The organism is Bradyrhizobium sp. LTSPM299 (genome assembly GCF_000938235.1).
Classification (GTDB): Bacteria; Pseudomonadota; Alphaproteobacteria; order Rhizobiales; family Xanthobacteraceae; genus Bradyrhizobium.
In genome coordinates this window covers 1-112,118 of record NZ_JYMU01000017.1, presented here as the reverse complement: position 1 = coordinate 112,118, position 112,118 = coordinate 1, and the positions used below count along the sequence as shown (strand labels likewise).

Below are 112,118 nucleotides of genomic sequence, written 5' to 3'. Positions count from 1 at the left end.
GCCGCCGCGACCCGCGCCATCTGGGATCTCGCGAATGCCTATCTGCAGCACACAGCACCTTGGACGGCGATCAGGAACGATCGCCTTCGCGCCGCCGTGGTGACGCGGACCGGGCTCAATCTCGTCGGCATCTGCGCGGTGCTGGCGTGGTGCATCGTGCCTCAGCTGTCGGAACGGGTGCTGCGCGCCTTCGGCCGCGACGATGCCGTGCCAAGCTGGCCCAATGGCCCACTCGCTGACCTGCTCGACGCCGGCGCCGGCACGCCCGTGGCGCAACTCGGCCCGCTGGTTGAAAAAATCACGCCTGAGCGAGCAGGCCAACTGGCTGCAAGGTTTGGGGTCTAGGCGTTTCACTTCGGCGGAAAAGGCGTTATGCCATCCGCCGATCCCCTTCCCTGACCAAGGACGCACCATGCCACAGGTCCCCACGCAAATGACCGTCGTCGCCATCAGCAAGCCGGGTGGCCCGGAGGTGCTGGTGCCCGAGACCCGCGCGGTGCCGGTCCCAGGTCCGGGCGAGATCCTGGTCAAGGTCGCGGCCGCCGGCGTCAACCGTCCCGACGTCGCGCAGCGCTCCGGCTCTTATCCGCCGCCGCCCGGCGCAAGCGACCTGCCCGGCCTCGAGATCGCAGGCGAAGTGGTCGCGCTCGGCGAAGGCGCTCACCGGCACAAGCTCGGCGACAAGGTGATGTCGCTGGTCGCCGGCGGCGGTTACGCGCAATATTGCATCGCGCAGGACGCGCAGGCGATGACCGTGCCGCCGGCGCTGTCGATGCAGGAAGCCGGCGCCACGGCGGAAACGCTGATGACGGTCTGGCACAATGTGTTCGAGCGCGGCGCGCTGAAGGCCGGCGAGACGCTGCTGATCCATGGCGGCTCGTCGGGCATCGGCACCATGGCGATCCAGCTGGCGAAAGCGTTCGGCGCCAAGGTGATCGTCACCGTCGGCTCCAAGGACAAGGCCGAGGCCTGCCTCAAGCTCGGCGCCGATCACGCGGTGAACTACAGAAGCGAGGATTTCGTCGAGGCCGTGAAGACATTCACGGGCGGGAGGGGAGCCAACGTCATCCTCGACATGGTCGGCGGCGACTACATCGATCGGAACTACGATGCCGCCGCCGTCGAGGGTCGCATCGTCCAGATCGCGTTCCTCTCGGGAACACCAAAGGCATCAGCCAATTTCGCCAAGCTAATGGTCAAGCGTCTCCATCACACCGGCTCGACGCTGCGTCCCCGTAGTAATGCGGATAAGGCGGCAATGGTCGCGGCCATCGAGGCGAAGGTGATGCCGCTGCTGTGCGACGGCCGCATCAAGCCGCTGATGGACAGCACATTCCCGCTGGAAAAGGCCGCGGACGCACACCGGCGCATGGAGACCAGCGAACATATTGGCAAAATTGTGTTGGTCGCTTAACGATCGCGACCGAAGCAGGGGTGGAAACCCTTTGATTTCCTTCGCTTTCGTGTCATCTATCGCGCCACCGAGCCGGTCGCCGGGCTCGGACAGATTGTCGATCGCGGAGTACTGACATTGCGTCTGATCAGGTGCCTTGCGCTGTTGGCGCTGGGCCTCATGATTTTTGCCGCTGCGCCTGACGCGTACGCGATCGACGCCGTCAGCGTCCGCGGTGACGCGCCCGCGATCGACCTGACCGCCGTGCTTGACCATCAGCACACCGAGGCCGACCGCATCCAGGTTTCCACCGCGCCCGGAACCGACGGCATCGTCCGCCGCATCGAGGTCCGCGCCCGCGAAGGCGGCCAGAACTGGGTGGTGTTCGCGCTCGCCAACAACACCGACGACCAGCTCGACCGCCTGATCGTTGCGCCGCACTATCGCATCGTGTCATCAGGCCTGCTGTGGCCCGACCTCGGCCTGTCCCGCATCGCCACCATCACACCGTCGGTCGGCGACCGTCCGGAGCGGCAGGAGAGCCCGACCGCCGACGTGTTCCGCATCACGCTCGATCCCGGCGCTGTCGTCACCTATGTGGCGGAGCTGCGCACCGACAAGCTGCCGCAGCTCTATCTGTGGGAACCCGACGCCTACAAGGACAAGGTCAACTCGTTCACGCTCTACCAGGGCATCGTGATCGGCATCTCCGGACTTCTAGCCCTCGTGCTCACCATTCTGTTCGTCGTGAAGGGCTCGATCATGTTCCCGGCCGCCGCCGCGCTGGCCTGGGCGGTTCTGGTTTACATCGGCGTCGACTTCGGCTTCTGGGGCAAGGTGCTCGACATGTCGAACAACGCCGAGCGCGTCTGGCGCGCGGCAGGCGAGGCGATCCTCGCGGCGACATTGCTGGTGTTCCTGTTCGCCTATCTCAATCTCAGCCGATGGCACGTCCGCTACTCGCACATCACGATCGGCTGGCTCGCCTTCCTCGGCTCGCTGGTGGCGCTTGCGCTGTTCGATCCTGCGGTCGCCTCCGGCATCGCGCGGATGTCGCTGGTGATGATCGCGTTCGCCGGCTTTGCGCTGATCGTCTATCTCTCGACCCACGGCTTCGACCGCGCGGTGCTGCTGATCCCGACCTGGTTCCTGCTGGTGATCTGGGTGATCGCGGCCGGCATGACGGTCGCCGGCTCGGTGACCAACGACATCGTCGGCCCGGCCTTGCTCGGCGGCCTCGTGCTGATCGTGATGCTGATCGGATTTACGGTGATGCAGCACGCCTTCGCCGGCGGCGGCGCGACCACCGGAATCGTCTCCGACGTCGAGCGCCGCGCGCTGGCGCTGACCGGCTCGGGCGACCTGATCTGGGACTGGGACGTCTCCGCCGACAAGGTGTTCACCAGCCCTGAAACCGAAGCCCTGCTCGGCCTCAAGCGCGGCACGCTGGAAGGTCCCGCCGCCAAATGGCTGGAGGTGCTGCATCCGCTCGATCAGGACCGCTTCCGCGCCGCACTCGACAGCGTGCTCGACCAGCGCCGCGGCCGCCTGGTGCAGGATTTCCGGCTGCGCACCCCGGATGGCCATTTCATGTGGTTCGCGCTCAAGGCGCGGCCCGTGGTCGGCTCCGATGGCGAAGTCTCGCGCGTGGTCGGTACGCTGACCGACGTCACCGAGGCCAAGAACGCCGAAGAGCGGATGCTTCATGACTCCGTGCATGACAATCTGACCGGCCTGCCGAACCGCCGGCTGTTCATGGATCGCCTCGGCGCGGTCGCAAACCTCGCCAAGACCATGCCGGCGCTGCGGCCGACGCTGATGGTGATCGATCTCGACCGCTTCAAGCAGGTCAACGATTCCGTCGGCATCGCGGTCGGCGATTCGATCCTGCTGACACTGGCGCGACGGCTGACCCGCATCCTCAAACCGCAGGACACGCTGGCGCGGCTCGCCGGCGACCAGTTCGGCCTGATCCTGCTGTCCGAGCAGGACTCGGCGCGGATCACCAATTTCGCCGAAACCATCCGCAAGACCATCCGCGCCCCGATCGCGTTCAACGACCGCGAGATCTTCCTGACCGCCTCGATCGGCCTCGCACTGTCAGATCCGCAGGCGCCGCTCACCGACGAGATCATCAAGGATGCCGAGCTTGCGATGTATCATTCCAAGCGCATCGGTGGCGACCGCATCGACGTCTACAAGCCGGCGATGCGCGCGCGGAAGACCGACCGCCTGACGCTGGAGAGCGACCTGCGCCGCGCCATCGAGCGCCAGGAGCTCACCATCCTGTACCAGCCGATCGTCCGGCTGGAGGATCGCTCGATCGCCGGCTTCGAGGCGTTGGTGCGCTGGGACCATCCCAAGCTCGGGCGGATGTCGCCGTCGGAATTCATCGGCGTCGCCGAGGAGACCGGCCTGATCGTCGATCTCGGCATGTTCGTGATGGACCAGACCGCTCGCCAGCTCGCTGTGTGGCAGCGCGCGATGCGCGCGCGCGAGCCGATCTTCGCCTCCGTCAACGTCTCGTCCCGGCAATTGCTGCGCCACGATCTGATCCACGACATCCGTACGGTGCTATCGCGCTCATCGGTGGCGCGCGGCACGCTGAAGCTCGAATTGACGGAATCGCTGGTCATGGAGAACCCGGAGCACGCCGCCCAGATGCTGGCGCGGATCCGCGAACTCGGCACCGGGCTGTCGCTGGATGATTTCGGCACCGGCCACTCCTCGCTGTCCTATTTGCAGCGCTTCCCGTTCGACACCATCAAGATCGACCAGTCCTTTGTCCGCACCACCAGCCGCGGCACCCGCCCGGTGATCCTCAAATCGATCATCGCGCTGGCCCACGACCTTGGCATGGACGTGGTGGCGGAAGGCGCCGAGACGGATTCGGATGCGGTCGAGCTCTACCAGCTCGGCTGCGAATACGCCCAAGGCTTCGCTTTCGGCGAGCCGATGGACGCCGACGCCGCAACGCGGCTGCTCACCGAGGAACGGCTGGAAGCGGCGAGCTAACTCCTGTCGCCCCGCCGCTGCGGCATCTTCTTGAATTTGACGCTCGTGCCGTCCGCCTGGCGCGTGGCGATGTAGCCGCCGTCGAGGCAGGCTTCGCGTTGCGGCATCTTCTCCTGCGGACTGCGCAAGGTTTCCCACCACGACGCGCGATGCGCGGCGCGCGGCAGCGCCGCATCGATAATCGCTTCGATCTCCTCGAAGGTCAGCACGAATTCGGGAAGATGCTGCTTCTTCAGATAGTCCCGCAGCGGGTCGTAGTCGTTCAAGGGGCCCTCGATGACAAGAATCATGATTCCGGCAACCACCCGTTAACCCATTCGGCGGCTGCTGTCGTCACTTAAGGCGACAACAAGATTTCCCGATGCATGACAGCGCTTTGGAGCGGGACATGTCATTTCGGCGGGGAAAAGACGCAAGACGGCGCTGGCGGCTATCGGCAAAGCTGCTGATCGCCTCGTCGGTCGCGACCGTCATCGGCTTCTCCGCAATCTGCGCCAGCGTGATGTTCGACATGCGCCGCGGCGAGGAGGAGCTTGCCCGCCAGACGCTGGAGAATCTGGCGTCAGGGATCGACGCCGACATCAGCCGCAACATCGAGCTCTACGACCTGTCGCTGCGTGCGGTCACCAGCAATCTGGTGATGCCAGAACTCAATAGCGTCAAGAAGGAACTCCTCCATCTGATCCTGTTCGATCACGCCGCGACCGCCCAGCATTTCGGCGCGATCCAGGTGTTCGACGCAGGCGGCAATTTGACCATCGACGCCGCCAGCCTCGATCCGCGCCCGGAAAACCGCAGCGATGAGGAATATTTCACCGTTCACCGCGACCGTCCCGACGTCGGCTTGTTCATCAGCCGGCCGATGCTGCATCGCGGCGCCTATGCCATTGTGCTGAGCCGGCGCGTCACGGGCGAAGACGGCCGTTTCCTCGGCGTCGTGGTCGGCTCGATCCGCTTCAGCTATTTCCACGAGTTGTTCGGCCGGCTGAACCTCGCGCCCGGCGACACCATCACCGTGCTGCGCCATGATCGCACCATCATCATGCGGACGCCGTCCGACCTCGACGTCATCGGCAAGAATCTCGCGGAGCAAAACACCTGGAGGTCGGAGAACCTCAAGGACGGAGGCTCGTTTGCCGGCAAGGGTCCGGTGGACGCAACGCCACGGCTTTATGTCAGGCGCGGCGGCGCGAGCCCGCTGTTCGTCGTGGTCGGCAAGCCGCTGGAGAACATCTTCAACCTCTGGCGCACCGAAGCGATCCGGATCGGCGCCATCATGGCGGCGCTGATCGTGTTCGTGCTCTCGACGGCGCTGTTCCTCGCCCGCGAGATCGGCCGCCGCGCCGCCGCCGAGGAAAGGCTCGAGGAGATGGCGACGACCGACGCGCTCACCGGCCTGAGGAACCGCCGCAAGTTCGACGCCGAGATCGACGTCGAGTGGCGGCGCGCGGCGCGGCAGGGCCAGCCGGTCGCGCTGTTGATGATCGATGCCGATCATTTCAAGGCCTACAACGACACCTATGGCCACCAGGCCGGCGACCAGGTGCTGGTCGGGATTGCGATCTGCATTTCGGATGCGGTGCGCCGCGCCGGCGAATGTGCCGCACGTTTCGGCGGCGAGGAGTTCGCTGTGCTGCTGCCCGGAACCAGCGCGATCGACGCATTCAACATCGCCGAGGCCATTCGTCTCAAGGTCAAGCAATGGTGCGAGGGCGATATCACCACGACGGTAAGCATCGGCATCGCCAGCATGCGGCCGGGTCCCGGCCAGTCATGGGCCGACCTCGTCGAAGCCGCCGACAAGGCGCTCTACGCCGCCAAGGCCAACGGTCGCAACCAGTCGGTGCTCACAAGCGGGCCGAAGTTTTCGCTGGTGGCGTGAGATCAGGTCTCACTCCATCGTCGTCCCGGCGAAAGCCGGGACCCATTACCACAGGGTTGGATGGTTGAAGCGAGCTGTGGCCCCAGCATCGCGCACCAACAAATGTTGGTGGCTATGGGTCCCGGCTTTCGCCGGGACGACACCGATTTGTTGCGCGACCAAACGCCCAACGCATTCGCGGGCGATGACACCTTGGATAGGCCCTCAGGCACTTTTGGCAAGAGCGCGCGTTACGGCGTCTGGCTCTTTTTCGACAACCTTGAGCAATATGCGAGCGCTGCGCTCTGGCTGACGACGGCCTTGCTCCCAATCGCGAACTGCCGACAGAGCAAATCCGTACGTCTGCGCAAAACTTTCCTGTGAAAGGCCAAGCCGGGTACGGATCTTCTTGACATTCACGCGCGAGGGAACGTGAATCTTGAAAGTCTTCTGGTCGGCAGACCCGTCGAGATAGGCCTTGGCCTCGTTCAGCCCGGCCTTGATCTTGTCGAATGCGGATTTCGTCATTCCTACCTCCCGTAACCTGCGATCATGGCAGCGACCAGCTTCGCCAATTTGGCTCGTTCCGCGGTCGACAAATTCGCCTTTTCGTTCTTGGCGAATACCGCCAGAACAAACACGGGAAGATTGCTTCCGCTGAACATGTAGATAATTCGAGCTCCGCCGCTCTTGCCACGGGCACCAAAGCCAAACGGCACTTTCCGAATACCACCGGTCCCGGACATGACGATGCCGCAGGTCGGATCGGCCGCCAACCGGTCTACGATGGCCTTTCGTTCATCCAGCGAAACAGTCGCTCGGCATCAGCCAAATAGGTCGGCGTTTCGACGACAGTCCGCATACTGCATCATACTACGGCATTGCCGTAGTATTTTCAAGTATCCGTCATGCGCGCGGAGCGATGGATTGCTTCGTCGCTTCGCTCCTCGCAATGACAGCCGTGAGAGAGCTATTCTCCCAGATACTTCCTCATCTCCGCGATCAGCCCGTCGCGCAGCTCGGGGCGCTTGAGGCCGAAGGCGATGTTGGCGCGGAGGAAGCCGGCCTTCGAGCCGCAGTCGTGGCGCTCGCCCTCGAACTCGACGCCGTGGAATTTCTGCGTCTTGGCCAGGCCGATCATCGCGTCGGTGAGCTGGATCTCGCCGCCGGCGCCGCGCTCCTGCGTCTCCAGGATCTTGAAGATCTCCGGCTGCAGGATGTAGCGGCCGGTGATCGAGAGATTGGAGGGCGCGGTGCCCTTTGGCGGCTTCTCCACCATGCCGTCAACCTCGAAGATCTTGCCGGTGCGCTTGCCGACGCCGCAGATGCCATATTGATGGGTGAGATGGTCGGGCACCGGCTCGACCGCGATCACGTTCGACTTGTCGCCGAGCTTGGCTGCCGCCTCGATCATCTGCTTGAGACAGCCCGGCGAATTCAGCACCAGTTCGTCCGGCAGCACCACCGCGAACGGCTCGTTGCCGATGATGTCGCGCGCGCACCAGACCGCGTGCCCGAGCCCGAGCGGCGCCTGCTGCCGGGTAAAGCTCATCGCACCGGCCTCGGGCTGGCTCTGCGCCAGAATCTCCTGCTCGGTCCTCTTGCCGCGCGCAGCCAGCGTGGCGTCGAGCTCGAACATGCGATCGAAATGATCCTCGATCACGCCCTTGTTGCGGCCGGTGACGAACACGAAATGCTCGATGCCGGCCTCCCTCGCTTCGTCGACCACGTATTGGATCAAGGGCTTGTCGACGATGGTCAGCATCTCCTTCGGCATCGCCTTGGTGGCGGGCAGCACGCGGGTCCCGAGACCGGCGACGGGAAAAACGGCTTTGCGGATTTTCATGGGATGATCGGAAGCCTTGAAAACGGGTGGGACGGTGCGAATGAGCGAATGAACCGCACCTTGGTAACCGTTTTGCAGCCGAGAACAAAGGCGGATGTGTGATCAGCAAACACGCCTATTTCGTAGCCAACCTTCCGCCGGCCGCTATCATGACGTCTGAACGACACGCGCGTCAGTTCGCGATGAGGCCAGCAAATCCTCAGGGACAGCAACAACGGCTGATGACGCCATCCAGCGACGGTACTTGCGGGTGAGCGATGCAGTCCGCAACTGGGTGAGCAGCAACGCCCTGAGCGGCGAAACGCCGGGATGAGGCTTGCGGCCCCGGCTCAACCGCCTGAACTGGAATTTGACGACGGCCATCATTGCGAACGAGGCGAGCGGCTTGCTCTTCCAGGTGATCGGCGCGACGTCTGGCCGCGGGTCCTCGCCATTGCGCCAGGCGATCGGCAAATCCGGCTTGATCGCCAGCGCAGTCCCGATACCCGCGATCGCAACGCCGTTGTGGAGAACCTGTTGCACGATGCCGATGCGACGGATGCCGCCGGTGACCATCACCGGCATCTTCGCGACATCAGCGATGTCGCGCGCGAATTCGAGGAAGTAGGCCTCTCGCGCCAGCGTGCGGCCGTCACGGGCGACGCCCTGCATCGCCGGTGCCTCGTAGCTGCCACCGGAAAGTTCCACCAGATCGACGGGCAGCGCATTCAACATCGCGACGACACTCTTCGCATCGGCTGCATCGAAGCCACCACGCTGGAAGTCTGCCGAGTTCAACTTGACCGCAACCGAAAAGCCTGGCGACACGACCGCGCGGACGGCTTTGACAGCGTCGATCAAAATGCGGGCCCGGTTCTCCAGCGACCCGCCCCAGCGGTCGGTGCGCCGGTTCGAGAGCGGCGACAGGAACTGACTGATCAGATAGCCATGCGCCGCGTGAATCTGGACGCCGGAGAAACCCGCTTGCTCTGCAAGCTTCGCCGCATCAGCGAAACGCGTAATGACCTCGTCGATGTCCTGCTCGGTCATCGCCTTTGGCGTCGCAAACAGCTTCGAATGCTTGCCCAGGTCGAGCGATACCGCCGACGGCGCCCAGGTTTCCTGGCCAAGGTTCTTCATCATCTGCCGGCCGGGGTGATTGAGCTGCAGCCACATTTGGGCGCCCTTGGCCCGACCGGTACGCGCCCAGTTGCGGAAGGCCTCGAGCCGGGCCCCGTCCTCCAGCACGACGCCGCCGGGACCGGTCATGGCGCGACGATCGATCATGACGTTGCCGGTGATGATCAGACCGACGCCGCCGTCCGCCCATGCCTGATAGAGGCGAAGAAGTTCAGCCGAGGGCAGATGCTCGGCGTCAGCCATGTTCTCCTCCATCGCCGCCTTGGCGATGCGATTGGGAACAATCGTTCCATTGGGCAAAGTGAGCGATTCAAATGGTGACATGGCCGCGCCTTTCAGTTGACGGGCCGCACCATAAGATTAAACTTAACTTTAAGGTCAAGGATAAACTCGGAGCGTCAGCATGAGGATCGGAGAATTGGCCAGGGATTCTGGCCTGGCGCCTTCGCGCATCCGCTACTACGAGCAGCAGGGTCTGATTGGCTCGATCGACCGGGGTTTGAACGGCTATCGGCAGTATTCGCGCGGCACCCGGCAGCTGCTGGAAATGATCGTTGTCGCCCAGCAGGCCGGATTTTCACTCGACGAGATCCGAAACCTGCTGCCGCCCCACGGCGATGCAGACTGGAGCCGCGACAAGTTGCTGGCCGCCCTCAAGGGCAAGATGATTGATATCGAAACGCTCCAGCAGCGGCTGTCCGCGACGCATTCCGGCCTCAGCGCAGTGATCGCCCGGATTGAAGCCTTGCCGCCTGGCGGCGACTGTTTTGAAAACGCCGAAGACGTGTTGGCCAGTCTGAGGGAGCAGTCCGGTGATGGAGGTCCGATCGCATGATGCTGTCGCCTCCAAAATCCCGCCTTTGTTAAGCTATTGGAAACCGTAACGAGGCCTTCTGACACGGACATTCCAAGGCGGGCACACGATGGCATCAGCGACGTCCAACCGGGCCGGCACGGCCATTCTCGCGCTGACACTTCTGGTGTCCGGCGGCGCCCTCGTGCTGCCCGGCAAGGCCCTGGCCCAATCATCGGGCAACGGGCTGACCAACCTGATCGACAGTATCTTTTCGAAGTCGAGCCCGCCGCCGCAGGCTGCGACCGGATCCGACGGCGCGGCGCCGCCCTGGAGCGGCGAGGACGGCGCCTCCGGCCATCCGCTGATGACCGCCGACGCGATCCGTCAGGCCGCCGCGAACTTTCAAAACTGCGTCGCGGCGATGTGGCCGGATGCCGCACGGCGCAACATCAGCCAGGAGAATTTCCAGCGCTTCACCACAGGCCTCACGCCCGACCTGCGCATCATGGACCTGATGGATTCGCAGCCCGAATTCACCAAGGCGATCTGGGACTATCTCGACATCCTCGTGAACGACAACCGCCTGGCCAAGGGCCGCGAGATCCTGACCAAATACAAGCCGCAATTCGACGCCGCCGAGAAGGCCTATGGCGTCGACCGCTACATTATCGCGGCGATCTGGGGCATCGAATCGAACTACTCGACCCAGATGGGCGACCGCAGCGTGGTGCAGTCGACCGCGACGCTGGCCTGCGTCGGCCGCCGCCAGGCCTATTTCAAGGACGAGTTCCTCTCCGCGCTGGAGATCCTCAATCGCGGCGATCTCCAGCCCGAACAGATGCGCGGCTCCTGGGCCGGCGCCTTCGGCCCGACCCAGTTCATGCCGACCGCGTTCAAGCGCTACGCCGTCGATGGCGACGGCGACGGCCGCCGCGACGTGGTCGACAATGCGAGCGACCTGATCGCCTCGACCGCCAACAATCTCAAGAAGGACGGCTGGCAGAACGGCGCGAGTTGGGGCTACGAGGTCGTCGTTCCCCAGGGCTTCGACTACATGCTGGCCGACCGCGCCAAGGCGATGCCGCTGTCGCAATGGGAGCATCTGGGCGTCAAGCGCGCCGACAACCAGCCGTTCCCGCGGTCGCCCGAGAAAGCCTATCTGCTGGCCCCGGCCGGGGCCCAAGGCCCGAGCTTCCTGATGCTGCAGAATTTCCGGGTGATCATGAAATACAACCCGGCGGAGGCCTATGCGCTGGCGATCGGCCATTTCGCCGACCGCCTGCGTGGCGGGCCGCCCTTCGTGCAGCCCTGGCCGCGGCAGGAACGGGTGCTGTCGCGCGCCGAACGGCTGGAACTGCAGCAGCTGCTGGTCCAGCGCGGCTTCTACAAGGGCACGCCCGACGGCCAGCTCGGCGGCCAGACCCGGGAGGCGCTGCGCGGATTCCAGGCGTCGATCGGGACGCCGGCGGACGGATTTGCCTCCGCCGAGGTACTGGAACGGTTGCGGGGGCGGTAGACCCGCCGTTCGGGCCGAAAGTAACCCTGAAATCCGGTATTTGGCTGGCGCCTTGACGGCGGCCGGTCCAGCCCGATTTATGGTGGACAAGCTGCCCCCTTGCGGCCCGATTCCGCTAGTATATCTGGCGTTTCCAGACCATTGCGACCGAACCCAATGCCGAAGCCGAAATCCTTTCTGCGCGTGTTCACCGAAACCGGCCCGCTGATCGCGCTGGTGGTTGCGGTTACGCTGCTGGTCGGCATCGCAGGCCCCGCCTCGGCACAGTTCTTCAACTTCCCGGGCTTCGGCAATCCGCCTCCGCAACGACAAGCGCCGCAGCGCGAGCGCGGTGGCGGCGGCGGCTGGTTCGGTGGCGACTTCTTCCAGCCGTTCCAGCAACAGCAACAGCAACCGCAGCGGCCGCGCGAGGATTTTTCGCGCGCACCGGCGCCGGCCAAACGCGACACGGTGGCGGAGCGCAACGTGCTGGTACTCGGCGACGCGATGGCCGACTGGCTCGCCTACGGCCTCGAGGATGCCTATTCCGACCAGCCCGACATGGGCGTGCTCCGCAAGAGCAAGACGGTGTCGGGCCTGATCCGCTATCAGCCCAGGGGCGATCCGGCGGACTGGGCTGCGGCCGCCAAGGGCATTCTCGCCACCGAGACCCCCGATGCGATCGTCGTCATGCTCGGCCTCAACGACCGCATCGCGATGCGCGAACCGGCCGTGGAAAAGAAGGTCGACAAGAAGGACGACAAAAAAGACGCGCGCGCCAAAACCGACGCCAAGCCGGACGCGAAGCCCGGCGATGCCAAATCTGGCGACGGCAAGCCCGGCGACGCCAAGCCCGATGCCGCGGCGAAGCCTGACGACAAGCCGGTCGACACCGAACTGTCGCCGGACGATGCCGCCGACAGCGACACGCCGCAGCTCGGTTCGCCCGATAAGGCCGCACGCACGCCGAACGGCGTCTACGAGTTCCGCGACGACCGCTGGGTCGAACTCTACAGCAAGAAGATCGAGGAGATGATCAATGTGCTGAAGAGCAAGGGCGTGCCGGTGCTGTGGGTCGGCCTGCCCGCGATCTATGGACAAAAGGGAACGGCGGACATGCTGTTCCTGGATGCACTGTATCGCGACGCCGCCCGCAAGGCCGGCATCACCTATGTCGACGTCTGGGACGGCTTCGTCGATGATGCCGGGCGCTTCGTGCTCAAGGGTCCCGACTTCGAAGGTCAGCCCCGCCCGCTGCGAACCAAAGACGGCGTGTTCTTCACCAAGTACGGCGCGCGCAAGCTCGCGCATTATGTCGAGCGCGAGGTATCGCGCCTGCTCGCGGCGCGCTCCGGCCCGATCGCGCTGCCGAGCGAACCCGCAACGCCCGACGCCAGCGCCGAACCCGGCAAACCCGCGCCGCGTCCACTCGCCGGGCCGATCCTGCCGCTGGTCGCCTCCTCGGTCGGCACCGATCAGCTGCTCGGCGGCCCGGGCTCGCGGCCCGCTGCGGTCGATGCGCTCGCCGCGCGGACGCTGGTGAAGGGAGAGCCGCTGGCGCCGCCCGCCGGCCGCGCCGACGATTTCGCCTGGCCGCGTCGCGAGATCGGCCGCGAACAGGCCAAGGGTGACGTGCCGGTCGCCGCAACCACGCCAACCGCGCCGGCGAATCCGCCGCCCTCGACGACGGCGATCGCACCCGACGGCAGCATCATTACGGCGCCGCAAAAGCCGGCGCCGAAGCGGGTGTTCCGCCCGGCCCAGACACAACCGCCGTCGCAGCCGTCGATTCGTGATTTCTTCGGATTTGGCTCGCCGCAGCAACGGCCGCTGGTGACCCCGCCACCGCGAGCACCGGGCCCGCCGCGCCCGCCGGCCAATGTCGGCCGCGCCGCATCTGTGCCGGGTAATGCCGTGCAGTAGGGGCTGACCTTCCTCCACGTCATTGCGAACCAACGGGTCGCGCGAATGCGCGCCCGATGACAGGCTCCGCGAAGCAATCCATCCCTCCGCGTGTGGGGAGATGGATTGCTTCGTCGCTTCAGCGCAAAATTGCTTTGCAATTTTGTCGCGAGCTCTCCTCGCAATGACGGCGTACAATTGTCAGCAGCAGTCTCAGCCGTAATAGCGCCAGCGCGGCGGTTGGCGGCGCGGCTGGCGGGTCATCAGCAACGCAAGCGCAAAGCCGATGCCGCCGGCGAGCAGCAGTGAGCCGAGCGGATTGTCCTGCACGGTCTTCGCCATCGCCTTCTGCCCGCTGCGCACGCTTTCGCCACGATTGTCGTAGGCGTCCTTCGCATAATTGACGGCGGTATCAGCCGCATCGCGCGCGGCATCCTTGGCCTGGCCGTAGAGATCCTGCACGGCGCCGGCCGCCTCGCGCACGCGACCCGACGCCTGTGTATTGGCATCACCTGTCACGTCGCCCGCGGCACCCTCGACCTTGCCGGCGAATTCCTTCGCCGAACCGTAAATCCGATCCTTGTCCATCGTGGCCGCTCCTGATTTGTCGGGGAGCTAACCGGCGAACCGCGCGCAAGTTCCTGCGTTACAATATCAGTCCACCGTCCACAACGATGGTCTGGCCGACGATGTAGGACGACAACGGCGAGGCCAGGAACAGCGCCGCACCGGCCATGTCAGCGGGCGTGCCGAGGCGCCTCAGCGGAATGCGCTCGAGCGCGCCCTCGAGGCGTTTTGGATTTGATGTCGTCACCCTGGTCATCTTGGTGTCGACGAGGCCGGGCGCGATGCCGTTGACGCGGATGCCGTTCTCGGCCCAGGCCTCGCCGAGCGTGCGGGTTAGACCTACCGCACCGGTCTTCGAGGCGTTGTAGGCCGGATTGCCCATGGTGGAATGATAAGCCGCAGTCGAGCTGACGATGATCAGCGAGCCTTTTGCGGCGCTCAGCATCGGATGGAATTTGGTCGCACAGGCCATCAGGCTCATCAGATTGACCTCCATCACCTTGCGGAAGCCATCCATCTCGAATTCCCCGCGGCGGTAAATCACCGCGCCTTGCGCCAGCACCAGGACATCGAGCCGATCGAACGACGGCTTGAACTGCGCGATCGCCTGCTGATCGCTGACGTCGAGTTGCGCATAAGAGAGCCCATCGAGATGCGAGCCGTCCTCGGCGGAATAATCGCTCGCGCTGGCGCGAGTGCCGCAGACGCTCACGCGCGCACCCTTGGCGCGGAATGCCTGCGCGATGCCGTTGCCGATGCCGCTGGAGCCGCCGACCACCAGCATTTGCTTGCCTGAGAAATCGAGCTCGTTCATCGCGCGGTCCTCTCGTCTGCTCTTCTTCTGATTGAGCATGATCATTCCCAAAAAACCAACGTCGAACTTGCGTTAATGCGCTGCAAGATCGCCCGAATCAGGTCATCGGTTTGACCTGTCCGCGGATCGGTGCCAGCGTTGTCCGTCTCACAACGACGCATTCTTCCGCGAGGTCCGTCATGACCGATTTCAAACAGCTCAGCCGCTCGGTGAAGGGCCTCACCGTTCTCGTCACCGGCGCGGCCAGCGGCATGGGCCGCGCCACCGCGCGCGTGCTCGCCCATGAGGGCGCCAATGTCGCCGTCACCGATCTGAGCGTCGAGGGCACGCAAGCGGTGGCGAAGGAGATCGCTGCGAGCGGCGGCTCCGCGAAGGCCTGGGTGCTTGATGTCGCCGATCGCGACGCCATCATCAAAGTCGTCAACGATGTCGCCGCGCATTTCGGCGGTCTCGACATCATCGTCAACAATGCCGGCATCTCGGTGCGCGTGCCGATCGACGATCCCGGTTATGAGGACGCCTGGGCGAAGGGCATTGCGGTGATGCTGACGGCGCATCCGCGCATCATCCGCGCCGCTCTCCCTCATTTGCGCAAGTCGAAATCGCCGCGCATCGTCAACATCGCCTCCACCGAGGCGCTCGGCGCGACCGCACTGCACAGCCCCTATTCCGCGGCGAAGGCCGGCGTGGCCGGGCTGACGCGCTCGCTCGCCGTCGAACTCGGCCGCGACGGCATCACGGTGAACTGCATCTGCCCGGGACCGATCCGCACCGGGATCACCGATCGCATCTCGGAAGAGCACAAGACGATCTACGCCAGGCGCCGCACCGCGCTCGGACGTTACGGCGATCCGGAAGAGGTCGCGCATATGACGCTCAGCCTGTGCCTGCCCGCCGCCTCCTTCCTGACCGGGGCCGTCATTCCGGTAGACGGCGGGTTGATGGCGCGGAATGCCTGATCCGCGCCCGGCCTTGGAGCGTTGACAGGCCGCGCGTCGAGAGTAGCCTTCCCTCAAACGAAGCGGGAGAAGCCGCCCGCAGCGCTACGGGGAGATATGCCATGACGGTCCTGATCCGGCAGCTTCACAAACATTTCGTCGGCGAAGTCTCCGGCGTCGATCTGCGCAAGCCGCTGACGAAGCAGGAAGCTGAAGACATCGAGGCCGGCATGGACAAATACGCCGTGCTGGTATTCCACGGCCAGGACATCACGGACGAGCAGCAAATGGCGTTTGCGCTGAATTTCGGCGAGCGCGAAAAATCCCGCGGCGGCACCGTGACCAAGAAGGAAGACTACCGCCTCTCCTCCGGGCTGAACGATGTTTCCAATCTCGGCAAGGACGGCAAGCCGCTGCCGAAGGATCATCGCACCCATCTGTTCAATCTCGGCAACTGCCTGTGGCACTCCGACAGTTCGTTCCGTCCGATCCCGGCCAAATTCTCGCTGCTGTCGGCACGCATTGTGAACCCGAAGGGCGGCAACACGGAATTCGCCGACATGCGCGCGGCCTATGATGCGCTCGACGACGAGACCAAGGCCGAGATCGAGGAGATGATCTGCGAACACTCGCTGATGTATTCGCGCGGCTCGCTCGGCTTCCTCGACTACACCGACGAGGAGAAGGAGATGTTCAAACCGGTGCTGCAGCGCCTGGTGCGAACCCATCCGGTGCACGGCCGCAAGTCGCTGTATCTGTCGTCGCATGCCGGCGCGATACGGGGCACGAGCATGCCGGAGGGCCGGCTGTTGCTGCGCGATCTCACCGAGCACGCCACCCAGCCGGAGTTCGTCTACACGCACAAATGGACCGTGCATGACCTCGTGATGTGGGACAACCGCCAGACCATGCACCGGGTGCGCCGCTACGATCAGTCGCAGCCCCGCGACATGCGCCGCGCCACGGTGGCGGGTACGGCGCCGACAGTGGCGCAGCAAGCGGCGGAGTAGCCGCTCCGCTGTCATCGCCCGGCTTGACCGGGCGACCCAGTATTCCAGAGACAGTTGTGCTTGAGCCGATGGGCCGCGGCGTACTGGGTGCCCCGCCTTCGCGGGGCATGACAGAAACGCGCAGCGGCGGGGCTACGCGTGGCCGGCTTCGTTGGAAAGCATGCCGGGATCGATGCCGATCTTGCGCAGGGCGCGCAAATACTTCTCGTCGACATCGTCGCCGAAGATCAGCTCCGGATCGGCGTCGCAGTGCAGCCAGCCATTGTGCTGGATCTCGTTCTCGAGTTGGCCTGGCGCCCAGCCGGCATAGCCCAGCGCCAGGATCGCGTGCTTGGGGCCGGCGCCCTTGGCAATCGCCTTGAGGATGTCGACGGTCGCGGTCAGCGAGATACCGTCGTCGATGTTCAGCGTCGCATCCTGGATGTAGAAGTCGCTGGAATGCAGCACGAAGCCGCGGCCGGTATCGACCGGACCGCCCTTCATCACCTTCATCATCTCGGCATTTTCCGGCAGCAGGATCTGGTCGGCCTTCTCGATGATGTCGAGCTGGACCAGCAGGCCGGGAAAATCGATGCTGCCGGCCGGGCGGTTGACGATGATGCCCATGGCGCCTTCAGAGGAATGGGCGCACATGTAGATCACGGAGCGCTCGAAGCGCGGGTCGTTCATCACCGGCATCGCGATCAGCAACTGGCCATCGAGATAGCCTTCGTCGGTCGCGTTATGACCGATGCCGGCGCTCTTGGCCCGCGTCGTCTTGCGTGTCTTGGTTTCCTTGCCTTCAGGGCGCATCCGCAAAGGCCTTTCCTGCTGATTTGGCATCCTGATATTGGGTGGCGGTTCTGTCAATCAAGCATCAACCGCCTTGCGGCGATGCATCACAAGCAATTCAATGGTTTGCAACGAAAGTTGCAGGTAAAGACGTCTCATGACCGTCATAGTTCCCCTGCGGGCCGCCTTCGGCTTTGCCGCCATTCTGTCTGTCGCATGTATGGCAAATGAGGTTCGCGCCGACGACGCCTCGCCGTGGCTGCAGGATACGCATTCCGCGGTCAGGCTGCTCGCGGGATCGCGCAGCGGCGCGGTGCTGCTCGGCGGCATCGCCTTCCAGCTGCAGGACGGATGGAAAACCTACTGGCGGACGCCGGGCGATTCCGGCGTGCCGCCGCGGTTCGATTTCTCCAAGTCGGAAAATGTCGAAGCGGTGACCGTGATGTGGCCGGCGCCGCGGCAATTCGACGACGGCGCCGGCGGCACGTCGCTCGGCTACAAGCATCAGGTGGTGCTGCCGCTGCGCATCGTCGCGAAGAATCCCGACAAGCCGCTGACCTTGCGCGCCGACATCAACTACGCGGTGTGCGAGAAGCTGTGCGTGCCCGTGGAAGCGAAGGCCGAGCTTGCATTCGCGAGCGTCGCGAGCACCGAGGACGGCGCATTGTCGGAAGCCCTCAACGCCGTGCCGAAGCCCGCCAATATCGGCGATCCCAACCCGCTGACGATCCGCGACGTCAAGCGCGACGGCAAGAACAACGTGCTGGTCGATGTGACCGCGCCCGAGACCAAGGATCTCAGCCTGTACGTCGAGGGGCCGACGCCGGACTGGGCGCTGCCGGTACCGAAGCTGGTCGAGCAATCGCCACCAGGCGTGAAGCGCTTCATCTTCGAGCTCGATGGCTTGCCCCCCGGCGCCAACCCGGAGGGCGCCGCCCTGAAGCTGACACTGGTCGGCGGCGGCAAAAGCTACGAATTCAATATTAATTTGAATTGATGCCGTCGTCCCGGCGAAGGCCGGGACGACGGGGTCACCCAACCTAATCTTAACGTTTCGTTGATAGGTCAGGGCATTGCCGCCGCCTCGCGGCGTTCAGGAATTTCCTGCCTTGACCGTGATCGAGAGCCGATCCGCACCCACGGCGCCGTCAGGCCCGGTCGCGCGCCTGCGCGGCCTGCTTGCGCGCCTGGTCGGCGGCACCAGCGAGGCGACGGTTACAAAACGGCTCGCCGGCACCATCTTCATCATCCGCGTCATCAGCGCGGCCATCGCCTACCTCGCGCAGATCCTGCTGGCGCGCTGGATGAACGGCTCGGACTACGGCACCTACGTCTATGTCTGGACCTGGGTTCTGCTGCTCGGCAGCACGCTGGATTTCGGCATCGCCGCCTCTGCGCAGAAGATCATCCCGGAATACCGCGCCAGCGGCGATCATGCCCGGCTGCGCGGCTTCCTGTCCGGAAGCCGCTGGATGACGCTTGCAGCCTCCAGCGTCGTAGCCCTGCTGCTTGCAGGCCTGATCCGGTCGATGTCGCCCTGGATCGACGCCAACGCAATCGTCCCGCTCTATATCGGCTGTCTGATTTTGCCGCCCTTCGTCGTCGCCAACACGCAGGACGGAATCGCGCGGTCGCACGACTGGATGCAACTCGGCTTGATGCCGCAATTCATCGTGCGCCAGGGACTGATCATCGGCTTGACCGCCGGCGCACTGGCGCTCGGCCTCCATCTCGGCGCCGCGGTTGCGATGGTCGCGAGCGCAGCAGCGGTCTATATCGCAGCGATCGGCCAGATGATCGTGCTGAACCGCCGCCTCGCCGCCCATGTCGGGCCGGGCGAGAGCACCTACGATGTCAAGGGCTGGCTCGCGATCTCGCTGCCGATCATGCTGGTCGAGAGCTTCTATCTGCTGCTGAGCTACACCGACGTGCTGGTGCTGCAGCAATTCCGTTCGTCCGAGGAGGTCGGCGTCTACTTTGCGGTGGTGAAAACGCTGGCGCTGGTGTCCTTCATCCACTACGCGATGTCGGCAACGACGGCGCATCGCTTCGCCGAATACAACGCGCTCGGCGACAAGGACCGGCTGTCGGCCTATGTCGCGCACGCAATCAGCTGGACGTTCTGGCCGTCGCTGTTCGCCACCGTTGCCCTGCTGGCGTTCGGCAAGCCGCTGCTGTGGCTGTTCGGCCCACATTTCGTGGCCGGCTACAACATCATGTTCGTCGCCGCGATCGGGCTCGCGGTACGCTCGGCGATCGGGCCCGTGGAGCGGCTGTTGAACATGCTCGGCCACCAGCGCATCTGCGCGATGGCCTATGCGGTGTCGTTCCTGATGAATGTCGGGCTCTGCATCGCGCTGGTGCCGCGCTATGGCGGCATGGGCGCGGCGGCCTCGACCTCGATCTCGCTGACGTTCGAGACGATCCTGCTGTTCTACGTCGTGCGCTCGCGCCTTGGGCTGCACGTGCTGGCATTCGGGAAATAGCCCAAACACAAATCGTCATCACCCGCGAAAGCGGGTGATCCAGTATTCACAACCATCGAGGTTTTCGGAGAAGTCGCGGCGTACTGGATGCCCCGCATTCGCGGGGCATCCAGCATAGAGCGCTACTCCGCGGTCCAGCCGCCGTCGATCGAGAGGTTGGCGCCGGTGATCTGCGCGGCATCGTCGCCGCACAAGAACAGCGCAAGCGCTGCGACCTGCTCCGAGGTCACGAACTCCTTGGTCGGCTGCGCGGCCAGCAGCACGTCCTTGATGACCTGCTCCTTGGTCATGTTGCGCGCTTTCATGGTCTCCGGAATCTGGTGCTCAACCAGCGGCGTCCAGACATAGCCCGGCGAGATGCAGTTGCACGTGATCTTGAACTGGGCGAGTTCCAGCGCCGCGGTCTTGGTCAGGCCGGCGATGCCGTGCTTGGCCGCGACATAGGCCGACTTGAACGGCGAGGCGACCAGCGAGTGCGCCGAAGCGGTGTTGATGATGCGGCCCCAGCCGCGCTTCTTCATGCCGGGCACCGCGGCGCGGATGCCGTAGAAAGCCGACGACAAATTGATCGCGATGATCGCTTCCCACTTCTCCGGGGGAAACTCCTCGATCGGCGAAACAAACTGGATGCCGGCATTGTTGACCAGGATATCGACCGAACCGAAGGTCTTTTCACCGAGCGCGACCATCTCGGCGATCTCGGCCGGCTTGGTCATGTCGGCCGGCGAATATGCGGCCTTGACCTTGAAGTCGGTCTCGATGCCGGAGCGTTCCTTCTCGATGTCGGCCGGAACCCCCATGCCATTGAGGACGATATTGGCGCCGGCGCCGGCGAAAGCGCGCGCATACGCCAATCCGATGCCGCTGGTCGAGCCGGTCACAACGGCGGTCTTGCCTGTCAGCGTACCCATTCTTCTTCGCTCCTATTTGCTTTCGGGAGGATTGGATTCGTCCCCCGTGAGGTCGTAAGTCACCATGGTTTCCCCGGACTGTGGCCGTTCTAGCCATTCTTTGTGACGCATCGACAAATGGACGTCGCGGACCCCGGCGCCCCAGTGCTCGACCATCCCGACATGAGAGAAGTCGTAGTCCTTTGACGAGGTCTCGTAATTCTTGCTCTTGTAGATCAGGTGCACCACCGTAACGGTATTCTCCTTCGCGGCCTTGCGTAACAGCTCGACCGACGGATCGTTCTGCAAATGCTCCGGCAGCTTGCTGATCAGGTCGCGCACCGCCACGCGGGTGTTGTGGATTTGCTTGTTCTTGTCGGTATTCATTCGCGTCCGGCTGGAAAAGCGAATGTCCTTTTCGCGCTCGGAGGCCTCCAGCAATGTCTCCGGCAAGCGTCCCCGCGCGCTGAACAGGTCGACCTGGAAGATCAGGAGATCGCGGTCGGTCTCCTCGTCGAGCACGAAATCGAGCGGCGTGTTGGACGCGATGCCGCCGTCCCAGTAATGCTCGCCTTCGATGACGACGGACGGAAAGCCCGGCGGCAGCGCGCCGGAAGCCATGATGTGCTCCGGACCGATCCTCTTGCCGAGCTTCTTGAACTCGTGATTGTCGAAGTAGCGGAAATTGCCCGAGGTGACACCGACCGCGCCGACCGACAGCCGCGTCTTCAGATCGTTGATGCGGTCGAAATCGACCAGGTGTTCCAGCGTCTTCTTCAGTGGCGCGGTGTCGTAATAGCTCAGCGATTGCGAGCTGCCGGGCGGCCAGAGCGGTGCCGGCGGAATCCGTGGTGAGAAAAAGCCCGGCACGCCGAAGGTCGCGATAATGGCGGCGCTGGTCTCGTTGAACAGCGAACGGACGCGCTCGTGGGTGGAGACCGGATTCCAGGGCACCGGCGACGACGCCATCTCCCAGAATTCCTTCAGGCGAGCCACGCGCTTGTCCGGATCGTTGCCGGCGATGATCGCGGCATTGATGGCGCCGATCGAGATGCCGGCGATCCATTCCGGCTCGAAGCCTGCGTGGCAGAGCGCCTGAAACGCGCCGGCCTGGTAGGAACCGAGCGCGCCGCCGCCTTGCAGAACGAGAACGCGTTGCGCTTGCGCGGGCGCCGAGGCTGGCGCGGAATCCGAGGTATCCATTCGAAACCGTTCGGTGAGCAAATAACTTCGGGGCACCGTGGCGACAGTTCGCCGCGGCGTCAATCGATCAGATGGCAGGTTGGATCACGCGGAGTTTATCGATCTGACGTTGCCGCCAGAATAAGCGTCCAGAACACCTTGTACTTGGTGTTCGGCGCATAGGTCGCCGCGATGCCCATTTTTGTGACACCGCTTTTCAGCATATTGGCCTTATGCGGCGGTGAATCGCGCCAGCCCGAAAACGCTTCCGCCAGTGTGTGATAGCCCGCGGAGATGTTCTCGACGGCCACCGTCGCAGGATAACCCCCGGCCTCCAGCCGTTTGCCGAGCGGGGCCTTCACGTCGTGATCCATCTTGTTGCGGGCGGCCATCGCCTGCGATTGCTGCTCGGCGAGCCTCATCAGATCGGGGTCCACCACGACGGAGCCGAGGCCATTGTTCTGACGATATTGCGAAAACAGGATCGCGGCTGCCGGGGCGTCCAGCACGGCGCCTGCCTGCGCCATGTTGAGATACATGGCTGGTTCTTCCGGGATTTTGGTGTCTGCGGCGCAGCCGCCAAGCACCAGAAGCCCGAACAGGGCAACCGTCGTCCGTTTCACTGAAAGAACCCCCAAGGTTGGCCCGCCGTTGTTGCATACCAACCGTGGCTGAATGGTGAAGAGGGGCTAACTTTCGGCCGCCAAATGCCGTCATTCCGGGGGGCTGCGCGGCCACCCTATGCCAGCCGGCCTTAAGGCTATCTCGTTGACGCCGTTGTGCGTTTCTGGCTCTGTCGGACTGCCATACCGGTCGCGTTGAGGAAGATGATGAGCCAGGAAGCAGCCCTACCGATCGCCGATTCGACGACGACCCAATCGGTCTTCGATTGGCTCGAACGGTTCTCCGCCTGCGTCAGGGCGGTGGACTATGCTGCTGCCCGTCAGTTCTGGCATCCTGACATCATCGCGTTCGGCACCTATCAGGAACTGATCCGCGGCCTCGCGCGCTGGACCGAGACGCAATGGGACAATGTCTGGCCCCGCACGGCGGATTTCGCCTTCGACCTCGACAATACTGCGGTGCTGGTCAGCGCCGACGGCGGCATGGCGACGGTGATCACGCCCTGGACGAGCACGGGCTTCCATGCGGACGGCAGCCGCTTCGATCGGCCAGGGCGGGCGACGATCATTCTCGCGCGTCAGGCCGACGGGCACTGGCTCGGCATTCACTCCCACATGTCGCTGCAGCGAGGCGTGCCGCAAGACAGTCACGGCAACCGGCCCGTCAAGGCCCGTTAGTCACGCGCCGTCAGGCGCGAATCCGCTGCTTGCCGGTTACGGCAACGCTTCAAACAGGCACCCGCCGCCTTCGCATGTCAGGGCCACGAACACTTCCGACCGGATCAGCCAACGCTCGTCCCGTTTCACCCACTGCGCCGCATAGCGACCGGCGATGACCGGTTGCCCGTCTGCATTGCCGACATGGCCGGACCATCGGCCCTCCTCGTAAGCCAGAGGCCAGCGATCGCTGACATCCACGGTGACGGCCGTGCGCTGATAGACGATGGGATTTTGTCCGGAACTGGTGGACGACAGCATGTCGAGGTACTCGGACCGACCCGCGATCGCTTGGCCGAGCGCCCTGCGCATGGTCACGTCTTCGGTCCAGAGCGATGCCGCAGCTTCGAAGTCGCGATCGGCCATCGCCTTGGTCTGCGCGGCGCGCGCCGTCTTGACATCAGCTGCAGCACGCTCCCGATCGTTCATCGATGTCGTCTCCCTCGTGACCGTTGAGGCAGACTGGCCGATGTGAAGCCCGCTTTGTCAACAGGCCCCCAATTAATCCTGGGTGGCAAAGATCCGGTAGCGGCGGGGCTGTAGCGAGACGATTTCACCGGCCTGCAGCTCGCGGTCGCGGGGCGCGTCGATCTCAATCACGGTGTTGCCCTCACGGCCGGACAAGGCGACTTCGGCACGCTGGATCGGGCCGAACGAACGGACATGCCTGATAGCGCCATCCAGCGCGCCGCTTCCCGCCGGCCCGATCGCCATGTCGTGGCGGCGGACGAACAGCTTCGCCGCGCCGGACGCCGCGCCATGGGCCGCGATATTCAGGGGACGACCGTCCAGCCGGACCGCGTCACCGCTGACATCGACGGGCAGCACGATGGATTCGCCGATAAAACCATGCACGAAGGCGGTCGCCGGATTGTCATAGACCTCGCCGGGCGTGCCGATCTGTTCGATCTTGCCTTTGTCCATCACGACCACGCGGTTGGCGACTTCGAGCGCCTCCTCTTGGTCGTGGGTCACGAAGATCGAGGTGACGTGGATCTCGTTGTGCAGCGAGCGCAACCATTGCCTGAGCTCCTTGCGCACCTTGGCGTCGAGCGCGCCGAAGGGTTCGTCGAGCAGCAGGATGCGCGGCTCGATCGCGAGCGCCCGTGCCAGCGCGATACGCTGACGCTGGCCGCCGGACAATTGGCTGGGATAGCGGTTCGACAGCCAATCGAGCTGCACCAGATCGAGCAGCTCCTTGACGCGGGCGCGGATCGTGGCCTCATCCTTGCGGATCGCGCGCGGCTGCACCCGCAAGCCAAAGGCGACGTTCTCGAACACTGTCATGTGCCGGAATAGCGCGTAATGCTGGAACACGAAGCCGACCTGACGCTCGCTGGCGCCGCGGGTCAGCGCGTTCTCGCCGTCGATCGCGACCTCGCCGGAATCGGGCCAGTCGAGCCCCGCGATGATCCGCAGCAGCGTGGTCTTGCCCGAGCCGGACGGCCCGAGCAGCGCCAGCAGCTCACCGTCGGCGACCTTGAGGTCGACATTGTCGAGCGCGGCAAAGCTGCCGAACTTCTTCACGATGTTCTTGACTTCAATCGCCATCGCCCACCTCGGTTTCGTCGAGACGCCGCTCGAGGACGGTCTTCACGACAAGCGTGATCAACGCCAGCATCGCGAGCAGCGATGCGATCGCGAACGACGCGACGAATTGATATTCGTTGTAGAGAATCTCGACCAGCAGCGGCATCGTGTTGGTCTCGCCGCGGATGTGGCCCGAGACCACTGACACCGCGCCGAACTCGCCCATGGCGCGCGCGTTGCAGAGCAGCACACCGTACAGCAGACCCCATTTGATGTTCGGCAGCGTGATGCGGAAGAAGGTCTGCAGGCCCGAGGCGCCGAGCGAGATCGCCGCCTCCTCTTCCTGGGTGCCCTGCTCCTGCATCAGTGGGATCAGCGCACGCGCCACGAAGGGGAAGGTGACGAAGATAGTCGCCAGCGCAATGCCGGGCACCGCGAACAGTATGTGGATGTTGTGCGCCTGCAGCCATGGCCCGAAATAGCCCTGCGCGCCGAACAGCAACACGAAGACGAGGCCCGAGATCACGGGCGAGACCGAGAACGGCAGGTCGATCAGCGTGATCAGGAAGGTCTTGCCGGTGAATTCGAACTTCGAGATCGCCCAGGCCGCAACGACGCCGAACACGAGATTGAGCGTGACCGAGACCGCGGCAACCAGCAGCGTCAGCTTGATGGCGGCCAGCGCTTCGGGCTCGGCCAGCGCCGCGATATACGCTCCGACGCCTTTCGAGAAGGCCGAAGCAAACACCACGACCAGCGGCAGCACGACGAAGACGCTGAGGAAGGTCACCGCCAGCGCGATGATGACAAAGCGTATTGGTCCCGGCTCGGTGCGCGGATTCTGCCGCGCGGCGCTCGACCGGCCGCGCACGATCTCAAGCCGCGGCGCCGGCGCCGCGGCACTGACGTCGGTTGCCGGCGCGTAGGTCCGCAGCTGTGTGGTCGTGGTCGCCAATCCCGTTTGCATCGACATCGCAGATCCCCTCAATGCACGGGAATGCGGGCTTGCGCCCAGCGCTGCAGACGATTGATCAGGAAGATGATCAGGAACGAGGCCACCAGCATCACCACCGCGATCGCGGTGGCGTCGGCATAGCGGAACTCGGACAGCCGGATCACGACCAAGAGCGGCGCGATCTCGGAGACGTTCGGCAGATTGCCGGCGATGAAGATCACCGAGCCGTATTCGCCGACGGCGCGGGCAAAGGCGAGCGCAAAACCGGTCAGCAGCGCCGGGATCAGGCTCGGCAGGATGACCCGGAACACGGTGTGCCAGCGGTTGGCACCCAGGCTCGCCGCCGCCTCCTCGATCTCGACATCGAGATCGATCAGCACCGGCTGCACCGTGCGCACGACGAAGGGAATGCCGATGAAGACCATCGCGATGAAGATGCCGATCGGCGTAAACGCGACCTTGATGCCGAGCTCGGCGAGCGGCGCACCGAGCCAGCCTTTTTGAGCGAACAGCTGCGTCAGTGCGACGCCGGCCACAGCGGTCGGCAGGGCAAAGGGAATGTCGACGATGGCGTCGAACAGCCGCCGGCCCGGAAATCTGTAACGCACCAGCGCCCAGACGATGATGGTGCCCATCACCAGATTGACGCAGGCCGCGGCAAACGACAGGCCGAACGATATCTTCAGCGCGTTCAGCGTGCGGCGGCTGGTGATGACGCCCCAGAACTGGTCGAGGCTGAGCTCGAACGTCTTGAGGAACAGGGCGGCCAGCGGAATCAGGATGATGACGGAGAGCCAGGTCAGGGTCAGTCCCATGGTGAGACCGAACCCCGGCAAGGTGCTGCGTCGTGCGACCGCTGTGCTCACAAATCCCCCGTTGCTTTTGCCGACGCTGCGATCAGTTCTTGTAGATCTGATCGAAGATGCCGCCTTCGGCGAAGTGATCCTTCTGCGCTTTGGTCCAACCACCAAAAACGTCGTCGATGGTGAAAAGTTCGACCTTGGCGAAGGATTTTTCGTACTCTTTCGCGATCTCGGGATCGCGCGGCCGATAGGAATTGCGCGCGGCGATTTCCTGGCCTTCCTTGGTGTACCAGTACTTCAGATAGGCCTCGGCGACGGCGCGCGTGCCTTTTTTGTCGGCAACGCTGTCGACGACAGCGACCGGCGGCTCGGCGAGGATCGACAGCGGCGGCGATACGATCTCGAACTTGTCCTGGCCGAATTCCTTTTGAGCCAGAAAAGCTTCGTTCTCCCAGGCAAGCAGCACATCACCGACGCCGCGCTCGACAAAGGTCACGGTCGAGCCGCGGGCGCCGGTATCGAGCACAGGAACATTCTGATAGAGGTCGGCGACGAACTTCTTCGCCTTGTCGACCGAGCCATATTTCTTCTGCGCGTAACCCCAGGCGGCCAGATAATTCCAGCGCGCGCCGCCCGACGTCTTCGGGTTCGGCGTGATGACACTGACGCCGGGTTTAATCAAATCGTCCCAATCCTTGATGCCCTTGGGATTACCTTTGCGCACCAGGAACACGATGGTCGAGGTGTAGGGCGAGGCGTTGAGCGGCAGCCGCTTCTGCCAATCGGCCGGGAGAAAGCCCTTGGCTGCGATCGCATCGATGTCATAGGCGAGCGCCAGCGTAACGATGTCGGCCTGCAGGCCGTCGATCACCGAACGCGCCTGCGAACCCGAGCCGCCATGCGACTGCTTGATCTCGACGCTCTTGCCGGTGTCCTTCTGATACGCCGCCGCGAATGCCTTGTTGAAGTCGACATAGAGCTCGCGCGTCGGATCGTAGGACACGTTGAGCAGCGAATAGTCGGCGGCGAACGCCGAGCTTGCCCACAACAGTGCCGCGACGAGCGGCAAGATACGACGGACCATTTCTCTCTCCAATCAACCTGAGAATGTCAGGCAACACCCAAGACATAACTCGCGGTGAAGTGGTCTTAAGTCAACGAAACCGCTTTTCATTGTTTGCGGCCGCGCAACGCAGCTGTGCTACGAAGAGGTTGCGCTACGAAGTCTTTGTCGTATGGATGCCGCATTCCGTCTTGGCCCGGCCCCGCCAGCGGCCGTCGCGCGCATCCTCGCCGGGCGCAGTCCGGCTGCTGCAAGGCATACACCCGACCGACTGATAACCCGATGCGACAAGCGGATGCGGCGGCAGCTTGCCGAGCGCGTAGATCGCCTCGATGTCCTCGCGCGAAACATTGGCGAACGGATTGAATTTCAGCCTTTGACCATCGTCCTCGACGACCGGGATGCCGGCCCGGGTAGTGCTCTGGAAGCGTTTGCGCCCGTTGATCCAGCCGGAGAACGGCTTCAGCGCCCGCGCCAGCGGCTCGACCTTCCGGATGCGGCAGCAGGCATCGGGATCGCTGAACCACAACTCGCGGTCGGGATCTTCGCGCGACAGCGTTTCGTCCTCAGGCTTGATCGAGCGCACATCGGTCAGACCAAGTGTTGCGATCAGCGTATCGCGATAGGCGAGTGTCTCATCAAACAACCAGCCGGTGTCGAGGAAGATCACGGGAATCGCCGGATCGACATCCGCCATCACCTTGAGCAGCGCCGCCGACTCGGTGCCGAACGACGACACCAGCGCGAGCCGTTCGCGGCCGATCGTCTTCAACGCGGCCGCGATCACCTCGGCGGGCGACGCCGCGCGCAGCGCGCGATCGAGCACGTCCGCCGCCGGCAATCCGCCCGGCAGCTCCAGCGTCAGCTCTGATGCAAGCGTGCTCACTGCTCGGCGCTCTCCGAGTGACGCAGTTGCTGGCGGCGATGCAGCGCGGTGACGCGGCCGTCGCCGGTCGGCTGGTAGAACACCGAATAGCGCTTCATGGTGCCGGCGAAGGCGGCCGCGTCCGCATCCTTCTTCACCTCGAAGGCGTCGAAGCCGGCACGCGTCATGAACACGAACTGATCGCGCAGCACCTGACCGGTGGCGCGCAGCTCGCCGTCATAGCCGTGGCGTTCGCGCAGCAGCCGGGCCTGGCTGTAGGCGCGGCCGTCACGGAAGGTCGGGAACACCAGCGCGACGGCGGCGACGCGCTCGAGATAGGGCACGAGAGCCTCGAGATCGCGGTTGTTCGGCCAGATCACGCCCGTCTTGCCGGGGCGGCGCAACAGCGCCTCCGGATCGGCGAGGAAGCGCTCGGCGGTAACCAGGATCGCACCGTCACCCGGCAATTCCGCGCCATCGGCGACATGGACAAACAGGTCGGTAGTGATTCTTGCGTTCTTAACGAGTGGCATAGACCCGCTCCTTGAATGGCTCGACGCCCAGACGCTTCACCGCATCGACGAACAATTCCTCGGGACGGTCGCGCAGCGCCAGATAGGCTTCGACAATGTCTTCGATCACGTCGGCGACCTCCGCATAGGGAACGGCCGGGCCGATCAAGGTGCCCATCTGCGCGTTCTCGTCGGCGCGGCCGCCGATCGTGATCTGGTAGAATTCCTCGCCGTTCTTCTCGACACCGAGGATGCCGATATGGCCGACATGGTGATGGCCGCAGGCATTGATGCAGCCAGAGATGTTGATGTGCAGACGACCGATCAGGCTTGCGGTGTCGTGGTTGGCGAAACGCCGCGTCAGCTCCTGCGCGATCGGGATCGAGCGCGCATTGGCCAGCGAGCAATAATCGAGCCCCGGGCACGCGATGATGTCGGTGACCAGATTGACGTTCGGCGTTGCCAGGCCGAGGCGGTCGAGCGTCTTGAACAACGCCGGCAGATCGCGCTTGGCGACATGCGGCAGCGCCAGATTCTGCTCGTGACCGACGCGAATTTCGCCGAACGAGTATCTGTCGGCGAGGTCGGCGATCGCATCCATCTGATCGGCGGTGGCATCGCCGGGCGGGCCACCGACCGGCTTCAGCGACAGCACCACGATCGAGTAGCCCTGCACCTTGTGCGGGAACACTGAATTCTTGCGCCAGCGCTCGAACAGCGGATCATGCGCAGCCTGCTTCAGCTCGTCCGGCATATGCGGCAGCTTTTCGTAGGCCGGATAGGAGAAGCGCGAACGGACTTCCTCGATGGCGGTGTGATCGAGCGTCAGCCCAACATCGCCCATCAGCCGCCACTCCTCGTCGACCTCCTTGGAGAATTTCTCGATGCCGAGCTCGTGCACCAGGATCTTGATGCGCGCCTTGTAGATATTGTCGCGGCGGCCGTACTGGTTATAGACCCGCAGGATCGCCTCGATGTAGCTGAGGATATCGCGGCCGGGGACGAACGGCTTGATGGTCTTGGCGATGAATGGCGTGCGGCCGAGACCGCCGCCGACCAGCACCTCGAAGCCGGTCTCGCCGTCGGCATTCTTGTGCAGACGAAGCCCTATATCGTGGATCTTGATCGCGGCGCGATCATGCTCGGACGCCGTGATCGCGATCTTGAACTTGCGCGGCAGGAATGAGAATTCCGGATGCAGCGTGGTGTGCTGGCGGATCAGCTCCGACCAGATCCGCGGATCCTCGATCTCGCCCGGCGCGACGCCAGCCCACTGGTCCGAGGTGACGTTGCGCATGTTGTTGCCCGAGGTCTGCATCGCATGGATGCCGACTTCGGCGAGATCGGCCAACGCGTCCGGCAGCTCGGACAGCTTGATCCAGTTGAACTGGATGTTCTGCCGCGTGGTGAAGTGGCCATAGTCGCGGTCGTAGCGGCGCGCGACATGGGCAAACCGGCGCATCTGCTTGGACGACAGCGTGCCGTAGGGGACCGCGACGCGGAACATATACGCGTGCAATTGCAGGTACACGCCGTTCTGCAGCCGGAGTATCTTGAATTCGTCCTCGGTGAGCTCGCCCGAAAGGCGGCGCTTCACCTGATCGCGGAATTCCGAAACACGCTCATTGATCAGCGTGCGGTCGAGTTCGTCATATGCATACATGATGGATCAACCTTACGCCGGCACCGGGATGTCGATGGTGACACCCTCGGAGCGGATCTGTTCGCGGAGATTGCCGGGGCCGATCTTGCCGCCCTCCTTGAGCTCGACCGGCGCGATATAGGCGCCGATCGCGCCGACATCGTCGGCAACGCCCTCGGCGAGCAAGGCGCGTGCATCGTCTGATGTGCGCACGATCGCCGCGTCCCGCAATTCGGTCGACCAGCCGTTTTGCCCGGTCCGGTACACCACGGCACCATCCCAGGTGCGGTTGGCGGTCACCATCGACGGACCCGTGATCTTGATTTTCTTCTGTTCGAGCGGAGAGGTCATTCAGCAGCTTCCAGCAGTTCAGAGACAACTTGGGTGAGATTCGATTGACGCCACGGCGCGGAATGCGCCACCACGTCGCCAATGATGAGGATGGCGGGACCGCCGTCGATCGTCTTGACCAGCTCGGGCAGCCGCGCCAGCGTTCCGACCGCAGCCTGCGCGTCCGGCCGTGTCACGCGCGCGAACACGCCGACCGGTGTCTCGGGAGAGCGGCCCGCAGCCAGCAGGCCCGCGCGGATCGACGGCGCCGCGGTCATGCCCATGTAGACGACGACAGTCATCTTCTTGTCGGTCAGCGCAGACCAATCGACAGTCTCGGCGTCGCGCGCCTTGTGCGCGGTCAGGAAGGTGATGCGCAGCGCCTCGTGGCGATAGGTCAGCGGCGCCTCGAACTGCGCGGCGGCGCCAAGGCCCGCGGTGATACCGGGAATGATGGAGTAGGCGACGCCGGCGGCGTGCAACACCTCGATCTCCTCGCCGCCACGGCCGAAGATAAAGGGATCGCCGCCCTTCAGTCGCACCGCACGCTGGCCGGACTTGGCGGCTTCGATCATCAGTCTGTTGGTGGCATCCTGCCCAATGCCGGGTTTGCCGACGCGGCGGCCGACCGGGATGCGCGGGGCATCGCGCCTGATCCGGTCGAGAATGTCCGATGACACCAATTCGTCATAGAACACGATGTCGGCATCCTGCAGCGCGCGCAGCGCCTTGACGGTGAGCAGGTCCGGATCGCCCGGTCCGGCGCCGACCAGCGTCACGTGCCCGATGGCTTTTCCTTCCGCGCTTGCACCGGCGAATGCGATGGGATCGGCGATCGCGTTCAGAGCCTGCTCAGCTTCGTCCTTGCGGCCGGCCAGCACCAGCGCGCCGATCGGGCCATCGACGATGCGCTCCCAGAAGCGGCGGCGCAGCGGAAACTCAGAGATGCGGGCGTGGATCGATTTGCGGAAACGTCCGATGAAGCCGGCAAGATCGCCGATCCGCGCCGGCAGCACCGCCTCAATGCGCTCGCGCACGCGACGGGCCACCACCGGCGAAGTACCGCCTGTCCCGACCGCGACCACGACATCGCCGCGATCGACGATCGCGGGAAAGATGAAGGTCGAATGCTCGAGGTCATCCATCACATTGACGGGCAGGCCGACGGCCTTTGCGCGCGCCGCCATGGCGACACCGATGTCGCCGGCGCCGGCACAAAGAATTGCAATGATGCCAGAGAGATCGACCGCGAGCGGATCGCCATCGGCGCGTTCGATACGCGCGGCGTCTTCCGCAGCCAGTCCGGTGAGTTCGTGGTCGCCATCGGTCGCGTACCAGCGGACCTGCGCGCCCGCACCCGCGAGTAGCCGCAGCTTGGCGCGTGCGAGGTCGCCCGCTCCAACGAGCAGCACCTTGCCGACTTGCAGATCCAGAAACACAGGCAGGTATCGCATCAGACACTCGCTTCCCCAACTTGGGGGTTGACTGAAATTATTTTCTATTTATCTCTCGATCAAGGCCAATAAAGAGAAAATTATTTCTTCTCTATTGCGGCGCAACTGTAGAATTTTCACCTCCTCTGGCCAAGGCCGATAGATGCATCTTCTCGACAAGGAATCCGCCGCCACCGGGTTGCGGCCCGCAGCCTCTATCCAAGCAGCTTCCGTGCCGAAGATTTCGGCCGATCGGAGCGCCCCGTCGATGGACCACCTCGACGAACTGGAGGCGCAAAGCATCTACATTTTGCGCGAGGCGTTCGCCCGGCTGAAGAAGCTGGCGCTGCTGTGGTCGCTCGGCAAGGACTCCAATGTGATGATCTGGCTGGCGCGGAAGGCGTTCTTCGGCCGGGTTCCGTTTCCGGCGATGCATGTCGACACCGGCAAGAAGTTTCCGGAGATGTATGCGTTCCGCGAACGCTTTGGCAAGGAATGGGATCTCGACCTGCGTGTCGAGCCATGCCCGCCGATCGACAGCGTCGATCCGACCCTGCCGCCGGCCGCGCGTTCCGCCGCGCGCAAGACCGAGGGGTTGAAGCTCGCACTCAACAAGTTCGGCTTTGACGGACTGATCGCCGGCATCCGCCGCGACGAGGAGGCCACCCGCGCCAAGGAGCGGGTATTCTCGCCGCGCGGGCTCGAGGGCGAATGGGACGTGCGCGACCAGCCGCCGGAGTTCTGGGACCATTTCAACGCCTCGCCGCCGCAAGGCGCGCATTTGCGCATCCATCCGATCCTGCATTGGACCGAGGCCGACATCTGGGCCTACACCAAGCGCGAGAACATCCCGATCATCCCGCTGTATCTGGCCAAAGACGGCAAGCGCTATCGCTCGCTGGGCGATCAAGACATCACCAACCCGGTCGCTTCGACCGCCTCGAACATCGACGAGATTCTCGCCGAGCTTGAGGACACCAAGGTCCCGGAGCGCGCCGGACGCGCGCTCGATCACGAGACCGAGGATGCATTCGAGCGGCTGCGTGTCGCCGGCTATCTCTGATTTCATATTGGCGTGAGCGTTCTCATGAACATGATTCTTCCCACCGCCTCGATTTCGGCAACGCCCAACGGCACGACGCGACCGCAAGTGCGTATTGTCATCGTCGGCCATGTCGACCACGGCAAATCTACCCTCGTCGGCCGCCTGCTGCACGAGACCGGCAGCCTGCCGGATGGCAAGCTGGAAATGCTCAAGGCGGTCAGCGCGCGGCGCGGCATGCCGTTCGAATGGTCGTTCCTGCTCGATGCGCTGCAGACCGAGCGCGACCAGGGCATCACCATCGACACCACGCAGATCCGCTTCCGCACCGGCTCGCGCGACGTCGTGCTGATCGACGCGCCCGGCCACGCAGAGTTTTTGCGCAATATGATCACCGGCGCCTCGCAGGCCGACGGCGCCGTGCTGATCATCGACGCGCTCGAAGGCGTGCGCGACCAGACGCGACGGCACGGCTATCTGCTTCATCTGCTCGGCGTGAAGCAGGTCGCAGTCGTCGTCAACAAGATGGACCGCGTGGATTTCAGCGCCGCCAGGTTCAAGGAAATCAGCGACGAGATCTCGGCACATCTGATCGGCCTCGGCGTCACACCGACCGCGGTGATCCCGATCTCGGCACGTGACGGCGATGGCGTCGCGGAACGCACGCAACGGATCGGCTGGTACACCGGCCCGACCGTGGTCGACGCGCTCGACGCGCTGGAGCCGGCGCGGCCGCTGGAGCTGCTTGCGCTGCGGCTGCCGGTACAGGCGATCTACAAGTTCGACGACCGCCGCATCGTCGCGGGGCGTATCGAATCCGGCAGTCTTGCTGCCGGCGACGAGATCGTGATCATGCCGGCCGGCAAGATCGCGAAGATCAAAACGGTCGAGAGCTGGCCGGTGACCCCGGTTGACGGTCCGCAGACTGCGGGACGCTCGGTCGGCATCACGCTCGACCGCGAGCTGTTCCTCGAGCGCGGCGACGTGATCGGCCATGTCGGCCAGAGTCCACGGGAAACCCGCCGCATCCACGCGCGGATTTTCTGGCTGCATGACAAGCCGCTGTCGAAGGGCGACCAGATCCTGATCCGGCTCGGCACGCGCGAGACCCGCGCTACCGTCGTCGCGATCGAAAAGGCTGTCGATCCCGGCGCGCTGTCGAACGAGGAGACCACGGCAATCGCGCGCAACCATGTCGGCGAGATCGACATCGCGCTGGCACAGCCGGTCGCAACCGATCCTTACACCGAGAACCCGCGCACCGGCCGCCTCGTGATCGAGGTCAACGGCCGCATCGCCGGCGGTGGCCTCGTGCTGTCGGTCGACGCCGGCCAGCGCGCCGTGCCGATCGACATCGTGCCGGTGGAATCCGCGCTGCGGCCCGACGAGCGCTCGGCGCGCTGTCATCACAACGGCGCGGTGGTCTGGCTCACCGGCCTGCCCGGCTCCGGCAAATCGACGCTGGCGCGCGCGCTCGAGCGGCGCCTGTTCAGCCTTGGCGGCTCGCCGATCCTGCTCGACGGCGATACGTTGCGCGCCGGGCTGAACAGCGATCTCGGCTTCTCGCCGCAAGATCGAGCTGAGAACATTCGCCGTCTTGCCGAAGTGGCATCCCATCTGGCGCGCAACGGCCATATCGCGATCGTTGCCGCGGTGTCGCCATCGGCCGCCGACCGTGCGGCCGCACGCCGCATCGCCGACAGCGCATTCCGCGAGATCTATGTCGCAACCCCGGCCGAAGTCTGCGAGACCCGCGACCCCAAAGGCCACTACGCCAAGGCCCGCGCCGGCGGCTTGCCGTCCTTCACCGGCATCACTAATGACTACCAGCCCCCGAGCAGCTGCGAACTCACCATCGATACCTCGACCCGGTCAGTCAGCGATGCTGTCGAGCAGATCGAACGCATGCTCGCAACGTCCAACATCCTGTTCGACGAACTGGCCGATCTCGCCGCAAATATCTGACGCCCACGACTGAGTGTGGGCGACAGAGGGTCTTCTCAGAGCCGTGGCTTTAGGGCTAAAAGAGCTGTGAACGCGGCCCTTTGGCGCGCTTTTTGCTGATTTGCTTATGAAAACAGCACTTAGACGCCCGTTTCTTTGAGAAAGCCCATCATGACTCGTGTCGATGCCCACGGACTGAAGATCGCCCCTGTCCTGTTCGATTTCATCGCCAAGGAGGCGACGCCAAAGACCGGAATCGCGCCTGACGCGTTCTGGGCCGGATTGGCCGCCATCCTCGCGAAGCTCGGACCGAAGAATCGCGAGTTGCTCGCCGTCCGCGACACGCTGCAGGCCAAGATCGACGACTGGCATCGCGCCCACAAGGGCAAAGCGTTTGACACCAATGCCTACACCGCGTTCCTGAAGGAGATCGGCTATCTTCTCCCTGAGCCCGCGACCCACAAGGTCGAGACGGCCAATGTCGATGAGGAGATCGGCAAGATCTGCGGCCCGCAGCTCGTGGTGCCGCTCACCAATGCCCGTTATGCGCTGAACGCCGCCAATGCGCGCTGGGGCTCGCTCTATGACGCCTTCTACGGCACCGACGCGATCCCGCATGATCCGAGCGAGAGCGGCAAGGGTTACAACAAGGCCCGCGGCGACAAGGTGATCGCGAAAGCAAAAGCCTTCCTCGATGCCGCCGTGCCGCTGGCGACCGCAAGCCACACCGACGTCACCTCCTACAGCGTGATCGCAGGCCAGCTCTCGGCCAAGCTGAAGAGCGGCAACGCCACCGCGCTGAAGAACGCCACGCAGTTTGCGGGCTACCAGGGTGACGCGGCTGCGCCCAGCATCATCCTGCTGGTCAACAATGGCATGCATGTCGAGGTCAAGATCGACCGCAGCAACACCATCGGCAAGGACGATGCGGCCGGCGTCGCCGACATGATCCTGGAATCGGCGGTCTCCACCATCCTCGACATGGAAGACTCGGTCGCCGCCGTCGACGCCGAAGACAAGGTGCTGGTGTATCGCAACACGCTCGGCCTGATGGCCGGCACGCTGTCCGCCGACTTCGAGAAGGGCGGCAAGACCCTGACCCGCGCGCTCAACGCCGACCGCGTCTACAAGACACCCACCGGCGGCGAGCTGAAGCTGCACGGCCGCAGCCTGTTGCTGATGCGCAATGTCGGCCACCACATGTTCACCGACGCCGTGCTCGACGCCAAGGGCGAGGAGATCCCGGAAGGCATTCTCGACGCCGCGGTCGCTGGCCTGCTCGCGATCCACGACGTCAAGGGCAATTCCAAGCTCAAGAACAGCCGCACCAGCTCGGTCTATATCGTCAAGCCGAAGATGCATGGGCCGGACGAGGTCACGCTGACCTGCGACCTGTTCGCCGAGGTCGAGAAGATGCTTTCGCTGTCCGAGAACACCATCAAGGTCGGCATCATGGATGAGGAGCGCCGCACCACGGTCAACCTCAAGGCCTGCATCCAGCGCGCCTCGAAGCGCATCATGTTCATCAACACCGGCTTCCTCGACCGCACCGGCGACGAGATCCATACCTCGATGGAAGCAGGTCCGATGATCCGCAAGAACGATATGAAGGCGCAGCCCTGGATCAAGGCCTATGAGGACTGGAACGTCGACACCGGCCTGGTCGACGGCCTGCCCGGCCATGCCCAGATCGGCAAGGGCATGTGGGCGGCACCCGACAAGATGGCCGACATGCTGACGCAAAAGATCGGCCACCCGCAGGCCGGCGCCACCACTGCATGGGTGCCATCGCCGACCGCCGCCACGCTGCATGCGCTGCACTATCACCAGGTCAACGTGATTGCCCGCCAGCAGGAACTCACCAAGGGCGGACCGCGCGCCAAGCTGTCCGACATCCTCACCATCCCGGTGTCGCAGTCGAACTGGGCGCCCGACGACGTGAAGCAGGAGATCGACAACAACTGCCAGGGCATTCTGGGCTACGTCGTGCGCTGGATCGACCAGGGCGTCGGCTGCTCCAAGGTGCCTGACATCCACGATGTCGGCCTGATGGAAGACCGCGCCACCTTGCGCATCTCGAGCCAGCATCTGGCGAACTGGCTGCATCAGGGCGTCATCACCCAGGACCAGGTGATGGAATCGCTGAAGCGGATGGCCGTCGTGGTCGACAAGCAGAACGCCGGCGACAGCCTCTACAGACCGATGGCGCCGTCGTTCGACGGCGTCGCCTTCCAGGCCGCCTGCGACCTCGTGTTCAAGGGCCGCGAGCAGCCGAACGGCTACACCGAATACATCCTCACCGCGCGCCGCCGCGAGGCAAAGGCTGCGGGCTGAGCCGCGCCACTGCGATAACGAAAGCCCCGGCAGGATGCCGGGGCTTTTTTGTTGGCCGTACGCGCCGGCTAGAACACCGCGATGTATTTCAACAGCGAGATCACGCCGAGCACGATCACCACGACGCGCGCGATCTGCTTGGCGCGGCCGTCGAGCGGCAGCATGTTGATCAGATAAAGGATGAGAATAACGACAAGGAACGTGATGAGAACGCTGACGATCATGCGGGCCCCCTCCAGGCATCGTTGAAACTGCTGTTAGCCCTTTGCTAACGTGCCGCAGCGCGACCGGTTCCCCGACGTGGAACCAAAAGTCGTCCGGCAATCTCAACCGCTCATCATCAGCTACTCCCGCGCCACCACGGGCGCTCGCTCGTATTTGGCGCGGATGCGCTCCGGCACCGGGGTGAAGTTCAATTCGGCGCCGCGGCGATCGACGCGGCGGGCGACCATCAGCCCGTCCTTGGCGGCGACGATGTCGCCAGTGCGCAAGGTCGGATCGTCCTCGATCTTGACCGCGGCGAGCCCGACCGGATCCCTGCCGTTGCAGCTGCAGCCCGCGACGATCTCATCGCGATAGCGGAATGCGTTCGGCAGCTCAGAATAGGGTTTTCCGCTCTCGGTCGCGGCGCTGTTGATATTGCCGCCGTAGACGATTTCGGTCGCGCTCGCCGGACAGAAGCTGTTGCAGGTCTCCGCCTTGCTCTGGCCGCCGGTCGCGGAAAGCGGAAAATAGCGACCGTCGCAGGTCCGCACGCAATAGGCCTGGCCAACGCCATAGCGCGGGCGCTCGACCTGCTGCACGGGCGCATTGCCGTCGTCGAACGGCATCCGGATCACCGGCGCACGGCCCTGGTTGAAGCCGCCGAACAGCGCCGAGAAGAAATCCTGGGCCTGGGCTGCGGGCGCAAGCGACAGGCCGAGCAACGCGGCCGTCCCGAACACAAACCGCCTGGTATGCCGCCTCATCATCATCGATCCTCAGTACAGCGAGGAGGACGCCGGGATGTTCATCGCCTGACGGCCCGAGGGCAGCGTCGTCACTGCAGCACGCGGTTGGGCCGGACCCGGGCGCACCGAGATCTGCGTCGTCGACGCGCCGAGCTCGCGGGCAGCGATATGCGGCGCGTTCTTCGGCAGCACCACGACCTTGGTGCCGACATCGACACGGCTGAACAGGTCGGCGACATCCTCATTGGTCAGGCGGATGCAGCCCGACGAGACGAACTTGCCGATCGTCGAGGGATCGTTGGTGCCGTGGATGCGGTATTCGCTGGAGCCTAGATACATCGCGCGCGCGCCGAGCGGGTTGCCCGGGCCGCCCGCCATGAAGCGCGGCAGATAGGGCTGGCGCCTGATCATCTCGGCCGGCGGATGCCAGTCCGGCCACTCCGCCTTGTGGCTGATGGTCTGCACGCCAGACCAGGTAAAGCCCTCGCGACCGACGCCGACGCCGTAGCGGATCGCCCGGCCACCGCCGAGCACGTAATAGAGCGCGGTGTTGCCGGTATCGATGATGACGGTGCCGGGCGCCTCTAACGTATCGATCGCGACGGTGGTGCGGCGCAGCCGCTCCGGCAGCGCGCCGTCCTCGGTCGCGGGATCGGTCATCACCTTGTCGGTCGAAAACCCGCCCGGCTGGGTCGGCGCATAGCCGAGCGCCTGATTGCCATAAACGTCCTGGCCGTAGCCTTGAGCGCTGGCCGAACCGGTGGCGACGAACGGCGCGACCAACAGGACGCTGGCGAATGCAAGGGTGCGCGCGGCGCGCGACGGAAGCCGGCGGCTGGATGCAGACTGCTGTGTCATGGACTGCCCCTGAAGCGTGACGCATCGCGGTGATGCTGTGCAGAAGCAACGTCGATCGCCGCCGTCTGGTTCCGCCGCGAATCGTCGCGAGGCGACGATTGTCAACCCTCGCAACCTCACGATCCCGCGATGGAACCTTTCGCTGTGCACCCCGTTTGCTCCCGAGTCGGCACGCGGATCGCGGCGCGGATTTATTCGTGTCCGAGCGGGAGAATATTCGTGCGTGTCTTTCCGAGTGAACGTCTGTTTGCCAAGGCAGCTCAAGGCAAGGCACCTCAAGGCAAGGCATCTCAGGCCAAGGCGCCTCAAAGCAAGGCGCCCCAAGATCAGGGCACGCCGATCCCCGACAGCAAGATCGAAACTCCGCCGATCATCAGCCGCGCCGAGCTGGTGGCCTTCGCGCTGGTCGCGTTGCTCTTGATCGTGGTCATCGCGGTGCTCTATGTGGCGCGCGCGTTCTTCCTGCCCATCACCATGGCCTTCATCGTCGGCACCATGCTGTCGCCGGCAGCAAGCCTGCTCGAACGCTACCGCATCCCCCGCCCGCTCGGCGCCGTCCTGCTGGTGACCGCGGTCGGCGCGACGATCGCCTTCATGGTTGGGCTGATCTCCGCGCCGATGATGGAGTGGAGCTCGCGGCTGCCCGAACTCGGCGCGATCCTGAGAGAGAAGATGCATGTGTTCGACCGGCCGCTCGCTTTGTGGCAGGACCTGCAGACCATGGTCGGCAGCCCCGGAGCACTGGCCACGTTCCAGTTGCCGAAATTCGAATGGGTGCAGCCGACGCTGGAATTCCTGTCGCCGACCTTCGCCGAATTCATGCTGTTCATCGCGACCCTGATCCTGTTCATCGCGAGCTGGACGGATCTGCGCCGCGCCATGGTGATGACCTTCACCGAACGCGCCGCGCGGCTGCGCGCGCTGCGCATCCTCAACGGGATCGAAACCCATCTCGGCAACTATTTGCTGACCGTGACCATGATCAATGTCGGCGTCGGCATCGTCACCGGCGTGATCTGCGCCATCACCGGAACGCCGAACCCGGCCGGACTTGGTGCGCTCGCCGCGACGCTGAACTTCATTCCAATCATCGGCCCGGTCGCGATGTTCGCGGTGCTGGTGCTGGTCGGGATCATCGCGTTTCCGACCATCGGCGCCGGGCTGATCGCGCCGGCCTGCTTCGCGGCCGCGGTCTTCCTCGAAGGACATTTCGTGACGCCGACGATCGTCGGCCGCAGGCTGTCGCTGAATGCGCTCGCGGTCTTCCTCGCGCTGGCGTTCTGGACCTGGCTGTGGGGCCCGATGGGCGCCTTCCTGTCGTCGCCGCTGCTGATCGTGGCGTTGATCGTCAAGGAGCATCTGACGCCGGAAGACTAACTCGAAGTCTCCCTTGGATTTCCGCAACGGAACTTCGGCTGCGGCCAAACGTTTGCTCATCGAAACGCAGAGTCTCCGGGAGCTTTCGATGTCGAGCACGGATAGCGCATCTGGGATCAGGACCATGACAGACAAAGCGACTTACGATCGTCTCGAGAAGGATGTCACCGCCGTGAAAAATGATATCGCCGCCCTCACCGAACAGATCACCGAAGCGCTCAACTCGTTTGCCGGCAATGCGGGCAAGCAAGCCCGCCGCCATTACAAGGAAGCACGCGCCAACGCCGAATCCACCCTCGACGACATGTCGGAGCGCGGCAGCGCGATGATGGGTGCGGCGCAGGACGCGGCGTCCTCGATCGAGGAGACGCTGGAAGAGGTGATCACGCAGCGGCCGCTTGCGACCGTCGGCCTCGCCATCGGCATCGGCTTTCTGATCGGCGTCACCTGGCGGCGATAAGTCATTTGGCGGCGGTAAGCAGACGACATTGTCCAGCCTGAGGCCCAGTGATGGCGATCGCACACAAACTACCGTTTTGGACGAGATGGCAGCGCTGGTGGGCTGTCGCGAATTTCGTCGATGCTCTTTTCAAGGCAAGGCAACTCCATGCTTCAGCGGTTGATCGATGACGTCAAGGAATCGACCGGAAGCGCGTTGCGGCTGACGTCGCTCGCCGGCGCTGCCGCGATTGCGCTGTTCATCACCACCGCCTTCCTGTGCGCCGCCGCCTTCGTCCTGGTGCTGCAAAACTACGGCCCGGTGCAGGCGTGCCTGGCGGGCGCCGCGATCTTCTTCGTGGTCGCCGTGATCGCAGCCATCAGCTACACGATGCGCAAGCGTCAGATGCAGCGGCGCGCCGCGGAAGCGGCAAAAGCCGCGAAAGCCGCCGCAACAACCGGCCTGCTCGCCGACCCCATGCTGCTTGCCACCGCCCTGCAGATCGTCCGCGCGATCGGCGTCAGGCGCCTGATCCCGATCCTGGCCGTCGGCGGCATCGTGCTCGGCGTGATGGCGAGCCGCAGCGCCGCTGCCGGCAGCGAGCCGGCGGAGGAGCAGTAGCGCTGCGTGGTCGTGATGGCCTAAAATCGCGGCAACCAAAATTGGTGTCGTCGCCCGGCTGGTCCGGGCGACCCAGTATTCCAGAGGCAGCAGTGCTTGAGCCGACGGGCCGCGGCGTACTGGGTCGCCCGGTCCATGTGCGCAATTGCGCACAGGCCGGGCGATGACACTGTGGATGGGAACGCAACTTTGCGTTCTCGCGACATGATCCCGTGAGGGCTTGCGCCGACGGGCAACTCAGTGCTTTGGGGTGGCTTGCGTTGTCAGGTCTCAGGTGATGCAGCGGCCGGGCTGCAGCAGCTTGGCGACGTCGGTCAGCACGCTGACCACGGGCTCGCAGGCGACCTTGCGGCCCTCGCCGGGTTTCGACAGGCCGGGACCGGCCGGGCGGCTGCGCGCCTCTTCCTTCGCCGCGGGAACGCGAACCAGCACTGAGGTGTCCGGAAGCCCGTCGAGCTTCAGCGCAATGGTCTGGCTGTTCTGGCCCAACGCCCGAACCTCGGCGCGGTCAGCCTTGGCGGCGCGATTGACGATCGTCTCGGGCGCAGCCGAGACGGTCTCGGGCACGGCCGAAATGGTGAGCTGACCGCCGATCAGATCGTGGCCGGATGCGAACTGCACGGCGCCAACCGTCAGGCCGACCGCAAGCACGCCAAGAATTCCCCTGTGAATCTGCGACATTTTGGATGTCCCTCGCCCCGTGACACATTTCCCATGGCGATCACGGACACAACGCGAGCGGAACCCAAGGGGTTCGCGGACCCTTCCATCACTTAACCGTGTACAAAAATATTTTCACTCGCCTGGAACGAGTCCCGGGGGGTCGGAGTCATTCCGGCAGCCGGTTATTCCCCCTGCCCCATTGACCGGTGACGTAGGGCGCGACCGTGGTGATGCCGGTCGCGCCCTGCTTTTTTGCTTCAGTGCCTGATCCAGCCGATCACGGCCCCGGCCGACGCCCAGAGCGTCCAACCAAGGCCAAGCAGGCAAATCAACGCAGCCGCCAGCCCGACGATGAGCAGCAGACCGTCCTCCTGCAGATAGGCGATCGCGATCAGGACGACCGCCATCCCCGGTATGACGTTCACCAGAGGCAGCGGCCAACCGGCGGACAAGGCCAGCAGAAAGACGACCAACCCGACGAGCCGGTTCGTCACCTCGTGACGCGCGTTCCATCGCGGCCGGCTGACGCTCTCGATCGCCTGCAGCAGCGGGCGGGCCCGGACCGTAAACCGCTTGAACCGCTTGAAGTCGAACTGCCGCTTCGACAGGAAACGCGGAAACGACGGAGCGGTCCGGCCGAGCATCATCTCGACCGCGGGAAACAGCAGCGCGATCGTCGCGATCGTGGCGATGCCGGGGATGATCACCAACAATCCCAGCAGCAGCAGGAGAAGTCCGAACGAGCGCTTGTCGAGATGGCTGAGGAGCCATTCCAGGTCGACGGGACCGTCCGGTGCTTTCGCGACAAGTTCTTCAAGGAGTTCAGAGGTAGGTGCGGGTGCCAATGGGGCTCCAGTCGAACAGGGCTTTAGGCCCAACGTGGCCAAGCCTGGCCTCGATTGCAACGGCTGACGAGGCAGACTAGGAAGCTCCCATGAGCAACGATTCCGACCGGGCGTGGCAAGGCCACTCGCCCTTAGGCCCCCTGCCCGCCCGTCGGCGCCGCTGGCCTTGGCTCCTTCTGATCGTCGTCCTCACCCTCGCGGGTGCTGGCGGCGTCTATGCATGGCCCGAAATCGCACGACTGGTCCCGTCTCTCGGCCACGAGGCGTCCGGCGGAAAGATGGCAGCCGGCGATAGCGGGACCCTGCCGGATCTCCTCGCCAGCCAACAGAAGACCGGCGAAGATCTCGCGGCCCTGGGCCGGGCCGTCGCCGACCAGCAGGAGCAGCTGAAGGCCATTGCCGATCGATTGGCGGCCCTGACATCGAAGGTCGATGCCCTGCAGAGCCCCTCTTCGGCTCCCGTTTCACCACCGGCGGCTGCCGAGCCGCCCCGCGCCCCGACCGCACAGGCGGCTCCAAGGCCGATCGCGCAAGCTGCTCCGAAACCGAGAAAGCCGCCGTCTCGGGCTCCGACGCCGTCGGGGCCCATTTCTACCGGCGGAGCGCCGCTCAACGTAGCGCCCAGCGACACGGTCCACTGAGCGACAGTTGTAAAGAAGCTCAGTCTTACACGATCATAAAGTGCGATGCCTGCAATTGGCTGATCGCGGTATCGACGAAGTCGATAGACCCCGCGTTAGGACCACTTCCCAGCGCAAGCAAGGTCCCGCCGTCTCCATCGCTCTTTAGCGAACTCATGATGTCGGCGACGGAGTGAAAATTGCCCACGCCGTTCGCAAGATCGACGACGCCGAGCGTGTCATTGCCAAAACTGGAGATCGTATCGACCTGGCTGCTCGAGTTGATCGAGACCGTCAGACCCGTGCTGTGATCGATGATGTTGACATAGGCCGCGCCATTGATGATGGCATGAGTGCCAAACCCGACAAAGTTAAACTGGTCTGATCCGCCATTGACCGTAATGACGTCCTGGCCAATCTGGTTTGTCACATTGGCCTGGGACCCGTTGAGCACCAAATGATTGGCAATTCCGCCCAGTGTGATCGTATCGTGGCCGGCGCCGGCAACGACGTTGTCCAATCCGCTGCCGGCGATGATCGTGTTTGTTCCCGAGCCGACGGTGATCTGGTTTCCCATCCCGCCGAGATTTACGGTGCTGTTGCCGTTGCCGAGCGTGACACTATTGGTGCCATCTCCGCCCGTGACGACATCGTTGCCATTCCCAAGCGTGAGCGTGTTGCCATATCCGGAGAGCGTCACTTTGTCGTTGCCGTTGCCAGCCGTGACCTGGCTCGCACCGTCGCCGGGATGGACAACATCGTTGCCGCTGCCCAGTGTGATGATGTTGCCATATCCGCTGGCGTCGATGCTGTCGTTGCCATTGCCGAGCGCAATCGTGGTGGCGCCTGTCGATCCCGTCACCTTGATATTGCCGTTGCCACCGGTGACGTGGTTGACGATCCCCTGCAGATAGACGGTGCTGTCGCCGCTCGGCACATCAACCGTGCCGTATGTTCCGGCGTAGATCGTGTCGTTCCCGCCATTGCCGTGGATGATATTGAACAGGCCATAGGCGTGGATGATGTCGTTGCCCGTCGTGCCCTCAATGGTCGCATAACCAGATGCCGGGCCGTTGATCGTCGTGGAGGCGGCTTGATGCGTGTCGATGACGGACGTGCTGGCGTCGCTGACGGTCAAGCCGACGCTGCTGGTGTCGCTCAGGGTAAAATTGGTCGTTGTGCTGCCGTCTCCGTGCGGCGAGGCCACGAAGCTGAGGGCGTGCAGCTCGGCGGTCAGGTTGGCAGCGCCGGTAGCTGTCAGCTCGTAGGTTCCGTTTCCAAGCGAGGTCAATCCTGTCCCGGACAGGAGACCAGCCGCGCCCGCGAGCGTGATGATCAGACTATCGGTTGCGGCTGCGTTTGGATCCGTGATCGTGAGGTCGCGAATGGATTGATCGCAGCTTCGTTGCTGGTCTTTTGTCCCGATACGGTTCCGGCGATGGTCGGTGAGGCCGCGGCCGTCAGCAGAATGCCGCCGGAGGCGTCTTTCGCGATGCCGAAATGAGTGACCGACGTATCCGCCAGTGTGAAGGTCTCGCTCGCCGTGCCGTTGCTGACCGTGAGCGTCGAGCCGGACACCGTCGCCGTTGCGCCGCTTGCATAGGACAGCCCGGAAAGATCGATCGAGTCACCGGGCGCAATGCCATCGATCTGGCTTGCAAAGGTCGATGCGCCCGAAACCAGCTTCTGTTCGATCTTGAGTGTGCCCTGGCCGGAGAAGGTGATCGCGTCGTCGGAAATCGCGCCCGCCTTGAGATCAAGCGTGCCGCCGGCGATCGTGGTCGCGCCGACAATGCCGCCCGCCTCGACGAGTTCTGTGGCGCCAAGATGAATTGTCGAAGCGTTCGCGGTGCCCTGATCGAGCACGTCGAGCGTGCCGCCGTTCAGCGTCGTGGAGGTGACGATGCCGCCGTCCGAGACGGAGAGGCTTCCTGAATTGAGGATTGTTCCGCTCGCCGCACTGGCGTTGACCGCCGGTGCGCTTGGGTCGCCAGTGAGGGGGTCCGGTATTGATCCCGAAACCGTCATCACACCACCATTGATGGTGGCGTTGCTGGCGATCCCGGCCCCGGTCAGGTGCAATTGGCCGCCACTGCCGACAATTGCTGAATCGAGTTCGCTTCTGATGACGCTGCCGAATGTGCCCCCGGGAGAATGATAGACCGTCTCTCCCGAAGCATTGATGACGCCGCCTGATTCAACGATGGTGCCGCTGAAAGGCGTTCGCTGAAAATGCCCGTCAAGCCGGAGTTATTTTTCACCGAGATTTTCAAACGGTTCCTCGCGCGACTTCTGCTGTTAATCTGCGACAAAGCCGTGACGTGTATACGCGTGAATGTTGCTGGATGAATTTATCACCAGCGTGACGAAAATTGCGGCGACCACGCGCACTCAAGATTTGCGCGAAACATCCGCGTCAGACGTGGATCATGGCGCGTCGAAAGTTCCACTGCCGTTCCGCGCCTGAATCGTTGCGGCGCGGCTCCGGGCTCATGGGTCGCGCTTTCACACCAACTGGCAGGCAGGCGATCGCGACAACGATTCGCAACCACCGCGCTGCATCGCGCGGCTATGGCTTCACGGGATCGGTGATCGCCCCGCCTTATTGCCCCGCCTGCGCCTTGGCCGCCACCGCCTGGCGGTCACGCGCGGCGATGAGTTCATTCTGAAGCTTCGACCGTTCAGCATCCGTCATGGCGGGTTGCTCACGCGGCGGCGGCAGATCTTCGACCGGAAGATAGGTGCCTTTCTTTGCAGGCATTGAGGGAGGCATCGGTGCCTCGGCCCGCGCATCCATCAGCGACGAACCCGTGGACGTCGCACAGCCGCCGAGCGGAAGGCTCAACAACAAGAACGCCCCCGCGGCGCGCACCATTCGCCGTTGATACCGATACGCAACAAACATGCGTGACCGTTCCACGACCAATGCGGGCCAATTATGTCGGTCCGCAGCTTCTCATGGAACGGCGCGCGGCGAGGTTAATCGCGGGTTACAGTCCGGCACCTGTGCCGCCCCCAGACTATGCGGCGGCGGTGAGGCCGGCCGATTTTGGCGAACCGACATGACGCGACCTGCGTCAGCCGCTACACTCCCCGCATGAAACTCGTCTTCATCCATGGTGCGCCGGCCGCGGGAAAGCTGACGACTGCGAAGGCGCTGCTAGCGCAGACCAGCGGGCGGCTGTTCGACAATCATGCCGCGATCGACGTCGCGCGTACGGTGTTCGATTTCGGCACGCCGGGGTTCTGGGAGCTCGTGCAGACGGTCCGTATGTCGGTGCTGGATGCCGCGCTGGCACAGGACCTGCCGCTCCTGGTGATGACGTTCGTCTACGTTGATCCGCTCGACCTGCCGACCTTCGCGCAGTTCGAGGAGATCGTCGAACGGCGCGGCGGGCAGTTGCTGCCGGTGTACCTAAAATGCTCCACCGAGGAAATCGTCCGGCGTATCGGCACCCCCGACCGCGCGGCACGACGCAAGATGATTTCGGAAACCGGCGTCCAGCAGTTCATTGATCAGCACGCGGTGTCACCGGTGCCGCGGCGAAACTGCCTTGTGCTGGACAGCGAGGCCAATTCCGCCGAGGCGAATGCGCTGGCGATCAAGCGGCATTTCTGTCTCAGCTGATTACGGCGTGCACTGGCAAATTCGATCAGCCCATGTCCGCTTTGCCCTCGGGAGCGGACACGGGCGCCTCGCCCAAGCATGCCGGCTAAGGGCTAGAAGCTGACCTGATTGCGCACCATCGGCTCAGGGTGAGCCCTCGCCGTCACGCCTGCGCTCGCGCACGTAGAATTGGTGTGAGGAAACCAACGAGCGATGAACTTGCTCCATGGCCAACGCCACTAAGCTCATGATGAGCACCCAGGGCTCTCATGGAGGTTCGGATCCGGCGATGAATCGACGAACGAAAGGTGTCTTGCTCGTCGGCAGCCTGGCTGTCGCGGCCGCCGTCGCAACGGTCGTCGTACTGACGGGGGCGCTCGCAAAGGTCATGGATCCCCAGCATTATTGTGAGACCGGTTTTTCAAAATTGATCAATTGCACCTACCACCGGTCATCGAAAACGATCAGCCAATCGACCCCGATATTCACCACCCCCTCGGACACGACAAGCACCATCCCGTCCGGCTCGCGTGACACGCCCCGGTCAATCTATGTCGACGTTATGTCGTGGGCCGTTGCCGATTGCCCCCAGAATTACATCGCCAGGCGCCTGCTCTGCGCCACCCCCTCGGACGCGGCGCCGGTGCAGGCCGCGGACGACGATCCCGTCACGGGTCTGCCGCGGCCTAAGCCCTGGCTTGTCACGACGGCGAAGAATTCAACGTTCATCAAGGCGTTTCACGTCGAGACGCCGCTCGATCTCGCAGGCGTGCTCCGCTTCTATCGCCACGAGTTGAGCAAGCGCGGCTGGTCGGAGAATCGCGGCGCAGTCGTCGAGCCGGGCGGCGCCGTGATCGCCTTCACGACATCAGATGGGCCGGCGCTGCTCCGGCTCACCCATCAGGACGACAGGACGATCGTCGATCTGTCGCTGCGCGAGCCTGCCGCCAAGGACGCGACCAAGGATGCCGTCGTCCTGCCGATGCCAGGGCAGGTGAGGCTGTTGCTCGGCAATTCCACGAATGAAGAGGCCATCATCACCATCAACGAGCAGACCATCAAGCTGGCGGCTGGCACCGAGTTGACGGACGACACCGCAACCGGACGCAAATCGCCCGAGAGCCCGGAAATCAATCTGCCGCCGGGCAAGTACAAGGTCTCCCTCAAGATCGCGAGCGGCGTGGCGCAGAATCGGGAGTTCGAGGTCGCTGCCGACGAGACCTGGGGCCTGGTGGTCGGTCCGGCTGGCGTCCCGATCCCCCTGCATCTTTATTGACCGCGGAAGTCCGAGTTGGGGTCAAAACGCGACATCCCGGAATTGCTTGCGTAAGTCTGCCTCACCCCCAAGAGCGGATATCTCGCGCCAAGAGCACATGGCCTGGTCGACGACGTTGGGCGGGCGCCGCTTCACCTCGCCCCGCTTGCGGAGAGAGGTCGGAGCGAAATGCGTTCCGGGTGAAGGGGGTACAGGTCTATCGATGAGCAATCTTTTTGCGGAGACAGCCCTTCCGCGTTGTCCGCCGGGTTCAATGCGGCGATTGCACCGCTGCCCTGCTTAATTCTCCAAGCGTTCGTCCAGCCGGCTCGGCGGAGGATAACTGCGCCGCTTCGCCTTGAAATATTCGCGCGCGAAATGGATGCCGATCCCGATCAGGAACGGCGGAGCGAGCGCCGCCCCGATCATGAACACGGTAATGGACTTCGGCGTCAGGATGTCCAGCACCATCGACGCCAGCAGCCACAGGGTGGCTGAAATCACTGCGACGTCGACGTACTTCATCTCCGGGAGGCCCTTTGTCACCACTCGGGTTCCATATTACCTGCTGGCGGAGCCTGCGCCAGCCATTCCCGCCGAATGACGGTAGGAAGAGCGCACCATGGCGAGCTACACGGCCGACACCGCGAACGCCCGCACCAGATACAGGCCGCCGACCAAAGCCAGGATCGAGAGCGCGACCGAGGCCGCGATATAGGCTGCGGCCGGCCGTACCTCGCCGCGCTGCATCAGCACGATCGCATCCAGCGAAAAGGTCGAGAACGTGGTGAAGCCGCCGCAGATGCCGACGGTGAGGAACACCCGCAGCGTCTGGCTGACATTCCATGTCAGCGCGAAGGATTCCGCGAACACGCCGATCAGGAACGAGCCGACGATGTTGATGACCAGCGTTCCCCAGGGAAATCCGGTGCCGACCAGGCGGGCGGCGCCGATCGCCACGAGATAGCGCGCGACCGACCCCAGGGAGCCGCCAATGGCGACCGCAGCAAGTAAATGAATATTCAACGTCTCACCTTTCCGGCCCGCCACTCGACGACGCCTGTCAGCAATCCAACCACAAAGGTCGCGACGACCAGTTCACCGGGAGCGTCACCGAGCCAGGCGACGATACCGACGAGCCAGATCGACCCGACCAGCCACAGCGCGATTGAGAGTGAATCAGGAAGACCGTCATATGCAGCCCCATCTCATTCGCGGGGCGCAATCGGGTCGGTGGTTGGCACGTGCTCCTACCGACGCTCTCGCGCCCGGTAGGAGTCATCAGCCTTGCGGCGGTTATCGGGGGACTCCATCCCCATCAACGGGGCCGATGTTAGGGTGCGATGCGGAAGCAGGCAAGGCGTTTTGTGCGGGCGGCACGTGCCGGCGCGTTACGCGGCCGGCAGCGGCATCCGGAAGGTGAAGCAGGTGACGTCCTCCGTCGAAGTCACGTCGATGGTGCCGCCATGGGCGCGCGCGATCTGCGACACGATGTAGAGCCCAAGCCCGAGCCCCTTCTGGTCGGCGACGTCGCCGCGCGTGAATGGCGCAAACAGCCGCTCCATCGTGGCAGGCGGAATCGCGGGGCCCCGGTTTTCGACCGAGAGCTCGAACGCGCCGTTGGTGGCGGCCCTGACCTCGACCGGCGTTCCCGGCGTGCCGTAGGTGAGTGCATTGCCAAGCAGATTGGACAACAGCCGCGCAACGCGCTCGCGGTCGGCCAGCACCGGACGCAAAATCGCGAACTCGGCCTGGATGACACGATCCGGATGGGCCGCCTGCAACTCATCGACGACCTGGCGCAGTGCGGGCTCCAACGCCTCGCTCGAGCGCGTGACCGCGATACCGCCGCCGAGCCGTGCGCGTGCGAAGTCCATCACGTCGTCGATCAGTGCCGCCATTCGCGTGACGCTGTTCTGCATCAGCTCGGTGATCGTCTTCGCTTTGTCGTCCAGCGGCGTTCGCTGCAGGACTCGCACGCCTGCGGCGATCGAGGCCAGCGGGTTGCGCAGATCGTGACCAAGCACGGCGATGAACTGTTCGCGCAGCTCTGCCGTGGTGCGCGCATCGAGCAGGCTCGCCTCGGCCGTGACAAGGCGCCGTGCGGTATCGAGATGGCCGGCGATCAATTCGGCAAACAGCCGAAACATGCCGATGATTCCGGGATTGTTCAGCTTCGCCGGCTTCGGATCGATCGCGCACAGCGTGCCGTAGAAGCTGCCGTCCTTGAGGATAATCGGCACCGAGATGTAACTCTGGAAACCGTACATCGCGGGCGTCTGATGGTTTCGGTAGACCTCATCCTCACCGACATGGTCGATCGCCACCTCGCAACCCGATTGGCGGATCTCGTGGCAGATCGTCGTCTCGACCTTGAGCTCGCCGCCGGGCTTGAGGCCGAACCCGATCTCGTCATTGGCGGCAAGGCACACCCAGCGGTCGGGCGTGACGCGCGCCACGGCCGAAAAGCCCATGCCGGTGACGCGTGAGACGACGGTGAGAATGGCCGGGATGGCGGCGATCGACTCGACGGCTTCGATGTCGGAGTGAAATTCTTGCTCCCCACTGGATTCGATGGCGGTCATGCCTTCACCATGCGTGAAAGGGGCATCGACCGCCATGTAAAAGGTCCCACGGCGACGAGATCACGGGCTCTGGTCAGCTCCCGCCGCCGTCGAGAGCAACGCGTTCAGCTCGGCTGCGGCCCGCAGCTGCTCGATGCGCGCGACAACCGTCTCGCGCTGCGCGCCCTGCGGTAATCGGGCGAGTTCGTCCTCGAGGCGCAGCCTGTGCTCCTCCAGGCGCTGCTCGAACGTATGGGGCTCAGATCGTTTTCGCGTCTGCATGATTCACCTTTGGCGGTTGAAGGCCTGGGCTGTTGGCCCAGCGGTCCAGTTGCTCGATGACCCGCGCATGGCTAGGCCGCCGCGGCTTCGGTGCCTTAGGCTCCTCTGACAGCTTGCGGGGTAGCTTGACGTCGTCTGTCATGGCGTCTCTCCCACGTAGTAAACGCGGCAAGCGGCTCCATGTTCCGATGCAACATATTGATTTTATTAGAGTATTTTGCTAACTTGGCGTTTTTGTCTGTGCCTGGGGAACCCGATGCAAGTTTGCTCGTTTAGCAAATTACTCAATCAGCACATTTTGGGTGTTTAGCGATGAATGAGCTTCGGGGTGAACGACTTCAGGTCATGTTGTCTCCAGAGGAATTGGCAACGCTCGACGATTTCCGCTTCCGCCACCGCATGCCGACCCGGGCCGCGGCGGTCCGCGAGCTGCTCAAGCTTGGCCTGGCCAATGCGGCGGTCGACGGCGACACCGGCGTGAAGTCGAGCGATTATGGCGTGTTCAATCGGGGACCGGATGGGCACACGCAGGCCGACCCCGGCACAAACGCGCCGGACACGGATTGACGCACGGACTACCGCGCGTTCGCAACCATCGGCGCATCGCGTCGGTGGCGCAGCCGTTCAGACCGCGCCGAACAGGTCGACGATCGCTTGCAGGATGCAGACCACCAGCGCCGACGAGAGCATCGCCGTCCCCAGATCCGCGACATAAAGCAGCTGCGCCCTTTGCTCCGCATCAAGCTCCGCGATTGCCTTGCGCATGGCCTGGCTCCTGTTTCTGTCGGGAGAACGCGCCGCGCGGACGCCCGTTCCGTCGCGCGACGCACGCAGCGCGCATAAAAAAACCGGCGCACCTTGCGGTACGCCGGTTCAGTTTGACCAGCTTCAAGTAAACTCAGCAGCTCATGCCGACGCAGCCCGCGGCGCGCGATTGCGCGAGTTGCGCTGGAAGAACAGCGCCTGGCTCGCCACCGCCGACACCATCGCCGGCTGGAACGGCTTTGAGATCAGGAATGCAGGCTCCGGCCGCTCGCCGGTCAGGAAGCGCTCGGGATAAGCGGTGATGAACACCACCGGCACCTCGAAGATGCGCAACAGCTCGTTGACGGCATCGAGGCCCGACGAGCCGTCGGCGAGCTGGATGTCGGCGAGGATCAGGCCGGGCTTCTTGTTCTTGGCGAGCGCCACCGCATCCGAATGGGTGCGGGCGACGCCGATGACGTTGTGACCGAGATTCTTCACTAGGCTTTCGAGGTCCATCGCAATGAAGGTCTCGTCCTCGATGATCAGCACGTCGGTCGCGATCTCGGCAGCCATTTCGCGGCCGGCGGCGTCGGTGAGCTTGCGCGTCTCGGCGATGTCGATGGCGAGAATGTAGGCCACCTCCTCCTCCGAAAATCCTTCCAGCGAAAGCAGCAGGAAGGCCTGGCGCGGCAGCGGCGTGATGTTGGAGAGACGGCGCTCCGGCGGCAGCGACAGCGTCGCCACATCGGCATTGTCGTTATTGACCGACACTGAATTCCAGATCTGGGTAAAGAGCCGGAACAGCCCGGCGCGCGGGCCGTGCGTCTCGTCCAGCAACGCTGCATCCTGCAGCAGGGCCTCGAGCATGGCCCCGACATAGGCGTCTCCCGACGCCTGGTTTCCGGTCAGCGCGCGGGCGTAGCGGCGCAGCAGCGGAAGATGTTCAGCAACGACCTGCGATCGGGACATTCCCACTCCATCCTTGTTCGTGAGGCCAAACCGGCCTGAAACGCGTTGACCGGGGACGGCGTATCCCATTCCGGGAGGCGACCCCGGTTCCCCTGCATGCCCATCTACGCGCGACCGGCCAGAAAGTTCCACGAAATAGTTCCAGCGTGGCGGAACTTTCTGCGCAACTTTGCATTAGCTCGTGACCGATCGGGCCAGAGGTCAGCCTTTCTTTCGAGGAAACGACTTGGAAAATCAGAGACTTAACTCCCGGGGAAGCGTGGATCACATCATGAAGGAAGTAAAGAAGCAGGGCGGTCTCAACGCCGAGATTCAGTCGAGGATCGGCCACCAGCTTCGTGCCATGTACGACGACGTGGTACGACAGGGAGTGCCCGACCGCTTTGCGGAGCTGGTCCGCAAGCTCGACGGACCCGAGGCTGCCGCGGCGGCCGCTGCCGGGGGCGATACCGACAAGAACAATGGAGGGGACTAATGCCTCTCACCAATGAACTTCGCGACGACATCCTGGCGTCGGTCCCTAGCCTGCGCGCATTCGCGATCTCGCTGTCCGGCAATGGCGACCGCGCCGACGATCTGGTGCAGGAGACCTTGCTGCGCGCGATCGCCAATATCGACTCGTTCCAGGTAGGCTCGAACCTGCCGGCGTGGCTGTTCACCATCCTGCGCAACCTGTTTCGCTCCGACTACCGGAAGCGGCGCCGCGAGGTGGAGGACGCCGACGGCAACTATGCCAAGACGCTGAAGAGCCAGCCGTCGCAGACCGCGCATCTGGAGTTCGAGGAATTCCGCGCCGCGCTCGAGAAGCTGCCGCAGGACCAGCGCGAGGCGCTGATCCTGGTCGGTGCCTCCGGCTTCTCCTACGAAGATGCGTCGGCGATCTGCGGCTGCGCAGTCGGCACCATCAAGAGCCGCGTCAACCGCGCGCGCTCGAAGCTGAGCGCGCTGCTCTATGTCGACAGCGCCGAGGATTTCGGCCCCGACAACACCGTGCGCGCCGTGATCGGCGGCAATGGCGGCTAGGCGAGAGAGATGTTGAATGCGGAAAGGCGGCCAGGTCGGGCCGCCTTTTTTGTTTGAGGCGCAAAGCCACACCGTCGTCATTCCGGGACGCGCCTCTCGGCGCGGGCCCGGAATCCATTTTGCCACCGGCAACGTGGATAAATGGATTCCGGGTTCGCGCTACGCGCGCCCCGGAATGACGGCGAATCTGATTTGCGCTACTTCTTCCCCCCGCGCACCGGCGCGGCGAACTGCTCGGTGCGGTCGCGCTCGGTCATGTCGACGACGGTGTCCATCGGCGCGGTGAGCTCGTAGACGTAGGAGACGTCGGTGAAATAGCGCTTTGCGGTGCCGCCGAGCGCTTCGGGCGCGACGCGGTCGAGCAGGATCAGGCCGAAATCGCTGTCCGCGCGCCGCGTCGCCTCGCTGGTGTTGAACTCCTCCCAGCGGAAATGGAAGATCGCGTCGTCGCCCTCCCCGGTCACCTCCCAGTTGGCGACGATGTGCGGATGCTTGCCGACCAGCGACAGGCCTTCGTCGGAATGCGAGGCGAGTTCGAAGAACAACAGCGACAGCGACTGCGCTGCGCGGGCGCTGACGGTGATGTCCGGGCCGTTCACCGCGATGCGGTCGGCGTGCGGGATCGCGCGCGATTCGAACAGGCCCTTCAGCTTGACGCCCTGCCACTGGCTCTCGCTGAGCAGCGTCACGACGTTGGACATCGCGTGGATGCGGCCGATCAGGAGGTCGCGTGCGGCGTCAATGTCGGTGCCGTGGCGCAGCGTGCGCGTCACGATCGACTGGATCACCGCCAGGATGTTCTTGACGCGATGGTTGAGCTCGTCGATGACGGCCGTCAGCCGCCGTTCGAAGCCGATCCTGACCTCGATCTCGCGGCTGAGGCGCAGATTGTTGTAGGCGACATAGCCGAACAGGCCGCAGACAATGCCGGTCAGCGCCAGCCCGATCGCCGCGACAATGGTCGCGGTCTGCTGCGCGCGCGCCGTGGCGTTGCTCTTGGCGTAATAGTCGAGCGACCAGTCGCGGCCGCCGAACGTCACGGTGCGGACCATCGACGGCGCCGGCCCGTTCTCGCGCACCGTGCGCGAGGTGACGGCGCCCTGCTCGTTGGCGGTGAACTCGTCGTTGGAATCGCGCGGATCCTTCAATGCCACCGCAAACAGCGATGAGTCGTCGTTGGTCAGCATCAGCGACGACAGCTCGTAGGAAAAGGTGACGAAGCCGGCCGGCTCCGACGCCCCCTCGGGGAATACCGGCGCCGCCAGCGCGACGCCGACCGGGCCATTCTGCCGCAGCAGCGGGATCGGGTCCGAGGCCACCGGCTTGGCGTCGGCCAGCGCCTGCGCCAGCATCGGGCCGACCACGGAGTGGCGGTCGAAGGCACGGCCCGGGATGTTCAGGGTTTCCGGGGTGCGCGGCTCGACATCCATCATCACGTTGATCGGCCGGTCGAGCGCCTTGATGTCGAGCGGCTGGTCGTCGAAATCGCGGATCGACGGGTCGGTGAACCCTGCGGTTTTCAGCTCCACCGCCGCTGCGGGCAGCTCGTCCGGCCGCAGCCGCGCGATCCAGGCGGCGACGACGAAGTCGGTCTTGAAGGCATAGATCGCCGAGCGCAGCGGCTGCAGCATGTTGGCCTTCACCGTCGACGGCGCCCGGAATAGGCCCGACGCCACCCGCGCCAGCAGCTCGCGCTCGGTGAGGCGGTCCTGCACCAGGCTGGCATGCACGTCGATCGCCCGCGCCAGCGCGATGCCGTCGAGCGCCAGCTCCTGATCGTGCACCCGATAGGCGGCGAGACCGGAGAGCAACGCTCCGATCAGCGCGATCAAGGCGACGATGAAGCCCAGCCGAACCACTCGCTTACTCGGCAATCAGGGGGTGGCGGAAAGGGACGGAAGGCATCCGATGGGTGCGGGGGCAGCGACAAATCAACACGCGATGAACACCTGCCGCAGAGGAATATGGAATAGCAATCATCGCTACGCAACATGAGCCAGTCGACAGCATTAACGCTGACACCACCCTGCTGATCTTTGGCGGCACCAGAGGTTGCTAATCGGCAAAGTTGGATTTTGTTCCGGCGATTGCGGAACTTTTTTGCGGCGGGCAAGCACAGCTCAATGATCGACCGTCATCCTGAGGTGCGCGCCCTTGCGCGCCTCGAGGATCGACGGCCACCAGCCGGGCCGATTCATCCTTCGAGACGCGCTACGCGCTCCTCAGGATGACGGATCAGCCATCAGGGGCCTGCCACAATGATTAACGGCTATGCCTTCGCGCCGGCCTTGGCGCTGGCCTTGCCCTGCGGCCGCAGGCCGCCCTTGGTCTCGATGAAGCTGATGATCTGCTCGAGGCCGTCGCTCTTCTTCAGGTTGGTCATCACAAAGGGCCGCTCGCCGCGCATCCGCCTGGCGTCGGTGTCCATCTTCTCCAGCGACGCCCCGACGTGGGGGGCGAGGTCGATCTTGTTGATCACGAGAAGGTCGGACCGCGTGATCCCGGGACCGCCCTTTGAGGGGATCTTGTCGCCGGCAGCGACGTCGATGACATAAATCGTCAGATCAGCCAGTTCTGGAGAGAAGGTCGCAGCCAGATTGTCGCCACCGGATTCGATCAGGACCAGATCGAGGTTCGGAAACTTGGCGCGCATGTCGGCAACGGCGGCGAGATTCATCGAGGCGTCCTCGCGGATCGCGGTGTGCGGGCAGCCGCCGGTCTCGACGCCGGCGATGCGGTCCGCCGTCAGCGAGCCCGATCGCACCAGAAATTCGGCATCCCATTTGGTGTAGATGTCGTTGGTGATCGCCGCGATGTCGTAGCGCTCGCGCATCGACTTGCAGAGCAGATCCATCAGCGCGGTCTTGCCGGAGCCGACCGGACCGCCGACACCGACACGCAACGGGCCGTGAGATGTGGGCATGTCAGAGGCCTTTCGACGTGTGGGGAGAGCTGCGCATCATGACCGAAACAACCTCGTGTATTGCGTCTCGTGCCGCAAGCTGTCGAGATCGGCGCGGAAGGTCGCGCTGCCGAGATCGTCGAGCGAGGCCGCGCCGGCGCGCGCGGCCGTCGCGGCTGCCACCGGCTCGAGATCGGCCAGCACACGCTGGCTGTCGGTCTGCCCGAGCGGGATCAGTCGGCTACCTGCAGAAATCCAGTTGGAGACCACGGCGTGGAGAAAGGCGTGCAGCACCGGCTCCAGCGGAATGCCGTGCGCCGCGCTGACCAAACCGACCGCGACAGGATAGACGATCGGGCCGCTACAGGCGGCAACGCTCGCATCGAGGCCCTGCGAATTCCAGGCCGCACGCGCAATGTCGATGAAGGCGCGGCCCTGGCTCGTGGTCTCAAGCTGCCGCTCACGCGACGGCACGAAGGCGGCGGCGAGTTCAGCGATCTCCTTTAAGGCGACGTGATCATGGTCCGACGCGGCGCGGTGGCTGTGCACGACGAACACGGCGTCGCAAAATCCGCTTCCCTCGGCCAGCATTGCCGCGAGCCAGTCGCGCAGCGATGCAGCATCGGTGATGTCGCCGGCTTCCACTGCCCATTCGATGCCGCTGGAATAGGCGAAAGCGCCAACCGGGAACGATGGCGACAGCCACGTCATCAGCCGGTACAGCGCCTTCGCCTCGCCCGCCGTCATCCCGCCGCTGATAGCGGCGGGATCGGTCTCATTTGTGGTCATGAGCATGGGAATGGTCGTGATGGTCGTGGCCGCAATGCTCGTCGTGGTGATGATGGCCATGATCGTGCGCGTGGCTCTGGGCGTGATCGTGCCCGGTATGGTCATGCGCGTGCGGCTCTTCCGCATTGGCATGCCCGGCATAGGCGCCGCCCTCGGGATCGAACGGCGCTTCGATCTCGATGACACGGGCCCCGAGCCCCTTCACCATCGCCTCGATGACGTGATCGCGGCGGATGCGTAGGCCCTTCGGCATGATCTGGGTCGGCAAATGGCGGTTGCCGAGATGCCAGGCGACCCTGATCAAATGATGCGGATCGCTGCCACGGATTTCCAGTAGCGGCTCCGGAGCGGCGACCACCTCGACGAGGCGACCGTCCTCCAGCACCAGCGCGTCGCCGCCGCGCAGCGCGACGGCGTTTTCGAGATCGAGCAGGAATTCGAACCCGCCCGTCCCAGTCATCGCCATCCGCCGCCGGTGACGGTCGTCGAAATCAAGCACGACGGTGTCGGCGGGTGTGTCCGTCCAGCGATGCTGTCCCAGAACTCTTGTCGCGCGGATCATCGAAACCTTCGTGTTGTTGCCTCAGAGCTTCTCGACCTTGCCGTCGCTGATGATCTCGATCACCGTCGGTGCGGTCTTCATTTGCGAGGAATACTCCCGCCACACCTTCATATGCGGCGCGCGGCCATGCGCGTTGAGGTCTTCGCGGGTCTCCCAGCGCTCGACCACCACATACTGATTGGGATTGTTGACGCTGACATGGCCGTCATAGGACAGGCAGCCCTTCTCCTTGAGGGTCTCGGCCGTGCAGGCCTTGTGCCCCTTGATGAAGTCGTCGCGGTTGTCCGGCTTCATCGGCGTGGTGGCGATGACATAGATCATGGACTGCCTCCTTTCTTTTTGTTGATTAGCGGACGTCGACCTTCTCCGGCGTGATCACCTCGATCTTCGGCGGCGCGGCCATGCAATTCACCGCCACCCGGCCGAACGTCTTCATGTGCGCGGCGGTGCGATGCGGCACCAGCGCCTCGGCATTGTCCCACTGCTCGACGAACACCATCTTGCTGTGGTCGGTCACGCTCTCATGCAGATCGTAGGCGATATTGCCTGCTTCCTTGCGGGTTTCCTTGATGCAGGCCGTCGCCGCAGCGATGAATTCGGCACGGCTCTCGGGCTTGATGGTCAGCGTGGCTACGACGTAAATCACGGAAATTCCTCCCGGTTTTCTCTTTTAGCTTTGGATACCGGGAGGGGTTTTAGAACATAAAATAGCGCTGGGCCATGGGCAGCACGTCCGCGGGCGCGCAGGTGAGGAGTTCGCCGTCTGCGCGCACCTCATAGGTCTCGGGATCGACCTCGATATGGGGGGTGGCGTCATTGTGGATCATGCTCTTCTTGGAGATTTTTCCGCGGGTATTCTGCACCGCGTAGAGCTTCTTGGAGATGCCGAGCTTGCGGGCGAGCCCCCCGGCGACGGCGGCCTTCGACGTAAATACCACCGAGGACGCCGTCAGCGCCTTGCCGTAGGCTGCGAACATCGGCTGGTAGTGCACCGGCTGCGGCGTCGGGATCGAGGCGTTGGGATCGCCCATCGGAGCTGCCACGATCGAGCCGCCCTTGATGATGCAGTCCGGCTTGACGCCGAAGAAGGCTGGCGACCACAGCACGAGATCGGCCATCTTGCCCTTCTCGACCGAGCCGATCAGTTTTGAGACGCCATGCGCGATCGCCGGGTTGATGGTGTATTTGGCGATGTAGCGCTTGACGCGGAAATTGTCGTTGTCGTTGCCCTTGTCCTGCGGCAGCGACCCGCGCTGCTTCTTCATCTTGTCGGCGGTTTGCCAGGTGCGGATGATGACCTCGCCGAGCCGGCCCATCGCCTGTGAGTCCGACGACATCATCGAGAGCGCGCCGAGGTCGTGCAGGATGTCTTCGGCCGCGATGGTCTCTTTCCGGATCCGGCTTTCGGCGAAGGCGAGGTCTTCGGCGATCGACGGATCGAGGTGGTGGCACACCATCAGCATGTCCAGATGCTCGTCGATGGTGTTGCGGGTGAACGGCCGCGTCGGGCTGGTGGAGGACGGCAGCACGTTCATCAGGCCGGCAATCTTGATGATGTCAGGTGCGTGGCCGCCGCCGGCGCCTTCGGTGTGGAAGGCGTGAATGGTGCGGCCCTTGAACGCCTTCACGGTGTCCTCGACGAAGCCGGATTCGTTCAGCGTGTCCGAATGCAGCATCACCTGGACATCGTAATCGTCGGCCACCGACAGGCAGGTGTCGATCGCCGACGGCGTGGTGCCCCAATCCTCGTGCAGCTTCAACGCGCAGGCGCCAGCCTTGATCATCTCGACCAGCGCCGCCGGGCGCGACGCGTTGCCCTTGCCTGATATGCCGAGATTGACCGGGAAGGCATCGAACGACTGGATCATCCGCCCCATGTGCCACGGGCCGGGTGTACAGGTGGTGGCAAAGGTGCCATGCGATGGACCAGTGCCGCCGCCAAGCAAAGAGGTGACGCCAGCCATCAACGCGTGCTCGATCTGCTGCGGGCAGATGAAATGAATGTGGCTATCGAATCCCCCTGCAGTGAGGATCTTGCCTTCGCCGGCGATTACGTCAGTGCCGGGACCGATGATGATGGTGACGTTGGGCTGGATGTCGGGATTGCCGGCCTTGCCGATCGCAGCAATCATCCCTTCCTTGATCGCGACGTCGGCCTTGATGATGCCCCAGTGGTCGACGATCAGCGCATTGGTGATGACGGTGTCGGCAGCACCTTGCGCGTTGGTCACCTGCGACTGCCCCATGCCGTCGCGGATCACCTTGCCGCCGCCGAACTTCACCTCCTCACCATAGGTGGTGAGATCCTTCTCGACCTCGATGATCAGGTCGGTATCGGCCAGCCGCACCTTGTCGCCGGTCGTCGGCCCGAACATGTCGGCATAGACGGAACGTTTGATTTTCACGGACATGTCAGCCCCTTGTTGCGCGCGTCGCGAATTTCTTTGGCGCCGGTTCGCCTTGTCTCTGCCGTCGGAGCCCGGGGCTTACCCCTCTCCCCAACCCTCCCCCGCAAGGGGGGGAGGGAGCCCGACCTGCGTGCTCACCTCACGATGGATCACAGCTTCCCCTTCACCTCGCCGCGGAAGCCGTGGACGATGCGCTTGCCGGCCAGTGCCACGAGCTTGACGTCGCGGGTCTGGCCGGGCTCGAAGCGGACGGCGGTGCCGGCGGCGATGTCGAGGCGCATGCCGCGGGCCTTCTTGCGGTCGAACTTCAAGGCCGGGTTGGTCTCGTAGAAATGGTAGTGCGAGCCGACCTGGATCGGGCGGTCGCCGGTGTTGGCAACCGACAGCGTCACGGTCTTGCGGCCGGCATTGAGCTCGATCTCGCCGTCCTTGATGAAGAGTTCGCCGGGGATCATGTCGCGCTCCTATCGGATCGGCTCGTGGACGGTGACGAGCTTGGTGCCGTCGGGGAATGTCGCCTCGACCTGGATGTCGTGGATCATCTCGGGGATGCCGGCCATCACCTGGTCGCGGGTCAAAACCTTGGCGCCGGCCTGCATCAAATCGGCGACGGTGCGCCCGTCGCGCGCGCCCTCGACGATGAAGTCGGAGATCAGCGCGATGGCCTCCGGGTGGTTCAGCTTGACGCCGCGCTCGAGCCGGCGGCGCGCCACCATGGCCGCCATCGAAACCAGGAGCTTGTCCTTTTCGCGGGGAGACAAATTCATGCGAGCACTCTGATCATATTGAAGGGATGAGTTGAGCCAGCTTCCTAATTGAGCCAAAGCCTCGGCAACGGGACGGCGGAGGCGCGGCCGAGCACCGTCATCATGTCGGCGCGCAGCCTCGCCGCATCTTGGGCACAGAAACGCGCCATTGCAAATCCATTCCAGGCGGAGATGCCGACCTCGCCGCCGAAGCTTTCCGACGCCTCGCGGAGGCGTTCGACCAGTGCCTCGTCGCCCGGCACGAACAGTGCGGTCCCGATCGCCGCGCCGCCGCCCGCGATCGCGGGCTTTGCGAGCTTGTCGCCGATCTCGCCGTCGAGACGGATCGTCTCCGCAAACACCAGCCTGCCGCCGCGGCGCATCCGCCAACGGTCGACAAACTCGCCGTGGCGCATCGTCTCGCCCATCGCGGCGCGGCCAAACACAACGATTTCGCAAAGCAAAAGCGAGGCATTTTCGGCGAGATCGATGTCGAAGCTACGGTGGATCCGAGCGCGATCAAACAGGATGGTCTCCTGCGGCAGCCAGGCGAGGTGCGCCCCCGCCTCCGCCTTCAGGGCAATGCCGAGCCGCGCAGGCGCGCCGGGGGCGCGATAGACCTTCTCGGCCGCAGCTGTGGTCAGCGTCAACCGGGCGCCCTCGCCGGCCGCGATTGCGATGTCGAAGCGGTCGCCGCCGGCAATGCCGCCGGCGGTATTGACGAACATCGCCGACAGGCCGTCGTCTTCCGGCGATGGAAAGCGGACGCGCAAAGAGCCTGATTCATGCAGATCACCGCGGCGGGTGGCGCCATCCCTTCGATGCACGTCGAACCACACCGCGCCCTGCGCACGGTTCGCTGCAAATGTCTCTGAAGATGCGCCTGCGATCTCGCTCCGCATCCGCCCCAACGCTCCCCCTCCGCGCCGCGAGGAGCGGCGTCACAGTTTCATTACAGCGCCATCTGGCGGCTGATCTCGGCGGGATCGAGGGTCGCACGGTCGCAGGCATATTTCACCGCGCCTCGGTCCATCACGGCGAAACTGTCGCCGAGTTCGCAGGCGAAGTCGAGATATTGTTCGACCAGCACGATCGCGATATTGCCGAGGTTGCGCAGATAAGAGATGGCGCGGCCGATATCCTTGATGATCGAGGGCTGGATGCCCTCGGTCGGCTCGTCGAGCAGCAACAGCTTTGGCCGCATCACCAGCGCGCGGCCGATCGCAAGCTGCTGTTGCTGGCCGCCGGAGAGGTCGCCGCCGCGGCGGCCGAGCATAGTCTGCAGCACCGGAAACAGTGAGAACACGTCGTCGGGGATGTTGCGATCCTCGCGCTTCAGCGGCCCGAAGCCGGTCTTGAGATTCTCTTCCACCGTGAGCAGCGGAAAGATCTCGCGGCCCTGCGGCACGAAGCCGATGCCGTGCCGCGCCCGCTCATAGGGTTTTAGCGCGGTGATATCCTTGCCGTCGAAATTGATCGCGCCGGAGGCGATCGGGTACTGCCCGACCATGGCGCGCAGCAGCGAAGTCTTGCCGACGCCGTTACGTCCTAGCACACAGGTGACCTTGCCGGGCTCTGCGGTGATCGAAACGCCGCGCAAGGCCTGCGCCGCGCCGTAGAATAAATTGATGTTATCGACCTTCAGCATCGCTCAGCGCCCCAGATACACTTCAACAACCCGCTCATTCGACGACACCTGGTCGATTGTGCCTTCGGCCAGCACCGAACCTTCATGGAGACAGGTCACCTTGACGCCGAGCTCGCGGACGAAAGTCATGTCGTGCTCGACCACCATGATGGTGTGATTACGGTTGATTTCCTTCAACAGCTCCGCAGTCAGGTGGGTCTCGACGTCGGTCATGCCTGCGACCGGCTCGTCGACCAGCAGCACCTTCGGATCCTGCGCCAGCAGCATGCCAATCTCGAGCCACTGTTTCTGGCCGTGCGACAGGGAGCCCGCGAGGCGGTTGCGCGCGTCGGTCAGACGGATGGTCTCGAGCACCTTTTCGATGCGCTCGGACTCGGCCTTGCTGCCGCGCCAGAACAGCGTGCCGCGGACCGAGTGATCGACATTGAGCGCGAGCAGCAGATTGTCCTGCACCGTCTGGCTCTCGAACACCGTCGGCTTCTGGAATTTGCGGCCGATGCCGAGCTCGGCAATGCGGGTCTCGTCGAGCCGGGTCAGGTCGACGGTGCCGTCGAACAGCACGGTGCCCTCGTCCGGCTTGGTCTTGCCGGTGATGATGTCCATCATCGTGGTCTTGCCGGCGCCGTTCGGGCCGATGATGGCACGCATCTCGCCGGGCGCCAGCGTCAGCGACAGATTGTTGATGGCGTGAAAGCCGTCGAACGAGACGTGCACGCCGTCGAGATAGAGCATCGCCGAGGTGGCACGGGTATCCATCACGTTCATGTGCCTACTCCGCCGGGTTCGGTTCGCCGATGCCGTCTTCGCGCGCGGCACTTTCCTTGTCGGCTTCGATCGCCGCGCTGCGCTGCTTGTCGCGCCAGCTGTTGAAGGTGCCGACGATGCCCTTCGGCAACAGCAGCGTCACCAGGATGAACATCGCGCCCAGCATGAACAGCCAGTACGGCGCGAGCGGCCCCGAGGTGAAGTAGGTCTTGGCATAGTTGACGACGACGGCGCCGAGCGCGGCGCCGATCAGCGTGCCGCGGCCGCCGACCGCGACCCAGATGACAGCCTCGATCGAGTTGCCGGGCGCGAATTCGCTTGGATTGATGATGCCGACCTGCGGCACATAGAGCGCGCCCGCGACGCCGGCCATGCAGGCCGACAACGTGAACACGAACAGCTTGTAGGTCTCGACGCGGTAGCCGAGGAAGCGGGTGCGGGACTCAGCGTCGCGCACCGCGATCAGCACCTTGCCGAGCTTCGAGCTCACGACAGCGCGGCAGATCACAAAGGCAATGATCAGCGCCAGGCAGCTCAGCAGGAACAGCGCGCAGCGGGTGCCTTCGGCCTGCACGTTGAAGCCGAGGATGTCCTTGAAGTCGGTCAGGCCGTTGTTGCCGCCGAAGCCGAAATCGTTGCGGAAGAACGCCAGCAGCAGCGCATAGGTCATCGCTTGCGTGATGATCGAGAGGTAGACGCCGGTGACGCGGGAGCGGAAGGCGAGCCAGCCAAAGCAGAATGCCAGCAGGCCGGGCGCCACCAGGACCATCAGCGCTGCGAACCAGAACATGTCGAAGCCGTGCCAGTACCATGGCAGCTTCGGATAGTTCAGGAACACCATGAAATCAGGCAGGAGCGGGTTGCCGTAGACGCCGCGGCTGCCGATCTGGCGCATCAGGTACATGCCCATGGCGTAGCCGCCGAGTGCGAAGAACGCGCCGTGGCCGAGCGAGAGGATGCCGCAATAACCCCAGATCAGGTCGATCGCGAGCGCAAGGATGGCGTAGCAGACATATTTGCCCCACAGCGCCACCAGGTAGGTCGGCACCTGGAACATCGAGCCCTGCGGCAGCAGCAGATTCGACAGCGGGATCAGGATGCCCAGCGCGGCGACGATCAGGATGAAGGTAGCAGCGGCGCGATCGAGCGAGCGGGTGAGGATGTGCGGGGTCATGCTTCCACCGCCCGTCCCTTGAGGGCGAACAGGCCGCGCGGCCGCTTCTGGATGAACAGAATGATCAGCACCAGGATCGCGATCTTGCCGAGCACCGCGCCGGCCACCGGCTCGAGGAACTTGTTGGCGATGCCGAGCGTGAAGGCGCCGACCAGCGTGCCCCAGAGATTGCCGACGCCGCCGAACACCACCACCATGAAACTGTCGATGATGTAGCTCTGGCCGAGATTCGGGCTGACGTTATCGATCTGCGACAGCGCCACGCCAGCAATACCTGCGATGCCGGAGCCAAGGCCGAAGGTCAGCGCGTCAACCCGCGAGGTGGCGATGCCCATCGAGGCCGCCATGCGACGGTTCTGTGTCACCGCGCGCATCTCAAGGCCGAGCGCGGTATAGCGCAGCATCGCGAGCAGGATCGCGAACACCGCCAGCGTGAAGCAGAAGATCCAGAGCCGGTTGTAGGTGATGGTGATCTGGCCGACTTCGAACGCACCGCTCATCCAGGAAGGGTTGCCGACCTCGCGGTTGGTCGGACCGAACAGGGTGCGCACAGCCTGCTGCAGCACCAGCGACAGGCCCCACGTCGCCAGCAGGGTTTCCAGCGGGCGGCCGTAGAGGAAGCGGATGATGCTGCGTTCGATCAGCACGCCGATGCCGCCGGCGACCAGGAAAGCAAGCGGAAGGGCGATCAGAAGCGAATAATCGAACAGGCCGGGATAGCTGGTGCGGATCACCTCCTGCACCGCGAAGGTGGTGTACGCGCCAAGCATCACCATCTCGCCATGGGCCATGTTGATGACGCCCATCACGCCGAAGGTGATGGCTAGCCCGATCGCGGCGAGCAGCAGCACCGAGCCGAGCGACAGGCCATACCAAGCGTTCTGCACCGTCGACCATAGCGCCAGATTGCTCTGGATCGAGGAGATCGCGGAGGCCGCGGCCTTGGCAACCAGCGGCGGCTGGCCGGCGTCGAGACTGGTCAGCAGCGCCAGCGCCTCCTGATCGCCGCGCGCCTTGATCACGGCGACGGCGTCGAGCTTGTCGCTATCTGACGCGTCCGACTTGAACAGGATGATGGCGGCGCGCCCCTCGGCAAGCGCCTGCTTGGTGGATTTATTGGTCTCCTTGGCGAGCGCGCTGTCGACCGTCGGCAGCATGCTCTCGTCGTGGCTCTTGAGCACCGATTGCGCGGCAGACAGACGCTTCGCCGGGTCCGACGACATCAGTGTCAGGCCGCCGACCGCGGCATCCACGGTGCGGCGCAGGCGGTTGTTGAGGCGGACGGCAGCGGCATTGTCCGGCAGCTTGTCGACGGCAGCACCCGTTGCGGCGTCGATGATCTTGCCGTCGGGCTGGGTGATGAAGACCTTCTTGCTGTCGGGATCAGCCGACAAACGGCCATCCTGCAGCGCGCTGATGATCGGGGACGCGAGCGGATTGCCCGATGATGCGATCTCACCGACCGCGTCCTCGGTGTCGGAAAACTCATCATTGGCGAACTTGGCGACCGAGTCCTCGAACGGACCGGCCATTGCCGGCAGGACAAAGCAGCTGAGCAGCAGGATCGAAAGAAACAGCGCGCGAAAGCGGTCAATACAATTGGCGAACACGTGAATACCCCGGCCGGAGTGTGAGGAGAAGGCGGCGAACCGCGCCGCCTTCTCCAGTGTCTTGGAAGGTTCTTGTTGTGTCGTTGATCAGATCAGCAGTCCCGGATCAGGAACCCGAACCGAGGCACTTGCTAGTCTTGGTGTTGTAGTTGCCGCACTTCTTGCCGACCCAATCGCCAACCAGGTCCTTGGAGTCGGGCAATTCCTTCGACCATGCGTCGCCGGCGACTTCCGCCGGTGTCTTCCACACCACGTCGAACTGGCCATTGGCTTTGATTTCGCCAATGTAGACCGGCTTGGTGATGTGATGGTTCGGAAGCACCTTGGCGGTACCGCCCGTGAGGTTCGCCGTCTCGATGCCGGGAAGTGCATCGATCACCTTGTCCGGATCGGTCGACTTCACTTTCTCGACCGCCTTCACCCACAGATTGAAGCCGATGTAGGTGGCTTCCATCGGATCGTTGGTGGTGCGCTTCGGGTTCTTGGTGTAGGCCTGCCACTCCTTGATGAACTTTTCGTTCGCCGGGGTCTTGATCGATTCGAAATAGTTCCAGGCGGCGAGATGGCCGACCAGCGGCTTGGCGTCGATGCCGGCGAGTTCTTCTTCGCCGACCGAGAACGCGACCACCGGAATGTCTTTTGCCTTGATGCCCTGGTTGCCCAGTTCCTTGTAGAAGGGAACGTTGGCGTCGCCGTTGATGGTGGAGACCACGGCGGTCTTCTTGCCGGCCGAGCCGAACTTCTTGATGTCGGCCACGATCGTCTGCCAGTCGGAGTGACCGAACGGCGTGTAGTTGATCATGATGTCTTCCTGGGCGACGCCCTTCGACTTCAGGTACGCCTCCAGGATCTTGTTGGTGGTGCGCGGATAGACGTAGTCGGTGCCGGCCAGCACCCAGCGCTTCACCTTCTCGTCCTTCATCAGATAGTCGACGGCGGGGATCGCCTGCTGGTTCGGCGCAGCGCCGGTGTAGAACACGTTGCGCTCGGACTCTTCGCCTTCATACTGCACGGGATAGAACAGGATGTTGTTCAGCTCCTTGAAGACCGGGAGCACGGACTTGCGTGACACCGAGGTCCAGCAGCCGAACACGACCGCGACCTTGTCCTTGGTGATCAGCTCGCGCGCCTTTTCCGCAAACAGCGGCCAGTTCGAGGCGGGGTCGACGACGACGGCCTCGAGCTTCTTGCCCATCACGCCGCCCTTCTTGTTCTGCTCATCAATCATGAACAGGACGGTGTCCTTCAGCGTGCTTTCGCTGATGGCCATGGTACCGGAAAGCGAATGGAGAATACCCACCTTGATGGTGTCGTCGGCCGCTTGCGCGGGCGAGAACGACGAAGACGCAGCCAGGCCCATAACCAGGCCGGCAGTCGCCGCGAGAGCGCGGCGACGGGTCACCGTCGCTATATCGTGAGTAAGTTGTGTAAGCATGAAATGTCATCTCCCTGACGCAGGCGTGGAACGCTTGCGAAACGGCCACCTGGCCGCCTGCGGTTAAGGGAATCGCAAGAACTGTGCCACGCCCCTCACACCTCCTAAGATATTGAATAGACTTAGCAACTTCGGGAGTTCCGTTAGAATACGGCGCTCCGCCGCCTAATAATTAGGCCACAAAAATGTATGCCCAGAGGGCATCCTGATTATTTCGTGAGCAATATTGGCAGTTTGGCTAATTTTCCGGCATGGGTTTTTGACATTCTGCGCGACGGTTGAACGGGGAACTTCGGCTGCCACCTGGTTGCAACATCTTGAAAACGCCGTGTTCCTGGTCTACATGGTGGCGGTGCCCGCGCGAATCGCGGCGCGCCCACGCGAGCTGCGTGTTCAAGTCGTCTCAACGGCTTCTGGCTCGCCTTTGCATCCAACCTAGCCTGATGCCCCAGACACGCGGGTGTCCTGACGCCCTCGTGCGATTCTGGCGATATCCGCCGGGACGACGACTGTTTTATGGAAAGAACGACCTTTTGACCTCCTTTCAGGACTTCGGCCTCGCCGATCCCATCGCCCGTGCGCTGCGAGAAGAAAACTATCTCACGCCCACCCCCATCCAGGCCCAGACCATCCCGCTCGCCCTCACCGGCCGCGATGTCGTCGGCATCGCTCAGACCGGCACCGGCAAGACCGCAGCCTTTGCGCTTCCGATCCTGCACCGCATTCTGGAGAATCGCATCAAGCCGCAGCCCAAGACCTGCCGCGTGCTGGTGCTCTCGCCCACCCGCGAATTGTCGGGCCAGATCCTCGACAGTTTTAATGCCTATGGCCGCCACATCCGCCTGACCTCGACGCTGGCGATCGGCGGCGTACCGATGGGCCGTCAGGTCCGCTCCCTCATGCAAGGCGTCGAAGTGCTGGTAGCCACGCCCGGCCGCCTGCTCGACCTCGTGCAGAGCAACGGGCTGAAACTCAACCAGGTCGAATTCCTGGTGCTGGACGAAGCCGACCGCATGCTCGACATGGGCTTCATCAACGACATCCGCAAAATCGTCGCCAAGATGCCGATCAAGCGGCAGACACTGTTCTTCTCGGCGACCATGCCCAAGGATATCGCCGAGCTCGCCGAGGCGATGCTGCGCGATCCGGCCCGCGTCGCGGTGACGCCGGTCGCCTCAACGGTCGAACGTATCGTCCAGCGCATCATCCAGGTCGATTTCGCGGCCAAACCGGCGATTCTCGCCCAGCTTCTGAAGCAAGAACCGGTCAATCGCGCCCTGATCTTCACCCGCACCAAGCATGGCGCGGACAAGGTCGTGAAGGGCCTCGAGCGCGCCGGAATCAGTGCCAATGCGATCCACGGCAACAAGTCGCAGAACCACCGCGAGCGCACGCTGGCGGCGTTCCGCACCGGTGAGATCCGCACGCTGGTCGCGACCGACATTGCCGCCCGCGGCATTGACGTCGACGGCATCAGCCATGTGATCAATTTCGACCTGCCCAACATCCCGGAAAGCTATGTCCACCGGATCGGCCGCACCGCGCGCGCCGGCGCCGAGGGCGTCGCGATCTCGCTGGTCGCGGGCGCCGAGGAGATGGGCTATCTGCGCGACATCGAAAGACTGATCAAGATCACGGTGCCACGGGAAGACCGCCGCACACCAGGTAGCCGCGACGCCGCACCGGCACAGAGCCCGCAGCCGCACCGGGGCGGCCGTTCCGCGCCCCGCGCCCACAATGTCCGTGGGAATGAGGCCGCTCCAGGTGCAAAAGGCCCTCGCCGCCACCGCCGTGGAGGTGGTAACAATGGCGCGCCGCAGACGAACCGGGGCGAGTCGCCGCGTTCGTCGCAGGCTGGCAACAGCGAAAGCATCCAGGGCGTCGCCTTTTTGCATCGCGAGAGCCGGCCAAACACGCAGCCCAACCGCAACAAACGACCGCAGCACTAGCCGTCGCTCGATCTGAGGAAACACATGGCTAAGGAAGAGCTGATCCAGTTCGAAGGACTGGTGACCGAAATCCTCCCCGACGCTCGTTACCGGGTTCAACTTGACGCCGGACACGAGATCGTCGCCTACACCGCCGGCAAGATGAAGAAGAACCGGATCAAGACGTTGGCCGGCGACCGCGTCACGATCGAAATGTCGCCCTACGATCTCGAAAAGGGCCGACTGATATTCCGCCACAAGGACGAGCGTCCGAGTTCACCCGGCGGCCCGCCGCGGGGTGCACCGCCGCGCGGCGGTCAGTTCCGCCGTCGGTAACCGAGGCTTTGCAACTGCTGCGCGCATGACATTCCGATGCCATGCGCAACAATTGGCCGGCGCCCGCGCCGGCCAAAAAATCGCGCACGTCAGGATTGTTTTGAACCGCTCTATCGAATAATGTATCGGCCATCGATTTTCGGCCGGACGACATTAGCTATCCACCGGTACAGCCGGTTCAGACGCTGACGACCCTTCCAAAAATTCGATCTCACCACCCCGCCGACCAGCGGGTCTTGAACTTGTATATCTGAGAAGGGACTACCCCCGTGAGCATGGGAACCGTGAAGTGGTTTAACGCGACCAAGGGCTACGGCTTCATCCAGCCGGATGAAGGTGGCAACGACGTGTTCGTGCACATCAGTGCTGTCGAGCGCGCCGGTCTTGGCACTCTGCGTGAAGGCCAGAAGATCTCTTACGAGATCGTAGCTGACCGCCGTTCCGGCAAATCCTCGGCCGACAATCTCCGCGCCGCTGGATAAGCCGATTTCCCGCGAGCGCGACGCTCGAGGAAATTGCCGTCAAGACATCAAAGGCCGCACTTCAGGTGCGGCCTTTTTTGCGGGTGATGTTTTGTCGGGTCGGCCTACGTCGACGGACAAGCCGGCATGGGCGACCCCGAGGCGGGCGTCGGATAGATCACGCAATTCGCTTGTCGCGGGCGAGTATAGGCGACGTCGCTGAGCGTGATGCCGGCTTTCGCCATCACCCAGCCGACCGTCGGAACGTATTTATAGCTGATCTCGCTGTAGATCAGCGAGGTTTGCGGGATCAATAGCGCCGGTGGAACGATGCTGGTGACGTTCTGACCCACAGTGTGGGACGAAGGTGTCAGCGTCGCCTGCGTGGCACCGCTGGCAATGGTCGCAGCCTTGGTCCATTGGATCTTCGCGGTGTTCGTGGAATCGACGTAGATCTCCGACAGCGTGGCTTGGGTCGGGCTCGGGTCATAGGGCGTCATGATCCCGACGGCGGCGCTAAAGAAGTTGGTGAGATCACTGTCCGCGACCGAGATCGACTGCGAGGTCAAGTCGGACAATGTGCGCGCCATCAGCGTCACCTTGCGGTCGACGGCGACGCCGGACGAGAATTCGACGGTGCCGAAGAACAACAGCAGCATCAGCGGGAGGATAAGGGCGAACTCGACGGCCGCCAGCCCACGCCTGTCGCGCGCGAACCGCCGCAGACGAAGCCAAATCCGCACTCTCTGTCGCATGTTCCGCATCAGAAGGGCTCATTCTTGAAGGCTGCAGTCGCGGTCAGGAGACGTTTGCCGGTGTTCAGGTTGGCGACGTTGAAACCAAGCGAAGTGACAAACAGCGGCCACTGATAGAACAGGCGGACCACGACGATGCTGCCGGCGCCACCGGTACTGTACTGCATGGCCGGAAGGAAGTTTCCGCCCGAATCGATCGGCGGGGTGAGGTTGACTGAACCGAACTGGGACGCGGTGTAGCTGCGCACGTCGATATAGATGCCGTTGGTGCAATCGAACAAGGCACTGATCTGGCTGCAGACGTAGGTCTTGAACTGCGCCTGAGTGCAGGGCGTCGAACAGCCCGTCACCAGGCCGCTCTGCGCCTGACCGGTCATGATCGCGCGCGCGGAATCCTGCGTCACGGTCTCCAGCACCTGGCCGGCAAAGAAGATCATGGCGGTCTCGACGATCGCAAACACCAGCCCGAAAAACAGCGGCGCGATCAGCGCGAACTCGACCGCAGCCGAGCCGCGGGAATTGCGACGGAAACGACGCAGGAGGTTTTGGGAAAAACGAGCGGGCAGCGGCATCAACGACCCCGGATGAAAATGGCCGGTAACAGCTACCGGAAATCCATTGTTGAAGTGTTTCGTCGGATCGGGACAGAATGCCCTGTTCCATCAAGCCAATATTAACCGTGTCGAGATGGCGGCCTGCAATCGACCGCGGCCCCGGCGCATGGATGCACCGGAACAGGAATGGCTCAATTCGTCGGCTTGGCGGCCGAGGCCGAACCGCTGGCCTGGCTGTTCAGCGTGCCGGCCTGGTCCATTGTTGACTTGAAGTAAGTCTCGCCGTCGCCAAGGGTGATGCGGCGCTGGCAGACCGGCATGCAGCTGTAGGTCTCGCGGTCGATGCCGCGATAGACGGTGACGAGCTGGTCGCTTGGCGGGCCTTCAACCTGGATCTGGCGATCCACCAGCACCTGGCCGGTGCGGTCGAGTGCGATGAAGTTGGTGGCGCCGTAGCCCTTGCCGGTGACAACGACGACGCCGCCATTCTGCAGGGTGACGTCGGCGATCAAGGGGTTGCCGACGACGATCGTCGCGATACCCGAGGGCAGCCTGACGAGCTTGGCCTGGTCGACGCTGACCGCGATCCGGTCAGGATCTGGCGCGGCCGTGGAGACCGCAGGCCACAGCAACATGGCTGCGGCCAGGGAGACGAATCCAAAACGCGCGACGGCGCGAATACGCTGAGACTGAAACGACATACTCTACCCCGGGACGTTGACTAGCCGGCAAAAGCGATACGCGGCGGACCGGCGCCCGACGGGGCAAATCTGACGGCAATTCATTTAAGAAGAGCAAAAATCGAGGCTTGAATTGCGCGGATGTCACGACTTCCGGAACGGATAGGCCAATTGTCCGGCGATCTCGCTCGGGAAGGCCTTGTCGTCGATGCCGTAATCGTCCGGCAGCCGGCCCGCCGGCATCCGGAAGGTCCCGAACAGGATATCCCAGACCGGAAAAGTGCCGGCGAAATTGCTGTTGCCCCCCTCATCGAGCGAGGTGTGGTGCCAGCGGTGAAAGACCGGCGACGCCAGCAAATATCTGAACGGGCCGAGATCCCAGTTCAGATTGGCGTGTACGAAAGCGGACAGGAACAGATTGAACGGACCGACCCAGAGCATCGCGCTCGGCGAAATGCCGGCCGTCAGCATCAGGACGTCGACGCCGACCGTTCCGAGCAGGAGATTGACCGGATGGAAGCGCGCGGCCGAAATCCAGTCGACATCTTCCGACGAGTGGTGGACCGCGTGATATCGCCAGAAGCCGCCGCGATGAAACATGCGATGCAGCCAGTACATCGCGAAGTCGGAGATCACGAGGAACAGCACGGCCTGCAGCCAAATCGGCAGCGTCGACAGCGGCCCGTGACCGTTATCGTAGAAGGCAACCAGTTCGGCGGAATCGCGGATGCCGAACACGAGGCCGGCGATAACAACCAGAAGCCCGATGCGAAACACGCGGGCAAACAGCGGCACCAGGAACCAGTAACAGAGGTCGGTGACGATCTCGCGCTTGCGCCACCAGGGCCGGCCGGGATTGCAGGCCCAGACATGCGCCAGCACCGTGAACACCAGCGCGAGTGCGATGGTGACGGGCACCATCTGGATCAGCGTCTGGCCGAGCATCTCGGCGATCTGGACTGGCAGGCTCACTCTCATCGTCCCATCGACGGCGATCGCAACGAGCCGAAAATACGCTCGCCCATGCCCCTGACCATAGATCAGGCGACCGACCGCGTCGCCATCTGCGCGCGCGCTCCACGATTATAGCAATCTTAAGATTCCCGCTCCAGCTTCTGCGCAGCCAAAAAGACGAGGGACATCACGTGTCGTCGATATCCGGGATCGAGAAACGCAACGCCACTTCCGGCATCCGCGGTCGGACCGCCAATCTGGCGGGGATTCGAGACGCCCTGGGACGCTGGCTCATGTTCAGCGACTATGGCGCCGTCGCGCAGCGGCACATGGCGGTCGTCTGGTCGTGCGTCCTGGGCTACGCCATTGTCGACGTGATCTGGCTGCAAGGCTCGCGGCTTTCATTTGCACAGGCGAACTGGGCGATCATCCTGAAGTGCCTCGCTTGCAGTGCGTTCGCCGGTATCTTCCTCGCTGTCGCATCCAGCCGTCTTGCCGGAGACGAAAGGCGTCCGGCAGTTCTGCTGCGATACGTTCTGCATCTGACCGAATTGCTGTGGCGCACGTTCCTGCCCATTGGCGCGCTGCTGGTCGGAGGGGTTACCCTGAGCTATCTGATCACCGCCGCGGACCTGCCCTTGAGGGACAATGTCCTGGCGGATGTCGATCACCTGTTTGGCTTCGACTGGCCGAGCTTTCTGCAGGCAACGAACGCCAGCCCGTTCATCGTGAAGGTGTTGGCCAAGGCCTACGACGCCACAGGTCCTGCCTCCGACCTGGTCGTGATGTGGCTCGTTTTGCGGCGCCGTGGAGACAGGATCACGGAATTCATGGCCGTTCTGAGCCTGAGCACGGTCGCCGTGTGCATCGGCATGGCACTGGTTCCGGCCGCAGGCGCCTTCGCATATTTCCAGCCCGCTCCGCAGGAATTCGCGAACTACTCGGCAGTCGTGGGCCCGATGTGGCCCTTTGTGCACACCTTCCTCATACTGCGCGATGGAACACTCTCCGTCATCGACCTCACGGCCCCCGACGGTATCGTCAGCTTTCCCTCGTTTCACACCATGCTGGGTCTCATGACGATCTACGCCGCGCGCGATACGCGCTGGCTCATGATCCCAGTAGCAGTCGTGAACGGAACGATGTTCCTGGCAACGATGCCCGTGGGGGGCCATCACCTCGCCGATGTCCTGGCCGGTGCCGCCCTGACCACTGGCGCAATCCTCCTGGTCCGGCTCCAGAACAGGTCGACGCCGGCGCGCGAACAGGATGCAGAGCGAACCGGCGCCTGATCGATTGGACGTCTATCGCGTCGGCAGCTTCACCATCGGTACCGCGCGGCGAAGCACAAGCACGATGAGCGTCACCGTCAGCAACGGAGCCAAGCGGCTCGGGGCAAACAGAAGTGGCGGGCTGATGATCGGCACAAGCCAGATCATGAACATCAGGGTCCAGCACCACAGCGGCTGCGAGCGGCCTTGCGCCATCAACCAGTAAGCCGCCGCGACCACTAGCAGCACCTGATCGTAAGGTCCGGAATGCGGTGCAGCGAGGACGGTGGCCGCGAGAAACACGGCCGTCTTCTCCATCGTGCTCAACCGCGAGCGGAACGCGAGAACAACGGAGCCAGCAGCAAAGATCGTTGCGAGGAGCTGGATCGCCGATGCCAGCCGCTGTGGGGCGCCAAGCAGGCTGGCGCAGGCGTAGACGCTGTTGCCCCACAGGCGGCCATACTCGATCCACTTCGCATCGGGGTTGACCAGATTCTCGGTCATGAGGGGAAGCCAGCGAAGCCACAGGTCCCAGCCGAAGATCAAGCCGCTCGCAACCGCCAGGGCCAGCGCAGACAGGCCGGCCGCCCATAGCGCGCGCCACTGCCCGGCCGCGATCAGGGCCGGCGGGACCAGAATGCAGAACTGCGGCTTGAACGTCAGCAGTCCCATCGTCAGCCCGCACAGAACGGGACGCTGCTCGAGAAGGCCCAGTCCGGCAACGATCAGCGCGACGACCAGAAACACGGCCTGGCCATCCATCACGTTGATGGCGGACGCCGGACACAGCAGGGCCATCACCAGAAGGACTCCGGAGGATCCCGGGCCCGCCGCATTCAACCGCAATGCGGCCGCCATCAGGGCCGCACTGACCACCTGAAACGCCACATAGGAACCAAAGAACCCCAGCGGCGCGAACGGCAGCAGCAGCACGAGAAAAGTCGGCGGATAGGCCCATGGCCGGAATTCGAGCGGCTTGGAGAGCCAGTCCGCAAATGTTGCGTTGAGGAACGCCGTGAAGCGATCGCCGTCGAAGACCAGGGACGCGTTGCCATCCAGGACCGAGCGGATCGCCCCGTAGAAAACCATCCAATCGGTACCGAGCGTATTGTAGTCGAGCCCGATCCTGCCGGGATATGGAACCGTCGTGGCGAGGATCACCCAGACATAGACGGACATCACCAGGCCAACGATGAGCAAGGCCGTGGGCGGCCGCAGCAGGCCTTGCCTGTCGTCAATTGCCGCGTCTGCTGAACTCATATCCCGTCCTGTCAGTTGGCAACGCGCACATGCACCACCGCGTTGTCATCCGTGTAGACGCGCTGCCAGCCGGCTGTGCGGTCCAGCAGCTGGACCGCAGGCGTCGACGGCTGCAGCATCACCGCGTCGATGTCGTAGGTCCGGAGCAGACCGATGAAGCCGTCGACATCCTTGAGCTGGAGCGCGCGATAATAGGCGACGTCGAATGTCTCGCCGTAAAGCTCAGCGCGCCCGTCGACGAACACCGGCACCTGGCGCCAGATCAGATAGCCGCCGAACGGAAGGTCGTTGAGCACCCGCTTGACGTTGTGGGCCTTCAGGACATCGACTGCGGCCGCAGGCGACTGGACGACCGGGGGCGCGATGCGCGCGCTCATCGCAACGGCCGAGGTCAAGGCGCACAGCGCCGCGAGCAGCGCCACCGCCGGCACCGCCCTCAGCCGGGCAACGCCCGCAGCCTGCAGGCCGAACTGGGCGGCCACCGGCGTGAGCACGACCAGCGGCAGCAGCAGCGCGAAAATCTCGACATTCCGGACGTGGGACAGCGCCATGTACAACAGGCCGAGCACCAGGGCGATCCGCGGCGGCGGCAGCCGCACGCCGCTGGAGAGCGCGGCACCGATCAAGGCGAGAACGGCCAGCTGGAATGCGCCGAAGCGGCTGAAATCCACCGGCATCCATTCCCCGATCAGACGCAGCAGCTCACCGAGACCAAGGATCTTCGACGCGGCAAGGATCGAGCCCCAGCCATAGGGCGTCACGCAGCAGGCAGCGAGCGCGCCGATCCCGAAAGCCATCCAGCGCAGCGCAAGCGACGGTCTTTGTGCCGGCGTGGCGTTCCACATTGCGTCGAGGGCGAATGCGCCGACCAACACGAGGCCGAACAGAAATCCGCCGTGCAGATTGGTCCAGAGCGCAATCAGCGGCAGCAGCCAGAACGACGGCGGCTCGCGGCGTTCGCTGGCAGTCATCAGGCCGTTGGTCCAGGCGATCATCACCGGCAGCACGAGTACATGCGGACGGGCCAGCAGATGCCCGGTCGACAGCTCCAGCGCCGCCAGCGCGACGACGCTCGCATAGGTCGCCGGCATCTTGCGGCCCAGAATGGCGGTGAGCTGCGCGCACACAATGGCTATACAGATCGTGGCCAGCGCCACGGGCCCGGTCCAGCCGGCGAGATCATAGGCCTTGGCGTACAGGACCTGCGCAAGCCAGGACGACGACATCCACTGTTCGCCGGCCCGGGTGAACGAATAGATATCGACCGACGGCACGGCGCCGTGATCGAGGATCCAGCGGCCTATGGCGATTTGCCAATAGGTATCGGAATCGACGAGGAGCTGGCTGCCGGTCACCAGCAGCAGCACATAGATGCCGCACCCCATCCACAACCAGGCGGGCACCTCGAAGACGGAGGCTTTCTCGCGTGGGATGGTTGCGGTCTCCGAGCTCATGGCGGCGCAGCCCGGTCAATCAGATCATTGACGGAACGGATAGGCCAACTGTCCGGCGATCTCGGTCGGGATCGCCTTGTCGTCGGCACCGTAGGTCTCCGGCAGCACATTGGCGGGCATCCGGAACGTTCCGAACAGGATATCCCAGATCGGGAACGTCCCCGCGAAGTTGGTGTCGCCGCCCTCCTCGAGGGAGGTGTGATGCCAGCGATGGAACACGGGCGTCGCGATCACATATTTGAACGGGCCGAGCGTCCAGTTCAGGTTGGCGTGGACGAACGCGGAGTGGAATGTGGTGAAGGGACCAACCCACAGCATGATGTTCGGCGAGATGCCGGCCATCAGCAGGATCACGTCAACCGTGATCGTGCCGATCAAGAGGTTGACGGGATGGAATCGCGCCGCCGATATCCATTCGAGATCTTCCGAGGAATGATGGATGGCGTGGTACTTCCAGAAGCCGCCGCCGTGAAACATCCGGTGCAGCCAGTAAAGCATGAAGTCGGAGGCGACCAGGAAGATGATCGCCTGCAGCGCGAGCGGCAGCCGCGACAGCGGGCCATGTCCATTGTCGTAGAACGCGATCAGCTCGTCGGCGGTGTGAACGTTGAAGATAGCGGCCGCCCCCACCACCAGGAGCCCGATGCGGAGCACGCGGGCGAACACCGGCACGAAGAACCAGTAGCAGATGTCGGTGAGGAGCTCGCGCTTCTGCCACCAAGGCTTGCCGGGGTTGCAGGCCCAGAAGTGGGCCAACACCGTGAAGACGAGCGCCAGCCCGATCGTGATCGGCGCCACCTTCATCATCGTCTGACCCATCATCTCGATGACTTCAAGGGGCAGCGTGGACATGGTAGCCTCGTTCAGTGACAAGTTGCTTTTAATAGCAAGTCTCTTGCCTATCGGCTTCCGCTTAAGGAGCTGTGAATCCAGACCGGCCGGACATCCGCTCAAGACAGTATTCGGCAATTTGTTCATGCGGCTTAATGCCAAATTTACTGTGCGCAACAACTGCGGGTTCCCCCCGACTTTGCGCGATCAAATTAACTGCGCCGCAATTGTCGAACCTTAGGGTGCCCGCATGGTCACGGTGCTGAGAACGCCGGCCAGACCAGATCTAGTTCGACCAGCCACGTGTACACAGGAGTCATTTATGAAGAATCTCGTTTCGCGTTTCGTCAAGGACGAATCCGGCGCGACCGCCATCGAGTACGGTCTGATTGCGACCGGCATCGCGATCGCGATCATTGCCGCCGTCAACGGCGTCGGCAAGGCGCTGTCCACCACCTTCACCTCGATCTCGACCTCGCTCAAGTAAGCGGGTTTCTACGAATTCGCCTCAAAGGTCCCGGTATCCCCGGGACCTTTGCTATTTGCGAGCGATCCTTTCCCGATTGTTCACCATTGGCCGCTAGCGTCGGGTCTCGACCTCAGCTCCAGCTCGACGGCGTTTCATCCATGATCCTCGACATCGCGCGCTTGATGCTGTTTCCGGCCCTGATGGCATTCGCGGCGGCGAGCGATCTCCTCACCATGACGATTCCGAACCGGGTCTCGCTGGCGCTGCTGGCGGGCTTCGTCGTCATGGCGCCGCTGACCGGGATGGACGTCCACGACGTCCTCAACCATGCCGGCGCCGGTGCACTGGTGCTCGTCTTGGCGTTCAGCATGTTCGCCGTGGGATGGGTCGGAGGCGGAGACGCCAAGGTCGCGGCAGCCATCGGCCTCTGGTTCGGGTTCGATCATCTGCTCGACTATCTGGTCCTGGCGTCGCTGTTCGGCGGCGCGCTGACCGTGCTGCTGCTGCAGCTCAGGCAGTGGCCGCTGCCCTACGCCTTCACGTCCCAGCCCTGGCTCACCCGCCTGCACGACAAGCAGACCGGGATACCCTACGGCATCGCGCTCGCCCTCGGCGCGTTGATGATCTATCCGGACACCGACTGGATCAAGACGATCGACCTCGCGCACTTCGCCATGCGCTGACGGCCCGCGGGTAACCACCCGTTAAGGCGATTTAGATACGCCTCATTAACCATGCTTTGACGAATAGCTGGTCAACTCCCATCACAGCGGCGGCAGCGTCGCGGCGTCATGTGGAAAGTGAAGCGTAATGAATACCGCCCGCATTCTGGTCCTGGCTATCGCAGGCTGCGCCGGCCTCGCGGCCCTCTATCTGGCGAGCGGAAGCGACAACAAGCCGGCCCCCGCCCCTGCGGTCGCGCAGCTGCCGACAGTCGACATCCTGGTCGCACGGTCCGACATCGGCCTCGGCCAGACCGTGAAGCCTGACGATCTGCAGTGGCAGACCTGGCCCGCCGCCACCGCCAGCAGCAGCTTCATGCGCAAGGACGCGAACGCCGACGCCATCAAGGACATCACCGGCTCGATCGCGCGCGCTCCGTTCATTCAGGGCGAGCCGATCCGCGAGCAAAAGCTCGTCAAGGCCGACGGAAGCGGCTTCATGGCCGCAATCCTGCCGACCGGCATGCGCGCGGTATCGACCGAAATTTCCCCCGAGACCGGTGCCGGCGGCTTCATCCTGCCGAACGACCGGGTCGACGTCCTGCTGTCCAAGCGGGACAAGAACCCGGACCGCAGCGGCGCCGACATTGTCAATTCCGAGGTCATCCTGACCAATGTCCGCGTGCTCGCGATCGATCAGGCCCCAAAGGAGAAGGACGGCACCAACGCGCTGGTCGGCAAGACCGTGACGCTGGAGCTGAAGCCTGAACAGACCGAGACATTGGCGCGCGCGCGCCAGAGCGGCACGCTGTCGCTCGCGCTGCGCAGCATCGCCGACGTCAACCAGGTCGACGTCAAGGGCGATGACAACCGCACCAAGCGCGGTGAGACGGTGAACGTCATCCGCTACGGCGTCGCCAGCCAGTCGACGATGCAGAAGTGACGATGAGGGCCCACCAGATGAAGTGCAGGGTAACGCAACGGACGATGCGGGCATTTACGGTCCGCGCGCTGTCGTTTGCGGCGGTAGCGGCGCTCACGCTCAACCCGGCATTGAGCCCGGTGGTGGCGAGCGACTACCGCGTCGCCGCGCCCGCGCCCGCAGCTTCCGACGGCCAGATGAATGCGCGCTTCCTGGCGCTCGGCATCGGCAAATCCGTGGTGATCGACCTGCCGCGGGACATCAAGGACGTACTGGTCGCCGATCCCAAGATCGCCAATGCCGTGGTCCGCTCGGCGCAGCGCGCCTACATCATCGGCGCCACCGTCGGCCAGACCAACATCGTGTTCTTCGACGCCGCCGGCCAGCAGATCGCCGCCTACGACATCGCCGTCAAGCGCGACCTCAACGGCGTGCGCGCCGCGCTCAAGCAGGCGATGCCCAATGCCGATATCCAGATCGAGGGCGTCGGCGACGGCGTCATGCTGACCGGAAGCGCGGCGACCCCGATCGAGGCGCAGCAGGCCGCCGACATCGTCGCGCGGCTCGCCGGCAGCGCCGACAAGGTCGTGAACTCCATCTCGGTTCGGGGCCGCGACCAGGTGATGCTAAAGGTCACCGTCGCCGAAGTCTCGCGCAGCCTGATCAAGCAGCTCGGCATCGACCTCACCGCCAACCTCAACTACGGCACGGCAGTGGTGAAGTTCGCCAACAGTAACGCGTTTACCGCCAACAACGGTCCGCTCGCATCCGGCAATGCCATCACCACCGCGTTCGGCAGCACGCCATCGGTGTCGGCGACGATACGCGCTATGGAAAGCGCCGGTGTCATACGGACACTCGCCGAGCCAAACCTGACTGCGATTTCCGGCGAAGCGGCGACCTTCATCTCGGGCGGCGAGTTTCCAATTCCGACCGGCGTGACCTGCCAGACGACGACGTCGGGCGCGATCGGACAGTGCGTTCAAACGGTCAGCTTCAAGAAGTTCGGCATCTCGCTCAACTTCACGCCGGTGGTGCTGACCGAGGGACGGATCAGCCTGCGGGTGATGACGGAAGTGTCCGAAGTGTCGAGCGACAACGCGCTGACCGGCGGCCAGGGCGGAACGACGATTCCCTCGATCAAGACCCGCCGCGCCGAAACCACGCTGGAAATCCCCTCCGGCGGCTCGATGGCGATGGCCGGCCTGATCCAGGACCAGACCAAGCAGGCCATCAACGGTCTGCCCGGACTGGCGGAGCTGCCCGTGCTCGGGACGCTGTTTCGCAGCCGTGACTTCGTCAACAACCAGACCGAGCTGATGGTGCTGGTGACGCCTTACATCGTCCGCGCGGTAGCCCAGAAGGATCTCTCGCGTCCGGATGATGGCTTCGCCAACGCCGCCGATCCGCAGGCTGACCTGTTGGGCAGCATCAATCGGATCTACGGCGTACCTGGCCGCACCGAGCCGGCGCGGAATTACCGCGGCACTTACGGCTTCATCACTGACTGAGGCGGGACGATGACACAGACGACATCCACAATACCCGCCGAACGCAAGCGCGCCCTTGGTCTCGCCGGCGCACTCGTCGGCTTGGCCGTGACGCTGGGCGCCTGCCAGCACACCTCTGATGACAGCCTCGCGATGGTGAACGCGCCGGCCGACTATCGGCAGCGTCATCCGATCGCGGTTACCGAGGCCGATCGCTCGATCGTGGTCTTTGTCGGCCGCGGCCGCGGCGGCCTGACCGCCGAGCAGCGCGCCGAAGTGACGGGGATGGCGCAGGACTGGATGCGCGAGGGCACCGGTGCCGTCAGCGTCGACGTTCCCGTCGACACCGCGAACGCACGCGCCGCCCAGGATTCGCTGCGCGAGATACAGGCCACCTTCGCCGCCGTCGGCGTGCCGCCGCGCGGGATTCTGGTTCGCAAATATCATCCCGAGGATCCGCGCCAGATGCCGGCGATCCGGGTGAACTATCCGAGGATCACGGCGGTCGCCGGGCCGTGCGGCATCTGGCCGGAAGACCTCGGCACGTCGGTCCATAACCCGTCCTATCTCGAGAACAAACAGTATTACAATTTCGGCTGCGCCAACCAGCGCAACCTCGCATCCATGGTCGAGAATCCAGCGGACCTCGTCCAGCCGCGCGCGGAGACCCCGGCCTACACGCCGCGACGTGGCATCGCCTTTGAAAAATATCGCAAGGGTACCGCCACCGCGACGGCCTATCCCGAGTCCGACAAGGCCAAACTCAGCGACACAGGCAAATGATCACCTACGCGCAGCAAAACTCCGACCAGCAGACGGACGTCACGCCGCCGGCCGCGGACGATCATATTGCGCCGGCGCCGCGGGTTTCGGTCCAGGCGTTCTGCGAAACGGTCGAGACCGCTGCCGCCGTACAGTCGGCGGGCGAAGACCGCCGGCTGGCCAAGGCCCATCTCAAGATCCAGATGGGCGGCATGGCGGCCGCCGTCGAGGCCTACCGCTCGGCGCCGACGCCCAACGTCATCATCCTCGAGACCGAAGGCCGCAACGACGTGCTGACCGGCCTCGATCACCTCGCCACGGTCTGCGACGCGGGTACCCGCGTGATCGTGATCGGCAAGATCAACGATGTCACGCTGTATCGCGAACTGGTCCGCCGCGGCGTCAGCGACTATGTGATCGCGCCGGCCCACACGATCGACGTGGTGCGCGCGGTCTGCAACCTGTTCTCGGCACCGGAGGCCAAGGCCGTCGGGCGCGTCGTCGCGGTCGTCGGCGCCAAGGGTGGCGTCGGTTCCTCGACGATCGCCCACAACGTTGCCTGGGCGATCGCCCGCGACCTGGCGCTGGATTCGGTGGTCGCCGATCTCGATCTCGCATTCGGCACCGCGGGCCTCAACTACAACCAGGACCCGGCGCAAGGCATCGCCGACGCGGTGTTCTCGCCCGACCGCGTCGACACGGCCTTCGTCGACCGCCTGCTGTCGAAATGCACCGACCATCTGAGCCTGCTGGCGGCGCCGGCGACGCTCGACAAGGTCTATGATTTCGGAGCCGAGGCGTTCGACTCGATCTTCGATACGCTGCGCACCACGATGCCCTGTATCGTGCTCGACATTCCCCACCAATGGTCGGGCTGGACCAAGCGGGCGCTGATCGCTGCCGACGATATCCTGATCGTGGCGGCGCCCGACCTCGCCAATCTGCGCAATGCCAAGAACATGTTCGACCTCCTGAAGGCGGCCCGGCCAAACGACCGCGCACCCCTGTACTGCCTGAACCAGGTCGGGGTGCCGAAACGTCCGGAGATCGCGGCCAGCGAATTCGCCAAGGCGATCGAAAGCCCACCGATCGCTACCATCCCGTTCGATCCGCAGATCTTCGGTTCGGCCGCCAATAACGGCCAGATGATCGCGGAAATCGCCGCCAATCACCGTGCGGTTGAGATGTTCCTGCAAATGGCGCAGCGGCTGACAGGCCGCGGCGAGACTAAGAAGCCGAGGGGGTCATTCCTGTCGCCCCTGCTCGAAAAGCTGCGGTCCAAGTAACGGCCCGCCTGGAGTCAAGACGTCGTGTTTGGTAAGCGTAGCGGAAACGATGTGGACGTGCGGGCCTCCAAGCCCGCATTTCAGGCGCCGGAATCTGCCGGTCAGCCGGCTATTTCGCGCGAGCCCACCGCGCCGACGATATCGTCGCCGCCGCTTGCACCGGCAAAGCCGCCGCCTGCTCCCACCGTCGAAGCCCGGCGCTCCGACAATTACTATCAGGTCAAGGCGACGATCTTCGGCGCCCTGATCGAGGCGATCGACCTCGCCCAGCTCGCCAAGCTGGACAGCGAGTCGGCGCGCGAGGAAATCCGCGACATCGTCAACGAGATCATCGCGATCAAGAACATCGTGATGTCGATCGCCGAGCAGGAGGAACTGCTCGACGACATCTGCAACGACGTCCTAGGTTATGGTCCGCTGGAGCCACTGCTGTCGCGCGACGACATCGCCGACATCATGGTCAACGGTGCCGGCACCGTGTTCATCGAAGTCGCCGGCAAGATCCAGAAGACCGGCATCCGCTTCCGCGACAACCAGCAGCTCCTGAACATCTGCCAGCGCATCGTCAGCCAGGTCGGTCGGCGCGTCGACGAATCCTCGCCGATCTGCGACGCCCGCCTCGCTGACGGCTCGCGCGTCAACGCCATCGTGCCGCCGCTGGCGATCGACGGCCCCGCACTCACCATTCGCAAGTTCAAGAAGGACAAGCTGACGCTGGACCAGCTCGTCAAGTTCGGCGCGATCAGCCCGGAAGGCGCGACCATCCTGCAGATCATCGGCCGCGTCCGCTGCAATGTGCTGATCTCCGGCGGTACAGGCTCGGGAAAAACCACGCTGCTGAACTGCCTTACCAATTATATCGAGCACGACGAGCGTGTCATCACCTGCGAAGACGCCGCCGAACTGCAGCTGCAGCAGCCGCATGTGGTGCGACTGGAAACCCGGCCCCCGAACATCGAAGGCGAAGGCCAGGTCACGATGCGCGAACTGGTGCGCAACTGCCTGCGTATGCGCCCCGAGCGCATCATCGTCGGCGAAGTCCGCGGACCCGAGGCGTTCGACCTGTTGCAAGCGATGAACACCGGCCATGACGGCTCGATGGGCACGTTGCATGCCAACAACCCGCGCGAAGCGCTGTCGCGCTGCGAATCCATGATCACCATGGGCGGCTTTTCGCTTCCTTCGCGAACGATCCGCGAGATGATCTGCGCCTCGATCGACGTGATCGTCCAGGCGGCCCGCCTGCGCGACGGCTCACGCCGCATCACCCACATCACCGAGGTGATGGGCATGGAAGGCGATACCATCATCACCCAGGACATCTTCCTGTACGACCTGATCGGGGAAGACGCCAACGGCAAGATCATCGGCAAGCACCGCTCAACCGGCATCGGCCGGCCGAAATTCTGGGACCGTGCACGCTACTATAATGAAGAGAACCGGCTTGCGGCCGCACTCGATGCGGCTGACGCCCCGCCGCCGGACTAAGGGACACGCCCGATGCAAATGCAAACCCTTGCCCTGGCCTTCCTCGCCGCCACCACCGTCGGCGGCCTCGCCTGGGTCTTCCTGTATCCCTATCTCTCCGGGGAGAAGAAGGCCGAGTCGCGTCGCGCGTCGGTGGCACGCACCGAGCCCACGGCCGCGCGAAGCCCCGACCGCACACGGTCCCGCCGCGAGCAGGTCGAGGGATCGCTGAAGGAACTCGAGGCGCGGGCCAAGAAGGACAAGAAGGTCCCGCTCGGCATGCGCATCGCGCAGGCCGGACTGGGATGGTCCGAACAGAAATTCTGGATCATCTCCGGCGTGCTCTGCCTGGTCGGGTCCGGCGGCGCGTTCATCGCCGGCGGCGGCCTGCTCGGTGCGGCCGGCATCGGCTTTGCCATGGGCCTTGGCTTGCCGCGCTGGATGCTCAGTTTCCTGAAGAAGCGACGGGAAAAGGCTTTCCTGAAGGCGCTGCCCGATGCCGTGGACGTCATCGTGCGCGGCATCAAGGCCGGCCTGCCGCTGTTCGAATCCATCAAGGTGGTCGCCAGCGACTCGCCGGAGCCGCTGCGCAGCGAGTTCCTCCAGATCATCGAAACCCAGACCATCGGCATGCCGCTCGGCGAGGCCTGCGCCCGGCTTTACGAACGCATGCCGCTGCCGGAAGCGAACTTTTTCGGCATCGTGATCGCGATCCAGCAGAAATCCGGCGGCAATCTGTCAGAAGCGCTCGGCAACCTGTCCAAGGTGCTGCGCGACCGCAAGAAGATGGCTGAGAAGATCCAGGCCATGTCGATGGAAGCGAAAGCCTCCGCTGGCATCATCGGCTCGCTGCCGCCCGTCGTCATGCTCCTCGTGTTCGTCACGACCCCGGACTATATCGGAGTGCTGTGGACCAATCCGACGGGCCAGCTGATGCTGGTCGCCTGCGCAGTCTGGATGAGCATGGGCGTTCTCGTGATGAAGAAAATGATCAACTTCGATTTCTGACGGTGCAGCATGCTCGATTTCCTCGTCACTAAGCTCCATGACGTCAGGTTCATGACGATGCTGCTTGCCTTCTTTGCGGCAAGCGCGACGGTCTATACGCTGGTGATGCCGCTGCTGGCCGGCGGCGATCTCAACAAGCGTATGAAGGCCGTCGCCAGCGAACGCGAGCGCATCCGGCAGCGCGAACGCGACCGTCTCGCCAAGACGGAGAAGGTCTCGCTGCGCCAGACGCCGAAGCAAGTCGTCTCCAAGGTGGTCGATGACCTCAACCTCACCAAATGGCTCGCCCAGGAATCAGCGCTCGAGAAGCTCGTGATGGCGGGCTATCGCGGCCACGCGCCCTATGTCACCTTCCTGTTCGCGCGCGGTGTTGCACCGATCGTGATGCTGATCGGCGCCATCGTGTATACTTTCTTCATTGCGGGACAGGACTGGTCGATCATGCTCAAGATCGGCATCTGCGTCGCAGCCGCCTATGGCGGCCTGCAGGCGCCGATGCTGTTCCTGAAAAACGCCATCACCAAGCGCCAACTCTCGATCAAGCGCGCCTTCCCCGACTCGCTCGACCTGCTGCTGATCTGTATCGAGTCCGGTATGTCGGTCGAGGTCGCCTTCCGCAAGGTGGCCAACGAGATCGCCGGGCAGTCGGTGGCGCTGTCGGAAGAGTTCGCGCTGACGACGGCGGAGCTGTCCTACCTGCAGGATCGCAAGACGGCCTATGAGAACCTAGCGCGCCGCACCGGCCTCGAGGGCGTGAAGTCGGTGTGTCTGGCCCTGCAGCAGTCCGAACGCTACGGCACGCCGCTCGGTCAGAGCTTGCGCGTGATGGCGCAGGAAAACCGCGACATGCGCATGAACGAGGCCGAGAAGAAGGCGGCGGCGCTGCCGCCCAAGCTGACCGTGCCGATGATCCTGTTCTTCCTGCCCTGTCTGTTCATCGTGATCCTCGGGCCGTCCTACATCAAATTCAGCGCGATGCATTAGGCGCGTCCGCGCATGGAAACGCCCGGCTTGACCGGGCGGTTCGTCGCCGCAAGCGGCGGCGCGTGACCATCGATGACGGGGCTTATTTAGTCGTCCTGCGCGACCACCGGCGCCGACCTTGACGCCATCGGACGACCGTCCTTGCGGTTCAGCATCTCCCGCAGATAGGCGACATTGGCGGCGGCCTCATCCGCCGGCAGGTCGGCCTTGACGATGCTTTCAGCTTCGGCGAAGCGGCCCTGCAGGCCGACGACGAGCGCGAGGTTCTGCCTTATCCGCGCGTCGGCCCGGTCGCTGGCATAGGCGCGGCGAAGCGTCTCCTCGGCCTTTGGCAGTTCCTTGGTCAGCATGTAGGAGAGGCCGAGATTGGACAGCACCGACGGTTCGTCCGGGACGAAGCGCAGCGCGCTGGCATAGTAGCGGCGCGCCTCGTCGTGCTTGCCCATCTTGTCCAAGGTGGTTCCCTGCACCGACAGGATGCGCCAGTCCGGATTTTCCGGGGTGTGGGCCCGGCTCAGCACATCGAACGCGGCCTGCGAATTGCCGTTGTCGGCAAGCGCACGGCCGTAGGCGGCGAGCAGTGGCTTGTTGCCGGGGTTGGCGATGGTGGCCTGCTCGAGCACCGCGCAGGCCTGCGATCGCTGGCCGGTGGCGCGCAAGGCCTGGCCATAGGCGATCGCGGAGTCGACATCCTTGGGATTCTTGCGATAACGATCGCCGTAGAGTTCGGCAGCGCGGCGCGGATCATCGGGCGTGGAATCCGTCCGGGAGGCGACCGACCCCGGGGAGGCCACCGACCCGGTCACGTCGGACATGGTCTGGCAACCGCCGAGGCCTGCAGCCAGGATCGCCACAAGGGCCGCGGAAGCGAGATGCCGGGCAGCATGCCGGGCCAGGTTGGACTGTCGACGCATGGCACTTTGACTCACGAAATCGGGCGAATGGACCGAGCCGAACGTGTCAGCAATAGACTGTTAACCCTAACGCCTAGTTAATCGGCGCTCTCGCCGCGCCCCAGGGGTGGCAGGCAGGCGTCGCTTCAACGGGCCATGACGAGCTGCGCCGGCCCTTGTCGATCCGCCCGCAAGGCGCATCGACGCGCGCATGCAGGGCGCATGACACCACCCAACAGCAATCGCATCCGGCGCTCGGGGAAACGATCGCTTGCCGTTCGAACGGCGCGGGATGCGATCCCGCGATCGGCTATTTGTGATGCTTGCGCAAGTAGGCGTGCAGCGAGTCGGTGTCCATCTCGGCGAGCAACGTCTTCAGCATCATGTCCTTGCGGCGGCCGGCCGCGAAATGCTCGCCATAGGTCTTGCGCAACGATCCGACCAGCGTATTGCCGTGCTTCTTGTCGATACGGCCGGTCTTGTCGCGATGCCTGCCGTCGAGATCTTTCTTGGCGATTTTCTTGGCGATTTTCTTGGCCATGTCAGCCCTCCCCCGGATGCAGCAATCCATCAAGCCTACCACAAAGGCCGAAAGGCGTGTAGTAGGCGACGAGCCGATCCCAACAGCCGATCCTATAACCACCGAGATTCCGATGCCGTCCGTGTTCGAGAGCTCAGCCAACGCCATTCCCATCACCTTCGCCAGCAAGGCGACTTGGCATGCGATCCGGGACACGCTGCCGTCGCCGGCACGCCAGTTCGCCGATGCCAACGGCTTCGTCGCCAAGCCCGGCAAGTGCCTGACCTTGCCGGCGTCGGACGGCAGCATCGCGCAGGTGCTTTTCGGTCTCGAAGACGAGACGCACAAGGCGCCCGACCCGTTCCGGCCGGGAGCACTGCCAGGCCTGTTGCCGCCGGGCGTCTACCGCTTTGCCAATGCACCGCATGACATCAGGCTCGCCACGCTTGCCTTCGCGCTCGGCTGCTACCGCTTCGGCCGCTATCGCAAGAACGAGGCGCCCGACGTCCGCCTGGTGCCGCCAGACGGCGTCGACGCCGCCGACATCACGCGGATGGCTGATGCGGCGGCGCTCGCACGCGACCTCATCAACACGCCGTCCAACGACATGGGCCCGGCGGAACTGGCAGAATCTGCGCGCGAGCTTGCAACGCGGTTCGGCGCTGACTTCAACTGCATCACCGGTGACGCGCTCGAACAGGGATTTCCCCTGATCCACGCCGTCGGCATGGCCTCGCCGCGGGCGCCGCGGCTGATCGACATCAGTTGGGGCGATCCGGCGCATCCGAAGGTGACGCTGGTCGGCAAGGGCGTCTGCTTCGACACCGGCGGGCTCGACCTCAAGCCGTCGAGCGGCATGCTGATCATGAAGAAGGACATGGGCGGCGCCGCCAACGTGATGGCGCTGGCGCAGATGGTGATGGACGCAAAGCTGAAGGTGCGGCTGCACGTGCTGATCCCGGCGGTCGAGAATGCCGTCGCAGGCAACGCATTCCGTCCGCTCGACGTCTTCCGGTCGCGCAAGGGCATCACGGTCGAGATCGGCAACACCGACGCCGAGGGACGGCTGGTGCTCGCCGATGCGCTGGCGCTGGCTGACGAGGAAAAGCCCGATCTGCTGGTCGATCTGGGCACCCTGACCGGCGCGGCGCGCGTGGCGCTGGGGCCCGCATTGCCGCCCTTCTACACCAATGACGAGATCCTCGCCGGCGAAGTAGCCGCCCACGCCAAAGGCGAGAACGATCCGTTGTGGCGCATGCCGCTATGGCCGGCCTACGACGCCTGGCTCGACTCCAAGACCGCCGACATCAACAACGCACCGTCAGGAGGTTTTGCCGGCTCGATCATTTGCGCGCTGTTCCTGCAACGCTTCGTCGAGCACGCGACAAGCTGGCTGCATGTCGATATCTATGGCTGGACCCCCTCGGCGAAGCCCGGCCGCCCCGAAGGCGGCGAATGCCAGGCTGCGCGTGCCATCTACAAATTGTTGAGCCAGCGCTATGCATGACCCCCGCCTGACACCGGCCCGCGACGACGTCGCCGCGAAATATCTCGAGGGGAAGGTCAAGGCGGCGCGCTTCGTCGACGGCGAGACGTTCGAGGTAACCGACGCGATCGCCCCGCTCCGCGCCGCGCCGGCCGCCGATGCCGAGCAGATGACGCAGGCGCTGAAGGGCGAGCGCGTGACGATCTATGACCGCAACGGCGAAGGCTGGGCCTGGGGCCAGCTCGTGAGCGACGGCTATGTCGGCTGGCTGCCGGACAGCGCGCTGATGCGGCCCGCCGCGGCCCCGACGCACAAGGTGTCCGCGCTCTGGACGTTTGCCTTTCCCGGTCCCTCGATCAAGCTGCCGCCGAGCGAGGCGATCCCGATGTCCGCGACAGTGACGGTGGTGCGCGAAGAGGGATCGTTCGCAGTCACACGCGACGGCCGCTATCTGCCGCGCCAGCATCTCGGCGCCCTCGATTTGATCGCGCCGGACTTCGTGGCCGTCGCCGAGCGGTTCGTCGGCACGCCCTATCTGTGGGGCGGCAAGAGCGCGTTCGGGATCGATTGCTCGGGCCTGGTCCACATCGCGCTGACCTCAGCCGGCACCGGCTGCCCGCGCGACAGCGACATGCAGCAGGACGGGCTTGGTCGGGAATTGACTGCCGCGGAAGCAAAGCACTTGCAGCGCGGCGACCTGATCTTCTGGAAGGGCCATGTCGCGATCGCGCGCGATGCCACCACCATCGTGCACGCCAACGCGCATCACATGGCGACCGCGGTCGAGAACACGCAAGCGGCGATCGCGCGGATCAGGACCGCCGGCAGCGAAGTGGTCGCGATCAAGCGGCTGTAGCCGACTCCGTCATTCCGGGGCGCGCGAAGCGAGAGCTATGATGCGCAATTGCGCATCTGAGAATCAATTCATCAGCAGAACGCGCGGCTCGATGGATTCCGGGCTCGCGCTTCGCGCGCCCCGGAATGACGACCTCTCTTACGTCGCGACCGCGCCTTCGCCGTCCGTCTCCAGCCGGAACGCGGCAGCGAACAGCGCGCGGGTGTAGTCGCTCTTCGGGTTCTTGAACAGCTCGGAGGCCGGCCCCTCCTCCTCGACCTTGCCGGACTTCATCACGATCAGATGGCTGGCGAGCGAGGCGACGACGCGCAAATCGTGCGAGATGAACATGTAGGTCAGATCGCGCTTGCGCTGCAGATTGCGCAAGAGGTCCACCATCTGCGCCTGCAGCAGCATGTCGAGCGCCGAGGTCGGCTCGTCCAGCACGACGAAGTTCGGCTCGAGCACCACGGCGCGCGCGATCGAGATGCGCTGGCGCTGGCCGCCCGAGAACTCATGCGGATAGCGGAAACGCCAATCGGGATCGAGGCCAACGTCGTTCAGCGCCTTGATCACCCGCGCCTCGCGCTCCTCGCGCGACAGCTGCGGCTGATGCACCAAGAGCCCCTCGGCGATGATGTCGTCCACCGACATGCGCGGGCTGAGCGAGCCGAACGGATCCTGGAACACGATCTGCATGTCGCGGCGGATCGGCCGCATCTCCTTGAAGCGCAGGCCCTGGATGTCCTTGCCGAGGAACACGATCGGACCATCGGACGAGATCAACCGCAGCAGCGCCAGCCCGAGCGTGGTCTTGCCGGAGCCGGATTCGCCGACCACGCCGAGCGTCTCGCCCTTGCGCACCGCAAGGCTGACGCCGTCGACCGCCTTGATGTGGCCGACGGTGGAGCGCAGCAGGCCCCGTTTGATCGGGAACCAGACCTTGAGATCATTTGCCGACATCACGATCGGCGCATCCGGCTGCGGCGGCGCCGGATCGGGCTTCGGCTCGGCCGCGAGCAGCGCCTTCGTATAGGCATGTTTCGGCGCGGTGAAGACCTGCTCGACCGGTCCCTGCTCGACGATCTTGCCAGAGTTCATCACGCAGACGGTGTCGGCGATACGGCGGACGATGCCGAGGTCATGGGTGATGAACAGCATGCTCATGCCGAGCCGGGTGCGGATCTCGGCGAGCAGCGTCAGGATCTGCGCCTGCACAGTAACGTCGAGCGCCGTGGTCGGCTCGTCCGCGATCAAAAGGTCGGGCTCGTTGGCGAGCGCCATCGCGATCATCACGCGCTGGCGCTGGCCGCCGGACAATTGGTGCGGATAGCTCTGCAGCCGGGTTTCCGGCTCGGGGATCCCGACCTGGGTCAACAGCTCCAGCGTCCGCGCCCGCGCCATCGACCCGCTGATGCCATTGTGGAGATTGAGGATCTCCCTGATCTGCGACTCGATGGTGTGGAGCGGATTGAGCGAGGTCATCGGCTCCTGGAAGATGATCGAGATGTCGTTGCCGCGGATCCCGCGCATTTCGCGCTCCGACGATCCGAGAAGATCGCGGCCCTTGAAGCGGATCGCCCCGGAGGGATGTGACGCCGTCGGATACGGCAATAGCCGCAGGACCGACAGCGCGCTGACCGATTTACCCGACCCGGATTCGCCGACCAGCGCCGTGCACTCACCGCGCCTGACGGAAAACGAGATGCCGTCGACCGCGATCGAGCGGCCGAACGCAACCGAGAGGTCGCGGACATCGAGCAGGGGCTGGTTGATGGCATCCATATCGGCGCTCACCGGAACGTCTTGCGCGGATCGAAGGCGTCGCGCGCGGCTTCACCGATGAAGATCAGCAGCGACAGCATGATCGCGACCGAAAAGAAGCCGGTGAAGCCGAGCCAGGGCGCCTGCACATTGGCCTTGCCCTGCGACAGCAATTCGCCGAGCGACGGCGAGCCGGGCGGCAGGCCGAAGCCGAGGAAATCCAGCGCGGTCAGCGTCATCACGGAGGACGACACGATGAACGGCAGGAACGTCATGGTCGCGACCATGGCGTTCGGCAGCAGATGGCGGAACATGATCACTGCGTTGGAGACACCGAGCGCGCGCGCCGCCTGGATGTATTCGAAATTGCGTCCGCGCAGGAACTCGGCGCGCACCAGACCGACCAGCGACACCCATGAGAACAGCAGCAGGATGCCGAGCAGGATGAAGAAGCCGGGCGGCAGCACCGCCGAGATGATCAGCAGCAGATAGAGCGAAGGGATCGCGGTCCAGATCTCGATGAACCGCTGGAAGCCGAGATCGATCCAGCCGCCGAAATAGCCCTGCACGCCGCCGGCGGCGATGCCGATGATCGAGGACAGAATGGTCAGCGTCAGGCCGAACAGCACCGAAATGCGGAAGCCGTAGATCAGACGCGCGACGACGTCGCGGCCCTGGTCGTCGGTGCCGAGCCAGTTGTATTCGAGGTCGCGGCAGCTCTTCAGGCCCTTTCTCTGCACCACGTCCTTGCACTGCTCCTCGGTGAGCAGCCAGGTCGGCTTCGACGGCACCGGCGTCGGCGGATCGAGGTTACGGCTGTCATAGGAATACCGGATCGGCGGCCAGATCATGCTGCCGCCCTTGGCGGCGATCTGCTTCTGCAGATAGGGATCGCGATAGTCGGCCGCGGTCTCGAAATCGCCGCCGAAGGTGGTCTCGGCATAGCTGAACAGCACCGGCCAATAGAGATGGCCGTCATATTTGACGACCAGCGGCTTGTCGTTGGCGATCACATTGGCGAACAGCGACGCGACGAACAGCACGAGGAAGATCCAGAACGACCAGTAGCCGCGGCGGTTCGCCTTGAAGTTCTGCCAGCGCCGCTTGTTGAGCGGCGACGGCGCGAAGCCGTGGCGCGTGGCGGGCACCACCTCGCCGAGCGGCGATTGCGTCGAGGTCTCGATCGGCTGGGGCGCGAGCAGCGTCATCAGACCTCCCGCGCCTCGAAATCGATCCGTGGATCGATCCACATATAGGCAAGATCGGAGATCAGATTGACCACGAGCCCGACGAGCGAAAAGATGAACAGCGTTCCGAACACCACCGGATAGTCGCGGTTCAACACGCTCTCGAAACCGAGCAGGCCGAGCCCGTCGAGCGAGAAGATGGTCTCGATCAGGAGCGATCCGGAGAAGAAGGCGTGGATGAAGGCGCCTGGGAAGCCCGCGATCACGATCAGCATGGCATTGCGGAAGATGTGATTGTACAGCACCTGCGGCTCGCTGCAGCCCTTGGCGCGTGCCGTCATGACATATTGCTTGCGGATCTCGTCGAGGAACGAGTTCTTGGTCAAGAGCGTCATGGTGGCGAAGGCGCCGAGCGCCATCGAGATAAGCGGCAGCGTGATATGCCAGAAATAATCGATGATCTTCCAGTACCAGGGGAATTGCGCCCAGCCGTCCGACGTCAGGCCGCGCAGCGGGAAGATGTTGAAGAACGAGCCGCCGGCGAACAGGATGATCAGCAGGATCGCGAACAGGAAGCCGGGAATCGCGAAGCCGACGATAACTACCGCCGAGGTCCAGGTGTCGAACCGCGACCCGTCCTGGACCGCCTTGCGGATGCCGAGCGGAATCGAGATCAGATAGGTCAGCAGCGTCATCCAGATGCCGAGTGAGATCGAGACCGGCAGCTTTTCCTTGATGAGCTGGAGCACGCTGACACTGCGGAAATAGCTGCTGCCGAAATCGAAGCGGGCGAAATTCCACACCATCAGCGCGAAGCGTTCCGGCGCCGGCTTGTCGAAGCCGAACTGCACCTCGAGCTTCTTGATGAAATCAGGGTCGAGGCCCTGCGCGCCGCGGTATTTCGAATTAACCGCACCGGCGGCGCTTCCACCCTGGCCACGCTGCGCGGCGAAATCGCCGCCACCGCCCGACACACGCGAGGTGCCGCCGGTGTCGGCGCCGTTGATCTGGGCGATGACGCGCTCGATCGGGCCGCCGGGCGCGAACTGCACGACCACGAAGGAGACGAACAGGATGCCGAGCAGCGTCGGCACCATCAGTAAAATACGACGGGCGAGATAGGCGCTCATCGGCTACTTCGCCTGCTCGAGCTTCGCGGCCTTGGCCGTGTCATACCACCAGTTCTCCGGCGCTCCGACGCCCTGCGCATATTTCGCCGGTTTCTCCGGATGCGCGAACTGGTCCCAATAAGCGACCCGATGCTTGTCGGAATACCATTGCGGCACCCAATAGCGGCCGGCGCGAAACACGCGGTCAAATGCTCGGCATGCGGTCGTCAAATCCTCGCGGTTGTTGGCACCGATGATCTTCTCGATCAGCGCATCGATCACGGGACTGGAGATGCCCGCGAGGTTATAGGACCCCTTGGTTTTGGCTGCCTGGGAGGAGAAGAACGGCCGCATGCTGTCGCCTGGCGTCGCGGACGAGCTGAAGCGCTCCATGGTCATGTCGAAGTCGAAATCCTCCAGGCGCGCGCGGTACTGTACCGCGTCGACCAGGCGGAACGTCGCGTCGATGCCGAGCGTGCCGAGATTCTTGATAAAGGGCGCGTGGTGTGGCTGCAGCGAAGGCTCATCGTTGAGGAGCTCAATGGTGAAGACATCGCCGTTGGGCAGTAGCCGCTTGCCGTCCTTGATGACAAGGCCGGCCTCGTTGAGAAGCTGGATCGCCTTGCGCAGCATCGCGCGATCCTGGCCTGAGCCGTCCGACACCGGCGGCACGAAAGGCGCACCGAATACCTCGTCCGGCACCTGGCCGCGGAACGGCTCGAGCAGCGCAAGTTCTTCCGGAGTAGGCGGTCCGTTCGCCATCAGGTTCGAATTCTGGAACGGCGAAACGGTGCGCGCATAGGCGCCGTACATGATGGTCTTGTTGGTCCACTCGAAATCGAAAGCATAGATCAGTGCCTCGCGCACGCGCGGATCGCTGAACTTGTCCCGGCGCATGTTGATGAACCAGCCCTGCGCACCCGATGGCGTATCGTCGGGCAGCGTCTCGCGCTTGACGCGGCCGTCTTTCGCCGCCGAAAAGTCGTATCGCGTCGCCCAGATGCGCGCGGTCAGTTCTTCGCGGAACAGATAATTCTTGCCGGTGAAGCCTTCGAAGGCGACGTCACGATCACGATAGAATTCATAGCGCACGGTGTCGAGATTGTAGCTGCCGCGATTAACCGGCAGGTCGGCTGCCCACCAGTCCTTGACGCGGTCGTATTCGATGTAGCGATTGACCTCGTACTTGCCGACCTTGTACGGCCCCGAGCCGAGCGGCGTATCGAGCGTCGACTCCTCAAAAGTCCGGTTCGCGTAATAGGCCTTCGAGAAGATCGGCAAGCTCACGACATAGAGCGGCACGTCGCGCGCGCGGCCGGGCGCGAAGGTCACGACGACGGTCGCGTCATCGGGCCCCTCGGCCTTCACGAAGTCGCGCAACTGCACCATGATGAGCGGATGGCCCTTTTCCTTCAGCGTATTGAGCGAAAAGGCGACATCCTGCGCGGTCAGTTTCGACCCGTCGTGAAAGCGCGCCTCGGGGCGCATGGTGAAGCGGTAGGTGAGCTTGTCCAACGAGATCTGCACCGACTTCGCGGCAAAGCCGTACATCGCGTCGGGCTCGTCATTGGCGCGCGACATCAGCGTCGCGAAGGTCATGTCCATGCCCTGCGCGCCTTCGCCCTTCAGGATGTAGGCATTGAGCGAATTGAAGGTGAAGTAGGACTGGTTGTAGGCGCGCACCGAGGGGATCAGCGAGAAGAACCCGCCCTTCGGGGCGCCCGGATTGACGTAGTCGAATTGGCGGAAATCCGCCGGATATTTCAGGTCGCCGAACACCGACATGCCATGCATCTCGGACCCGTTGTCGGCCGCTGCCGGTGCCGCACGAAACCCTGCAGCGCTCAACGCACCGATACCAAGACCGAGTGCGTGCCGACGGGTGAGTAGCGCCATGCGCAATTCCTTCTACGAGCCCTTGAGCTTGGCTGCCTTCGCGGCGTCGTACCACCAGAGATTTGGGAATCCCGAAACGCCGTATTTCGGCAACAGGTCGGGATGGTTGAAGCGATCCCAGCGCACGTAACGCTGCTGATCGTAGTTGAAGTGGGGAACGCAGTAGAAGTTCCAGAGCAGCACACGGTCCAGCGCCTTGCTGGCAGCCACCTGCTCGGCGCGGCTCTTGGCGAAGATAATGCGCTCGATGATGGCGTCGACCGCGGGATTCTTGATGCCAGCGAGATTGCGGGAACCGGGCCGATCGGCGGCCTGCGAGCCGAAAAAATCTCGCTCTTCATTGCCGGGCGAGATCGACTGCCCCCATACAGTCGTCGTCAGCTCGAAATCAAAATCGCGCAAACGGTTTTGAAGTTGCACAATGTCGACCGGCCGCAAATTGACGGTGATGCCGAGGCGCTCGAGACTCGGCTTGTAGAACAAGGCAATTCGCTCCATGCCCGGATCGGCGCTGGCGCCGAGGATCTCGACGGTGAAAGGCTGCCCGGACGAGTCGACCAACTTGCGGTCTCGTATTTCAAAGCCGGCCTCCTTCAGAAGCCGCGTCGCCTCGCGCAAATTGCTGCGCACGGCTTCCGGATCGCCGCCGACCGGATCCTTGTACGGCGCGGTGAAGACATCGGGCGGCACCTTGTCGCGCACCGTCTCGAGAATCTGCAGCTCCAGTCCTTCGGGCAGACCGGACGCCATCAGATCGGGGATGCCGTCGAAATAGCTGGAGTCGCGATGATACACGCCGGAAGAAAGCACACGGTTCATCTCTTCGAAATCGAACGCGTAGTTGAAGGCGCGGCGCAGCCTTGCATCCGCGAACTTCGGACGCCTCAGGTTGAACACCCAGCCCTGCATCCGTCCCTGATTGCGGACCGGGAACAGCTCCTTGATCAGCCGCCCGTCACGTACCGCAGGAACGTCGTAGGCCACGGACCATTCCTTGGCGCTGCGCTCGCTGTACCAGTCGAACTGGTCGGCTTTCAGCGCTTCGCGTCCGACGGTGTCATCGCGGAAAAATTCATAACGCAGCTCGTCGAAATTGTTCTGGCCGACCGCATTGGGGTTATCCTTGCCCCAGTAATCCTTCACCCGCTCCAGCACCAGCGAGCGTCCGGCGGCGAACTCCTTGATCCGGTAGGGCCCCGACCCAAGTGGCGGCTCGAGCGTGGTCGCGGTGATGTCGCGCTTGTTGCCCTGCGCATCGATCCCTTCCCACCAATGCTTGGGCAGCACGACCAACTGGCCGGTGATCATCGGCAATTCGCGATTGCCCGGACTATCGAAGGTGAACTTGATGTCGCGCTCGCCAATCTGCTCGGCCTTCTCGATGTGCCGATAGTAGCTGCTGAACATCGGGCTGTTGGTCTTCAGCGCGCCGAACGAGAACACCACATCTTCAGGCGTGATGAGCTTGCCGTCATGCCAGCGCGCGCCCGCGCGCAGCCGGTAGATCACATAGGAGAAATCGTCGGGAAACGCCGCGGCCTCGGCAAGGGTGCCGTAATATGTATCGGGCTCGTCGGACGACGCATCCATCAGCGAATCGTAGATTCGGCCGACGCCCGACGCGACCGTTCCCTTGAACCCCGCGACCACCATGTTGAAGCTGTCGTAGGTGCCGAGTTCGAACAGCCGCGCGACGCCGCCCTTCGGCGCGTCCGGATTGACGTAGTCGTAACGCTTGAAGTCGGCAGGGTATTTGATCTCGCCGAAGGTGGAGACGCCGTGTCGCCATTTCAGCCCGTTTGGGGCCTCATCTGCGAATGCCGGCGTGATCGCCGACATACCGGGGTTCAATCCAAGCACTGGCGCCATTGCGGCGAGAGCGCTGCCTTGAAGAAGATGTCGTCGGGTGATCGCCAAATTCGGTTTCCTGCTCGCGGCCCCCGGTTACATGGGACCCAATATAAGGCAACGGTTCGACAAGTTACGTTGCTTTTTCCTCATGATATTAGCCCGGGACCGATCCCGGTGCGGCGAAACGTCCCGATAACAACCGCGCGATATTAGGTCCCCATGTGAAAACGGCCAGGCATTGCCTGGCCGTCTCGTCCGCGTGTGCTCGAAAGAGCAAATTATTACTTCGAAGCCGTCGGTATCGGTTCGGGATGCTCCGAATTCGAATTCAGGAAGGCGATGATGTCGGCGCGCTCGCTGTCCTTCGGAACGCCGGCGAAGCCCATCGCGGTGCCCGGGACGAACGCCTTCGGGTTGGTCAGGAACTTGCTCAGGTCGTCGAAGGTCCAGTCGCCGCCTTTGGCCTTCATGGCAGCCGAGAAATTGAACCCGCCACGGCCCTCGCCCTTCTTCTCGCCGACGATGCCGTAAAGGTTCGGACCAACGCGGTTGGGGCCGCCCTTCTCGAACGTGTGGCAGGCCTGGCACTTCTTGGCCGCGCCAGCGCCCTTTTCGGCGGTGGCGGTCTGCAGCAGCTTCTCGATCGGCTCGGACGGTGCCGCAGCAGCTTCGCCGCCGCCGGCGGGAACCGCCTCCTTCACCGCGATCTCGAACCCCGGCTTCTCCGGCATCTTCGCCGAGAACACCGCACCCGCGGTAAAGCTCGTCACCAGGACGACAATGCAAGTGCCAAGGATCGCACCGAGAATCTTGTTGAGTTCGAAGGAGTCCATTTTCGGTCAGGCTCCGGGCCTTGAATGTCGACTTCAGGCCGGGAAACGGCCGTGGGAAAGACTCAGGAATCGGCCTTATCGCACCGCCCCCCAAGCAGGTTTGAGATATCGGTTTGCCCGCGCTCTGGCAACCCGTATAAACGCGCCGAATTCCACCCCCTCCCCATCAATTTCCGCCGGCCGGACGGGCCCCCGACACGATGACCGAACCCCGTACCTTGGTGCTGATTCCCGCCCGCATGGCGGCCACGCGGCTGCCCGGCAAGCCGCTGCTTGATATCGCCGGCCTGCCGATGATCGTCCACGTGCTGCGGCGGGCCGAGGCAGCCGGGATCGGCCGGGTTGCGGTGGCCACCGACACGGCGGAGATCGCGGCTGCAGTGAAAGCCCACGGCGGTGAGGTCGTGATGACCCGCGCCGACCATCCCTCCGGCTCGGACCGGATCCATGAGGCGATGACTATCCTGGATCCGGACGGCAAGGCCGAGATCGTGGTCAATCTGCAGGGCGATTTCCCGACGATCACCCCCGAGACCATCCGCAGCGTGATGCCGCCGCTGGCCGACCCCGCCGTCGACATTTCGACGCTGGCCTCGCAAATCCATACCGAGGAGGAGGACCGGGCCCCGAGCGTCGTGAAGGCGGTCGGCTCGCCGATCGGCCCGAACCGGCTGCGCGCGCTCTATTTCACCCGCGCCACCGCGCCCTATGGCGACGGACCGCGCTACCATCACATCGGCCTCTACGCCTACCGCCGCGCCGCGCTGGAGCGGTTCGTGACACTCCCGCCCTCGCCGCTGGAGCTTCAGGAGAATCTCGAGCAGCTCCGCGCGCTGGAAGCCGGAATGCGGATCGACGTCACCATCGTCGATACCGTGCCGCGCGGCGTCGATACCCCGGCCGATCTCGAAACCGCCCGGCGGATCCTTTCCAAAGCCTGATCCGGTGCTAAAAGGCGCCGCAGGAAAGAAATCATGACAAAGAAGCTGAAAATCGCGTTCCAGGGCGAGCCTGGCGCCAATTCCCATATCGCCATCGCCGAGGCCTATCCCGAGGCCGAGCCGATGCCCTGCCCGACCTTCGAGGACGCGCTGGCCGCGATCTCCTCGGGCGAGGCCGACCTCGGCATGATCCCGATCGAGAACTCGGTCGCCGGCCGCGTCGCCGACATCCATCATCTGCTGCCGGGATCCGGCCTGTTCATCGTCGGCGAATGGTTTTTGCCGATCCGCCACCAGCTGATGGCGATCAAGGGCACGAAGCTTGCCGACATCAAGAGCGTGGAGAGCCACGTCCACGCGCTCGGCCAATGCCGCCGCGTAATCCGCAAGCTCGGCGTCAGGCCGATCGTCGCCGCCGACACTGCCGGCAGCGCGCGCGACATCTCCGAACGCAAGGACAAGAGCGTCGCCGCGATCGCCTCCCGCCTCGCCGCCGACATCTATGGCCTCGATATCCTCGCCGAGGACATCGAGGACGAGGCCCACAACACCACCCGTTTCGTGGTGCTGGCGCGCGAGGCCAACTGGGCCAGGCCCGGCTCGGGGCCGCTGGTCACCACTTTTGTTTTCCGGGTGCGCAATTTGCCCGCCGCGCTCTACAAGGCACTGGGTGGTTTCGCCACCAACGGCGTCAACATGACCAAGCTGGAAAGCTACATGGTCGACGGTGAATTCTCCGCCACGCAATTCTACGCCGATGTCGACGGCCACCCCGATGACCGCGGGCTCGCCTTTGCGCTGGAGGAATTGAAATTCTTCTCGCGCGAATTCCGCATCGTCGGCGTCTATCCCGGCCACCCCTTCCGCGCGACATTCAGCGAAACGCGGGACTGACGGGACCTACGCCGCCACCTTCTTGCCGAGCCCGAATGCGTCGGCGAGCAGGCAATACGACTTCTTCCGCGCGTCATGGTCGTAGACCGCGGTGACCACCATCAGCTCATCCGCCTGGGCCCCCGCGATCAGCGGCTGCAGTTTTGCCATCACCGTCGCCGGGCTGCCAACGAACAGCCGCGCGCGGTTGCGCGCGATCGAGGCGCGCTCGGCATCGGTGTAGGGATAGGCCTGCGCCTCCTCGACGCTGGGCAGCGGCAGATATTCGCCGCGGTCGCGGCGCAGGCGGTTGAGGTCCATCGAAAGCGCGAGCTTGTCGGCCTCCGCATCGGTTTCCGCAGCGACGACGGCTACCCCGAGGATCGCCTGCGGCGCGGCGCGCCAGCCCGATGGCTTGAAATGCGTGCGATAATTCGTCATCGCCGCGATCGCATCATGGGTGGCGAAATGGTGCGCGAACGCAAAGCCCATCCCGACCTGAGCTGCGAGCTCGGCAGAATAGTCGCTTGAGCCGAGCAGCCAGATCGGCGGCAGCGGCGAGTCGTCCGGCATCGCCACCACCTTGTTGTAGGGGTGGCCAGCCGGGAAATCGCGCGTCTCCCACAGGATCAGTTCATGCAACCGCTCGAGGAAATCGTCGCCCTCGCGGCGGTCGAGCCGGCTGCGCAGCGCGTAGGCCGTGGCGCCATCAGTGCCGGGCGCGCGGCCGAGGCCCAGATCGATGCGGCCGGGAAACAGCGCCTCCAGCATCTTGAAGCGCTCGGCGACCACCAATGGGGCATGGTTGGGCAGCATCACACCACCCGAGCCGACGCGGATGTTCCGCGTCACCGCCGCGATCTGCCCAATCATCAGATCGGGCGCGGGGCTCGCGACGGACGCGAGGTTGTGATGCTCGGCAAGCCAGTACCTGACATAGCCGAGGCCGTCGACATGGCGCGCCAAGTCGATGCTGTTGCGCAGCGCAGCGGCAGGCTTGGTGCCTGTGGTAACGACCGATAGGTCGAGAACGGACAACGGAATCATGGCGCTCAACCTAGTGTGGCCGCGTGAGCCGACAAAGGCCCGGGACGCGCAGATCAGGTCCGCGCCGACCATGAGTACCGGTCATCGACATGCCGTGGGAAGGTTTACGACAACTCTCTGACATGCCATCCTCGCCCACACGCGATTTTCATTGAAACAACAGTCCAATAAATAAATTTATTCTATATTATTCAGTACATTGAGGCATAAAATCCCAACTCGCACTCCCTGCCCACAGTCCTTTTCTCACAGCCAAAATACGCCAGATACATAGCCATAGTGGGCAATTTCCCATATTCGATGGGCTGTTTGCTCCGGTCCGTTTCGCCTATCTTAGCCCCTCCATACCCGGCCAGACGTCTGCCCACCTGTTGCGGAGCCCCTGCGTATCATGACCGAGACCGTTTCTCCCGTATCGAACGGGCACCGCGCGCCGAGGACCCCAAAGATCTCCTTCGAATTCTTCCCGCCGAAGACCGAGGAGATGGAGCGCAATCTCTGGGAGACCATCAACCGCCTGGCGCCACTGACCCCGAATTTCGTCTCCGTGACCTATGGCGCCGGCGGCTCGACCCGCGAGCGCACCCATTCAACCATCACCCGTATCCTCCGCGAGACCGACCTGCTGCCGGCCGCGCATCTGACCTGCGTCGGCGCCGCACGCGGCGAGATCGACGAGATCGTCGACCGCTACCATGAGGTCGGCGTCCGCCACATCGTGGCGTTGCGCGGCGATCCGCCCGGTGGCATCGGCACGGCCTATGCGACGCATCCCGACGGCTACCAGAGCTCGGCCGAGCTCGTCGCCGGAATCAGGAAGCGTCATTCCGATATCGAGGTCTCGGTCTCCGCCTATCCCGAGAAGCATCCGGAAGCTGCCGACTTCGACGTCGACATCGACTTGCTCAAGGCCAAGGTCGACGCCGGCGCGACGCGCGCGATCACCCAGGTGTTCTTCGACAACGACCTCTATTACCACTACCTCGACCGGGTGCGGGCGCGCGGCATCGAGATCCCGATCGTGCCGGGCATCATGCCGATGCACAATTTCAAACAGGCCCGCAATTTCGTGACCCGCGCCGGCACCAGCGTGCCGGATTGGCTTGCCGAAAAGTTCGACGGCCTCGACAACGATGCCGAGACCCGCAAGCTGGTTGCAGCCACGGTTGCCGCCGGTCAGGTGCAGAAACTGTTCAAGCGCGGCGTCGACACTTTTCACTTCTACACCATGAACCGCGCGGACCTGGTGTTCGCGATCAGCCATTTGCTCGGCATCCGGCCGAATGGCGCCCAGAAGGCCGCCTGAATCATGACAGTGACAGTTTCTCCCAAGCGCACCGCCCTGCTCGCGGCTGCTCGCGAACGTATTCTGGTGCTCGACGGCGCCATGGGCACGATGATCCAGGGCCTGCAATTCGACGAGGCCGCGTTCCGCGGCGAGCGCTTCAAGGATTTCCACCGCGACATCAAGGGCAACAACGATCTCCTGATCCTGACCCAGGCAAAGGCGATCGAGGACATCCACGCCGACTATCTGCGCGCCGGCGCCGACATCGTCGCGACCAACACCTTCTCCTCGACTTCGATCGCGCAGGCCGACTACGACATGTCGGACCTCGCCTATGAGCTGAACCTGCAGGGCGCCCGGCTGGCCCGCGCCGCAGCGGAACGTGTCAGCGCCGAAGACGGCAAGGAGCGTTTCGTCGCCGGCGCGCTGGGCCCGACCAACCGCACCGCCTCGATCTCGCCGGACGTCTCCAACCCGGGCTATCGCGCGGTGACTTTCGACGATCTGCGCAAGTCCTATGGCGAGCAGATCAACGGCCTGCTCGATGGCGGCGCCGATTTGCTGCTGGTCGAGACCATCTTCGACACGCTGAACGCCAAGGCCGCGCTGTATGCGATCGCGGAGATCACCGAAGCGCGCGGTATCGACGTGCCCGTGATGATTTCCGGCACCATCACCGACAAATCGGGACGCCTGCTCTCCGGACAGCTGCCCGAAGCGTTCTGGCATTCGGTGCAGCATGCCAAGCCCGTCACTATCGGCTTCAACTGCGCGCTCGGCGCCGAAGATCTGCGCGCGCATATCGCCGATATCGGCCGCGTCGCCGACGCTTTGGTTTGTGCTTATCCGAATGCCGGCCTGCCCAACGAGTTCGGCCAGTACGACGAGTCGCCGGAATTCATGGCGGGGCTGATCGGCGAATTCGCCAGCGCCGGCCTCGTCAACATCGTCGGCGGCTGCTGCGGCACCACGCCCGACCATATCGCGGCGATTGCCAGGGCCGTCGCGCCGCACAAGCCGCGAATCGTTCCCGAAATCGAGCCGCGACTGCGGCTGTCCGGCCTCGAGCCGTTCACGCTGACCGATGCGATTCCCTTCGTGAATGTCGGCGAGCGCACCAACGTCACCGGCTCCGCGCGCTTCCGCAAGCTGATCACCGCCGGCGACTACACCGCAGCACTGCAGGTTGCGCGCGACCAGGTCGAGAACGGCGCGCAGGTCATCGACATCAACATGGACGAGGGCCTGCTCGACTCCGAGAAGGCGATGGTCGAGTTCCTCAACCTCGTCGCCGCCGAGCCCGACATCGCCCGCGTCCCCGTGATGGTCGATTCTTCGAAATTCCACGTCATCGAGGCCGGCCTGAAATGCATTCAGGGCAAGCCGATCGTGAACTCGATCTCGATGAAGGAAGGCGAGGAGAAATTCTTGCACGAGGCCACGATCGCAAAGCGCCACGGCGCCGCCGTGGTGGTGATGGCGTTCGACGAGACCGGACAGGCAGACACGTTCGCGCGCAAGACCGAGATCTGCAAGCGCGCCTACGACATTTTGGTCAACCGGCTCGACTTCCCGCCCGAGGACATCATCTTCGATCCGAACATCTTCGCGATCGCGACCGGCCTCGAGGAGCACAACAATTACGGCGTCGACTTCATCGAGGCGACGCGCTGGATCCGCAAGAACCTGCCGCACGCGCATATCTCGGGCGGCGTCTCCAATCTGTCGTTCTCGTTCCGCGGCAACGAGCCGGTGCGCGAGGCCATGCACTCGGTGTTCCTGTACTATGCCATCAAGGCCGGCATGGACATGGGCATCGTTAATGCCGGGCAGATGATCGTCTATGACGACATCGACCCTGAGCTGCGCCAAACTTGCGAAGATGTCATCCTCAACCGCGATCCCGGCGCGTCCGAGCGGCTGCTGGCGCTGGCCGAAAAATTCCGTGGCAAGGAGAAGCAGACCAGGGAGCAGGATCTCGCCTGGCGCGAATGGCCGGTCGAGAAGCGGCTGTCCCACGCGCTGGTGCATGGCATTACCGAGTTCATCGAGGCCGACACCGAAGCCGCGCGGCAGAACGTCGAGCGTCCGCTCAACGTGATCGAAGGCCCGCTGATGGACGGCATGAACGTGGTCGGCGACCTCTTCGGCGACGGCAAGATGTTCCTGCCGCAGGTCGTCAAGTCGGCGCGCGTCATGAAGCAGGCGGTCGCCTATCTGATGCCGTTCATGGAGGAAGAGAAGGCGCGCAACCGCGCCAATGGCTTCGCCAGCGACGGCCGCAACGCCGCCGGCAAGATCGTGCTCGCCACCGTGAAAGGCGACGTCCACGACATCGGCAAGAACATCGTCGGCATCGTGCTCCAGTGCAACAATTTCGAGGTCATCGACCTCGGCGTCATGGTGCCCGCCAGCAAGATCATCGAGACCGCCAAGGCCGAAGGCGCCGATATCATCGGCCTCTCCGGCCTGATCACGCCCTCGCTCGACGAAATGAGCTTCCTTGCCGGCGAGATGGAGCGGCAGGGCATGAACCTGCCGCTGCTGATCGGCGGCGCCACCACCAGCCGCGTCCACACGGCCGTCAAGATCGACCCGAACTATCCGGGCGGTCCCGTCGTGCACGTCAATGACGCCAGCCGCGCCGTCGGCGTTGCCTCCTCGCTGCTGTCGCCCGAGCGGAGGCAGGCCTATGCCGCCGAGGTCCGCGCCGAATACGTCAAGATCTCCGCGGCGCATTTCCGCGCCCAGGCCGACAAGAAGCGGCTGAAGCTTGGCGTCGCCCGCGCCAACAAGGTCGCGATCGATTTCGCGGCGGCGCCGCCGAAGGCGCCGACGTTCTTCGGCCGCAAGAGTTTCGACGCCTATGACCTTGCCGAGCTCGCCGAATACATCGACTGGACGCCATTCTTCCAGACCTGGGAACTGACCGGCCGCTACCCCGCGATCCTCGACGATCCCAAGGTCGGCGAGGTCGCCCGCTCGCTCTACGACGACGCCCGCAAGATGCTGGAGCGCATCATCCAGGAGAAATGGTTCACCGCCCGCGCCACCATCGGCTTCTGGCCGGCCAACGCTGTCGGTGACGACATCGAGGTCTATGCCGACGAGACCCGCAAGGAGAAGATCGCGACCTTCCACACCCTGCGCCAGCAGCTCGAGAAGCGCGAGGGCCGCTTCAACGCCGCGCTGTCCGATTTCGTCGCGCCGGTCTCCTCCGGCGTGCCCGACTATATCGGCGGCTTCGTGGTCACCGCCGGGATCGGCGAGGACGTGGTCGCCGACCGTTTCAAGAACGCCAATGACGACTACTCCTCGATCCTGTGCAAGGCGCTGGCCGATCGCCTCGCCGAAGCCTTTGCCGAGCGCATGCATCAGCGCGTGCGCAAGGAGTTCTGGGGCTATGCGCCGGACGAGGCGTCGGCGCCGGACGAGCTGATCCTGGAGAAATACGACGGCATCCGCCCGGCGCCGGGCTATCCGGCGCAGCCCGACCACACCGAGAAGCGGACGCTGTTCGCGCTGCTCGATGCCGAAAAAAACTCCGGCGTGACGCTGACCGAAAGCTATGCGATGTGGCCGGGCTCTTCGGTCTCGGGGCTCTATCTGTCGCATCCCGCCAGCTTCTATTTCGGCGTCGGCAAGATCGAGCGCGACCAGGTCGAGGACTATGCCGAGCGCAAGGCCATGACGGTCGCCGAGGTCGAGCGCTGGCTGGCGCCGGTGCTGAACTACATCCCGTCGCAGGACGGCGCCAAGGAACCTGTGATTGCGCCCGCCGCGACCCCGGCCAACGACGAGGCCTCGAGGGAATTGGCCGCGCACCCGCCGGGCTGCGCCTGCGCCGTGCATCTCGCCTGGCGGAAGAAAGCCGTCGGCGCGGGGTAGGTCTTCCTTCCCTTCTCCCCTTGTGGGAGAAGGTGGCTCGCATCGACAGATGCGAGCCGGATGAGGGGTCTCGATCGGCGGAGACAGACCCCTCACCCGTCTCAATCGCGCTTTGCGCGATTGATCCACCCTCTCCCACAAGGGGAGAGGGGAAGAAATGCGGAGTGAACTCCCCATGCAATTCTTCTCCTTCTGGCGATCGCTGGCGAGCTTTCGGGTGCGGATCGCGCTCAATTTGAAAGACGTGCCGGCCGAAATCGTGTTCGTCGACATCGATGCAGACGCCCATCGCGCCGATGCCTATCGCAAGATCAATCCGCAGATGGCGCTGCCGGCGCTGGTGACCGACGACGGCGCCGTGCTGTTCCAATCGCTTGCGATCATCGACTATCTCGACGAGACCTATCCCAACCCGCCGCTGCTGCCGGCCGACGCGCTCGGTCGCGCCCGGGTGCGCGGGCTGGCGCTGATCGTCGCCTGCGAGGGCCATCCGCTGCTGACGCCGCGGGTGCGGCGCTATCTCACCCGCGAACTCGACCTGCGCGACACCCAGCAGAGCGCCTGGTTCCGGCGTTGGACCGTCGAGACGCTCGCCGCACTGGAAGGCCACCTCGCCGGCCACAAGGCAACCGGAACATTCTGCCACGGCGACCAGGCTACGCTCGCCGACATCTGCCTGGTCGGCCACGTCACCGCGGCGATCAACCAGAAGATCAGCCTGTCGCCCTGGCCGACGGTCAATCGCATCCACGAGGCCGCGATGGCACTGCCAGCGTTTGCGAAGGCGCATCCGCGGGTGCAGGCGGATACGCCGGACGCGATGCGCGCGAAGTAGCGTGCGCAGGCCCGTCCATTCGTCGTCCCGGCGAAAGCCGGGACCCATAACCACAGGGTTGGGTTGTTGAAGAAGGCTGTGGCCCCAGCGTCGCGCAACAACGAACATTTGTGGTTATGGGTCCCGGGTCAAGCCCGGGACGACAGCGAGTTTTATTGCGCGGCCTGTGACTCACACATCCGCGTCCGTATTCTCGCGAGATGAATTGTTCGAGCTTTGTACCCCGTCGGGCAACTCAGCGCTAACGGCCTAACCGCTCGGTGGCGCCAGCGGCTGCACGATCTCCAAGAACGGCGGCAAGGCCTCGCAGCGTGCGGCATGCGCCTTCAGCGCGGGATAGCGGTCATCAAACAACGCCGGATGCGCCTCGCCGGTGAAGCGCAGCACGCAGGCGACCGCGATATCGGCATGGCCGATACGGTCGCCCAACCAGTACGGCGTCGCGACCGCGGCGCGCTCCTGCTCCAGCGCGGCGAGCACACCCGCGATCTGTATTTCGCAGCGCTCGACCCAGAGCTTGAGCGGCTCCTTGCGCAGCACGCGCTCATAGATCAGGCTGACCGCCTTGTCGCCGAGCCCGGTCGCCAGCGACACGATGCGCAGATGCTTGCGCCGCTCCGCACCCGATCGCGCGATCATCGCCCTCTCCGGCCCGACCAGCTCGTCGAGATAATCCAGGATCGCCCCGCTCTCGATCAACGCCTCGCCGTCATTGAGCACCAGCGCCGGTACCCGCCGCAGCGGATTATACGCTGCGACCTTGTCGCCGTCGCCAAAGGTCGACCACGGCCTGTGCTCGAACGGCAGACCATAAAGCCGCAGTGCGATCGCGGTGCGGCGGACGAAGGGCGAGTCGTATTGGCCGATCAGGAACATCTTTCGCCTCACTATCGGACACGCCGCAGAGAACCATTCCTCGAGAGCGAGGCTTTCGGGGGATGACGGACACGTCAGGGGTTGCGCTTTGCATCATCCTAGATGCGCCGGGCCGCATTGCAACCACCACTTTCGCTGGCGACGACAGTGGTGGTCGCGGGGGCGTCGCGCGCATCGTCACTCAATCACCGGCACATGCCGCGCGACATCGCGCGGCGCCGTGCCGTCCAGCCGCGGATCATCCGCCACTTCGATCTGCCTCCGGAACGGACGAAACCCCGAGCGCTGGTAGAACGCCAGCGCTGCGGGATGATCGAAGGTGCAGGTGTGCAGCCAGACGCGGCTGATATCGCGCGACCAGGCGAGTTCGAGCGCGCGGTTCATCAGGAAGCGGGCGGCGCCGGTACCGATTAGCTTTGAAGTGACACCGAAGTAGACGAGTTCGCAATTGCCAGGCTCGCGGAAATCGAGTTCGAGCAGGCCTTCGTCGCAGACATCGTGGACCAGCGCGTAGACCTCCACTTGGGGCGCGTGGATGATCGCGGCGAGTTCAGCGTCGCTGATGCGCGCGCGGGCGAACCACAGCCACTCCTCGCCGACGCGGCGAAAGAGATCGCGAAACCAGTCGAGCGCCGGCCGCTCGGCCTTGCGCAGGCTCCAGGCGCCGCGCGGATCGTCGCGCTGCTGTGGGCGCGCGGTCATCTCCAGATGGGTGACGACCGCGGCGACCTTGCCTGATGGGACGTCGGAGTAGCCGTCGGGCAGCATCATTGCGCGATCTCTGTTTCCATATTGCCGACGGGAAATATCTGCTGACCGTGCTGATGGTGCAATGTGGCCCTGTGCTGCAACGTTACCAATTTGTCAGTGGCGAAAATCCGCGAATCAGCAGCTTCATGTGTGGACAGACCACCGGAGCCAGCACCGTGTCGCGCCATCACACACTGCCGCCGATCGTCTATACGCCGCCGCCCCCCGAGCCGAAGAAAACGCGGCGGCGGCGCGGCGTCGGCACCGCCTCTGGTGCGCGCGAGACTGATGAGACCGAGGAGGCTGGTGACGTCGGGGATGGCGCACCGGTGCGCAGCGCGCCGGTGCTTCCGCGGCACTCGCGCCCGATCGAGGCCACGGAGCGGCGAACAGGCTCGCCGAACGGCAAGCTCAGTGCCGACACGCTGCGGGCGATGCTGGATTTGCAGGAAGAGCAGACGAAGTAGCGGAAGGCGCGAGCACACAAATTCCACGTCGTCCCGGCGCAGGCCGGGACCCAACCACGGGCTTGCGTTGTTGAAGTGAGCTGGGACCCCAGCGTCGCGCAACCAATTTCCATTCGTGGTTGATGGTGTGGACGGCCCCCTACGGCATCAGTGTGCCAGAATGAGGTTGTTGCAAATCTCAGACAAAGGAGCCGTCCGTGGGAGAGATTATCCGAATTGGAATGGATACGTCGAAGCATATTTTTGTGCTGCATGGGGTTGATGCGTCGGAGCGGCCGGTGCTGCGCAAGAAGCTTTCGCGCAACCGGGTGTTGGAGTTCTTCGGCAAACTGCCGGCGACCGTGATCGGGATGGAGGCTTGCGGGGCTTCGCAATATTGGGCGCGGGAGCTCCGCAAGCTCGGCCATGAGGTGAAGCTGATGGCCCCACAGCTGGTGAAGCCCTACGTGATGCGGAACAAGAACGACGGGCGGGATGCGGAAGGGCTGTGTGAAGCGATGGGCCGGCC

113 protein-coding genes, 1 pseudogene and 1 riboswitch (1 of these 115 running past the window's edge) are annotated in these 112,118 nt (G+C 64.0%); of the genes and pseudogenes, 46 read left to right on the top strand and 68 right to left on the bottom strand.

From position 1 onward, the window contains the following. The 3 genes from metG to UP10_RS12120 all read left to right on the top strand — a co-directional run. On the top strand, positions 1-345 hold the 3' portion of the coding sequence (metG, locus tag UP10_RS12130) for a methionine--tRNA ligase (protein ID WP_044587562.1). Its footprint begins 1,335 nt before the window's first position; the window shows 345 of its 1,680 coding nt (coding positions 1,336-1,680); its start codon lies beyond the left edge, outside the window; its stop codon occupies positions 343-345. A gap of 67 nt (positions 346-412) precedes the next feature. After that, positions 413-1,414, top strand: coding sequence for an NAD(P)H-quinone oxidoreductase (locus UP10_RS12125; protein ID WP_044587561.1), 1,002 nt, complete (start codon positions 413-415; stop codon positions 1,412-1,414). Between the two features lie 117 nt (positions 1,415-1,531). Continuing rightward, complete coding sequence (locus UP10_RS12120; RefSeq protein ID WP_044587560.1) at positions 1,532-4,408, top strand: EAL domain-containing protein; 2,877 nt, start codon at positions 1,532-1,534, stop codon at positions 4,406-4,408. Here UP10_RS12120 and UP10_RS12115 read toward each other — a convergent pair. Beyond that, positions 4,405-4,674, bottom strand: a complete 270-nt coding sequence (locus UP10_RS12115) for a hypothetical protein (RefSeq protein ID WP_044587600.1) — start codon at positions 4,672-4,674, stop codon at positions 4,405-4,407. The two genes, UP10_RS12120 and UP10_RS12115, sit on opposite strands and share 4 nt — an antisense overlap. Before the next feature lie 122 nt (positions 4,675-4,796). Here UP10_RS12115 and UP10_RS12110 point away from each other — a divergent pair, with 122 nt between their 5' ends. Next, positions 4,797-6,290: a sensor domain-containing diguanylate cyclase gene (locus UP10_RS12110; protein ID WP_044587559.1), complete on the top strand. Its 1,494-nt coding sequence runs from the start codon at positions 4,797-4,799 to the stop codon at positions 6,288-6,290. Positions 6,291-6,494: 204 nt separating this feature from the next. On the opposite strand, the gene UP10_RS12105 is transcribed toward UP10_RS12110, so the two are convergent. The 4 genes from UP10_RS12105 to UP10_RS12090 all read right to left on the bottom strand — a co-directional run bounded on the left by UP10_RS12105 (position 6,495) and on the right by UP10_RS12090 (position 9,558). After that, entirely contained in the window at positions 6,495-6,797 is a 303-nt protein-coding gene (locus UP10_RS12105; protein ID WP_044587558.1) for a helix-turn-helix domain-containing protein, read from the bottom strand. Between the two features lie 2 nt (positions 6,798-6,799). Further along, positions 6,800-7,045 carry a type II toxin-antitoxin system RelE/ParE family toxin gene (locus UP10_RS12100; RefSeq protein WP_050043637.1) on the bottom strand — a complete coding sequence of 82 codons (246 nt, stop codon included), beginning with the start codon at positions 7,043-7,045 and terminating at the stop codon, positions 6,800-6,802. A 194-nt stretch (positions 7,046-7,239) separates the two neighbouring features. Beyond that, complete coding sequence (gene galU, locus UP10_RS12095; RefSeq protein ID WP_044587557.1) at positions 7,240-8,115, bottom strand: UTP--glucose-1-phosphate uridylyltransferase GalU; 876 nt, start codon at positions 8,113-8,115, stop codon at positions 7,240-7,242. Between the two features lie 147 nt (positions 8,116-8,262). Next, the gene (locus UP10_RS12090) at positions 8,263-9,558 is read right to left on the bottom strand and encodes an NADH:flavin oxidoreductase/NADH oxidase family protein (protein ID WP_082077067.1); all 1,296 of its coding nucleotides are present in this window, start codon (positions 9,556-9,558) and stop codon (positions 8,263-8,265) included. Between the two features lie 79 nt (positions 9,559-9,637). On the opposite strand from UP10_RS12090, the gene UP10_RS12085 reads away from it, so the two are divergent. The 3 genes from UP10_RS12085 to UP10_RS12075 all read left to right on the top strand — a co-directional run bounded on the left by UP10_RS12085 (position 9,638) and on the right by UP10_RS12075 (position 13,448). Further along, positions 9,638-10,069: a MerR family transcriptional regulator gene (locus UP10_RS12085; protein WP_044587556.1), complete on the top strand. Its 432-nt coding sequence runs from the start codon at positions 9,638-9,640 to the stop codon at positions 10,067-10,069. Positions 10,070-10,157: 88 nt separating this feature from the next. Next, positions 10,158-11,546, top strand: coding sequence for a lytic murein transglycosylase (locus UP10_RS12080; protein WP_044587555.1), 1,389 nt, complete (start codon positions 10,158-10,160; stop codon positions 11,544-11,546). A 156-nt stretch (positions 11,547-11,702) separates the two neighbouring features. Then, on the top strand, positions 11,703-13,448 hold the full coding sequence (locus tag UP10_RS12075) for an SGNH/GDSL hydrolase family protein (RefSeq protein WP_044587554.1): 1,746 nt from the start codon (positions 11,703-11,705) through the stop codon (positions 13,446-13,448). 192 nt (positions 13,449-13,640) lie between these two features. Here UP10_RS12075 and UP10_RS12070 read toward each other — a convergent pair whose 3' ends face one another. Together UP10_RS12070 and UP10_RS12065 are read right to left on the bottom strand one after the other, a co-directional pair. Further along, positions 13,641-14,015: a CsbD family protein gene (locus UP10_RS12070; protein WP_044587553.1), complete on the bottom strand. Its 375-nt coding sequence runs from the start codon at positions 14,013-14,015 to the stop codon at positions 13,641-13,643. A gap of 58 nt (positions 14,016-14,073) precedes the next feature. Further along, positions 14,074-14,808, bottom strand: a complete 735-nt coding sequence (locus UP10_RS12065; protein ID WP_044587598.1) for an SDR family NAD(P)-dependent oxidoreductase — start codon at positions 14,806-14,808, stop codon at positions 14,074-14,076. A gap of 179 nt (positions 14,809-14,987) precedes the next feature. Here UP10_RS12065 and UP10_RS12060 point away from each other — a divergent pair, with 179 nt between their 5' ends. Both UP10_RS12060 and UP10_RS12055 read left to right on the top strand, forming a co-directional pair. Next, positions 14,988-15,767 (top strand): SDR family NAD(P)-dependent oxidoreductase, encoded by a 780-nt coding sequence (locus UP10_RS12060; RefSeq protein ID WP_044587552.1) that lies wholly within the window; start codon positions 14,988-14,990, stop codon positions 15,765-15,767. Between the two features lie 101 nt (positions 15,768-15,868). After that, positions 15,869-16,756, top strand: coding sequence for a TauD/TfdA dioxygenase family protein (locus UP10_RS12055; protein WP_044587551.1), 888 nt, complete (start codon positions 15,869-15,871; stop codon positions 16,754-16,756). 132 nt (positions 16,757-16,888) lie between these two features. Here UP10_RS12055 and UP10_RS12050 read toward each other — a convergent pair whose 3' ends face one another. Continuing rightward, positions 16,889-17,548, bottom strand: a complete 660-nt coding sequence (locus UP10_RS12050; RefSeq protein ID WP_044587550.1) for a YqgE/AlgH family protein — start codon at positions 17,546-17,548, stop codon at positions 16,889-16,891. Between the two features lie 136 nt (positions 17,549-17,684). Between UP10_RS12050 and UP10_RS12045 the strand changes: the two genes are divergently transcribed. Together UP10_RS12045 and UP10_RS12040 are read left to right on the top strand one after the other, a co-directional pair. After that, the gene (locus tag UP10_RS12045) at positions 17,685-18,524 is read left to right on the top strand and encodes a protein-disulfide reductase DsbD domain-containing protein (protein WP_044587549.1); all 840 of its coding nucleotides are present in this window, start codon (positions 17,685-17,687) and stop codon (positions 18,522-18,524) included. Between the two features lie 112 nt (positions 18,525-18,636). After that, a complete protein-coding gene (locus UP10_RS12040) occupies positions 18,637-20,013 on the top strand; it encodes a lipopolysaccharide biosynthesis protein (RefSeq protein WP_044587548.1) in 1,377 nt (458 codons plus the stop codon). Between the two features lie 122 nt (positions 20,014-20,135). Here the strand turns inward: UP10_RS12040 and UP10_RS12035 are convergent, their stop codons facing one another. From UP10_RS12035 to UP10_RS12025, 3 genes are all read right to left on the bottom strand, one after another. Next, a complete protein-coding gene (locus UP10_RS12035) occupies positions 20,136-20,924 on the bottom strand; it encodes a 3-hydroxybutyrate dehydrogenase (RefSeq protein WP_044541166.1) in 789 nt (262 codons plus the stop codon). Positions 20,925-20,936: 12 nt separating this feature from the next. After that, the gene (locus tag UP10_RS12030; RefSeq protein WP_044587547.1) at positions 20,937-22,106 is read right to left on the bottom strand and encodes a DUF3734 domain-containing protein; all 1,170 of its coding nucleotides are present in this window, start codon (positions 22,104-22,106) and stop codon (positions 20,937-20,939) included. A gap of 95 nt (positions 22,107-22,201) precedes the next feature. After that, entirely contained in the window at positions 22,202-22,708 is a 507-nt protein-coding gene (locus UP10_RS12025) for a CAP domain-containing protein (protein WP_044587546.1), read from the bottom strand. A gap of 207 nt (positions 22,709-22,915) precedes the next feature. Here UP10_RS12025 and UP10_RS12020 point away from each other — a divergent pair, with 207 nt between their 5' ends. After that, positions 22,916-23,386: a YybH family protein gene (locus UP10_RS12020; protein ID WP_044587597.1), complete on the top strand. Its 471-nt coding sequence runs from the start codon at positions 22,916-22,918 to the stop codon at positions 23,384-23,386. 36 nt (positions 23,387-23,422) lie between these two features. On the opposite strand, the gene UP10_RS42020 is transcribed toward UP10_RS12020, so the two are convergent. The 10 genes from UP10_RS42020 to cysG form a co-directional block, all read right to left on the bottom strand. Continuing rightward, the gene (locus UP10_RS42020; protein ID WP_050043635.1) at positions 23,423-23,854 is read right to left on the bottom strand and encodes a YybH family protein; all 432 of its coding nucleotides are present in this window, start codon (positions 23,852-23,854) and stop codon (positions 23,423-23,425) included. Positions 23,855-23,926: 72 nt separating this feature from the next. Beyond that, a complete protein-coding gene (locus UP10_RS12010; protein WP_044587545.1) occupies positions 23,927-24,976 on the bottom strand; it encodes a sulfate/molybdate ABC transporter ATP-binding protein in 1,050 nt (349 codons plus the stop codon). Then, a complete protein-coding gene (gene cysW / locus UP10_RS12005; protein ID WP_245321716.1) occupies positions 24,966-25,928 on the bottom strand; it encodes a sulfate ABC transporter permease subunit CysW in 963 nt (320 codons plus the stop codon). The genes UP10_RS12010 and cysW overlap by 11 nt, the downstream gene beginning before the upstream one ends. Before the next feature lie 11 nt (positions 25,929-25,939). Further along, the gene (gene cysT, locus UP10_RS12000; RefSeq protein ID WP_082077066.1) at positions 25,940-26,746 is read right to left on the bottom strand and encodes a sulfate ABC transporter permease subunit CysT; all 807 of its coding nucleotides are present in this window, start codon (positions 26,744-26,746) and stop codon (positions 25,940-25,942) included. Between the two features lie 61 nt (positions 26,747-26,807). Further along, complete coding sequence (locus UP10_RS11995; RefSeq protein ID WP_044541161.1) at positions 26,808-27,797, bottom strand: sulfate ABC transporter substrate-binding protein; 990 nt, start codon at positions 27,795-27,797, stop codon at positions 26,808-26,810. A gap of 133 nt (positions 27,798-27,930) precedes the next feature. Further along, a complete protein-coding gene (locus UP10_RS11990; protein ID WP_044587543.1) occupies positions 27,931-28,662 on the bottom strand; it encodes a phosphoadenylyl-sulfate reductase in 732 nt (243 codons plus the stop codon). Then, complete coding sequence (locus UP10_RS11985) at positions 28,659-29,174, bottom strand: DUF934 domain-containing protein (RefSeq protein WP_044587542.1); 516 nt, start codon at positions 29,172-29,174, stop codon at positions 28,659-28,661. The genes UP10_RS11990 and UP10_RS11985 overlap by 4 nt, the downstream gene beginning before the upstream one ends. Continuing rightward, a complete protein-coding gene (locus UP10_RS11980) occupies positions 29,161-30,816 on the bottom strand; it encodes a nitrite/sulfite reductase (protein WP_044587541.1) in 1,656 nt (551 codons plus the stop codon). Before UP10_RS11980 ends, UP10_RS11985 begins: the two co-directional genes overlap by 14 nt. 12 nt (positions 30,817-30,828) lie before the next feature. Then, on the bottom strand, positions 30,829-31,146 hold the full coding sequence (locus tag UP10_RS11975) for a DUF2849 domain-containing protein (RefSeq protein WP_044587540.1): 318 nt from the start codon (positions 31,144-31,146) through the stop codon (positions 30,829-30,831). Further along, entirely contained in the window at positions 31,143-32,579 is a 1,437-nt protein-coding gene (gene cysG, locus UP10_RS11970; RefSeq protein WP_044587539.1) for a siroheme synthase CysG, read from the bottom strand. Before cysG ends, UP10_RS11975 begins: the two co-directional genes overlap by 4 nt. A gap of 247 nt (positions 32,580-32,826) precedes the next feature. Between cysG and cysD the strand changes: the two genes are divergently transcribed. From cysD to UP10_RS11955, 3 genes are all read left to right on the top strand, one after another. Beyond that, positions 32,827-33,621, top strand: coding sequence for a sulfate adenylyltransferase subunit CysD (gene cysD / locus UP10_RS11965; RefSeq protein ID WP_044587594.1), 795 nt, complete (start codon positions 32,827-32,829; stop codon positions 33,619-33,621). A gap of 24 nt (positions 33,622-33,645) precedes the next feature. Continuing rightward, complete coding sequence (gene cysC / locus UP10_RS11960) at positions 33,646-35,565, top strand: adenylyl-sulfate kinase (protein ID WP_044587538.1); 1,920 nt, start codon at positions 33,646-33,648, stop codon at positions 35,563-35,565. A gap of 150 nt (positions 35,566-35,715) precedes the next feature. Beyond that, positions 35,716-37,878: a malate synthase G gene (locus UP10_RS11955; protein WP_044587537.1), complete on the top strand. Its 2,163-nt coding sequence runs from the start codon at positions 35,716-35,718 to the stop codon at positions 37,876-37,878. 68 nt (positions 37,879-37,946) lie between these two features. Here the strand turns inward: UP10_RS11955 and UP10_RS44090 are convergent, their stop codons facing one another. The 3 genes from UP10_RS44090 to UP10_RS11945 all read right to left on the bottom strand — a co-directional run bounded on the left by UP10_RS44090 (position 37,947) and on the right by UP10_RS11945 (position 39,686). After that, positions 37,947-38,102, bottom strand: coding sequence for a Thivi_2564 family membrane protein (locus UP10_RS44090; RefSeq protein ID WP_156179792.1), 156 nt, complete (start codon positions 38,100-38,102; stop codon positions 37,947-37,949). 120 nt (positions 38,103-38,222) lie between these two features. Beyond that, the gene (locus UP10_RS11950) at positions 38,223-38,849 is read right to left on the bottom strand and encodes a DUF2865 domain-containing protein (protein WP_044587536.1); all 627 of its coding nucleotides are present in this window, start codon (positions 38,847-38,849) and stop codon (positions 38,223-38,225) included. 9 nt (positions 38,850-38,858) lie between these two features. Further along, positions 38,859-39,686, bottom strand: a complete 828-nt coding sequence (locus tag UP10_RS11945; protein ID WP_044587535.1) for a L,D-transpeptidase — start codon at positions 39,684-39,686, stop codon at positions 38,859-38,861. Positions 39,687-40,025: 339 nt separating this feature from the next. Between UP10_RS11945 and UP10_RS11940 the strand changes: the two genes are divergently transcribed. From UP10_RS11940 to UP10_RS11930, 3 genes are all read left to right on the top strand, one after another. Continuing rightward, a complete protein-coding gene (locus UP10_RS11940; RefSeq protein WP_044587593.1) occupies positions 40,026-41,063 on the top strand; it encodes an AI-2E family transporter in 1,038 nt (345 codons plus the stop codon). Between the two features lie 88 nt (positions 41,064-41,151). Continuing rightward, on the top strand, positions 41,152-41,523 hold the full coding sequence (locus UP10_RS11935) for an ElaB/YgaM/YqjD family protein (protein WP_044541257.1): 372 nt from the start codon (positions 41,152-41,154) through the stop codon (positions 41,521-41,523). A 147-nt stretch (positions 41,524-41,670) separates the two neighbouring features. Next, positions 41,671-42,123 (top strand): hypothetical protein, encoded by a 453-nt coding sequence (locus tag UP10_RS11930; RefSeq protein WP_044587534.1) that lies wholly within the window; start codon positions 41,671-41,673, stop codon positions 42,121-42,123. Between the two features lie 270 nt (positions 42,124-42,393). Here the strand turns inward: UP10_RS11930 and UP10_RS11925 are convergent, their stop codons facing one another. Next, the gene (locus tag UP10_RS11925) at positions 42,394-42,804 is read right to left on the bottom strand and encodes a hypothetical protein (RefSeq protein ID WP_044587533.1); all 411 of its coding nucleotides are present in this window, start codon (positions 42,802-42,804) and stop codon (positions 42,394-42,396) included. Positions 42,805-43,043: 239 nt separating this feature from the next. Next, positions 43,044-43,631 carry an exopolysaccharide biosynthesis protein gene (locus UP10_RS11920; protein WP_044587532.1) on the bottom strand — a complete coding sequence of 196 codons (588 nt, stop codon included), beginning with the start codon at positions 43,629-43,631 and terminating at the stop codon, positions 43,044-43,046. An 89-nt stretch (positions 43,632-43,720) separates the two neighbouring features. Between UP10_RS11920 and UP10_RS42015 the strand changes: the two genes are divergently transcribed. Continuing rightward, a complete protein-coding gene (locus UP10_RS42015) occupies positions 43,721-44,272 on the top strand; it encodes a hypothetical protein (protein ID WP_050043634.1) in 552 nt (183 codons plus the stop codon). Positions 44,273-44,297: 25 nt separating this feature from the next. On the opposite strand, the gene UP10_RS45755 is transcribed toward UP10_RS42015, so the two are convergent. The 3 genes from UP10_RS45755 to UP10_RS11900 form a co-directional block, all read right to left on the bottom strand. Next, entirely contained in the window at positions 44,298-45,542 is a 1,245-nt protein-coding gene (locus UP10_RS45755; RefSeq protein WP_044587531.1) for a calcium-binding protein, read from the bottom strand. A gap of 44 nt (positions 45,543-45,586) precedes the next feature. Next, a complete protein-coding gene (locus tag UP10_RS45750) occupies positions 45,587-46,333 on the bottom strand; it encodes a hypothetical protein (protein WP_044587530.1) in 747 nt (248 codons plus the stop codon). A gap of 520 nt (positions 46,334-46,853) precedes the next feature. After that, positions 46,854-47,156 (bottom strand): hypothetical protein, encoded by a 303-nt coding sequence (locus UP10_RS11900; protein ID WP_044587529.1) that lies wholly within the window; start codon positions 47,154-47,156, stop codon positions 46,854-46,856. 144 nt (positions 47,157-47,300) lie between these two features. Between UP10_RS11900 and UP10_RS42010 the strand changes: the two genes are divergently transcribed. Further along, positions 47,301-47,879 carry a P-loop nucleotide/nucleoside kinase family protein gene (locus tag UP10_RS42010; RefSeq protein ID WP_156179790.1) on the top strand — a complete coding sequence of 193 codons (579 nt, stop codon included), beginning with the start codon at positions 47,301-47,303 and terminating at the stop codon, positions 47,877-47,879. A 268-nt stretch (positions 47,880-48,147) separates the two neighbouring features. Further along, positions 48,148-49,134: a hypothetical protein gene (locus UP10_RS11890; RefSeq protein ID WP_197086785.1), complete on the top strand. Its 987-nt coding sequence runs from the start codon at positions 48,148-48,150 to the stop codon at positions 49,132-49,134. 279 nt (positions 49,135-49,413) lie between these two features. Here UP10_RS11890 and UP10_RS11885 read toward each other — a convergent pair whose 3' ends face one another. The 4 genes from UP10_RS11885 to UP10_RS11870 form a co-directional block, all read right to left on the bottom strand. Continuing rightward, positions 49,414-49,659, bottom strand: coding sequence for a hypothetical protein (locus tag UP10_RS11885; protein WP_245302199.1), 246 nt, complete (start codon positions 49,657-49,659; stop codon positions 49,414-49,416). A gap of 84 nt (positions 49,660-49,743) precedes the next feature. Then, positions 49,744-50,139, bottom strand: a complete 396-nt coding sequence (crcB, locus tag UP10_RS11880) for a fluoride efflux transporter CrcB (protein ID WP_044587589.1) — start codon at positions 50,137-50,139, stop codon at positions 49,744-49,746. A 239-nt stretch (positions 50,140-50,378) separates the two neighbouring features. Beyond that, positions 50,379-50,439, bottom strand: a riboswitch (Fluoride riboswitch). A gap of 65 nt (positions 50,440-50,504) precedes the next feature. Beyond that, a complete protein-coding gene (locus UP10_RS11875) occupies positions 50,505-51,734 on the bottom strand; it encodes a GAF domain-containing sensor histidine kinase (protein ID WP_245321715.1) in 1,230 nt (409 codons plus the stop codon). A 24-nt stretch (positions 51,735-51,758) separates the two neighbouring features. After that, positions 51,759-51,959, bottom strand: coding sequence for a hypothetical protein (locus UP10_RS11870; protein WP_044587528.1), 201 nt, complete (start codon positions 51,957-51,959; stop codon positions 51,759-51,761). 312 nt (positions 51,960-52,271) lie between these two features. Here UP10_RS11870 and UP10_RS11865 point away from each other — a divergent pair, with 312 nt between their 5' ends. Next, a complete protein-coding gene (locus UP10_RS11865; protein WP_044587527.1) occupies positions 52,272-52,526 on the top strand; it encodes a hypothetical protein in 255 nt (84 codons plus the stop codon). Positions 52,527-52,583: 57 nt separating this feature from the next. On the opposite strand, the gene UP10_RS11860 is transcribed toward UP10_RS11865, so the two are convergent. Both UP10_RS11860 and UP10_RS11855 read right to left on the bottom strand, forming a co-directional pair. Next, positions 52,584-52,724, bottom strand: a complete 141-nt coding sequence (locus UP10_RS11860; RefSeq protein ID WP_245321714.1) for a hypothetical protein — start codon at positions 52,722-52,724, stop codon at positions 52,584-52,586. A 141-nt stretch (positions 52,725-52,865) separates the two neighbouring features. Further along, positions 52,866-53,675, bottom strand: coding sequence for a response regulator (locus UP10_RS11855; protein WP_044541144.1), 810 nt, complete (start codon positions 53,673-53,675; stop codon positions 52,866-52,868). Between the two features lie 271 nt (positions 53,676-53,946). Here UP10_RS11855 and UP10_RS11850 point away from each other — a divergent pair, with 271 nt between their 5' ends. Then, positions 53,947-54,150 (top strand): NepR family anti-sigma factor, encoded by a 204-nt coding sequence (locus tag UP10_RS11850; RefSeq protein ID WP_044541248.1) that lies wholly within the window; start codon positions 53,947-53,949, stop codon positions 54,148-54,150. After that, positions 54,150-54,698 carry a sigma-70 family RNA polymerase sigma factor gene (locus tag UP10_RS11845; protein ID WP_044541143.1) on the top strand — a complete coding sequence of 183 codons (549 nt, stop codon included), beginning with the start codon at positions 54,150-54,152 and terminating at the stop codon, positions 54,696-54,698. The genes UP10_RS11850 and UP10_RS11845 overlap by 1 nt, the downstream gene beginning before the upstream one ends. 197 nt (positions 54,699-54,895) lie before the next feature. On the opposite strand, the gene UP10_RS11840 is transcribed toward UP10_RS11845, so the two are convergent. The 15 genes from UP10_RS11840 to urtA all read right to left on the bottom strand — a co-directional run bounded on the left by UP10_RS11840 (position 54,896) and on the right by urtA (position 68,737). Continuing rightward, the gene (locus tag UP10_RS11840) at positions 54,896-56,557 is read right to left on the bottom strand and encodes a CHASE domain-containing protein (protein ID WP_044587526.1); all 1,662 of its coding nucleotides are present in this window, start codon (positions 56,555-56,557) and stop codon (positions 54,896-54,898) included. 410 nt (positions 56,558-56,967) lie between these two features. Further along, on the bottom strand, positions 56,968-57,621 hold the full coding sequence (gene ureG / locus UP10_RS11835) for an urease accessory protein UreG (protein ID WP_044587525.1): 654 nt from the start codon (positions 57,619-57,621) through the stop codon (positions 56,968-56,970). A 36-nt stretch (positions 57,622-57,657) separates the two neighbouring features. After that, complete coding sequence (locus UP10_RS11830; protein ID WP_044587524.1) at positions 57,658-58,395, bottom strand: urease accessory protein UreF; 738 nt, start codon at positions 58,393-58,395, stop codon at positions 57,658-57,660. Further along, on the bottom strand, positions 58,376-58,951 hold the full coding sequence (locus tag UP10_RS11825; RefSeq protein WP_044587523.1) for an urease accessory protein UreE: 576 nt from the start codon (positions 58,949-58,951) through the stop codon (positions 58,376-58,378). The genes UP10_RS11830 and UP10_RS11825 overlap by 20 nt, the downstream gene beginning before the upstream one ends. Before the next feature lie 21 nt (positions 58,952-58,972). Then, positions 58,973-59,272, bottom strand: coding sequence for a putative quinol monooxygenase (locus UP10_RS11820; RefSeq protein ID WP_044587522.1), 300 nt, complete (start codon positions 59,270-59,272; stop codon positions 58,973-58,975). 25 nt (positions 59,273-59,297) lie between these two features. Further along, a complete protein-coding gene (locus UP10_RS11815) occupies positions 59,298-59,597 on the bottom strand; it encodes a putative quinol monooxygenase (RefSeq protein WP_044587521.1) in 300 nt (99 codons plus the stop codon). 49 nt (positions 59,598-59,646) lie between these two features. Then, positions 59,647-61,362, bottom strand: coding sequence for an urease subunit alpha (gene ureC / locus UP10_RS11810; protein WP_044587520.1), 1,716 nt, complete (start codon positions 61,360-61,362; stop codon positions 59,647-59,649). Between the two features lie 146 nt (positions 61,363-61,508). After that, positions 61,509-61,814, bottom strand: a complete 306-nt coding sequence (locus UP10_RS11805; RefSeq protein WP_044587519.1) for an urease subunit beta — start codon at positions 61,812-61,814, stop codon at positions 61,509-61,511. A 9-nt stretch (positions 61,815-61,823) separates the two neighbouring features. Then, a complete protein-coding gene (locus UP10_RS11800) occupies positions 61,824-62,126 on the bottom strand; it encodes an urease subunit gamma (RefSeq protein ID WP_044541133.1) in 303 nt (100 codons plus the stop codon). Positions 62,127-62,170: 44 nt separating this feature from the next. Continuing rightward, on the bottom strand, positions 62,171-63,007 hold the full coding sequence (locus UP10_RS11795; RefSeq protein ID WP_044587518.1) for an urease accessory protein UreD: 837 nt from the start codon (positions 63,005-63,007) through the stop codon (positions 62,171-62,173). 50 nt (positions 63,008-63,057) lie between these two features. Continuing rightward, complete coding sequence (gene urtE, locus UP10_RS11790) at positions 63,058-63,753, bottom strand: urea ABC transporter ATP-binding subunit UrtE (protein WP_044587517.1); 696 nt, start codon at positions 63,751-63,753, stop codon at positions 63,058-63,060. A gap of 3 nt (positions 63,754-63,756) precedes the next feature. Further along, positions 63,757-64,518, bottom strand: a complete 762-nt coding sequence (urtD, locus tag UP10_RS11785) for an urea ABC transporter ATP-binding protein UrtD (RefSeq protein WP_044587516.1) — start codon at positions 64,516-64,518, stop codon at positions 63,757-63,759. Between the two features lie 4 nt (positions 64,519-64,522). Then, positions 64,523-65,692, bottom strand: coding sequence for an urea ABC transporter permease subunit UrtC (urtC, locus tag UP10_RS11780; RefSeq protein WP_044587515.1), 1,170 nt, complete (start codon positions 65,690-65,692; stop codon positions 64,523-64,525). After that, positions 65,689-67,224, bottom strand: coding sequence for an urea ABC transporter permease subunit UrtB (gene urtB, locus UP10_RS11775; protein ID WP_245321719.1), 1,536 nt, complete (start codon positions 67,222-67,224; stop codon positions 65,689-65,691). Before urtB ends, urtC begins: the two co-directional genes overlap by 4 nt. Before the next feature lie 184 nt (positions 67,225-67,408). Continuing rightward, complete coding sequence (gene urtA / locus UP10_RS11770) at positions 67,409-68,737, bottom strand: urea ABC transporter substrate-binding protein (protein WP_044541127.1); 1,329 nt, start codon at positions 68,735-68,737, stop codon at positions 67,409-67,411. Positions 68,738-69,270: 533 nt separating this feature from the next. Between urtA and UP10_RS11765 the strand changes: the two genes are divergently transcribed. From UP10_RS11765 to UP10_RS11755, 3 genes are all read left to right on the top strand, one after another. Beyond that, entirely contained in the window at positions 69,271-70,686 is a 1,416-nt protein-coding gene (locus UP10_RS11765; RefSeq protein ID WP_044587513.1) for a DEAD/DEAH box helicase, read from the top strand. Positions 70,687-70,710: 24 nt separating this feature from the next. Next, a complete protein-coding gene (gene infA, locus UP10_RS11760) occupies positions 70,711-71,001 on the top strand; it encodes a translation initiation factor IF-1 (protein ID WP_044541125.1) in 291 nt (96 codons plus the stop codon). 269 nt (positions 71,002-71,270) lie between these two features. After that, positions 71,271-71,483, top strand: a complete 213-nt coding sequence (locus UP10_RS11755; RefSeq protein ID WP_016842648.1) for a cold-shock protein — start codon at positions 71,271-71,273, stop codon at positions 71,481-71,483. A gap of 104 nt (positions 71,484-71,587) precedes the next feature. Here UP10_RS11755 and UP10_RS11750 read toward each other — a convergent pair whose 3' ends face one another. The 4 genes from UP10_RS11750 to UP10_RS11735 form a co-directional block, all read right to left on the bottom strand. Continuing rightward, on the bottom strand, positions 71,588-72,217 hold the full coding sequence (locus UP10_RS11750; protein ID WP_044587587.1) for a TadE/TadG family type IV pilus assembly protein: 630 nt from the start codon (positions 72,215-72,217) through the stop codon (positions 71,588-71,590). An 8-nt stretch (positions 72,218-72,225) separates the two neighbouring features. Further along, positions 72,226-72,789, bottom strand: coding sequence for a TadE/TadG family type IV pilus assembly protein (locus UP10_RS11745; protein ID WP_044587512.1), 564 nt, complete (start codon positions 72,787-72,789; stop codon positions 72,226-72,228). Between the two features lie 173 nt (positions 72,790-72,962). Then, the gene (locus tag UP10_RS11740) at positions 72,963-73,472 is read right to left on the bottom strand and encodes a pilus assembly protein N-terminal domain-containing protein (RefSeq protein ID WP_082077064.1); all 510 of its coding nucleotides are present in this window, start codon (positions 73,470-73,472) and stop codon (positions 72,963-72,965) included. A 123-nt stretch (positions 73,473-73,595) separates the two neighbouring features. Further along, complete coding sequence (locus UP10_RS11735; RefSeq protein ID WP_044587511.1) at positions 73,596-74,429, bottom strand: sterol desaturase family protein; 834 nt, start codon at positions 74,427-74,429, stop codon at positions 73,596-73,598. Between the two features lie 167 nt (positions 74,430-74,596). On the opposite strand from UP10_RS11735, the gene UP10_RS42005 reads away from it, so the two are divergent. After that, entirely contained in the window at positions 74,597-75,697 is a 1,101-nt protein-coding gene (locus UP10_RS42005; protein WP_050043630.1) for a phosphatase PAP2 family protein, read from the top strand. Between the two features lie 12 nt (positions 75,698-75,709). Here UP10_RS42005 and UP10_RS11725 read toward each other — a convergent pair whose 3' ends face one another. The 3 genes from UP10_RS11725 to UP10_RS11715 are packed head-to-tail and all read right to left on the bottom strand — an operon-like array spanning position 75,710 to position 79,242. Further along, positions 75,710-76,936: a glycosyltransferase family 87 protein gene (locus UP10_RS11725; protein WP_082077063.1), complete on the bottom strand. Its 1,227-nt coding sequence runs from the start codon at positions 76,934-76,936 to the stop codon at positions 75,710-75,712. Positions 76,937-76,947: 11 nt separating this feature from the next. Continuing rightward, positions 76,948-78,390, bottom strand: a complete 1,443-nt coding sequence (locus UP10_RS11720; RefSeq protein WP_044587510.1) for a hypothetical protein — start codon at positions 78,388-78,390, stop codon at positions 76,948-76,950. A 24-nt stretch (positions 78,391-78,414) separates the two neighbouring features. Then, the gene (locus UP10_RS11715; RefSeq protein ID WP_044587509.1) at positions 78,415-79,242 is read right to left on the bottom strand and encodes a sterol desaturase family protein; all 828 of its coding nucleotides are present in this window, start codon (positions 79,240-79,242) and stop codon (positions 78,415-78,417) included. A gap of 301 nt (positions 79,243-79,543) precedes the next feature. Here UP10_RS11715 and UP10_RS11710 point away from each other — a divergent pair, with 301 nt between their 5' ends. From UP10_RS11710 to UP10_RS11670, 9 genes are all read left to right on the top strand, one after another. Then, positions 79,544-79,708, top strand: coding sequence for a Flp family type IVb pilin (locus tag UP10_RS11710; RefSeq protein WP_044587508.1), 165 nt, complete (start codon positions 79,544-79,546; stop codon positions 79,706-79,708). A gap of 140 nt (positions 79,709-79,848) precedes the next feature. Beyond that, positions 79,849-80,373 (top strand): A24 family peptidase, encoded by a 525-nt coding sequence (locus UP10_RS11705; protein WP_044587507.1) that lies wholly within the window; start codon positions 79,849-79,851, stop codon positions 80,371-80,373. Between the two features lie 127 nt (positions 80,374-80,500). Further along, complete coding sequence (gene cpaB / locus UP10_RS11700) at positions 80,501-81,295, top strand: Flp pilus assembly protein CpaB (RefSeq protein ID WP_044587506.1); 795 nt, start codon at positions 80,501-80,503, stop codon at positions 81,293-81,295. Between the two features lie 17 nt (positions 81,296-81,312). Next, positions 81,313-82,785 carry a type II and III secretion system protein family protein gene (locus UP10_RS11695; RefSeq protein WP_044587505.1) on the top strand — a complete coding sequence of 491 codons (1,473 nt, stop codon included), beginning with the start codon at positions 81,313-81,315 and terminating at the stop codon, positions 82,783-82,785. Between the two features lie 9 nt (positions 82,786-82,794). Next, on the top strand, positions 82,795-83,547 hold the full coding sequence (locus UP10_RS11690; RefSeq protein ID WP_044541117.1) for a CpaD family pilus assembly protein: 753 nt from the start codon (positions 82,795-82,797) through the stop codon (positions 83,545-83,547). Continuing rightward, positions 83,544-84,812, top strand: coding sequence for a CpaE/TadZ family protein (locus UP10_RS11685; RefSeq protein WP_044541116.1), 1,269 nt, complete (start codon positions 83,544-83,546; stop codon positions 84,810-84,812). Before UP10_RS11690 ends, UP10_RS11685 begins: the two co-directional genes overlap by 4 nt. Before the next feature lie 24 nt (positions 84,813-84,836). Continuing rightward, positions 84,837-86,300 carry a TadA family conjugal transfer-associated ATPase gene (locus tag UP10_RS11680; protein WP_044587504.1) on the top strand — a complete coding sequence of 488 codons (1,464 nt, stop codon included), beginning with the start codon at positions 84,837-84,839 and terminating at the stop codon, positions 86,298-86,300. A 12-nt stretch (positions 86,301-86,312) separates the two neighbouring features. After that, positions 86,313-87,287, top strand: coding sequence for a type II secretion system F family protein (locus UP10_RS11675; protein ID WP_044541114.1), 975 nt, complete (start codon positions 86,313-86,315; stop codon positions 87,285-87,287). 9 nt (positions 87,288-87,296) lie between these two features. Continuing rightward, positions 87,297-88,271 carry a type II secretion system F family protein gene (locus tag UP10_RS11670; protein ID WP_044541113.1) on the top strand — a complete coding sequence of 325 codons (975 nt, stop codon included), beginning with the start codon at positions 87,297-87,299 and terminating at the stop codon, positions 88,269-88,271. An 86-nt stretch (positions 88,272-88,357) separates the two neighbouring features. Here the strand turns inward: UP10_RS11670 and UP10_RS11665 are convergent, their stop codons facing one another. Then, a complete protein-coding gene (locus UP10_RS11665) occupies positions 88,358-89,185 on the bottom strand; it encodes a tetratricopeptide repeat protein (RefSeq protein WP_044587503.1) in 828 nt (275 codons plus the stop codon). 289 nt (positions 89,186-89,474) lie between these two features. After that, positions 89,475-89,705 (bottom strand): hypothetical protein, encoded by a 231-nt coding sequence (locus UP10_RS11660; protein WP_050043629.1) that lies wholly within the window; start codon positions 89,703-89,705, stop codon positions 89,475-89,477. A gap of 112 nt (positions 89,706-89,817) precedes the next feature. Here UP10_RS11660 and UP10_RS11655 point away from each other — a divergent pair, with 112 nt between their 5' ends. Together UP10_RS11655 and UP10_RS11650 are read left to right on the top strand one after the other, a co-directional pair. Further along, the gene (locus UP10_RS11655; protein ID WP_044587502.1) at positions 89,818-91,191 is read left to right on the top strand and encodes a leucyl aminopeptidase family protein; all 1,374 of its coding nucleotides are present in this window, start codon (positions 89,818-89,820) and stop codon (positions 91,189-91,191) included. Further along, a complete protein-coding gene (locus UP10_RS11650; RefSeq protein ID WP_044587501.1) occupies positions 91,184-92,026 on the top strand; it encodes a C40 family peptidase in 843 nt (280 codons plus the stop codon). Before UP10_RS11655 ends, UP10_RS11650 begins: the two co-directional genes overlap by 8 nt. A gap of 138 nt (positions 92,027-92,164) precedes the next feature. On the opposite strand, the gene UP10_RS11645 is transcribed toward UP10_RS11650, so the two are convergent. From UP10_RS11645 to UP10_RS11620, 6 genes are all read right to left on the bottom strand, one after another. Continuing rightward, positions 92,165-93,790 carry an ABC transporter ATP-binding protein gene (locus UP10_RS11645; RefSeq protein WP_044587500.1) on the bottom strand — a complete coding sequence of 542 codons (1,626 nt, stop codon included), beginning with the start codon at positions 93,788-93,790 and terminating at the stop codon, positions 92,165-92,167. Between the two features lie 8 nt (positions 93,791-93,798). Beyond that, on the bottom strand, positions 93,799-94,977 hold the full coding sequence (locus tag UP10_RS11640) for an ABC transporter permease (protein WP_044587499.1): 1,179 nt from the start codon (positions 94,975-94,977) through the stop codon (positions 93,799-93,801). Next, on the bottom strand, positions 94,977-96,086 hold the full coding sequence (locus tag UP10_RS11635; RefSeq protein WP_044587498.1) for a microcin C ABC transporter permease YejB: 1,110 nt from the start codon (positions 96,084-96,086) through the stop codon (positions 94,977-94,979). The genes UP10_RS11640 and UP10_RS11635 overlap by 1 nt, the downstream gene beginning before the upstream one ends. Positions 96,087-96,089: 3 nt before the next feature. Beyond that, positions 96,090-97,961: an extracellular solute-binding protein gene (locus UP10_RS11630; protein ID WP_044587497.1), complete on the bottom strand. Its 1,872-nt coding sequence runs from the start codon at positions 97,959-97,961 to the stop codon at positions 96,090-96,092. Positions 97,962-97,973: 12 nt separating this feature from the next. Beyond that, on the bottom strand, positions 97,974-99,830 hold the full coding sequence (locus UP10_RS11625) for an extracellular solute-binding protein (RefSeq protein ID WP_044587496.1): 1,857 nt from the start codon (positions 99,828-99,830) through the stop codon (positions 97,974-97,976). Between the two features lie 263 nt (positions 99,831-100,093). Next, the gene (locus UP10_RS11620) at positions 100,094-100,645 is read right to left on the bottom strand and encodes a c-type cytochrome (protein ID WP_044587495.1); all 552 of its coding nucleotides are present in this window, start codon (positions 100,643-100,645) and stop codon (positions 100,094-100,096) included. 200 nt (positions 100,646-100,845) lie between these two features. Here UP10_RS11620 and UP10_RS11615 point away from each other — a divergent pair, with 200 nt between their 5' ends. Next, complete coding sequence (locus tag UP10_RS11615) at positions 100,846-101,586, top strand: 3-deoxy-manno-octulosonate cytidylyltransferase (protein WP_044587494.1); 741 nt, start codon at positions 100,846-100,848, stop codon at positions 101,584-101,586. A 33-nt stretch (positions 101,587-101,619) separates the two neighbouring features. Further along, positions 101,620-102,480: a prephenate dehydratase gene (locus UP10_RS11610; protein WP_044587493.1), complete on the top strand. Its 861-nt coding sequence runs from the start codon at positions 101,620-101,622 to the stop codon at positions 102,478-102,480. 6 nt (positions 102,481-102,486) lie between these two features. Here UP10_RS11610 and UP10_RS11605 read toward each other — a convergent pair whose 3' ends face one another. Further along, on the bottom strand, positions 102,487-103,506 hold the full coding sequence (locus tag UP10_RS11605; RefSeq protein ID WP_044587492.1) for an LLM class flavin-dependent oxidoreductase: 1,020 nt from the start codon (positions 103,504-103,506) through the stop codon (positions 102,487-102,489). Between the two features lie 391 nt (positions 103,507-103,897). On the opposite strand from UP10_RS11605, the gene metF reads away from it, so the two are divergent. The 3 genes from metF to maiA all read left to right on the top strand — a co-directional run bounded on the left by metF (position 103,898) and on the right by maiA (position 109,517). Then, entirely contained in the window at positions 103,898-104,812 is a 915-nt protein-coding gene (metF, locus tag UP10_RS11600; RefSeq protein WP_044587491.1) for a methylenetetrahydrofolate reductase [NAD(P)H], read from the top strand. A 3-nt stretch (positions 104,813-104,815) separates the two neighbouring features. Continuing rightward, positions 104,816-108,682, top strand: coding sequence for a methionine synthase (gene metH / locus UP10_RS11595; protein ID WP_044587490.1), 3,867 nt, complete (start codon positions 104,816-104,818; stop codon positions 108,680-108,682). A gap of 175 nt (positions 108,683-108,857) precedes the next feature. Next, positions 108,858-109,517 carry a maleylacetoacetate isomerase gene (gene maiA, locus UP10_RS11590; RefSeq protein ID WP_044587489.1) on the top strand — a complete coding sequence of 220 codons (660 nt, stop codon included), beginning with the start codon at positions 108,858-108,860 and terminating at the stop codon, positions 109,515-109,517. A gap of 249 nt (positions 109,518-109,766) precedes the next feature. On the opposite strand, the gene UP10_RS11585 is transcribed toward maiA, so the two are convergent. Then, positions 109,767-110,393, bottom strand: a complete 627-nt coding sequence (locus tag UP10_RS11585; RefSeq protein ID WP_044587488.1) for a glutathione S-transferase family protein — start codon at positions 110,391-110,393, stop codon at positions 109,767-109,769. A gap of 177 nt (positions 110,394-110,570) precedes the next feature. Further along, entirely contained in the window at positions 110,571-111,164 is a 594-nt protein-coding gene (locus UP10_RS11580; protein WP_044587487.1) for a GNAT family N-acetyltransferase, read from the bottom strand. Positions 111,165-111,319: 155 nt separating this feature from the next. Between UP10_RS11580 and UP10_RS11575 the strand changes: the two genes are divergently transcribed. After that, entirely contained in the window at positions 111,320-111,610 is a 291-nt protein-coding gene (locus UP10_RS11575) for a hypothetical protein (protein WP_210167958.1), read from the top strand. Positions 111,611-111,807: 197 nt separating this feature from the next. Beyond that, positions 111,808-112,118, top strand: a pseudogene (locus tag UP10_RS11570) (IS110 family transposase); the annotation flags it as partial.

What these genes read in the sequence shown, in the direction of transcription:
- UP10_RS12125 (WP_044587561.1), top strand. Translation starts at nt 413, where the DNA reads ATGCCACAGGTCCCCACGCAAATGACCGTCGTCGCCATCAGCAAGCCG.
- UP10_RS12110 (WP_044587559.1), top strand. Translation starts at nt 4,797, where the DNA reads ATGTCATTTCGGCGGGGAAAAGACGCAAGACGGCGCTGGCGGCTATCG.
- UP10_RS12105 (WP_044587558.1), bottom strand. Translation starts at nt 6,797, where the DNA reads ATGACGAAATCCGCATTCGACAAGATCAAGGCCGGGCTGAACGAGGCC.
- galU (WP_044587557.1), bottom strand. Translation starts at nt 8,115, where the DNA reads ATGAAAATCCGCAAAGCCGTTTTTCCCGTCGCCGGTCTCGGGACCCGC.
- UP10_RS12090 (WP_082077067.1), bottom strand. Translation starts at nt 9,558, where the DNA reads ATGTCACCATTTGAATCGCTCACTTTGCCCAATGGAACGATTGTTCCC.
- UP10_RS12085 (WP_044587556.1), top strand. Translation starts at nt 9,638, where the DNA reads ATGAGGATCGGAGAATTGGCCAGGGATTCTGGCCTGGCGCCTTCGCGC.
- UP10_RS12080 (WP_044587555.1), top strand. Translation starts at nt 10,158, where the DNA reads ATGGCATCAGCGACGTCCAACCGGGCCGGCACGGCCATTCTCGCGCTG.
- UP10_RS12075 (WP_044587554.1), top strand. Translation starts at nt 11,703, where the DNA reads ATGCCGAAGCCGAAATCCTTTCTGCGCGTGTTCACCGAAACCGGCCCG.
- UP10_RS12070 (WP_044587553.1), bottom strand. Translation starts at nt 14,015, where the DNA reads ATGGACAAGGATCGGATTTACGGTTCGGCGAAGGAATTCGCCGGCAAG.
- UP10_RS12065 (WP_044587598.1), bottom strand. Translation starts at nt 14,808, where the DNA reads ATGAACGAGCTCGATTTCTCAGGCAAGCAAATGCTGGTGGTCGGCGGC.
- UP10_RS12060 (WP_044587552.1), top strand. Translation starts at nt 14,988, where the DNA reads ATGACCGATTTCAAACAGCTCAGCCGCTCGGTGAAGGGCCTCACCGTT.
- UP10_RS12055 (WP_044587551.1), top strand. Translation starts at nt 15,869, where the DNA reads ATGACGGTCCTGATCCGGCAGCTTCACAAACATTTCGTCGGCGAAGTC.
- UP10_RS12050 (WP_044587550.1), bottom strand. Translation starts at nt 17,548, where the DNA reads ATGCGCCCTGAAGGCAAGGAAACCAAGACACGCAAGACGACGCGGGCC.
- UP10_RS12045 (WP_044587549.1), top strand. Translation starts at nt 17,685, where the DNA reads ATGACCGTCATAGTTCCCCTGCGGGCCGCCTTCGGCTTTGCCGCCATT.
- UP10_RS12035 (WP_044541166.1), bottom strand. Translation starts at nt 20,924, where the DNA reads ATGGGTACGCTGACAGGCAAGACCGCCGTTGTGACCGGCTCGACCAGC.
- UP10_RS12030 (WP_044587547.1), bottom strand. Translation starts at nt 22,106, where the DNA reads ATGGATACCTCGGATTCCGCGCCAGCCTCGGCGCCCGCGCAAGCGCAA.
- UP10_RS12020 (WP_044587597.1), top strand. Translation starts at nt 22,916, where the DNA reads ATGAGCCAGGAAGCAGCCCTACCGATCGCCGATTCGACGACGACCCAA.
- UP10_RS42020 (WP_050043635.1), bottom strand. Translation starts at nt 23,854, where the DNA reads ATGAACGATCGGGAGCGTGCTGCAGCTGATGTCAAGACGGCGCGCGCC.
- UP10_RS12010 (WP_044587545.1), bottom strand. Translation starts at nt 24,976, where the DNA reads ATGGCGATTGAAGTCAAGAACATCGTGAAGAAGTTCGGCAGCTTTGCC.
- cysW (WP_245321716.1), bottom strand. Translation starts at nt 25,928, where the DNA reads ATGTCGATGCAAACGGGATTGGCGACCACGACCACACAGCTGCGGACC.
- UP10_RS11995 (WP_044541161.1), bottom strand. Translation starts at nt 27,797, where the DNA reads ATGGTCCGTCGTATCTTGCCGCTCGTCGCGGCACTGTTGTGGGCAAGC.
- UP10_RS11985 (WP_044587542.1), bottom strand. Translation starts at nt 29,174, where the DNA reads ATGCCACTCGTTAAGAACGCAAGAATCACTACCGACCTGTTTGTCCAT.
- UP10_RS11980 (WP_044587541.1), bottom strand. Translation starts at nt 30,816, where the DNA reads ATGTATGCATATGACGAACTCGACCGCACGCTGATCAATGAGCGTGTT.
- UP10_RS11975 (WP_044587540.1), bottom strand. Translation starts at nt 31,146, where the DNA reads ATGACCTCTCCGCTCGAACAGAAGAAAATCAAGATCACGGGTCCGTCG.
- cysG (WP_044587539.1), bottom strand. Translation starts at nt 32,579, where the DNA reads ATGCGATACCTGCCTGTGTTTCTGGATCTGCAAGTCGGCAAGGTGCTG.
- cysD (WP_044587594.1), top strand. Translation starts at nt 32,827, where the DNA reads ATGGACCACCTCGACGAACTGGAGGCGCAAAGCATCTACATTTTGCGC.
- cysC (WP_044587538.1), top strand. Translation starts at nt 33,646, where the DNA reads ATGAACATGATTCTTCCCACCGCCTCGATTTCGGCAACGCCCAACGGC.
- UP10_RS11955 (WP_044587537.1), top strand. Translation starts at nt 35,716, where the DNA reads ATGACTCGTGTCGATGCCCACGGACTGAAGATCGCCCCTGTCCTGTTC.
- UP10_RS44090 (WP_156179792.1), bottom strand. Translation starts at nt 38,102, where the DNA reads ATGATCGTCAGCGTTCTCATCACGTTCCTTGTCGTTATTCTCATCCTT.
- UP10_RS11950 (WP_044587536.1), bottom strand. Translation starts at nt 38,849, where the DNA reads ATGATGAGGCGGCATACCAGGCGGTTTGTGTTCGGGACGGCCGCGTTG.
- UP10_RS11945 (WP_044587535.1), bottom strand. Translation starts at nt 39,686, where the DNA reads ATGACACAGCAGTCTGCATCCAGCCGCCGGCTTCCGTCGCGCGCCGCG.
- UP10_RS11935 (WP_044541257.1), top strand. Translation starts at nt 41,152, where the DNA reads ATGTCGAGCACGGATAGCGCATCTGGGATCAGGACCATGACAGACAAA.
- UP10_RS11930 (WP_044587534.1), top strand. Translation starts at nt 41,671, where the DNA reads ATGCTTCAGCGGTTGATCGATGACGTCAAGGAATCGACCGGAAGCGCG.
- UP10_RS11925 (WP_044587533.1), bottom strand. Translation starts at nt 42,804, where the DNA reads ATGTCGCAGATTCACAGGGGAATTCTTGGCGTGCTTGCGGTCGGCCTG.
- UP10_RS42015 (WP_050043634.1), top strand. Translation starts at nt 43,721, where the DNA reads ATGAGCAACGATTCCGACCGGGCGTGGCAAGGCCACTCGCCCTTAGGC.
- UP10_RS11900 (WP_044587529.1), bottom strand. Translation starts at nt 47,156, where the DNA reads ATGTTTGTTGCGTATCGGTATCAACGGCGAATGGTGCGCGCCGCGGGG.
- UP10_RS11890 (WP_197086785.1), top strand. Translation starts at nt 48,148, where the DNA reads ATGAATCGACGAACGAAAGGTGTCTTGCTCGTCGGCAGCCTGGCTGTC.
- UP10_RS11875 (WP_245321715.1), bottom strand. Translation starts at nt 51,734, where the DNA reads ATGGCGGTCGATGCCCCTTTCACGCATGGTGAAGGCATGACCGCCATC.
- UP10_RS11870 (WP_044587528.1), bottom strand. Translation starts at nt 51,959, where the DNA reads ATGCAGACGCGAAAACGATCTGAGCCCCATACGTTCGAGCAGCGCCTG.
- UP10_RS11865 (WP_044587527.1), top strand. Translation starts at nt 52,272, where the DNA reads ATGAATGAGCTTCGGGGTGAACGACTTCAGGTCATGTTGTCTCCAGAG.
- UP10_RS11860 (WP_245321714.1), bottom strand. Translation starts at nt 52,724, where the DNA reads ATGCGCAAGGCAATCGCGGAGCTTGATGCGGAGCAAAGGGCGCAGCTG.
- UP10_RS11855 (WP_044541144.1), bottom strand. Translation starts at nt 53,675, where the DNA reads ATGTCCCGATCGCAGGTCGTTGCTGAACATCTTCCGCTGCTGCGCCGC.
- UP10_RS11850 (WP_044541248.1), top strand. Translation starts at nt 53,947, where the DNA reads ATGAAGGAAGTAAAGAAGCAGGGCGGTCTCAACGCCGAGATTCAGTCG.
- UP10_RS11845 (WP_044541143.1), top strand. Translation starts at nt 54,150, where the DNA reads ATGCCTCTCACCAATGAACTTCGCGACGACATCCTGGCGTCGGTCCCT.
- ureG (WP_044587525.1), bottom strand. Translation starts at nt 57,621, where the DNA reads ATGCCCACATCTCACGGCCCGTTGCGTGTCGGTGTCGGCGGTCCGGTC.
- UP10_RS11830 (WP_044587524.1), bottom strand. Translation starts at nt 58,395, where the DNA reads ATGCTCATGACCACAAATGAGACCGATCCCGCCGCTATCAGCGGCGGG.
- UP10_RS11825 (WP_044587523.1), bottom strand. Translation starts at nt 58,951, where the DNA reads ATGATCCGCGCGACAAGAGTTCTGGGACAGCATCGCTGGACGGACACA.
- UP10_RS11820 (WP_044587522.1), bottom strand. Translation starts at nt 59,272, where the DNA reads ATGATCTATGTCATCGCCACCACGCCGATGAAGCCGGACAACCGCGAC.
- ureC (WP_044587520.1), bottom strand. Translation starts at nt 61,362, where the DNA reads ATGTCCGTGAAAATCAAACGTTCCGTCTATGCCGACATGTTCGGGCCG.
- UP10_RS11805 (WP_044587519.1), bottom strand. Translation starts at nt 61,814, where the DNA reads ATGATCCCCGGCGAACTCTTCATCAAGGACGGCGAGATCGAGCTCAAT.
- UP10_RS11800 (WP_044541133.1), bottom strand. Translation starts at nt 62,126, where the DNA reads ATGAATTTGTCTCCCCGCGAAAAGGACAAGCTCCTGGTTTCGATGGCG.
- UP10_RS11795 (WP_044587518.1), bottom strand. Translation starts at nt 63,007, where the DNA reads ATGCGGAGCGAGATCGCAGGCGCATCTTCAGAGACATTTGCAGCGAAC.
- urtE (WP_044587517.1), bottom strand. Translation starts at nt 63,753, where the DNA reads ATGCTGAAGGTCGATAACATCAATTTATTCTACGGCGCGGCGCAGGCC.
- urtD (WP_044587516.1), bottom strand. Translation starts at nt 64,518, where the DNA reads ATGAACGTGATGGATACCCGTGCCACCTCGGCGATGCTCTATCTCGAC.
- urtC (WP_044587515.1), bottom strand. Translation starts at nt 65,692, where the DNA reads ATGACCCCGCACATCCTCACCCGCTCGCTCGATCGCGCCGCTGCTACC.
- urtB (WP_245321719.1), bottom strand. Translation starts at nt 67,224, where the DNA reads ATGGCCGGTCCGTTCGAGGACTCGGTCGCCAAGTTCGCCAATGATGAG.
- urtA (WP_044541127.1), bottom strand. Translation starts at nt 68,737, where the DNA reads ATGCTTACACAACTTACTCACGATATAGCGACGGTGACCCGTCGCCGC.
- infA (WP_044541125.1), top strand. Translation starts at nt 70,711, where the DNA reads ATGGCTAAGGAAGAGCTGATCCAGTTCGAAGGACTGGTGACCGAAATC.
- UP10_RS11750 (WP_044587587.1), bottom strand. Translation starts at nt 72,217, where the DNA reads ATGCGACAGAGAGTGCGGATTTGGCTTCGTCTGCGGCGGTTCGCGCGC.
- UP10_RS11745 (WP_044587512.1), bottom strand. Translation starts at nt 72,789, where the DNA reads ATGCCGCTGCCCGCTCGTTTTTCCCAAAACCTCCTGCGTCGTTTCCGT.
- UP10_RS11740 (WP_082077064.1), bottom strand. Translation starts at nt 73,472, where the DNA reads ATGTCGTTTCAGTCTCAGCGTATTCGCGCCGTCGCGCGTTTTGGATTC.
- UP10_RS11735 (WP_044587511.1), bottom strand. Translation starts at nt 74,429, where the DNA reads ATGAGAGTGAGCCTGCCAGTCCAGATCGCCGAGATGCTCGGCCAGACG.
- UP10_RS11725 (WP_082077063.1), bottom strand. Translation starts at nt 76,936, where the DNA reads ATGAGTTCAGCAGACGCGGCAATTGACGACAGGCAAGGCCTGCTGCGG.
- UP10_RS11720 (WP_044587510.1), bottom strand. Translation starts at nt 78,390, where the DNA reads ATGAGCTCGGAGACCGCAACCATCCCACGCGAGAAAGCCTCCGTCTTC.
- UP10_RS11715 (WP_044587509.1), bottom strand. Translation starts at nt 79,242, where the DNA reads ATGTCCACGCTGCCCCTTGAAGTCATCGAGATGATGGGTCAGACGATG.
- UP10_RS11710 (WP_044587508.1), top strand. Translation starts at nt 79,544, where the DNA reads ATGAAGAATCTCGTTTCGCGTTTCGTCAAGGACGAATCCGGCGCGACC.
- UP10_RS11705 (WP_044587507.1), top strand. Translation starts at nt 79,849, where the DNA reads ATGATCCTCGACATCGCGCGCTTGATGCTGTTTCCGGCCCTGATGGCA.
- cpaB (WP_044587506.1), top strand. Translation starts at nt 80,501, where the DNA reads ATGAATACCGCCCGCATTCTGGTCCTGGCTATCGCAGGCTGCGCCGGC.
- UP10_RS11695 (WP_044587505.1), top strand. Translation starts at nt 81,313, where the DNA reads ATGAAGTGCAGGGTAACGCAACGGACGATGCGGGCATTTACGGTCCGC.
- UP10_RS11690 (WP_044541117.1), top strand. Translation starts at nt 82,795, where the DNA reads ATGACACAGACGACATCCACAATACCCGCCGAACGCAAGCGCGCCCTT.
- UP10_RS11685 (WP_044541116.1), top strand. Translation starts at nt 83,544, where the DNA reads ATGATCACCTACGCGCAGCAAAACTCCGACCAGCAGACGGACGTCACG.
- UP10_RS11675 (WP_044541114.1), top strand. Translation starts at nt 86,313, where the DNA reads ATGCAAATGCAAACCCTTGCCCTGGCCTTCCTCGCCGCCACCACCGTC.
- UP10_RS11670 (WP_044541113.1), top strand. Translation starts at nt 87,297, where the DNA reads ATGCTCGATTTCCTCGTCACTAAGCTCCATGACGTCAGGTTCATGACG.
- UP10_RS11665 (WP_044587503.1), bottom strand. Translation starts at nt 89,185, where the DNA reads ATGCGTCGACAGTCCAACCTGGCCCGGCATGCTGCCCGGCATCTCGCT.
- UP10_RS11660 (WP_050043629.1), bottom strand. Translation starts at nt 89,705, where the DNA reads ATGGCCAAGAAAATCGCCAAGAAAATCGCCAAGAAAGATCTCGACGGC.
- UP10_RS11655 (WP_044587502.1), top strand. Translation starts at nt 89,818, where the DNA reads ATGCCGTCCGTGTTCGAGAGCTCAGCCAACGCCATTCCCATCACCTTC.
- UP10_RS11650 (WP_044587501.1), top strand. Translation starts at nt 91,184, where the DNA reads ATGCATGACCCCCGCCTGACACCGGCCCGCGACGACGTCGCCGCGAAA.
- UP10_RS11645 (WP_044587500.1), bottom strand. Translation starts at nt 93,790, where the DNA reads ATGGATGCCATCAACCAGCCCCTGCTCGATGTCCGCGACCTCTCGGTT.
- UP10_RS11640 (WP_044587499.1), bottom strand. Translation starts at nt 94,977, where the DNA reads ATGACGCTGCTCGCGCCCCAGCCGATCGAGACCTCGACGCAATCGCCG.
- UP10_RS11635 (WP_044587498.1), bottom strand. Translation starts at nt 96,086, where the DNA reads ATGAGCGCCTATCTCGCCCGTCGTATTTTACTGATGGTGCCGACGCTG.
- UP10_RS11630 (WP_044587497.1), bottom strand. Translation starts at nt 97,961, where the DNA reads ATGGCGCTACTCACCCGTCGGCACGCACTCGGTCTTGGTATCGGTGCG.
- UP10_RS11625 (WP_044587496.1), bottom strand. Translation starts at nt 99,830, where the DNA reads ATGGCGCCAGTGCTTGGATTGAACCCCGGTATGTCGGCGATCACGCCG.
- UP10_RS11620 (WP_044587495.1), bottom strand. Translation starts at nt 100,645, where the DNA reads ATGGACTCCTTCGAACTCAACAAGATTCTCGGTGCGATCCTTGGCACT.
- UP10_RS11615 (WP_044587494.1), top strand. Translation starts at nt 100,846, where the DNA reads ATGACCGAACCCCGTACCTTGGTGCTGATTCCCGCCCGCATGGCGGCC.
- UP10_RS11610 (WP_044587493.1), top strand. Translation starts at nt 101,620, where the DNA reads ATGACAAAGAAGCTGAAAATCGCGTTCCAGGGCGAGCCTGGCGCCAAT.
- UP10_RS11605 (WP_044587492.1), bottom strand. Translation starts at nt 103,506, where the DNA reads ATGATTCCGTTGTCCGTTCTCGACCTATCGGTCGTTACCACAGGCACC.
- metF (WP_044587491.1), top strand. Translation starts at nt 103,898, where the DNA reads ATGACCGAGACCGTTTCTCCCGTATCGAACGGGCACCGCGCGCCGAGG.
- metH (WP_044587490.1), top strand. Translation starts at nt 104,816, where the DNA reads ATGACAGTGACAGTTTCTCCCAAGCGCACCGCCCTGCTCGCGGCTGCT.
- maiA (WP_044587489.1), top strand. Translation starts at nt 108,858, where the DNA reads ATGCAATTCTTCTCCTTCTGGCGATCGCTGGCGAGCTTTCGGGTGCGG.
- UP10_RS11585 (WP_044587488.1), bottom strand. Translation starts at nt 110,393, where the DNA reads ATGTTCCTGATCGGCCAATACGACTCGCCCTTCGTCCGCCGCACCGCG.
- UP10_RS11580 (WP_044587487.1), bottom strand. Translation starts at nt 111,164, where the DNA reads ATGATGCTGCCCGACGGCTACTCCGACGTCCCATCAGGCAAGGTCGCC.